107 protein-coding genes and 1 pseudogene (1 of these 108 running past the window's edge) are annotated in these 111,323 nt (G+C 68.0%); 73 read left to right on the top strand and 35 right to left on the bottom strand.

Annotated features, from left to right (window positions below):
* The first annotated feature begins 412 nt into the window (after positions 1-412).
* Positions 413-2,242 (top strand): tannase/feruloyl esterase family alpha/beta hydrolase, encoded by a 1,830-nt coding sequence (locus VAPA_RS31055; RefSeq protein ID WP_021004199.1) that lies wholly within the window; start codon positions 413-415, stop codon positions 2,240-2,242.
* Between the two features lie 62 nt (positions 2,243-2,304).
* On the opposite strand, the gene VAPA_RS31050 is transcribed toward VAPA_RS31055, so the two are convergent.
* Positions 2,305-3,840 carry a hypothetical protein gene (locus tag VAPA_RS31050; RefSeq protein ID WP_021004198.1) on the bottom strand — a complete coding sequence of 512 codons (1,536 nt, stop codon included), beginning with the start codon at positions 3,838-3,840 and terminating at the stop codon, positions 2,305-2,307.
* Positions 3,841-4,145: 305 nt separating this feature from the next.
* Between VAPA_RS31050 and VAPA_RS31045 the strand changes: the two genes are divergently transcribed.
* The 4 genes from VAPA_RS31045 to VAPA_RS31030 are packed head-to-tail and all read left to right on the top strand — an operon-like array spanning position 4,146 to position 7,581.
* Entirely contained in the window at positions 4,146-5,177 is a 1,032-nt protein-coding gene (locus tag VAPA_RS31045; protein WP_021004197.1) for an ABC transporter substrate-binding protein, read from the top strand.
* Positions 5,177-5,986: an ABC transporter ATP-binding protein gene (locus tag VAPA_RS31040; protein WP_021004196.1), complete on the top strand. Its 810-nt coding sequence runs from the start codon at positions 5,177-5,179 to the stop codon at positions 5,984-5,986. Before VAPA_RS31045 ends, VAPA_RS31040 begins: the two co-directional genes overlap by 1 nt.
* Positions 5,987-6,001: 15 nt before the next feature.
* Positions 6,002-6,862, top strand: coding sequence for an ABC transporter permease (locus VAPA_RS31035; protein ID WP_230559057.1), 861 nt, complete (start codon positions 6,002-6,004; stop codon positions 6,860-6,862).
* Between the two features lie 35 nt (positions 6,863-6,897).
* Positions 6,898-7,581 carry a cysteine hydrolase family protein gene (locus VAPA_RS31030; protein WP_021004194.1) on the top strand — a complete coding sequence of 228 codons (684 nt, stop codon included), beginning with the start codon at positions 6,898-6,900 and terminating at the stop codon, positions 7,579-7,581.
* Between the two features lie 7 nt (positions 7,582-7,588).
* Here VAPA_RS31030 and VAPA_RS31025 read toward each other — a convergent pair whose 3' ends face one another.
* Genes VAPA_RS31025 through VAPA_RS31010 form a run of 4 tightly spaced genes read right to left on the bottom strand, consistent with a single transcriptional unit; the run spans position 7,589 to position 11,400 of the window.
* Positions 7,589-8,368: an SDR family oxidoreductase gene (locus tag VAPA_RS31025; RefSeq protein ID WP_021004193.1), complete on the bottom strand. Its 780-nt coding sequence runs from the start codon at positions 8,366-8,368 to the stop codon at positions 7,589-7,591.
* Between the two features lie 27 nt (positions 8,369-8,395).
* Positions 8,396-9,403, bottom strand: a complete 1,008-nt coding sequence (locus tag VAPA_RS31020) for a 2Fe-2S iron-sulfur cluster-binding protein (RefSeq protein ID WP_021004192.1) — start codon at positions 9,401-9,403, stop codon at positions 8,396-8,398.
* Positions 9,404-9,430: 27 nt separating this feature from the next.
* A complete protein-coding gene (locus VAPA_RS31015) occupies positions 9,431-9,910 on the bottom strand; it encodes a GlcG/HbpS family heme-binding protein (RefSeq protein ID WP_021004191.1) in 480 nt (159 codons plus the stop codon).
* A gap of 29 nt (positions 9,911-9,939) precedes the next feature.
* A complete protein-coding gene (locus VAPA_RS31010) occupies positions 9,940-11,400 on the bottom strand; it encodes an aldehyde dehydrogenase family protein (protein WP_021004190.1) in 1,461 nt (486 codons plus the stop codon).
* A 207-nt stretch (positions 11,401-11,607) separates the two neighbouring features.
* Here VAPA_RS31010 and VAPA_RS31005 point away from each other — a divergent pair, with 207 nt between their 5' ends.
* Genes VAPA_RS31005 through VAPA_RS30980 form a run of 6 tightly spaced genes read left to right on the top strand, consistent with a single transcriptional unit; the run spans position 11,608 to position 15,027 of the window.
* Positions 11,608-12,339, top strand: coding sequence for a TenA family transcriptional regulator (locus VAPA_RS31005; RefSeq protein WP_021004189.1), 732 nt, complete (start codon positions 11,608-11,610; stop codon positions 12,337-12,339).
* A gap of 34 nt (positions 12,340-12,373) precedes the next feature.
* Positions 12,374-12,679 (top strand): 2Fe-2S iron-sulfur cluster-binding protein, encoded by a 306-nt coding sequence (locus VAPA_RS31000; protein ID WP_021004188.1) that lies wholly within the window; start codon positions 12,374-12,376, stop codon positions 12,677-12,679.
* A 16-nt stretch (positions 12,680-12,695) separates the two neighbouring features.
* Positions 12,696-12,989: a hypothetical protein gene (locus tag VAPA_RS30995; protein WP_021004187.1), complete on the top strand. Its 294-nt coding sequence runs from the start codon at positions 12,696-12,698 to the stop codon at positions 12,987-12,989.
* 50 nt (positions 12,990-13,039) lie between these two features.
* Positions 13,040-13,339, top strand: a complete 300-nt coding sequence (locus VAPA_RS30990; protein WP_021004186.1) for a 2Fe-2S iron-sulfur cluster-binding protein — start codon at positions 13,040-13,042, stop codon at positions 13,337-13,339.
* On the top strand, positions 13,336-14,085 hold the full coding sequence (locus VAPA_RS30985) for a sulfite exporter TauE/SafE family protein (protein WP_021004185.1): 750 nt from the start codon (positions 13,336-13,338) through the stop codon (positions 14,083-14,085). The genes VAPA_RS30990 and VAPA_RS30985 overlap by 4 nt, the downstream gene beginning before the upstream one ends.
* Before the next feature lie 18 nt (positions 14,086-14,103).
* On the top strand, positions 14,104-15,027 hold the full coding sequence (locus VAPA_RS30980; protein ID WP_021004184.1) for an ornithine cyclodeaminase family protein: 924 nt from the start codon (positions 14,104-14,106) through the stop codon (positions 15,025-15,027).
* Between the two features lie 19 nt (positions 15,028-15,046).
* On the opposite strand, the gene VAPA_RS30975 is transcribed toward VAPA_RS30980, so the two are convergent.
* Positions 15,047-15,736, bottom strand: a complete 690-nt coding sequence (locus VAPA_RS30975) for a GntR family transcriptional regulator (RefSeq protein WP_021004183.1) — start codon at positions 15,734-15,736, stop codon at positions 15,047-15,049.
* Positions 15,737-16,018: 282 nt separating this feature from the next.
* On the opposite strand from VAPA_RS30975, the gene VAPA_RS30970 reads away from it, so the two are divergent.
* The 4 genes from VAPA_RS30970 (at position 16,019) to VAPA_RS30955 (ending at position 19,380) form a co-directional block, all read left to right on the top strand.
* The gene (locus tag VAPA_RS30970) at positions 16,019-16,693 is read left to right on the top strand and encodes a response regulator (protein WP_021004182.1); all 675 of its coding nucleotides are present in this window, start codon (positions 16,019-16,021) and stop codon (positions 16,691-16,693) included.
* Entirely contained in the window at positions 16,680-18,071 is a 1,392-nt protein-coding gene (locus VAPA_RS30965) for a sensor histidine kinase (RefSeq protein ID WP_021004181.1), read from the top strand. Before VAPA_RS30970 ends, VAPA_RS30965 begins: the two co-directional genes overlap by 14 nt.
* Before the next feature lie 171 nt (positions 18,072-18,242).
* Positions 18,243-18,938, top strand: a complete 696-nt coding sequence (locus VAPA_RS30960; RefSeq protein ID WP_021004180.1) for a TerC family protein — start codon at positions 18,243-18,245, stop codon at positions 18,936-18,938.
* 10 nt (positions 18,939-18,948) lie between these two features.
* The gene (locus VAPA_RS30955; protein WP_021004179.1) at positions 18,949-19,380 is read left to right on the top strand and encodes a universal stress protein; all 432 of its coding nucleotides are present in this window, start codon (positions 18,949-18,951) and stop codon (positions 19,378-19,380) included.
* 66 nt (positions 19,381-19,446) lie between these two features.
* Here the strand turns inward: VAPA_RS30955 and VAPA_RS30950 are convergent, their stop codons facing one another.
* Positions 19,447-19,896, bottom strand: coding sequence for a low affinity iron permease family protein (locus VAPA_RS30950; RefSeq protein ID WP_021004178.1), 450 nt, complete (start codon positions 19,894-19,896; stop codon positions 19,447-19,449).
* 178 nt (positions 19,897-20,074) lie between these two features.
* Between VAPA_RS30950 and VAPA_RS30945 the strand changes: the two genes are divergently transcribed.
* Positions 20,075-20,350, top strand: a complete 276-nt coding sequence (locus VAPA_RS30945; RefSeq protein WP_021004177.1) for an RNA polymerase sigma factor — start codon at positions 20,075-20,077, stop codon at positions 20,348-20,350.
* 43 nt (positions 20,351-20,393) lie between these two features.
* Here the strand turns inward: VAPA_RS30945 and VAPA_RS30940 are convergent, their stop codons facing one another.
* Complete coding sequence (locus tag VAPA_RS30940) at positions 20,394-20,744, bottom strand: hypothetical protein (protein WP_021004176.1); 351 nt, start codon at positions 20,742-20,744, stop codon at positions 20,394-20,396.
* A gap of 157 nt (positions 20,745-20,901) precedes the next feature.
* Between VAPA_RS30940 and VAPA_RS30935 the strand changes: the two genes are divergently transcribed.
* On the top strand, positions 20,902-21,276 hold the full coding sequence (locus VAPA_RS30935) for a YbaN family protein (protein WP_021004175.1): 375 nt from the start codon (positions 20,902-20,904) through the stop codon (positions 21,274-21,276).
* A gap of 3 nt (positions 21,277-21,279) precedes the next feature.
* Here the strand turns inward: VAPA_RS30935 and VAPA_RS30930 are convergent, their stop codons facing one another.
* The 5 genes from VAPA_RS30930 to VAPA_RS30910 form a co-directional block, all read right to left on the bottom strand.
* Positions 21,280-22,302: a tyrosine-type recombinase/integrase gene (locus VAPA_RS30930; RefSeq protein WP_021004174.1), complete on the bottom strand. Its 1,023-nt coding sequence runs from the start codon at positions 22,300-22,302 to the stop codon at positions 21,280-21,282.
* Positions 22,303-22,382: 80 nt separating this feature from the next.
* Positions 22,383-25,517, bottom strand: coding sequence for an efflux RND transporter permease subunit (locus tag VAPA_RS30925; RefSeq protein ID WP_021004173.1), 3,135 nt, complete (start codon positions 25,515-25,517; stop codon positions 22,383-22,385).
* On the bottom strand, positions 25,514-27,037 hold the full coding sequence (locus VAPA_RS30920; protein ID WP_021004172.1) for an efflux RND transporter periplasmic adaptor subunit: 1,524 nt from the start codon (positions 27,035-27,037) through the stop codon (positions 25,514-25,516). Before VAPA_RS30920 ends, VAPA_RS30925 begins: the two co-directional genes overlap by 4 nt.
* The gene (locus VAPA_RS30915) at positions 27,034-28,266 is read right to left on the bottom strand and encodes a TolC family protein (RefSeq protein WP_021004171.1); all 1,233 of its coding nucleotides are present in this window, start codon (positions 28,264-28,266) and stop codon (positions 27,034-27,036) included. Before VAPA_RS30915 ends, VAPA_RS30920 begins: the two co-directional genes overlap by 4 nt.
* 76 nt (positions 28,267-28,342) lie before the next feature.
* On the bottom strand, positions 28,343-28,702 hold the full coding sequence (locus VAPA_RS30910) for a hypothetical protein (protein ID WP_230559056.1): 360 nt from the start codon (positions 28,700-28,702) through the stop codon (positions 28,343-28,345).
* Between the two features lie 294 nt (positions 28,703-28,996).
* Here VAPA_RS30910 and VAPA_RS30905 point away from each other — a divergent pair, with 294 nt between their 5' ends.
* From VAPA_RS30905 to VAPA_RS30865, 9 genes are all read left to right on the top strand, one after another.
* Positions 28,997-30,103: a PQQ-dependent sugar dehydrogenase gene (locus VAPA_RS30905; protein WP_041946699.1), complete on the top strand. Its 1,107-nt coding sequence runs from the start codon at positions 28,997-28,999 to the stop codon at positions 30,101-30,103.
* 159 nt (positions 30,104-30,262) lie between these two features.
* Entirely contained in the window at positions 30,263-30,550 is a 288-nt protein-coding gene (locus VAPA_RS30900; RefSeq protein ID WP_021004168.1) for a BufA1 family periplasmic bufferin-type metallophore, read from the top strand.
* A 22-nt stretch (positions 30,551-30,572) separates the two neighbouring features.
* Positions 30,573-31,415: an MNIO family bufferin maturase gene (bufB, locus tag VAPA_RS30895; RefSeq protein ID WP_021004167.1), complete on the top strand. Its 843-nt coding sequence runs from the start codon at positions 30,573-30,575 to the stop codon at positions 31,413-31,415.
* Entirely contained in the window at positions 31,412-32,200 is a 789-nt protein-coding gene (locus VAPA_RS30890) for an HvfC/BufC N-terminal domain-containing protein (RefSeq protein WP_021004166.1), read from the top strand. Before bufB ends, VAPA_RS30890 begins: the two co-directional genes overlap by 4 nt.
* Positions 32,197-32,682, top strand: coding sequence for a DoxX family protein (locus VAPA_RS30885; RefSeq protein ID WP_021004165.1), 486 nt, complete (start codon positions 32,197-32,199; stop codon positions 32,680-32,682). The genes VAPA_RS30890 and VAPA_RS30885 overlap by 4 nt, the downstream gene beginning before the upstream one ends.
* A 71-nt stretch (positions 32,683-32,753) precedes the next feature.
* A complete protein-coding gene (locus tag VAPA_RS30880; RefSeq protein ID WP_021004164.1) occupies positions 32,754-33,560 on the top strand; it encodes a helix-turn-helix transcriptional regulator in 807 nt (268 codons plus the stop codon).
* Positions 33,561-33,647: 87 nt separating this feature from the next.
* Complete coding sequence (locus VAPA_RS30875) at positions 33,648-34,673, top strand: aromatic ring-hydroxylating dioxygenase subunit alpha (RefSeq protein WP_021004163.1); 1,026 nt, start codon at positions 33,648-33,650, stop codon at positions 34,671-34,673.
* A 23-nt stretch (positions 34,674-34,696) separates the two neighbouring features.
* Entirely contained in the window at positions 34,697-35,701 is a 1,005-nt protein-coding gene (locus VAPA_RS30870; RefSeq protein ID WP_230559055.1) for a Bug family tripartite tricarboxylate transporter substrate binding protein, read from the top strand.
* Positions 35,702-35,826: 125 nt separating this feature from the next.
* The gene (locus VAPA_RS30865; RefSeq protein WP_021004161.1) at positions 35,827-37,071 is read left to right on the top strand and encodes an MFS transporter; all 1,245 of its coding nucleotides are present in this window, start codon (positions 35,827-35,829) and stop codon (positions 37,069-37,071) included.
* Here the strand turns inward: VAPA_RS30865 and VAPA_RS30860 are convergent.
* The 4 genes from VAPA_RS30860 to VAPA_RS30845 form a co-directional block, all read right to left on the bottom strand.
* Positions 37,013-37,660: a hypothetical protein gene (locus VAPA_RS30860; RefSeq protein ID WP_021004160.1), complete on the bottom strand. Its 648-nt coding sequence runs from the start codon at positions 37,658-37,660 to the stop codon at positions 37,013-37,015. The genes VAPA_RS30865 and VAPA_RS30860 overlap by 59 nt on opposite strands.
* Positions 37,661-37,691: 31 nt before the next feature.
* The gene (locus VAPA_RS30855) at positions 37,692-38,489 is read right to left on the bottom strand and encodes a DUF899 domain-containing protein (RefSeq protein ID WP_021004159.1); all 798 of its coding nucleotides are present in this window, start codon (positions 38,487-38,489) and stop codon (positions 37,692-37,694) included.
* Between the two features lie 152 nt (positions 38,490-38,641).
* Complete coding sequence (locus tag VAPA_RS30850; protein WP_021004158.1) at positions 38,642-39,325, bottom strand: Vgb family protein; 684 nt, start codon at positions 39,323-39,325, stop codon at positions 38,642-38,644.
* 50 nt (positions 39,326-39,375) lie between these two features.
* Positions 39,376-40,596 (bottom strand): hypothetical protein, encoded by a 1,221-nt coding sequence (locus VAPA_RS30845; RefSeq protein ID WP_021004157.1) that lies wholly within the window; start codon positions 40,594-40,596, stop codon positions 39,376-39,378.
* Positions 40,597-40,681: 85 nt separating this feature from the next.
* Between VAPA_RS30845 and VAPA_RS33690 the strand changes: the two are divergent.
* A pseudogene (locus tag VAPA_RS33690) lies at positions 40,682-40,813 on the top strand (transposase); the annotation flags it as partial.
* 80 nt (positions 40,814-40,893) lie between these two features.
* Here VAPA_RS33690 and VAPA_RS30835 read toward each other — a convergent pair.
* Together VAPA_RS30835 and VAPA_RS30830 are read right to left on the bottom strand one after the other, a co-directional pair.
* Positions 40,894-42,552 (bottom strand): ShlB/FhaC/HecB family hemolysin secretion/activation protein, encoded by a 1,659-nt coding sequence (locus VAPA_RS30835; RefSeq protein WP_021004155.1) that lies wholly within the window; start codon positions 42,550-42,552, stop codon positions 40,894-40,896.
* Entirely contained in the window at positions 42,525-48,320 is a 5,796-nt protein-coding gene (locus tag VAPA_RS30830) for a YDG domain-containing protein (RefSeq protein ID WP_021004154.1), read from the bottom strand. Before VAPA_RS30830 ends, VAPA_RS30835 begins: the two co-directional genes overlap by 28 nt.
* A 116-nt stretch (positions 48,321-48,436) precedes the next feature.
* Here VAPA_RS30830 and VAPA_RS30825 point away from each other — a divergent pair, with 116 nt between their 5' ends.
* The 6 genes from VAPA_RS30825 (at position 48,437) to VAPA_RS30800 (ending at position 55,150) form a co-directional block, all read left to right on the top strand.
* Positions 48,437-49,045: a response regulator gene (locus VAPA_RS30825; protein ID WP_021004153.1), complete on the top strand. Its 609-nt coding sequence runs from the start codon at positions 48,437-48,439 to the stop codon at positions 49,043-49,045.
* Between the two features lie 84 nt (positions 49,046-49,129).
* Positions 49,130-50,893, top strand: a complete 1,764-nt coding sequence (locus VAPA_RS30820) for an ATP-binding response regulator (RefSeq protein WP_021004152.1) — start codon at positions 49,130-49,132, stop codon at positions 50,891-50,893.
* Positions 50,894-51,107: 214 nt separating this feature from the next.
* Positions 51,108-51,581, top strand: a complete 474-nt coding sequence (locus tag VAPA_RS30815; protein ID WP_021004151.1) for a (2Fe-2S)-binding protein — start codon at positions 51,108-51,110, stop codon at positions 51,579-51,581.
* 13 nt (positions 51,582-51,594) lie between these two features.
* Entirely contained in the window at positions 51,595-53,850 is a 2,256-nt protein-coding gene (locus tag VAPA_RS30810) for a xanthine dehydrogenase family protein molybdopterin-binding subunit (protein WP_021004150.1), read from the top strand.
* Between the two features lie 11 nt (positions 53,851-53,861).
* The gene (locus VAPA_RS30805; RefSeq protein ID WP_021004149.1) at positions 53,862-54,206 is read left to right on the top strand and encodes a c-type cytochrome; all 345 of its coding nucleotides are present in this window, start codon (positions 53,862-53,864) and stop codon (positions 54,204-54,206) included.
* Positions 54,207-54,268: 62 nt separating this feature from the next.
* Positions 54,269-55,150 (top strand): LysR family transcriptional regulator, encoded by an 882-nt coding sequence (locus tag VAPA_RS30800; RefSeq protein ID WP_021004148.1) that lies wholly within the window; start codon positions 54,269-54,271, stop codon positions 55,148-55,150.
* 469 nt (positions 55,151-55,619) lie between these two features.
* On the opposite strand, the gene VAPA_RS30795 is transcribed toward VAPA_RS30800, so the two are convergent.
* From VAPA_RS30795 to norR, 3 genes are all read right to left on the bottom strand, one after another.
* A complete protein-coding gene (locus tag VAPA_RS30795) occupies positions 55,620-56,609 on the bottom strand; it encodes a tripartite tricarboxylate transporter substrate binding protein (protein ID WP_021004146.1) in 990 nt (329 codons plus the stop codon).
* A complete protein-coding gene (locus tag VAPA_RS30790; protein WP_080666906.1) occupies positions 56,606-57,478 on the bottom strand; it encodes an amidohydrolase family protein in 873 nt (290 codons plus the stop codon). The genes VAPA_RS30795 and VAPA_RS30790 overlap by 4 nt, the downstream gene beginning before the upstream one ends.
* Positions 57,479-57,588: 110 nt before the next feature.
* Positions 57,589-59,172, bottom strand: coding sequence for a nitric oxide reductase transcriptional regulator NorR (gene norR, locus VAPA_RS30785; protein WP_021004144.1), 1,584 nt, complete (start codon positions 59,170-59,172; stop codon positions 57,589-57,591).
* Positions 59,173-59,311: 139 nt separating this feature from the next.
* Between norR and hmpA the strand changes: the two genes are divergently transcribed.
* The 5 genes from hmpA to VAPA_RS30760 all read left to right on the top strand — a co-directional run bounded on the left by hmpA (position 59,312) and on the right by VAPA_RS30760 (position 62,487).
* A complete protein-coding gene (gene hmpA, locus VAPA_RS30780; RefSeq protein ID WP_021004143.1) occupies positions 59,312-60,496 on the top strand; it encodes an NO-inducible flavohemoprotein in 1,185 nt (394 codons plus the stop codon).
* A 70-nt stretch (positions 60,497-60,566) separates the two neighbouring features.
* Positions 60,567-60,845, top strand: coding sequence for a hypothetical protein (locus VAPA_RS30775; protein ID WP_021004142.1), 279 nt, complete (start codon positions 60,567-60,569; stop codon positions 60,843-60,845).
* Positions 60,846-61,005: 160 nt separating this feature from the next.
* Positions 61,006-61,377 (top strand): response regulator, encoded by a 372-nt coding sequence (locus VAPA_RS30770; RefSeq protein WP_021004141.1) that lies wholly within the window; start codon positions 61,006-61,008, stop codon positions 61,375-61,377.
* 228 nt (positions 61,378-61,605) lie between these two features.
* On the top strand, positions 61,606-62,025 hold the full coding sequence (locus VAPA_RS30765; RefSeq protein WP_021004140.1) for a CBS domain-containing protein: 420 nt from the start codon (positions 61,606-61,608) through the stop codon (positions 62,023-62,025).
* 294 nt (positions 62,026-62,319) lie between these two features.
* Positions 62,320-62,487: a hypothetical protein gene (locus VAPA_RS30760; RefSeq protein WP_155248144.1), complete on the top strand. Its 168-nt coding sequence runs from the start codon at positions 62,320-62,322 to the stop codon at positions 62,485-62,487.
* Here VAPA_RS30760 and VAPA_RS30755 read toward each other — a convergent pair.
* Complete coding sequence (locus VAPA_RS30755) at positions 62,453-63,826, bottom strand: chloride channel protein (RefSeq protein ID WP_021004138.1); 1,374 nt, start codon at positions 63,824-63,826, stop codon at positions 62,453-62,455. The two genes, VAPA_RS30760 and VAPA_RS30755, sit on opposite strands and share 35 nt — an antisense overlap.
* A gap of 35 nt (positions 63,827-63,861) precedes the next feature.
* Positions 63,862-64,407 carry a peroxiredoxin-like family protein gene (locus tag VAPA_RS30750; protein ID WP_021004137.1) on the bottom strand — a complete coding sequence of 182 codons (546 nt, stop codon included), beginning with the start codon at positions 64,405-64,407 and terminating at the stop codon, positions 63,862-63,864.
* Between the two features lie 110 nt (positions 64,408-64,517).
* Here VAPA_RS30750 and VAPA_RS30745 point away from each other — a divergent pair, with 110 nt between their 5' ends.
* Positions 64,518-65,267: an AraC family transcriptional regulator gene (locus VAPA_RS30745; protein ID WP_230559054.1), complete on the top strand. Its 750-nt coding sequence runs from the start codon at positions 64,518-64,520 to the stop codon at positions 65,265-65,267.
* Positions 65,268-65,299: 32 nt separating this feature from the next.
* Here the strand turns inward: VAPA_RS30745 and VAPA_RS30740 are convergent, their stop codons facing one another.
* On the bottom strand, positions 65,300-66,319 hold the full coding sequence (locus VAPA_RS30740; protein ID WP_021004135.1) for an alpha/beta hydrolase: 1,020 nt from the start codon (positions 66,317-66,319) through the stop codon (positions 65,300-65,302).
* A gap of 9 nt (positions 66,320-66,328) precedes the next feature.
* Positions 66,329-66,598, bottom strand: coding sequence for a hypothetical protein (locus VAPA_RS30735; protein WP_021004134.1), 270 nt, complete (start codon positions 66,596-66,598; stop codon positions 66,329-66,331).
* 100 nt (positions 66,599-66,698) lie between these two features.
* Here VAPA_RS30735 and VAPA_RS30730 point away from each other — a divergent pair, with 100 nt between their 5' ends.
* The 4 genes from VAPA_RS30730 to VAPA_RS30720 all read left to right on the top strand — a co-directional run bounded on the left by VAPA_RS30730 (position 66,699) and on the right by VAPA_RS30720 (position 71,045).
* Positions 66,699-67,436, top strand: a complete 738-nt coding sequence (locus VAPA_RS30730) for a type IV toxin-antitoxin system AbiEi family antitoxin domain-containing protein (RefSeq protein ID WP_021004133.1) — start codon at positions 66,699-66,701, stop codon at positions 67,434-67,436.
* Positions 67,433-68,362 carry a nucleotidyl transferase AbiEii/AbiGii toxin family protein gene (locus VAPA_RS30725; protein ID WP_021004132.1) on the top strand — a complete coding sequence of 310 codons (930 nt, stop codon included), beginning with the start codon at positions 67,433-67,435 and terminating at the stop codon, positions 68,360-68,362. The genes VAPA_RS30730 and VAPA_RS30725 overlap by 4 nt, the downstream gene beginning before the upstream one ends.
* Positions 68,363-68,619: 257 nt before the next feature.
* Positions 68,620-69,144 carry an Imm6 family immunity protein gene (locus VAPA_RS34240; RefSeq protein WP_021004131.1) on the top strand — a complete coding sequence of 175 codons (525 nt, stop codon included), beginning with the start codon at positions 68,620-68,622 and terminating at the stop codon, positions 69,142-69,144.
* A 128-nt stretch (positions 69,145-69,272) separates the two neighbouring features.
* The gene (locus VAPA_RS30720) at positions 69,273-71,045 is read left to right on the top strand and encodes a ShlB/FhaC/HecB family hemolysin secretion/activation protein (RefSeq protein WP_021004130.1); all 1,773 of its coding nucleotides are present in this window, start codon (positions 69,273-69,275) and stop codon (positions 71,043-71,045) included.
* Here VAPA_RS30720 and VAPA_RS30715 read toward each other — a convergent pair.
* Positions 70,975-72,536, bottom strand: a protein-coding gene (locus VAPA_RS30715; protein ID WP_155248141.1) for an IS3 family transposase whose coding sequence is annotated in 2 segments (ribosomal slippage) — positions 70,975-72,107 and positions 72,107-72,536 — 1,563 coding nt in all. Because the reading frame shifts where the segments join, the coding sequence is not laid out codon by codon here. The genes VAPA_RS30720 and VAPA_RS30715 overlap by 71 nt on opposite strands.
* 186 nt (positions 72,537-72,722) lie before the next feature.
* Here VAPA_RS30715 and VAPA_RS34685 point away from each other — a divergent pair.
* The 4 genes from VAPA_RS34685 to VAPA_RS34680 all read left to right on the top strand — a co-directional run bounded on the left by VAPA_RS34685 (position 72,723) and on the right by VAPA_RS34680 (position 74,972).
* Positions 72,723-73,559, top strand: a complete 837-nt coding sequence (locus tag VAPA_RS34685) for a hypothetical protein (RefSeq protein ID WP_021004128.1) — start codon at positions 72,723-72,725, stop codon at positions 73,557-73,559.
* 119 nt (positions 73,560-73,678) lie between these two features.
* Entirely contained in the window at positions 73,679-74,239 is a 561-nt protein-coding gene (locus VAPA_RS30700; RefSeq protein ID WP_021004127.1) for a hypothetical protein, read from the top strand.
* 43 nt (positions 74,240-74,282) lie between these two features.
* Positions 74,283-74,753 carry a hypothetical protein gene (locus VAPA_RS30695; RefSeq protein WP_021004126.1) on the top strand — a complete coding sequence of 157 codons (471 nt, stop codon included), beginning with the start codon at positions 74,283-74,285 and terminating at the stop codon, positions 74,751-74,753.
* A gap of 51 nt (positions 74,754-74,804) precedes the next feature.
* On the top strand, positions 74,805-74,972 hold the full coding sequence (locus VAPA_RS34680) for a hypothetical protein (protein WP_021004125.1): 168 nt from the start codon (positions 74,805-74,807) through the stop codon (positions 74,970-74,972).
* A gap of 43 nt (positions 74,973-75,015) precedes the next feature.
* Here the strand turns inward: VAPA_RS34680 and VAPA_RS30690 are convergent, their stop codons facing one another.
* Both VAPA_RS30690 and VAPA_RS30685 read right to left on the bottom strand, forming a co-directional pair.
* Positions 75,016-75,687: an RraA family protein gene (locus VAPA_RS30690; RefSeq protein ID WP_021004124.1), complete on the bottom strand. Its 672-nt coding sequence runs from the start codon at positions 75,685-75,687 to the stop codon at positions 75,016-75,018.
* Between the two features lie 30 nt (positions 75,688-75,717).
* Positions 75,718-76,926 (bottom strand): aspartate transaminase, encoded by a 1,209-nt coding sequence (locus VAPA_RS30685; RefSeq protein ID WP_021004123.1) that lies wholly within the window; start codon positions 76,924-76,926, stop codon positions 75,718-75,720.
* A gap of 162 nt (positions 76,927-77,088) precedes the next feature.
* Here VAPA_RS30685 and nac point away from each other — a divergent pair, with 162 nt between their 5' ends.
* The 14 genes from nac (at position 77,089) to VAPA_RS30615 (ending at position 87,981) form a co-directional block, all read left to right on the top strand.
* The gene (gene nac, locus VAPA_RS30680) at positions 77,089-78,027 is read left to right on the top strand and encodes a nitrogen assimilation transcriptional regulator NAC (protein ID WP_021004122.1); all 939 of its coding nucleotides are present in this window, start codon (positions 77,089-77,091) and stop codon (positions 78,025-78,027) included.
* 147 nt (positions 78,028-78,174) lie between these two features.
* Complete coding sequence (locus tag VAPA_RS30675) at positions 78,175-78,609, top strand: acetyl-CoA carboxylase biotin carboxyl carrier protein (protein ID WP_021004121.1); 435 nt, start codon at positions 78,175-78,177, stop codon at positions 78,607-78,609.
* A gap of 13 nt (positions 78,610-78,622) precedes the next feature.
* Entirely contained in the window at positions 78,623-79,975 is a 1,353-nt protein-coding gene (gene accC, locus VAPA_RS30670) for an acetyl-CoA carboxylase biotin carboxylase subunit (RefSeq protein WP_021004120.1), read from the top strand.
* Positions 79,972-80,640, top strand: coding sequence for a 5-oxoprolinase subunit PxpB (gene pxpB / locus VAPA_RS30665; protein ID WP_021004119.1), 669 nt, complete (start codon positions 79,972-79,974; stop codon positions 80,638-80,640). The genes accC and pxpB overlap by 4 nt, the downstream gene beginning before the upstream one ends.
* Positions 80,637-81,632, top strand: coding sequence for a 5-oxoprolinase subunit C family protein (locus VAPA_RS30660; RefSeq protein ID WP_021004118.1), 996 nt, complete (start codon positions 80,637-80,639; stop codon positions 81,630-81,632). Before pxpB ends, VAPA_RS30660 begins: the two co-directional genes overlap by 4 nt.
* Positions 81,633-81,967: 335 nt before the next feature.
* Entirely contained in the window at positions 81,968-82,363 is a 396-nt protein-coding gene (locus VAPA_RS30655; RefSeq protein ID WP_021004117.1) for an acetyl-CoA carboxylase biotin carboxyl carrier protein, read from the top strand.
* Between the two features lie 20 nt (positions 82,364-82,383).
* Positions 82,384-83,148, top strand: a complete 765-nt coding sequence (locus VAPA_RS30650) for a LamB/YcsF family protein (RefSeq protein WP_021004116.1) — start codon at positions 82,384-82,386, stop codon at positions 83,146-83,148.
* A 166-nt stretch (positions 83,149-83,314) separates the two neighbouring features.
* The gene (locus VAPA_RS30645) at positions 83,315-84,067 is read left to right on the top strand and encodes an SDR family oxidoreductase (protein WP_021004115.1); all 753 of its coding nucleotides are present in this window, start codon (positions 83,315-83,317) and stop codon (positions 84,065-84,067) included.
* A 39-nt stretch (positions 84,068-84,106) separates the two neighbouring features.
* Complete coding sequence (locus VAPA_RS30640) at positions 84,107-84,808, top strand: amino acid ABC transporter permease (protein WP_021004114.1); 702 nt, start codon at positions 84,107-84,109, stop codon at positions 84,806-84,808.
* Positions 84,809-84,817: 9 nt separating this feature from the next.
* The gene (locus VAPA_RS30635) at positions 84,818-85,576 is read left to right on the top strand and encodes an amino acid ABC transporter permease (RefSeq protein WP_021004113.1); all 759 of its coding nucleotides are present in this window, start codon (positions 84,818-84,820) and stop codon (positions 85,574-85,576) included.
* An 81-nt stretch (positions 85,577-85,657) separates the two neighbouring features.
* Positions 85,658-86,392: an amino acid ABC transporter ATP-binding protein gene (locus VAPA_RS30630; protein ID WP_021004112.1), complete on the top strand. Its 735-nt coding sequence runs from the start codon at positions 85,658-85,660 to the stop codon at positions 86,390-86,392.
* Positions 86,393-86,436: 44 nt separating this feature from the next.
* Positions 86,437-87,279 carry an ABC transporter substrate-binding protein gene (locus VAPA_RS30625; RefSeq protein ID WP_021004111.1) on the top strand — a complete coding sequence of 281 codons (843 nt, stop codon included), beginning with the start codon at positions 86,437-86,439 and terminating at the stop codon, positions 87,277-87,279.
* A gap of 102 nt (positions 87,280-87,381) precedes the next feature.
* Positions 87,382-87,588: a hypothetical protein gene (locus tag VAPA_RS30620; RefSeq protein WP_021004110.1), complete on the top strand. Its 207-nt coding sequence runs from the start codon at positions 87,382-87,384 to the stop codon at positions 87,586-87,588.
* A 117-nt stretch (positions 87,589-87,705) separates the two neighbouring features.
* Positions 87,706-87,981 (top strand): hypothetical protein, encoded by a 276-nt coding sequence (locus VAPA_RS30615; RefSeq protein WP_021004109.1) that lies wholly within the window; start codon positions 87,706-87,708, stop codon positions 87,979-87,981.
* Positions 87,982-88,030: 49 nt separating this feature from the next.
* Here the strand turns inward: VAPA_RS30615 and VAPA_RS30610 are convergent, their stop codons facing one another.
* Genes VAPA_RS30610 through VAPA_RS30600 form a run of 3 tightly spaced genes read right to left on the bottom strand, consistent with a single transcriptional unit; the run spans position 88,031 to position 93,860 of the window.
* The gene (locus VAPA_RS30610) at positions 88,031-89,494 is read right to left on the bottom strand and encodes an efflux transporter outer membrane subunit (RefSeq protein ID WP_021004108.1); all 1,464 of its coding nucleotides are present in this window, start codon (positions 89,492-89,494) and stop codon (positions 88,031-88,033) included.
* The gene (locus tag VAPA_RS30605; RefSeq protein ID WP_021004107.1) at positions 89,491-92,640 is read right to left on the bottom strand and encodes an efflux RND transporter permease subunit; all 3,150 of its coding nucleotides are present in this window, start codon (positions 92,638-92,640) and stop codon (positions 89,491-89,493) included. Before VAPA_RS30605 ends, VAPA_RS30610 begins: the two co-directional genes overlap by 4 nt.
* An 11-nt stretch (positions 92,641-92,651) precedes the next feature.
* A complete protein-coding gene (locus VAPA_RS30600) occupies positions 92,652-93,860 on the bottom strand; it encodes an efflux RND transporter periplasmic adaptor subunit (protein WP_041946869.1) in 1,209 nt (402 codons plus the stop codon).
* Between the two features lie 169 nt (positions 93,861-94,029).
* On the opposite strand from VAPA_RS30600, the gene baeS reads away from it, so the two are divergent.
* Both baeS and VAPA_RS30590 read left to right on the top strand, forming a co-directional pair.
* Positions 94,030-95,409, top strand: coding sequence for a sensor histidine kinase efflux regulator BaeS (gene baeS, locus VAPA_RS30595; RefSeq protein ID WP_021004105.1), 1,380 nt, complete (start codon positions 94,030-94,032; stop codon positions 95,407-95,409).
* Positions 95,406-96,089, top strand: coding sequence for a response regulator (locus VAPA_RS30590; RefSeq protein WP_021004104.1), 684 nt, complete (start codon positions 95,406-95,408; stop codon positions 96,087-96,089). Before baeS ends, VAPA_RS30590 begins: the two co-directional genes overlap by 4 nt.
* Here the strand turns inward: VAPA_RS30590 and VAPA_RS30585 are convergent.
* Positions 96,071-97,033 carry a DMT family transporter gene (locus VAPA_RS30585; protein ID WP_041946868.1) on the bottom strand — a complete coding sequence of 321 codons (963 nt, stop codon included), beginning with the start codon at positions 97,031-97,033 and terminating at the stop codon, positions 96,071-96,073. The two genes, VAPA_RS30590 and VAPA_RS30585, sit on opposite strands and share 19 nt — an antisense overlap.
* An 83-nt stretch (positions 97,034-97,116) precedes the next feature.
* Here VAPA_RS30585 and VAPA_RS30580 point away from each other — a divergent pair, with 83 nt between their 5' ends.
* Positions 97,117-97,986 carry a LysR family transcriptional regulator gene (locus VAPA_RS30580; RefSeq protein ID WP_021004102.1) on the top strand — a complete coding sequence of 290 codons (870 nt, stop codon included), beginning with the start codon at positions 97,117-97,119 and terminating at the stop codon, positions 97,984-97,986.
* Between the two features lie 30 nt (positions 97,987-98,016).
* On the opposite strand, the gene VAPA_RS30575 is transcribed toward VAPA_RS30580, so the two are convergent.
* Positions 98,017-98,292 (bottom strand): hypothetical protein, encoded by a 276-nt coding sequence (locus tag VAPA_RS30575; RefSeq protein WP_021004101.1) that lies wholly within the window; start codon positions 98,290-98,292, stop codon positions 98,017-98,019.
* A 157-nt stretch (positions 98,293-98,449) separates the two neighbouring features.
* Between VAPA_RS30575 and VAPA_RS30570 the strand changes: the two genes are divergently transcribed.
* From VAPA_RS30570 to VAPA_RS30535, 8 genes are all read left to right on the top strand, one after another.
* Positions 98,450-99,367, top strand: coding sequence for a LysR family transcriptional regulator (locus VAPA_RS30570; protein ID WP_021004100.1), 918 nt, complete (start codon positions 98,450-98,452; stop codon positions 99,365-99,367).
* 127 nt (positions 99,368-99,494) lie between these two features.
* Positions 99,495-99,887: a cupin gene (locus VAPA_RS34980; RefSeq protein ID WP_155419690.1), complete on the top strand. Its 393-nt coding sequence runs from the start codon at positions 99,495-99,497 to the stop codon at positions 99,885-99,887.
* Between the two features lie 46 nt (positions 99,888-99,933).
* The gene (locus VAPA_RS30560) at positions 99,934-101,007 is read left to right on the top strand and encodes a TRAP transporter substrate-binding protein (protein WP_021004098.1); all 1,074 of its coding nucleotides are present in this window, start codon (positions 99,934-99,936) and stop codon (positions 101,005-101,007) included.
* Positions 101,007-101,627 (top strand): TRAP transporter small permease subunit, encoded by a 621-nt coding sequence (locus VAPA_RS30555; protein ID WP_021004097.1) that lies wholly within the window; start codon positions 101,007-101,009, stop codon positions 101,625-101,627. The genes VAPA_RS30560 and VAPA_RS30555 overlap by 1 nt, the downstream gene beginning before the upstream one ends.
* Positions 101,624-103,024: a TRAP transporter large permease gene (locus VAPA_RS30550; RefSeq protein WP_021004096.1), complete on the top strand. Its 1,401-nt coding sequence runs from the start codon at positions 101,624-101,626 to the stop codon at positions 103,022-103,024. Before VAPA_RS30555 ends, VAPA_RS30550 begins: the two co-directional genes overlap by 4 nt.
* A gap of 22 nt (positions 103,025-103,046) precedes the next feature.
* Positions 103,047-103,766: a DUF2848 domain-containing protein gene (locus tag VAPA_RS30545; RefSeq protein ID WP_021004095.1), complete on the top strand. Its 720-nt coding sequence runs from the start codon at positions 103,047-103,049 to the stop codon at positions 103,764-103,766.
* A gap of 14 nt (positions 103,767-103,780) precedes the next feature.
* Positions 103,781-105,112, top strand: coding sequence for an amidase (locus tag VAPA_RS30540; protein WP_041946862.1), 1,332 nt, complete (start codon positions 103,781-103,783; stop codon positions 105,110-105,112).
* Positions 105,113-105,399: 287 nt separating this feature from the next.
* The gene (locus VAPA_RS30535; protein WP_041946697.1) at positions 105,400-108,687 is read left to right on the top strand and encodes a hypothetical protein; all 3,288 of its coding nucleotides are present in this window, start codon (positions 105,400-105,402) and stop codon (positions 108,685-108,687) included.
* A gap of 170 nt (positions 108,688-108,857) precedes the next feature.
* Here VAPA_RS30535 and VAPA_RS30530 read toward each other — a convergent pair whose 3' ends face one another.
* The gene (locus tag VAPA_RS30530; protein ID WP_041946696.1) at positions 108,858-109,673 is read right to left on the bottom strand and encodes an IclR family transcriptional regulator; all 816 of its coding nucleotides are present in this window, start codon (positions 109,671-109,673) and stop codon (positions 108,858-108,860) included.
* A gap of 111 nt (positions 109,674-109,784) precedes the next feature.
* On the opposite strand from VAPA_RS30530, the gene VAPA_RS30525 reads away from it, so the two are divergent.
* On the top strand, positions 109,785-111,323 hold the 5' portion of the coding sequence (locus tag VAPA_RS30525) for an FAD-dependent oxidoreductase (protein WP_080666903.1). 273 nt of this gene lie beyond the right edge of the window; the window shows 1,539 of its 1,812 coding nt (coding positions 1-1,539); its start codon is at positions 109,785-109,787; its stop codon lies off the right edge, out of view.

Genomic DNA, 111,323 nt, shown 5'->3' with positions numbered 1-111,323 from the left:
AACCCTTGGAAGTTCGTCCAGCTTCTGGGGGCCAGTTCAAATCCCGCGATTCAGCATGGCTGGAGCAGGTCGCAGCGCCTTTGGCGGGTCAAACTCCAATGGCTCGATCGTGATCATCTCCGGTGTCGCCCATGCGCGGCGACATCCAAGGCCTGGCCGATCAACTGCTCGAAGGCTCCCGACCGCCCTGATCCTTGCCCGGCAGGGCCGCCATCGGCAGCCACATGCACTGAAGTGCGCTCAATTCTCGATGTTCAGCGGCTCGGGCAAGGCCGAAATCCCCGCTTTTCACTTCGTGTGGTTTCCCCCAGCGTGGAAAACGCTTTGAAGATGCAACATCGTGCAGCCCTGGCGTGCCGGGGCTGGATAGATGAACCTTCATCTGCAGTCTATTTCCTGTTTGGAGACCACGATGGCCGTCAAGAGATCAGGCGCTTCAAGAGCCGCCACCTGCTGTTGCATTGCAGCATTCCTCACTGCCTGCGGAGGCAGCGGCGGCACCCGCGGCTTTCCGATCGTGGGCATTCCTCCGGTCACGGGCGCACCGCCGGTGCAGAAGCTGGCATGCGACGACAGCATGAAGTCCCGCTTCGCGCCGGATGCCGCGACCGCGGTCCTGATGGTCAGGGCCTTCAAGAAGGGGGACGCGCTGCTGCTGACAGGCACCGCATCGCCGAGTACGCCGGTGGCGCAGAACGACCTGTGCTTCGTCAAGCTCAACGTCGGCCCCGGCAACCCGGGCGTTGCCGATGCGCCATCCACGTCTGCGGGGATCGGCATCGAGATCTGGCTGCCCACGGCAGCCAACTGGAACAAGCGCATCCATGTGAAGGGCGGCGGCGGCTGGGCGGGCGGCACCCAGGGAACCCTCACCGGCATCACGCCGAACTCCGGCAGCGCCGGTTCGGCCAGCGAGACCGCCGGCGTGGAGGGCGCCGTTTCCGCCACCACCGACACTGGCCACGCCGTCAGCAACGGGTCCTTCGCGATGAACCCGGACGGCACCGTCAACACGGTCCTGTGGAAGGACTTCTCGGAGCGCGGCATCCATGAGATGGCCGTCAAGACCAAGGCGCTGGCCAAGGCGTACTACGGTGAAGACGCGAAGTACGCCTACTGGAACGGATTCTCGACGGGAGGGCGGCAAGGGCTGAAGGAGGCCCAGGCCAATCCCGCCGACTTCGACGGCATCCTTGCCGGCGCGCCCGCCAACAACTGGACCAAGTTCATCACCACCGAGCTCTATCCGCAGATCGTCGTCCAGCGCGACCTTGCAGGCGTGTCGATCACGGCGGCCCAGCACACGAGCGTCTCGAACGCCGCGATCAACGCCTGCGACGTGGTCGGCGGCGTTCACCTCGGCTACGTTCCGGATCCTGCCGCCTGCCGCTACGACCCCACGACCGACGCGGCCGTGATCTGCAGCGCCGATGGCGGCACCAACGCCACCGCGGGCTGCGTGACGCCCGCCCAGGCACTTGCGTTCAACAAGTTCTGGTACGGCCAGACGGCCGACGGCGCCGTGCCGAACCCTGCGGCCGACAACGGGTTCGCGGCCGCCACCGCAGCTTCGCAGAAGTGGTACGGATTGGCGCGCGGCTCCAGTCTCATGGGCCTGGCCGGTGCCACGCCGTTCCCCATCTCCAGCGACATGGTGGCGCTCGAACTGCAGGACCCGACGATCGCGACGCCCAGCTTCCTCAACGCAACGGGCAACGGGGCCGACGGCTGGAAATCGCTCACCTACCCGCAGCTCGCCAACGCGTGGGACCGCGGCGTGGCACTGCAAACCGCCTTCGCCAACATCAACACCGACAGCGCAGACCTGAGCGCCTTTCGCGACCGCAAGGGCAAGCTGATCTCCTACCACGGGCTCGCCGACACATTGATCCCGCCGCAAGGCACGATCAACTACTACAGCCGTGTCGCCACGCAGATGGGAGGCGTCGCGGCCACGCAGGGCTTCTATCGGCTCTATCTCGTTCCCGGCATGGGCCACGGCTTCAGCAATGGCACGTCCAACGCGAGCGCGAATCCTCCGCTGCCGACCAACGCGCAGCTCTACGAGCTGCTGACCGCCTGGGTGGAAAAAGGCATCGAACCGCCGGTGCGCGTGGAAGCGACGACGCTCGCCAGTGCCAGCTTTCCGGTCGTGAAGTCACGGCCGCTGTGCCTCTATCCGCTCAAGGCGAACTACACTTCGGGCGACCCCAACCTGGCCGCGAGCTATACCTGCTCCTGAAGGGGCGCCGGTCGGGCGGAGTCCGTCTTGCAGGCGCGGCCAAACGTCGGGTTCGGGGCCGCTCAACCCCACAGCAGCACCGCGCTCACGGTGGCGACGGCCAGCCCGGTGAGCACCGGCAGGGCCAGCGCCCGCACGGCGTCCAGCACCGGGACGCGGGCGAAGCCGGCGACGGCGATCAGCGAGGACCACGCGATCAGCGTGCCGCCGCCGGTCCAGACCGCGCCCATCTGGCCGATTGCCGCCAGCGTGGCGGGCTCCAGGCCCACGGTGGGTGCCAGCGCACCCGACAGCGCGCCGGTCAGCGGCAGGCCCGAGAAGCCCGAGCCGTCGATGCCGGTGATCATGCCGACGACCAGCACGCCGAAGGCGACGAAGAACTGGCTCTTGGGAATCCAGTGCTCCGCACCTTGCACCAGTTGGAACAGCAGGCTGGGACTGTGGTCCGGCGGCAGCGAGAGGATGGCCGAGAAGGTCTCGCTCGCGCCCATGAAGAAGAAGCCGGCGATCGGCAGCACCGAGCCCATGGCCTTGAAGGCGAAGACGAAGCCGTCGGTGATGTGATCGGCACTCACGTCGAGCATCTTGCGCGGGCCGTTGGCCGCCAGCGAGGCGAGGATCATCAGCAGCCCGGCGACGCCGCCCACCAGGGCCGCGGCATCGCCGCCCTTGAGCTCGGGCAGGCCGCTTGCGAGCTTGGGCAGGACCATCACCGCGATCACGGCAAGAAATGCGAGCGGCGTCAGCACCGCGAACAACTTGGACCACTTGACGCGCCTCGCCTCGACCAGGGCGAATTCGCGCTGGATGTCCGAGTCGCTGAACGAGGCCTTGTCGTGGCGCGTGCCGCGCGCGATCTCGGCCTTGTCGAAGCTGTGGCCTTCCTCGATCGCGGCGGCCTCGGTCGTGTCGACCGACTGTGCCTGCCACTGCACCAGCAGGTCGTTGCCGGCCGGCCGGATGCTGCTGCGCAAGCGCAGGTAGGCGAGCACCAGCGCGATGCCCCCGACGATCAGCGAGAGCACCAGCGCATGGTGGCCGACCAGCGCGGCGCTGGTTCCGGCGGCCTTGGCGCTGATACCCGGCGCCACGCCGATCACGTAGTCCGACGACAACGCCATGCCCTGGCCGGCGATCGCGATGGCCACCGCGCCCGCCAGCGGCGGCAGTCCGGCCGCGATGGCCGCCGGCAGAAGCACGGCCGACACCAGCGGCACGGCCGGCGTCGGCCAGAAGAACATCGAGATGCCGTAGGTGACGGCGGCCAGCACCAGGTAGGCGACGTGGCCGTTCTTGACCACCGCGCGGAACGGCTCGACCATGCGGATGTCGGAGCGCAGCGTCTTGAGCGAGTTGAGCAGGGCGGTCATCAGCGCGATGACCAGAAAGATGTTGAACAGCTCCTTCGCCGCGACGAAGCTCGCATTGAAAATGCTGCCCAGTGCGGCGATGGGACTGTGCGTCCACGCCAGGGCCACACAGAAGGTGGCGATGATCGACGGCACGACGACGTTGGCGCGGAAGATCATCGTCAGCACGATGGCACCGACGCCCAGCAGGTAGACCCAGTGGGCGGCGGTGATGGTGATGGAATCCATCTTGGGGGACCTCGTGGAGTTATAGGGTTGTTCTGGAGAGAAGGAACTGGCTCAAACGGTATACAGTATTCCAACACCGCAAAAAGTGGGCCATGGGGTAAACACCGGGAGCTCAGCCCGGCATGCGTCGGCTTGGTGCGAGTGCGCTCGAAAAGTGCGCGATTTCGAGGAAAGAAGGGGCAGAAGAGGCGCTTTTTCAGTGCGCACCACAGCAGGGTGCCACGCCCGCATGTTGCGGTGCAGGATTGCTTTCTGGCCCATGTTTTGCATACTGTATTGACTATTTCACTCACGGAGCCCATCCCATGTCCCTGTTCCCGCGCCGTTCCTCGGGCCTCGCCCGCCTCGCGCCCGCCCTTGCCCTTGCCGCCGGCCTGCTCGGCCTCGCCGGTGGCGCCGCAGCCCAGCCGGCCAAGCCGCTCGTCAAGGTGCGCTACGAGGAGGTGATCCGTTCCGTGCTCTACGTGCCGATGTACGTCGCCCTGAACCAGGGCTACTTCAAGGACGCCGGGCTGGACGTGGGCATGAAGACCTCGCAGGGCACCGACAAGGGCATGGCCGCGCTCCTGTCCGGCAGCGCCGACATCGTGCTGATCGGGCCTGAGGCCTCCATCTACGTCGCCAACAGCGAATCTCCCACCAAACCGAAGATCTTCGCCGGCCTGACCGCCACCGACGGCTTCCTGCTGATGTCGCGCAAGCCGGTCACCGGCAAGTTCGACTGGAACCAGCTCCGGGGCAAGTCGGTCATGGCCTTCCGTCCGGGCTCCAACCCGGATGTCTTCCTCGAAGCCGCTCTGCGCAAGCACGGTCTGGACCCGAAGAAGGACCTGAAGCTGGTCAACAACATCGGCCCGGCCGCGCGCACGGGCGCCTGGCTGGCCGGCCAGAACGACTACGCCATCTTCCTGGAGCCCGAGGCGGGCACCCTGGAAAAGGACGGCAACGGCCATGTGCTGGCGTCGATCGGCAGCGAGGTCGGCCCGGTCGACTACACGGTGTTCACCACCACCGACGCCTTCATGCAGAAGAACCCTGACGTGCTGCAGGCCTGGACGAACGCGGTGGCGCGGGCGCAGAAGTACGTGCAGTCCGCGCCGGCCGCCGACCTGGCCAAGCAGATCGCCGAGTACTTCCCGGGCATGTCGCAGCCCGAACTGGCGAAGGCGATCGAGCGCTACCGCGGCTACAAGCTGTGGAAGACCTCGCCGCTGGTGGAGAAGGCCGCCGTCGAGCAGCTGCAGGACATGCTCGCGGCCAGTGGCGTGCTCGAAAGCGCCAAGCGCGTGAAGTACGAGCAGGTCGTCGTGACCGACTTCGCCGCGAAGGCCAAGTGATGGCGGCGGCGAACCTTCGCGCGGCGGGTGGCCTGCCGCGCATCGACGTGCGCAACGTGTCGCTGCGCTATTTCACGCTGCAGGGCGAGACGCAGGCGCTCGACGACATCTCGCTGGCCGTGGCGCCGGGCGAGTTCGTCAGCATCATCGGCCAGTCGGGCTGCGGCAAGAGCACGCTGCTGTCGATCATCGCCGGCATCCTGGAGCCTTCGGGCGGCAGCGTCACGGTCGACGGCCGGCCCGTCACCGGGCCTTCGCCCAGCATCGGCTACATGCTGCAGCAGGACTATCTCTACGAGTGGCGCAGCATCCTGGACAACGCGCTGCTCGGCGCGCAGATCCAGAAGCGCGACATGCGCGAGGCGCGCGAGCGCGCCATCCACCTGCTGCACAAGTGCGGCATGGGCGACTTCCTGCACCACTACCCGCGCCAGCTGTCCGGCGGCATGCGCCAGCGCGTGGCCCTGGCGCGCACGCTCGTGACCAACCCCGACGTGGTGCTGCTCGACGAACCCTTCTCCGCGCTCGACTCGCAGACACGCCTGGCGATTGCCGACGAGGTGGTCGAGGTGCTGCGCAGCGAAGGCAAGTCGGTGGTGCTCGTGACGCACGACATCGGCGAGGCGATCGCCATGACCGACCGGGTCGTGGTGCTTTCGCGCCGCCCCGGCCGCATCAAGTCGGAGCACCTGATGCGGTTCCCGAGCCACGGCAAGCGGCCCACGCCCTTCGAAGCACGGGCCCTGCCCGAATTCAACACCTACTTCAGCACGCTCTGGGACGAGCTCGACGTGCATGTCGAGGGATAAACCATGAGCGCTGAAATGAATGCAGTCCCCCCGATGACGATGCCCGCGTCCGCCGCCGCGCTCCCCGCGGCCACACCCGCCAAGGTTCCGAGCGCGGCCTACGCGAAATGGCTGGCGCGCCAGCGCCGCGAGAAGACGCTGGTGCTCGCGAGCCGGCTGCTGCTGCTGGCCGCCTTCTTCAGCCTGTGGGAAATCCTCGCGAAGACCAAGGTCGTCAATCCGATGCTCACCAGCTATCCGAGCGCGCTGTGGCCGACCTTCGTCGACCTGCTGCACAACGGCAACCTGCTGACGCACACCTGGGCGACCTTCAAGGCGACCGTGGTGGGCTTCGTCCTCAGCATGGTGTTCGGCATCGCCATCGCCGCGGGGCTGTGGTGGTCGCGCTTCGCGAACAAGGTGCTCGATCCGTTCCTGGTGGTCGCCAACGCGATGCCGAAGATCGCCTTCGTGCCGATCTTCTACATCTGGCTCGGTTCCGAGTACTCGGTGTACGGCATGGCCGTGGCCATCGCGATCTTCGTGACCATCATGGTGGCCTACGAAGGCTTCCAGTCCACCGACCCGAACAAGATCAAGCTCGCGACCACGCTCGGCGCGAGCCGAGCGCAGGTGCTGCGCATGGTGGTGCTGCCCGGCAGCGTGCCGACGCTGATCGCCGCGCTCAAGATGAACATCGGCCTGTCGCTGGTCGGCGTGATCGTGGGCGAGTTCCAGTCGGCCAGCGAAGGCCTGGGCTTTCTCATCGTCAACGGCAGCCAGGTGTTCAAGCTGAACATCGTGATGACGGCGATCGTGGTGCTGGCGCTGATGTCGGCGCTGATGTACCTCGTCATCGCCCGCGTCGAGCACCATCTGGCCCGCCGCTACGGCTGACCTTGCTCTCTCTCTCATCGAACGGAAAGAACACGATGGAATTTCCCGCATGGATCGTCGAGCGCGTGATGGCGCGGCAGGGCAGCCTGCACCCGTATCCGCGCTTCGACGCCGGCTGCACCGCCTTCGTGGTGGTGGACCTGCAGAACTACTACACGCAGCCGGGCTTCATGGGCGAGTGCGCGCCGGCGCGCGCCACCTTCGGCAAGGTCAACCAGCTGGCAGCCGCGCTGCGCGAGGCGGGCGGCACCGTCATCTGGGTGCAGACCTGCTCGGACGGCGCCGACAGCTTCTGGTCGCACCACCATGCCCACATGCTCACGCCCGAGCGCAGCGCGCGCCGGCTGCGCGAGCTCGGCCGCGCGCATGCCGGCTTCGAGATCGCGCCCGGGCTCGACGTGCAGCCGGAGGACCCGCGCGTGATCAAGCGCTGCTACAGCGCCCTGGTGCCGGGCTCATCCACGCTGAATGAAGTGCTGAAGGCGCGCGGCATCGAGACGGTGCTGATCGGCGGCACCGTGACCAACGTGTGCTGCGAATCGACCGCGCGCGACGCCATGATGATGAACTACGCCACCGTGATGGTCGAGGACGCGCTGTCGGCCGTCACGCCCGAGGAGCACGTGCATTCGCTGCACAACTGGATGCTGTTCTTCGGTGACGTGCTCGGCGTGGAGGAGGTTGCCAGCCGGCTGGCGAAGGCGCCGGCGCTGGCCTGAAGCGGCCCTAGAAGGTCCCCGGGTAGGCCCCGCCGTCGATCAGCAGGCTCTGCCCCGTGATGTAGCCGGCATGCGCCGAGCACACGTAGGCGCACAGCGCGCCGACCTCCTCGGCGCGGCCGAAGCGGCCCGCCGGGTTGTTGCGGCCGCGCTCGTCCCACAGCTGCTCGAACGACTTGCCCTCGGTCTTCATCAGGCCTTCGATGTGATGGCGCTGCGCATCGGTCGCGAACACGCCCGGAAGGATGTTGTTGATCGTCACGCCGTGCCGCACCGTCTGGCGCGCCAGCCCGGCCACGAAGCCGACCAGCCCGGAGCGTGCCCCGTTCGACAGGCCCAGTTCGGCCTGCGGCGTCTTCACGCTGCGCGAGACGATGTTCACGATGCGGCCGAAGCCGCGCTCGATCATCGGGTCGACGGTGCGGCGGATCATCTCGATCGGGCCGAGCATCATGGCGTCGAGCGCCTCGTGCCAGTCGGCGCTGCTCCAGTCGCGGAAGTCGCCGGGCGGCCGGCCGTCGGCGTTGTTGACCAGGATGTCGGGCGAAGGGCAGGCGGCGAGCGCGGCATCGCGCCCGGCCGCGGTCGTGATGTCGGCCACCACCCAGGCCACCGGCACGCGGGTCTCGGCCAGGAGCTCGGCGGCGGTCTGCTGCAGCGTGGCTCGGGTGCGCGCGGCGATGGTCACCTGCACGCCCTCCATCGCGAGCTGCCGCGCGCAGGCGCGCCCCATGCCGCGGCTGCCGCCGAAAACCAGCGCCTTGCGTTGTGCGATGCCGAGGTCCATGGATCGTGTCCTTGTGCGTGCGTACCGTCAGGCCGCGATGGCCGACTGGAAGGTGAAGCTGTCGCTGTACAGATGGTCGATGCTCGCGCCGCGTGCGAGAAAGGCGCGCTTCGCGTCGCCGATCATCGCAGGCGAGCCGCAGAGGTAGATGGCGTGTTCCGAGAGGTCGTCGACGTCCGCCAGCACCGCATCCTGCACGTGGCCGCGCCGTCCGTTCCAGCCGGCCCCGGCGCGCGAGAGCACCGGCACGTAGCGGAAGTCGCACAGGCGCCCGGCCCAGGCCTGGATTTCGTCGTGCAGGTACAGGTCGGCCTCGGTGCGCATGCCCCAGTAGAGGCTCACCGGCGGGCAGTCCTCGTCGTCCATCAGCGACTCGAGGATGCTCTTGATGGGCGCCAGGCCGGTGCCGGTGGCCACCATGATCAGCGGACGGTAGTCCTCCGCGTGGTAGCAGAAGGTGCCGTGCGGCAGCTCGACCGGCAGCCGGTCGCCGGGCTGCAGCCGGGCCGCGTCGCCGCTGGTGAAGCGGCCCTCGGGGATGCGGCGGATGTGGAAGTCGAGCACCTGCGGGTGCGGCCGCGAGGCCATCGAGAAGCTGCGGTGGCTGCCGTCGGGCAGCAGGATGTTGATGTACTGGCCGGCGCGGTAGAGCAGCTCGGCCTCGCACGGCACCTCGAGCGCGAGGTGCAGCACGTCCTCGGCCAGCGGCCGCACGGCCTTCACCGTGGCGACGTGGCGCGCCGGTTCGGAGCACGGCGGCAGGCGCCGCGCGGCGCTGATCACCAGGTCGCTCTCGGGCTGCGCCTGGCAGGCGAGCGCATAGCCTTCGGCGGCCTCTTCGGGCGTGAGTCCGGGCGGAAACTCGTCGTAGCGCACCGCGCCTTCGACGAGCCTGATGCGGCAGGTGCCGCAGCCGCCGAAGCGGCATTCGTGCGGCAGGCGCTGGTCCTGGCGCAGCGCGGCTTCGAGCACCGATTCGCCCGCTTGCGCAATGAAGGTCTGCGCTGTCTCGAGCAGCTGGATGCGGTAGGCCATGGCGATCCCGTCGTCGAAGGTGCCGCGCTACTTCTTGATGTCGGCCTCGACCGTCACGGTGTGGCCCTTGGCCTCGAGCAGCTCGTGCAGCGCCTGCAGCGCGGCCAGGCCGCACTTCGTGTCCTGCTCGCCGTTGCCGCCCGACAGGCCCACGCCGCCCACGACGTTGCCGTCCACCACGATCGGAAAGCCGCCGACGAAGGCCGCAAAGCGCCCCTCGAAGCTCAGCTGGATGCCGAAGGCCTCGTTGCCCGGCAGCGCCGGCCCGTTCGGCGGCGTGGTGAACAGGTGCGTCGAGCGCTTGTGGCCGGCCGCGGTGAAGGCCTTGTTCCACGCGATCTGCGGCCCGGTGATGCGCGCGCCGTTCATGCGGTCCATGGCAATCGGGAAGCCGCCGTCGTCGGCGATGCAGATGGTTTCCAGCACGCCGATCTCGTTCGCCTTGCGGATGGCGGCGTCGATCATCAGGCGGGCTTCTTCGAGTTCGAGCTTGAGTGTGGTTTTCATGGGGGCTTTGCAGGATGAGGGTGGAGGGATCAGCAGCCGCGGTAGACGGTCTTGATCTGCGTGTAGAACTCCAGGCCGGTGCGGCCCGACTCGCGGAAGGTCGAGGTGCTGGAGCGCTTGAGGCCGCCGAAGGGCGCGTTGACGAGGTTGCCGGTGGTGGTGCGGTTGATCTTCACCGTGCCCGACTGGATGTCGTGCGCGAAGCGGTGCGCATGCACCGGGCTGCTCGTCGCGATGGCGGCGGACAGGCCGTATTCGGTGTCGTTGGCCTTGGCGATCGCGTCTTCGTAGCTGTCGACCTCGATGAGCGCGATCACCGGGCCGAAGATCTCCTCGCGCGCGATGCGCATCTGCTGCGTCACGTCGGTGAAGATGGCCGGGCTCACATAGAAGCCGTGGGCAAGGTCGCCCTCGGTGAGCGGCTCGCCGCCGCACAGCAGCGTGGCTTCGGACTTGCCGATGGCGATGTAGGCCAGCACCGTCTCCAGCTGCTTCCTCGTCGCGAGCGGGCCCATGTCCATGCCCGGCGCCATGCCGCTGCCGATCCTGAGCGCGCGCACCTTGGCCACCAGCTTGTCGGTGAAGGCGGCCTTCGCGCCCTTCATCACCAGCACGCGGCTGGTGCCGGTGCAGGCCTGGCCGCTGAGCGAGAGGCCGCCCTTGACGGCGAGGTCGACCGCCTTGTCGAGGTCGGCGTCGTCCATCACGATCAGCGGGTTCTTGCCGCCGAGCTCCATCTGCGTGCGCGTGGTCATGGCGGCGGCGCGGTGGATCTGCTCGCCGGCCGCGGTCGAGCCGGTGAAGGAGATGGCGCGCACGGCCGGAGATTCGGTGATCGCGGGGCCGACTTCCGACGCGCGCCCGGTGATGAAGTTCAGCACCCCCTTGGGCAGGCCGGCCTGCACGAAGGCCTCGGCCAGGCGCAGGCCCGACAGCGGCGCGTCGGACGAAGGCTTGAAGACCACCGTGTTGCCCGTGATCAGCGCCGGCGCGATCTTGCGCGCGGGGATCGACACCGGGAAGTTCCAGGGGCTGATGACCGTGACCACGCCCAGCGGCTCGCGCTGGCTGTAGACCACCATGTCCGGATCGTCCTGCGGGAAGGTCTCGCCGGAGAAGGACTGGCCCTCCACCGCATAGAAGCGCAGCGTCTGGGCCGACCGCAGGAACTCGTCCTTGGCCTGCGCGAGGGGCTTGCCCTCTTCGCGCGTCAGTTCCTCCGCGAATGTCGCCGCGTGCATCTCCAGGTACAGCGCCGCGGCGTTGAGCATCGCGGCCCGCCTGGAGATGGGTGTCTTCTTCCAGCCGTCGAACGCGGCTGCCGCGGCGGCGACGGCCGCCCGGGCGTCCTCGGCGGACGAGGCCTGGAAGCGGCCGACCACCTCGCGGGCATCGGCCGGGTTCGTGCTCTCGAAGGTGCGGCCGGTCACGCTGGACACCCAGGCGCCATCGACGTGGTTCTGGAAAAGGGGAGCGGGTGCGAGGGTCATGGGGGTCGTCGGCTTGAGATGATTCAGATTGAAGGATACTGTATACCAACAAGACTTTCAAGCTGGACGCAAACGAGACCTCGTCTGAGGCAAACCAAAATGTCAGTCGCTTGCGTCGACCTGAATGTTGGTATACAGTATACTGAAGAGCCGCAAGCTCTTGCCGCATTTCGTCAGCCACCTCCAGCCACTCCAGGAGCCTCCGCCATGTCCGCACTCATGAACCGCGATGAATTCCGCACTGCCCTTGAAGACGCCATCAAGGGCAAGAGCGCCAACAAGTCCCCCTTCAGCCTGGCCTGGGCCGGCGGCACCCTGAGCCGCGCCCACCTGGCCCGCTGGGCCGAGAACCACTATCACTATGTCGGCCCCTTCGCCGACTACCTCGGCTACCTGTACGCCCGCATGCCCGACCGCTACACCGAGGCCAAGGACTTCCTGCTGGCCAACATGTACGAGGAAGAAATCGGCGGCGATCGCCACACCGACCTGCTGATCCGCTTCGCCGAGGCCTGCGGCACCACGCGCGAGCGCGTGATCGACCCCGACAACATGTCGCCCACGACGCGCGGCCTGCAAAGCTGGTGCTACGCGGTGGCCATGCGCGAAGACCCGATCGTGGCCGTCGCCGGCCTGGTGGTCGGCCTGGAATCGCAGGTGCCCTCGATCTACCGCAAGCAGACGCCCACGCTGCGCGAGAAGTACGGCTTCAGCGACGAGGAGGTCGAGTTCTTCGACCTGCACATCGTCTCGGACGAGATCCATGGCGAACGCGGCTACCAGATCGTGCTGGAGCACGCCAACACGGTCGAGCTGCAGCAGCGCTGCCTGAAGATCTGCGAGATCGGCGCCCAGATGCGCCTGCTCTACACCACCGCGCTGTACCACGACTACGTGGCAACCGAAGAAGCCGCGCAGCCGGTGCTCGAGGCCGCCTGAGCCTCCCGGTCCCGTCGTACCCCGCTGAGCGCGCATGCCGATCATCACCTTCCACAAAGGCGGCCAGGTCTACCGCGACGAGGTCAAGGACAACACGAACCTCGTCGTGCGCGCCGGCATCAAGCAGTTTCCGTATCCGCACCTGCGCTACGAGTGCGGCATGGGCAAGTGCTCCAAGTGCGCCTGCCGCGTGCTGGCCGGCGCGCAGCACCTGCCGCCGCCCAACTGGAAGGAAAAGAAGCAACTGGGCGAGCGGCTCGATGCCGGCTACCGGCTGGCCTGCCAGCTCTGGGTGCAGCACGACATCGAACTGGCGCAGGACGAGACTGCCGCCGCCTGAATCCGAACGCTTTCCCATGTACGTGATATTGACCAGCAAGCCCGGCCAGTTCCGCACTGAACCCGTCGAGGGCCTGCGCCCGCTCGAGTCCTTCGACTATCTCTTCTTCGGCCGCTGCAAGGCGCGCTTCGTGATCGCCGAGCTCGAGGCCGAGTGCAAGGTGCCGGTGATCGACGAGACGCCGCCCGAGGTCGTCAACCACGTGCCGACCAAGTTCCTCGAGAAGTTCGAGACCGTGGCGCTCGCACGCGAGGCGCTGCGCCAGCTCGTGCGCGAGGGCGACGCCGACGTGGCGCTGGTGCGCACATGAACACCGCTGCGCAGCCCGCGGCCTTCGCCTCCATCGTCTCCACCGCCTCCATGATCCAGATCACCTTTCTCAGCAACAACGCCAAGGTCGTGTCCGCGGCCGAAGGCGGCAACCTGCTGCGCATTTCGCTGCGCGAGCAGGGCGGCATTCCCTTCAAGTGCGGTGGCGGCCTGTGCGGCACCTGCAAGTGCCTGATCGAAACCGGCCTCGAGCACACCGACGCGGTCAAGCCCAAGGAAAGAAAGCACCTCTCCGAAGAAGAGATGAAGCAGGGCTACCGCATGGCGTGCCAGACCTTCGTGAACGGCGACATCGCCGTCTCGTGGCAGCCGCGCACGGCGGCGCGATGATCGCGTCGCTGCTGCCCGAGGGCATGAGCCTGGGCCACTACGCCGGCATGGCCGCCATGGTGCTGGTGGGCGCGTGCCTGCAGGGCATCGGCGGGGTCGGCTTTGCGATGTTCTCGGCGCCCATCGCCGCGCTGTTCTATCCGGAGCTCGCGCCGGGGCCACTGCTGGCGCTCGGCGGACCGCTCGCGCTCATGTCCGCGCTGCGCGAGTTCGAGCAGATCGACTGGGGCGCCGCGGGTACGGCGCTCGTCGGCCGCGTGGTCGGCACGCTCGGCGCGGCGGTGTGCCTGATGCTGCTGCCGCCCGCACTGCTGAGCGTGATGTTCGCGCTCTTCATCCTCGCGGGCGTGGCGCTGAGCCTGAGCGGGCGCCGCATCGAGGCGTCGCGCGGCAACATGGTCGGCGCGGGCGTCGCGTCGGGCCTGATGGGCACCATCACCTCGGCCGGTGCGCCGCCCTTTGCCCTCGTCATGCAGCACCTGCCGCCGCCGCGGCTGCGTGCCACGCTCGGCTGCGTGTTCTTCGTCGGCGCGAGCTTCTCGCTCGCGATGCTGGCCAGCGTCGGGCGCTTCGGCCGGCACGAGCTGTGGCTGAGCGCCTGGCTGCTGCCGCTGATGGTGGCCGGCTTCGCGCTGTCGGGCCCGCTCAACCGCCGCGTCTCGCGCCGCGCGGTGCGCGGCATGCTGCTGGGCCTGTCGGCCTTCGGCGCCATCGCGCTGCTGCTGCGCGAAGCCTTCGGCGCCTGATCTTCCGGAGAGCTCCTCGTGCAACACATTTCCGATTCGATGGTCGACGCGCTCGTCACGCCGGCCGATGCGCAGCAGGTGCTGCGCGACGCCTTCCTTCGCTTCGGCGAGGGCGCCGCGGCGATGCAGGAACGCATCCGCACCGAAGCCGGCGGCGTCAAGCTGTCCACGCTCGGCGCGGTCATTCCGGGGCAGGGCGTGGCGGGCGCCAAGGTCTACACCACGATCAAGGGGCAGTTCTCCTTCGTCATCCTGCTGTTCTCCACCGAGGACGGCCGCCCGCTGGCCTCCTTCGATGCCGGCGCCATCACGCGGCTGCGCACGGCCGCATGCTCGGTGATCGCGGCGCGCCACCTCGCGCGGGCCGATGCGCGGCACCTGGCGCTGTTCGGCGCCGGCACGCAGGGGCAGGCCCATGCCATCCAGCTGGCCGCGGCCTTTGCGCTGGAGAGCATCCGCATCTGCACGCCGGAGCCTTCGCCCGCGCTGGCGCAGCGCCTGTCCGCGCAGTGCGGCGTGCCGGTGCGGCTGTGCGGCGCCGCCGCCGAAGCGCTGGACGGCGCCGACATCGTCGTCACCGCATCGCGCGCCACCACGCCGCTCTTCCCCGGCGAGCTGCTGCCGGCAGGCTGCTTCGTCGCCGCGATCGGCTCCAGCCTGCCGCACGCGCGCGAACTGGACGACGCGGCGCTGTCGCGCGCGTCGGTGGTGGCGGTCGAGTGGCGTGCGCAATCGCTGCGCGAAGCGGGCGAGCTGGTGCAGGCCGGCGCGGGCGTGCTGCCCGATGCAAGGATCGTCGAACTGGCGCAGCTCGTGGCCGGTCGCGTGCCGGGTCGGCGCGACCGGGGCGAGATCACGGTCTACAAGTCGGTCGGGGTCGGCCTGGAAGACGTGGCACTGGCCGGGCTGGCCTGGCGCCGGCTCGGCGAACGCGGCGGCTGAATCGCGGCCGCGGGCCCGCTCAGGCGGGCGTGGGCTGCTGCTGTTGTGGCTGCTGCATCGACTGCGGCAGCTCGGCCGCGCTGTAGACGTGGCGCGCGGCCAGCAGGGCAGCGAGTTCGGCGTCGCCCGCCACCACCGCGCGCAGGATTGCGGCATGCTCTTCCCAGTTCTGCCGCATGCGCTCGCGGTTGTTTACCGTGAAGAAGAGGGCCGTGCGCTCGCGCAGCGAACGCATGATGTCCTGCAGCACCGAATTGGCGGCCACGTTGCCCAGCGCCTCGTGGAAGTCCAGGTTGAGCGCCGAGATGCGGGTCAGGTCGTCGTCGCTGGTGAGCTGCGAGCCTTCGGCCAGGATGCGCTCGAGCTTGGCGATCTGCGCCGGATCGTGGCGCCGCGCGGCCAGCTTGGCGTTCAGTGCCTCGAGCGTGGCGCGCACTTCGACCATTTCGTGGATCTGCTCGCGGGTGAAGGTGGTGACGGTTGCGCCGCGCCGCGGCTCGATGGCCACGATGCCTTCGGCGGCCAGGGCGCGCAGTGCTTCGCGCACGGGCATGCGCGAGACGCCCAGTTCCTCGGAAAGACGCCCTTCGACCAGCCGCTCCCCGGGCGCCAGCGCGCCGCTCATGATGCGCTCGCGCAGGGCGGTCAGGACAAGCGTGGTGAGCGGCGTGTGGCGCTTTCCAAGTTTGTTGTCAGTCGTCGAATCCATAGCCATCGTGCGTCGCCGGGACCCGGGTGGGGCCGGCTGGTGAAAGTCCGTTGCGCGGCGCCGGGCCGCTGCGTGTGGCCTGTGTTCGCCGCGTGGGGAATAGGCGTCCATTGTGCCCGCACTCGCCCCCGCACGACGCGCTGCGGCGCGATTCGATCCTCGTCCGTCGGCCAGCCCATGCAGCTCTTGCCGGCGTCTGCAGCTCGACAGTACCGAATCGCTATCCACCCCGCCAGGACATTGCGGTTAGCATATTCGGCTGCACACCGGTAGGGCCAATCAATGCGGATATTGCTTGTAGAGGACGACAAGGTGCTGGCGGACGCGCTCTCGCGCGCGCTGGTGCAGTCCGCCCACGCCGTGGACATCGTCTCTACCGGCGAAGAGGCCGACCATGCGCTCGCGCTCGGCATCTACGACCTGGCGATCCTGGACATCGGCCTGCCCAAGCTGAGCGGGCTGGACGTGCTGCGGCGGCTGCGCGCGCGCAAGTCCACGATGCCGGTGCTGATGCTGACGGCCTTCGACACCCTGCAGGACCGCGTTCGCGGGCTCGATCTGGGCGCCGACGACTACCTGGCCAAGCCCTTCGACCTGCCGGAGCTGGAAGCGCGCGTTCGGGCGCTGCTGCGCCGCAGTACCAACTCCACGCCCTACCTCGAGCATGGCCTGCTGCGCTTCGACACCGTGGGCCGCCGCGTGTTCTACGAAAAGAAACCGCTCGACCTGTCGCCGCGCGAGCTCGCCGTGCTGGAGCTGCTGATGATGCGCGAAGGGCGCGTCGTGGGCAAGGAGCAGATGGTCAACCATCTCTACGGGTGGGGCGACGAGGTCGGCGAGAACGCGATCGAGGTCAACGTCTACCGGCTGCGCAAGAAGCTCGAACCGCTCGGATGCGAGATCCGCACCGTGCGCGGCATGGGCTATCTGATGGACCGCAGCGATGCGGAAACCTGAGCCCAGGCTGCAGCGCAAGCTGCTGGCCTGGCTGCTCGGTCCGCTCGCCGTGCTGCTGGTGCTGGACACCGGTGCCGCCTACTGGAACTCGCTGCGTTTCTCCAACCTCGCCTACGACCGCGCGCTGTACGAGATCGGGCGCGAGATCGTGCTGCACGTGAAGCTCGATGGCATGCAGCCGCGGCTCGACCTGTCCGAGGCCGCGGGCAACATCCTGCTGCTCGATCAGGAAGACCTGCTCTTCTACCGCGTCGCCAGCGAAGACGGCAAGGCGTTGGGAGGCGATGCGGAAATGCCGCCGCCGCGCGGGGGCGACCCTGCCAAGCCGCGCTTCTACCGCGACGCCATGCGCGGCGAGCCGGTGCGGATGCTGGTGGCCTGGATGCCCATCGGCGGCAACCCGGAGGCCCCGATGGTGCTGGTGCAGGTCGCCGAAACCCTGCACAAGCGCACGCGCCTGGCGTGGGAAATGGTGGCCAACGTGGTGGTGCCGCAGCTGCTGCTGATCGTGATGGCCACGGCGGTGGTCTGGTTCGGCATCTCGCGCGGGCTCGAGCCGCTGCAGCGGCTGCGGCGCGCGGTGTCGGACCGCTCGCACCTGGACCTGAGCCCGATCGACACCCACGACGTGCCGGGAGAGGTGCGGCCTCTGGTGGACGAAGTCAACGAGCTGATGGCGCGGCTCGGGCGCACCTTCGATTTCCAGAACCGCTTCGTGGCCGACGCCGCGCACCAGCTGAAGACGCCCGTGAGCGGCCTGAAGGCGCAGATCGAACTGGCGCTGCGGGAGAACGACGCGGAGCGGGTGCGCCATTCGCTCGCGCAGCTCTACATCAGCGCCGACCGGCTCTCGAGGCTGGTGCGCCAGCTGCTTTCGCTCGCCCGCAACGAGCCCGGCGCGCTCGACGCCATGCAGCTGCAGCCGCTCGACCTGAATGCCTACGCGCTGGAGGTCAGCATGGACTGGGTGCCGCAGGCGATCAAGCGCGACATCGACCTGGGCTTCGAAGGCGCCGAGCATCCGCTGGTGATCAACGCCGACCGCGACCGGCTGCGCGAGCTGATCAACAACCTGATCGACAACGCCGTGCGCTACAGCCAGCCAGGCGGCCGTGTGACCGTGCAGGTGGGCCGCAGCGACCACGACCAGTGCCGCCTGGCCATCAGCGACGACGGCCCCAGCGTCCCGGTGGAGGAGCGCGCGCGCATCTTCGAACGCTTCCATCGCCTTCTCGGCACGCAGGAAGATGGCAGCGGCCTGGGCCTGGCCATCGTCAGCGAGATCGCCACGCTGCACGGCGCGCGCATCACGCTGGAGGAAGACATCGATGGGGTGGGCAACACCTTCAGCGTCTTCTTCCCGCTGCGGGCGGCCTGAGCCGGCCGGCCGGCCGGCTTGCAAGTCAGCGCCGCATCAGCCGGCTGTAAGCTGGCTGACAGCTGGCAGACAAGCGGCTGACAGCCTACCGGCAGAAAGGTGACAGCGCAGCCCCGTAGCCTCGAACACGTCGGAACCGCAGTGGTTCCGCGTCCACTTCGAGGAGACACCATGTCGTTTTTGACCAGTCCGGATTTCTGGATTGCCCTGTCGCAGATCATCCTGATCAACATCGTCCTGAGCGGCGACAACGCCGTCGTCATCGCGATGGCCTCTCGCTCGCTGCCGCCCGCGCAGCAGAAAAAGGCGATCCTGTTCGGCAGCATGGGCGCCATCGTGCTGCGCGTGGTGCTGACCTTCTTTGCCGTCTATCTGCTGACGCTGCCGTACCTCAAGCTGGTGGGCGCCGCGCTGCTGTTCTGGATCGGCATCGGCCTGCTCAAGGGCGACGACGGCGAGGAGGACATGGAAGGTCATTCGAGCCTGGCCGCGGCCATCAAGACCATCGTGGTCGCCGACCTGGTCATGAGCCTGGACAACGTCGTCGGGGTCGCAGCCGCAGCCAAGGGCAACGTTCCGCTGCTGGTGTTCGGCCTCGTGATCAGCATTCCGCTGATCATCTTCGGCAGCACCCTGATCCTGAAGCTGATGGACCGCTTCCCGATCATCATCACGCTCGGGGCCGCTCTGCTCGGCTGGGTGGCCGGCGAAATGGCAATGTCGGACCCGTCCATCGCCGGCTGGGCTGCCAGCCAGCATGCGCTGCACACCGTGGTTCCCGCGCTCGGCGCCGTGTCCGTGGTCGTGATCGGCAAGTGGCTGACCAGCCGCCAGCAACCGGAACCCGCCAACCAGCCCGCCGCCTGAGGGGGCCCGCATGAGACGCATCCTGGTACCCATCGACCCCACCGAGCCGGCCCGCACGCGTTCGGCCGTCGATCAGGTCGTGCACATCTGCAGCCAGGAGCCGGCGGCGGTTCGGCTGCTGCGGGTGCAGCCCGCGGTCTCCGGCCACGTCGCGATGTTCTTCGATGCGCACGAGCTGCGCGAGCTGCAGCAGAGTGCCGGTGCCGAGGACCTGGAGCCCGCGCGGAACCTGCTCGCCATGGCTGGCGTGTCCTGTACCAGCACCGTGGTGATCGGGCGCAGTGCCGAGAGCATCGTCTCGGCAGCCCGCGACTTCGGCTGCGACCGCATCGTCTTCGGCCGGGACGAGCCCAGCCTGGCGGGACGGATATTCGGTTCGCTGGCGCAGCAGGTGCGCCAGCTGCTGGGCGCGAGCGGCGACCTGCAGGTCATCGGCTCCTGACGCGGGTCCGGTTCCGGCGGGCCTCGGCGTCCGCCGGAACTCGACACCTGATTGCATGGCCCGACTTCAAGTCTTGCCTTCCATTTCCATTTGGGCAGCTTCCCGGGTTCTGTTCTTGTGGCCGCGCCGCGCGCGCTCGTTGCGTGTTCTGTCGAGCGCCTCATGGCTCTTCCTGGCTGCCGCCTCGCACTTCTCGTGCAGCTCGGCCAGCTCCTTGTCCGTGAGCTTCTCGATGCCCATGAACTCGTCGCCGGCGTTCGATGAGCGGATCAGTTCATCGAGCTTGGTCTGAAGCGCCGCGCCATCGCGGTTTTGCGTGTTCTGGATCAGGAACACCATCAGGAAGGTGACGATGGTGGTGCCGGTGTTGACGGTCAGTTGCCAGTTTTCCGAAAAATGGAAGAAGGGGCCCGACACCGCCCAGGCGATGACCAGCGCGACGCACAGCAGGAAGGTGAGCGGACTGCCGGCAGCGCGCGCCGTGGCATTGGCGAAGGATGCGAAGAACTTGTCCATGCTGCGCAGCGTGCTGCGTCGGCAACTGCAGAGCGTCATCCATCTTCGATAGAAGGGGTTTGAATTTTTCCCTAGAGCATGTGAGAGACGATCCATCTGTTCGCCGGACGCCCATCCGTGAGCACTGCTTTTTCTGTGCAGGTCGTTCTGCATGCAGGGCAATGCCTGCAGCTAGGATATGCAGCGCACCACAACGGACCTGCGCCTCGACCTCGCGAAGGCCATTGCCGCATTGCCGGAGGCCTGTCGCGTCGCGCTGATCCTGCGCGATGTCGAGGAACTGACCACCCCCGAGGTTGCGGCAAGCCTTGGAGTGAGCGTGGAAGCCGTGAAGAGCCGACTGCATCGCGCCCGCGCCATGGTGCGCACGAGCCTGATGAGCGGCGGCTACTGGGATCGGGATGGCGAAAAATCCGATTCACGTCCGCCCGCGTCGAGGAACACGGTGCGCTGAGGCCGGCGATGCGGCGCAAAGAGCTTCTTCGGCACGGGCTTCTTCAGTCGTCCGGGGCCGCGTCCTTGCGCGTGCGCGCCAGCAGGCTCCGCACCGAGGACTCGAGTTCGCGCAACTGGGACGCAATGTCGTGCAACTGCTCGGCGACGGTGACGAATCCGGTGTGATCCGACATTTTCGAGGCGGCCTGGCGCGCCAGGCTGTGCGAGGCGTCCGGATTCACCACGTGCATCAATGCGGCGACGCTGGCCGCGGTGGCGGCGGCTGTGCGGCGAAGCGTGGTGACGGCTTCGTCGACCTGCACATCCCGCCTTGCCATGGCATCCGCCACGGTGCTGGGCCAGTTTCCCGTGGCACCCGGCTCTTTTCCGAACAGGTTGTCGATCTCCTTCATGCCCCCGATTTTGTCGGAGAACCGTGGCCGCATGGCGAATGCATGCGGCGCGGATGCAAGCCGGGGCCGCCGATCTCTCCCACCCAAGGTTGGCTTACGATGCACCGATGCCTGCTTCGCAAATCCCGGCAGATCGCCCCGAAGGGCTCCATTCTTCATGAGGCCCGCTGGCCCCGTCGCGAGATTGCTCTGGCGTGCGCTGGCTCTGGTGTTCGTCGCCCTCGGCCTGCTCGGCGCCTTTCTTCCTGTGCTGCCGACGGTGCCGTTCCTGCTCGCGGCCGCCTGGGCCGCCGGACGCGGCTGGCCGGCGCTCGAGCGTCGGCTTCTCGAACACCCCCGCTATGGCGCGTACGTTCGCCAGTGGCGCCGAAGCGGAGCGGTGCCCCGCCGCGCGAAGTGGGCCGCAACGGGGATGATGGCGTTGAGTTCGGCCGTGTTGCTGGCCACCGCCGCACCGGCTGCCGTGAAGATCGGCGCGCCGCTCCTCATGGCGGCCGTCGCGATCTGGCTGTGGCGGCGGCCCGAAAACTGATCTTCAGATGACCTCGGCCGGAGCGGCAAGCACGCGCTGGTACTTGCCCATCGCCTCGGGCTCCACGCCGAGCCAGCGCGCCACCTGATCGATCTTGGCGCCCCTGCGCAGCTGGCGCAGCGCGAACGTGTGGCGCAGCAGGAAGGAGCCGCCGCCGGCGGCCTCGATGCCTGCATCTTCCAGCACCTGCTTGGCGGCAACGTACTGCGCCTCCTTGCTCCAGGGCTTGCCCGTGCGCGTGGCCGGAAACAGGAACTCGCCCGCGATCAGCGCCTCGGCGCGTATGTTCAGCCAGTGCTGCAGCAGCTCGCCGGCCCAGGGGGCGACCGGCGCCTCGCGCGCCGGCGAGTTGCCGTTGCCCGGCACCGCGACTTTCCAGGGCCGTTCGCGCCGGCCGGCCATTTGCGATGTCGGCGCATCGAGCCGCAGCACGCGCACGTCGCCCGGGGTGAGTCCCGCGCCCAGCTGCAGGGCGACGGCCGTGCGGTTGCGCAGCGCCTGCCAACTGAGCGCTGCCTGGGCATGCCGATCACCCGCCGCGCCGGGCCGTGGCCGGGCGCTCGAGAGAAAGGCAATGAGGTGCCTGGCCTCGGAGACCGAGAGGAATTCCGGCAGCGGATCGGCCCGCGCCGAATCCGCGTACCGAACGTCCGGCTGGGTCGCGATCCATTCCGACGCGGCGATGTTGACGGGGGTGTCGTGCGTCTGCGCATGGTGGCGCAGCACCCGGTCGATCAGCCGGAGCAGGCGCAGCGCATAACGCGGCGACAGCGACAGGTCGTCGCTTTTCATGCCGAAGCGCGCCTGCTGAAACGCCGACAGGTCGCCCTTGTTCAGCGACGCCAGCGTCACCGCGGGCGACTGGCCAAGACACCAGGCCGTGAAACTGCCCCACATGTCCCGATAGACCGCGATGGAAGAGGGCTGCCGCAAGGCCCCGTTTTCCTGCTGCGCAGCCAACCAGCTGGCAAAGGCCGCCTGATGCGATTCGCCGGAGGGTTCGGGGAAGAGGGGGAGGGACGACATTGAAAATACGCTAACGGCGAGCAGTTACCTTGGAAAGCAAGAAAGACGTGTCACGAGGGTATTCGATGCTTCGTTGGCCGTTAGTGTATTTGTTTGTTGATGCTCCGCCGGCGCAGCAGATACCAGGCAGCAGGGACCACCAGCATGCTCAAGAGCGGCGCGGTGACCATGCCGCCCACCATGGGCGCCGCGATGCGCGTCATCACCTCCGAGCCCGTGCCGCTGCCAAGGAGGATGGGCAGCAGGCCGGCCATCACGACGGCCACCGTCATGGCCTTGGGCCGCACGCGCAGCACGGCGCCCTCGCGGATCGCGGCGCGCAGGGTCTGGTCGTTCATCGGCTCTCCGGCTTCGAGGTGCCGCGCCAGCGCGTTCTTCAGGTAAACCAGCATCACCACGCCGAACTCGGCCGCCACGCCGGCCAGCGCAATGAAGCCCACCGCCGTGGCGACGGAGATCGAGTGGCCCATGGCCCAGACGAGCCAGAAGCCGCCGACAAGAGAGAACGGCACGGCCGCCATCACCAGCGCCGCATCGCCGAACGACCTGAACAGCAGGTAGAGCAGCACGAAGATGACCGCCAGCGTCGCCGGGACGACCAGCTTCAGCCGCTCGGTCGCACGCGCCAGGTATTCGAACTGGCCGGACCACGACACCGCGTAGCCCGCGGGCATCTTGACGGCGCGGCCGACGGCCGCCTGCATGTCGGTGACGGCCGAGCGCAGGTCGCGGCCGCGAACGTCCACGTACACCCAGCCCGACAGCCGCGCGTTCTCGCTGCGCAGCATCGGCGGACCGTCTTCGATGCGGATTCTTGCGACATCGCCCAGCAGCAGTTGCGCCCCCTTGGCCGTGACGAAAGGCAACTGCCGAAGGCGCTCGAGCGAGTCGCGGACTTCGCGCGGATAGCGCACGTTGATCGGATAGCGCTCGCGCCCCTGAACGACTTCGCCCACGTTGTCGCCGCCGATGGCCGTGGACACCACGGCCTGCACGTCCGCCACCGAGAGCCCATGGCGTGCCGACGCGAGCCGGTCGACGTCGACATCGATGTAGCGCCCGCCGGTGAGCCGCTCGGCCAGCGCCGACGACACCCCGGGAACACCTTTGACCGCCGCCTCGATCTGCGAGGCCAGCGCGTCGATGGTGGCCAGGTCCGCACCCGCCACCTTGATGCCGACGGGACTCTTGATGCCCGTGGCCAGCATGTCGATGCGGTTGCGGATCGGCGGCACCCAGACGTTGGTGAGGCCCGGCACCTTGACGGCGCGGTCCAGTTCCTCGACGAGCCTGTCGGCCGTCATGCCCGCGCGCCATTGCGCCCTGGGCTTGAACTGGATGGTGGTCTCGAACATCTCGAGCGGCGCCGGATCGGTGGCCGTGTCCGCACGGCCCGCCTTGCCGAACACGCGCTCGACTTCGGGCACGGTCTTGATCAGCCGGTCGGTCTGCTGCAGCAGCTGGGACGCCTTCGACACCGAAAGCCCGGGCAGCGCGGACGGCATGTAGAGCAGGTCGCCTTCGTCCAGCGGCGGCATGAACTCGCCGCCAAGCCGCATCATCGGCACCGCGGTGAGGGCCAGCAGCACGGCGGCCATGGCCAGCGTTCCCTTGGGGAAGCGCAGCACCAGCTCCAGCGCGGGCCGGTACGCCGCCATGAGCAAGCGGTTCACCGGGTTGGAAGCTTCATGCGGAATGCGCCCGCGGATCAGGTAGCCCATGAGCACCGGGATCAGCGTCACCGACAGGCCCGCCGCGGCCGCCATGGCGTAGGTCTTGGTGAAGGCCAGCGGCGAGAACAGCCGCCCCTCCTGCGCCTCGAGCGAGAACACCGGCACGAAGGACAGCGTGATCACCAGCAGCGAGAAGAACAGCGCCGGCCCCACCTCCACGGATGCATCGGCCACCAGCTGCCACCGCTCGGGCATCGAGGGCTGCCGTCCCTGCGCGGCCTCGAAGGCCTCGATGTGCTTGTGCACGTTCTCCACCATGACGATCGCCCCGTCCACCATCGCGCCGATGGCAATCGCGATGCCGCCCAGCGACATGATGTTGGCGTTGACCCCCTGCCAGTGCATGACCACGAACGCCGCCAGCACGCCGATGGGCAGCGCCACCACCGCAACCAGCGCCGAGCGCAGGTGGAACAGGAACACCGCACAGACCAGTGCCACGACGACGAACTCCTCGATGAGCTTGGAGCGAAGGTTCTCCACCGCGCGGTCGATCAGCAGCGACCGGTCGTAGGTAGGCACGATCTCCACGCCCGGCGGCAGGCCCGGCTTGAGCGCTTCGAGCTTGGCCTTGACGGCCTCGATGGTCGAGCGGGCGTTCTTGCCCGAGCGCATGACGACCACGCCGCCGGCCACTTCGCCTTCGCCATCCAGCTCCGCGATGCCGCGGCGCATCTCGGGGCCGATCTGCACGGTGGCCACGTCGCGCAGCAGCACCGGCGTTGCGCCCGTCACCGACAGCGGGATGGTCCGGAAATCGTCCAGCGAGCGCAGGAAGCCGCGCGAGCGCACCATGTACTCCGCCTCGGCAAATTCCACCACCGAGCCGCCGGAGGCCTGGTTGGCCTTCTGCAGGGCCTCCACCACCGCCGCCTGCGTGATGCCCAGCGCGCGCATGCGGTCGGGGTCGAGCACCACCTGGTACTGCCGCACCATGCCGCCGATGCTGGCCACCTCGGCCACGTCGGGCACGGTCTTCAGCTCGAACTTGAGGAACCAGTCGTTGAGCGCGCGCAGCTGCCCGATGTCGCGCGTGCCCGTGCGGTCGACCAGCGCGTACTCGTAGATCCAGCCCACGCCCGTCGCGTCGGGGCCGAGCGAGGCACTCGCGCCCGCGGGAAGCCTGGCCTGCACCTGGTTGAGGTACTCCACCACGCGCGAGCGCGCCCAATACGGATCGGTCTTGTCGTCGAACAGCACATAGACGAACGAGTCGCCGAAGAAGGAGTACCCGCGCACGGTCTTGGCGCCGGGCACGCTGAGCATGGTGGTGGTCAGCGGGTAGGTGACCAGGTCCTCGACCACCTGGGGCGCCTTTCCGGGGTAGGGCGTGCGGATGATTACCTGCGTGTCCGAGAGATCGGGCAAGGCATCGAGCGGCGTGCGCACCACCGACCACCATCCCGCGGCCACCAGGAACAGGGTCGCGATCAGCACCAGGAAGCGGTTGCCGACCGACCAGCGGATCAGGGCGGCGATCATGGCTTGGCGCCCGATGGCAGCCGTTGGATGGAGACCAGCTCGTAGCCCATCGGGCCGCCTTCCCTGAACTCGAAGCGAACCTGGTCACCCGGCTTGATTTCGGGGAACGCGCTGGGCGCGGCCTTGGCAAAGCCCATCGTCATGGCGGGCCACTGGAGCGTCGCAACCGGCCCGTGCGAAATGGTGATGCCGTCGGGCGCCACGCTCTCGACCTGGCCTTCGGCCTGGTGCGGCACCGGGGCCGGTGTGGGTGACGCTGCCGGCGCCGAAGCGCCCGCGCCCGGTGCGGCCGCGGGTGCCGCCATGTTGCCGAGCACGGAGCGCAGCCGGGCTTCCGAGTCGATCAGGAACTGGCCGCTGGCCACCACTTGCTCGCCCTCGGCCAGGCCCGAGACGATCTCGGTGTCGTCGCCCACCTCCGCGCCCGGCGATACGTCGCGCGGCTCGAAGGCGCCGTCGGCCTTGCGCACGATGACGACGGCGCGACGGCCGGTGCGGATCACGGCCTCCGATGGCACGACCAGCCGGCTGCTGGCAGGCCCTGCCACCTGCAGCCGCAGCAGCATGCCGGGCGTGAGTTTTCCGCTTCTGTTGTCGACCTCGAAGCGGGCTTTCAAGGTGCGGGTGGCGGCGTTGATCTCGGGCAGGATCTCGTCGAGCGCACCGTCGAACGACTGCGATGCATCGGCCTGGAGAACGGCCTTGGCCTTCTGCCCGCGCACGAGGCGAACCGCCTGTGCCTCCGGAACCTCGGCCACCGCCCAGACCTTCTGCAGGCCCGCGATGCGGAACAGCGTCATGCCGGGCGTGACCGCGACGCCTTCGCGCACGCCCAGCTCGGCCACCACGCCATCGACCGGCGCCGTGAGCACGTAGCGCGCCTGCGCCGTGCCGCTTTCCTCGCTGCGCCGGATGAGTTCGGCGGGAATCGACAGGGCCCGCATGCGGTCGCGGGCCGCCGCAACGAGATCGGACGAAACACCCGCGCGCCTGAGCGCGAGCCACTCGTTCTGCGGCCCGAGCCAGTCGGGCGCGAAGACGGTGGCCAGGGCCTGGCCCTTGCGCACGCGCTCCATCGGTGCGCGAACCGACAGGCGCTCGACGTAGCCGGCCACGCGGGTCTGCACCGCGGCATTGAGCCGTTCATCGAACTGCACGGACCCGATGGCTTCGAACGAGGAAGATGTTTCGGTGCGCCGCACGCTCGCATACCGGATGCCGAGGTTCTGCTGCGCGGCGGGGCTGATCTTCACGCCCGCATCGCTGGCGGTGCCGGCGGCGCTGTCGGCGTACACGGGCACCAGCTGCATGTCCATGAACGGCGACTTGCCGGGCTTGTCGAAGCGCGGGCCGGGCACCATGGGGTCATGCCAGTAGAGAACCTTGCGGCCATCGGGCGTGGCGGCCACGGCCATCGATGCATCCGCGGCCTGGCCCGTCTTGCGCCCCAGGTAGAAGGCGCTGGCGGCCAGCAGCAGGGCGGCCAGCAGCGACACGCCCACGGTGAGTTTTCGGTTCATTGCGCCACCTCGGCAGTGAGCGGCCGCAAGGCCAGTTGGATTCGGGTCCGTGCAAGATCGCGCTGCAGCGCCAGCAGCTTGCGCTGCAGCACGACCTCGGCGTGCCGTGCCTCGAACAGGGCGGAGAGGCTCGCCTGGTTGGAGCGGTAGGCCGCCGTCGTCGCGGCCGTCCTCTGGCCGGCCGGAACGACGACACCGGCGCGATAGCGCTCGATGCGCTGTTGCAGGCGCTCGGCATCGCTGGCGAGCGCACGGTATTCGGCGCCGGCGGCGCGGGTGGCCTCGGCCAGATCGGCTTCGGCCTTTTCGACCAGTGCCAGCCTGGCGGCAGTGTCGCGGTCCTGCCGTTCGCCAGGCGCCACGGGCAGCGGAATGCTCACGCCCATCGACACCATGTCGGAATAGCCGGTGCGCTGGCCATAGGCAAGCTCCCAGGTCCAGTTGGGCTTGCGGTTGGAGGCGGCGACCGCCGCCGCCTGCCTGGCCACGTCCACGTCGCGCTGCAGCGCGGCCACGGTGGCGTGCCCGGCCACATAGGCTTCTTCAGCGGGCACGGGAAGTTCGCCGACGGGCATCAGCTCGTCGGCTTGCACACCCACCCAGCGTTCGAGCGCCACGCGCGCGGCGTTCTGCTGCTGCCGGATGTCCGCCGCGTCGTCCTGCGCGACGCCTCTTGCACCCGCCATCGCCAGCACCTCCTGGCTGCTGCCGGCGGCCGACGACAGGCGCGCGCGCGAGGCCTCCAGTTCCTCATGGGCGTGGTGTTCCGCGAGCGCGGCGAGCTTCAAGGTTTCGCCGGCATAGAAGGCGTCCAGGTACGCGAGCGCGGTCTGCAGGCGGGTCTCGGCCGCGGCGACCTGCGCCTGCACCCTTTCGCGTCCGACCGATGCATCGGCGGCGGCCTGGCGTGCCGCGCGCTTGTCGGCGGACAGCCATTCCTGGCTGATGCCGATGCGCTTCATCGTCATCGATTCGCGCGCGGTGTGGAAGCGGTCCGGCCCCGTCGCGGGCAGGTTGTCGATGCCGACGCGCAGCACGGGATCGGGAAGCTGGGCCGCAGCCTGCGCCGCTTCCGTGGCGCTCAGCAGGCCTGCGCGGGCGGCGCGCGCGGTTTCGGAGCGCCGGGCGGCCAGCTGGAACGCGGCTTCGAGGGACAGGGGAGCGGCCGTCGCAAGACACGGCAGCAGCACAACAGCCAAGGCGGTTGCGCGGGAAAAAGAAATGAGCATGGCAACTCCGCGGAGGAACGAGGCAATCGCTGGCAAGCGGACGCGCCGCACCAGCACCGGTCAGTCGACGGAGATGTCAGACGCGAAGTCTGAGGGTCTCGAGAAAAACGGGATCGGGCGGCGGATGCTGCCGCTCGGGCCTGGCCTGCTGCGGAAGCGCGTGGCCTTGCGCAACCATCACCAGCGGCACGCGCAGCACCTGCACGATGGCAGGCAGTGACGGCGTCGCGAGCTTGACGGGTTCGAACGACAGCGACATGTCGGCGGCATGCTGGTGGCACAGCACCGGCTGGGCGGTATCCATGCCTTCGCAGGGCTCACCCGGCGCCATCGCCATTTCGGCCGTCGATACCGCATCCACCGCCCCGGGGCAGACGTAGCTTGCCAGCGCGAGCTGCGAGAACAGCAGCGACAGGACCACGAGGAACGCGGTCATGCAACGTCGGGGGAGGCGATAGCCGCTCATAGGCCATCAGTGTATCGCCAGCAACAGAATGTTCCGAGGCCGTCGATAGCGGGGGTAATAGAAAGGATGGACTGTCGGGGCTGCCCGCTCGCCGATAAGATTTTCGAACGGCAATGTCGCCGCGGCCCCACGGCATCAACCGACATGAACACAGCGCCAACTGCCATTCGTCGTTCAAGGCCTGCTGCGCTGTTCTGGCGACGACATGGCCCTGGCGCCGCGCTTCTCGCGACGATCTGGCTCTGGCATCTCGGTGCTTCGGCCATGCCCGCGAACTCCGCGCCGGATGCGCCGCAGGCGAGCACCTTCGCCGACGGGCTGGAGTCGCCCTGGGGCATGGAATTCATGCCCGATGGCAGCCTGCTGGTGACCGAGCGCCGGGGGAGGCTGCGCATGATCAGCGCCGATGGGCGCGACATCTCGTCCATCCAGGGAATTCCGCGCGTGGACCACCGCGATCACGGGGGGCTGCTGGACGTCACCATCGATCCGGCGTTCGCCTCGAACCGCCTCGTGTATCTCAGCTACACGAAAGCCGGCCGCGGACTGCACATCGACCGCAACAGCCTGACGGTGGCACGCGCTCGCCTGAGCGACGACAGATCGCGCATCGATGAATTCAAGGTGCTGTTTCGCCAGACACCGGGCGCGGTGAACGGGCAGAACCTCGGCGGGCGACTCGCTGTCTCCGCCGACGGCTACCTCTTCATCACGATCGGCGACCGCCATGCGCCGCAGGACCGGATGCGCGCCCAGGCGCTCGCCTATTACCAGGGCAAGACCGTGCGCATACGCACCGACGGCACCGTGCCTGACGACAACCCCTTCGCCGCGCGCCATGGTGCGCGTCCCGAGATCTGGAGTCTCGGGCATCGCAATCCCCAGGGTGCATTCGTTCATCCCCGGACGGGGCAGCTCTGGATTGCCGAGCACGGGCCCCAAGGCGGCGACGAGATCAACGTTGTGCGCAAGGGCCTGAACCATGGCTGGCCGATGGTGACCTTCGGCTGCGAGTACGACACCTGCGCCAAGATTGGCGAGGGAACATCGAGGCGAGGAATGGAAGCGCCGCTGGCCTTCTGGAAGACGCCGCAGATCGCGCCGAGCAATCTCATCCTCTACACCGGCGATCAATTTCCCGCGTGGAAGGGCAACGTCTTCGTTGGAACATTGGCCGGCAGGGCCGTATGGCGCTTCGAGCTGGCGGGCGAAGACAACGCACCGCGCGTGGTTCGGCGCGAAGCCCTGTTCGCCGAACTGGGAGAGCGCATCCGCGACCTGAGGCAAGGACCCGACGGCAGTCTTTATCTGCTCACGGACGGCGCCAAGGCGCGCATCGTGCGCGTGGCGCGAGCGGATTCGATGCTGTAGTTGCAGTTGATGGTGTTCTCCATCCTCGTGCGGCTCGGCAAAGAATTTCGCCGATCGTGCAGGGCCCTGTAACCCCGGTCGCGCGAACCGCGAACTAGCAAGTGACTGCGCATTGGGGCGCGGTTGCAACCCTCAATCAAATTTTTTTGGAGTTCATCCATGATCAACCGTTCTTTCGCGATCACCGCTCTTGCACTGGGTGCCCTTGCCGCCGGCTCCGCCATGGCGCAAGACAAACCGATGGCCGACAAGATGGCCGGTATGGAAAAGTGCTACGGCGTTTCGATGGCCGGCAAGAACGACTGTGCCGCCGGCCCCGGCACCACCTGCGCAGGCACCTCCAAGGTCGACTACCAGGGCAACGCCTGGAAGAACGTTCCGGCCGGCACCTGTGCAACCATCAAGACGCCCAAGGGCATGGGCTCGCTGGCGCCGATCAAGTCCTGATCGCGGCACTGCGCACGCTGCCATGTCCGACACCCTCGCGGCCGGCCTCGGCCTCAAGCCGGAGCACTACGAGGCCGCGTTCGGCGCGCGTGCCGAGGGCCTGTGGTTCGAGGTGCATCCCGAGAACTACATGGTGGCGGGCGGGCCGCGCATCGGATGGCTGGAAGCGATCCGTGCGCACCATCCGGTGTCGCTGCATGGCGTCTCGCTCTCGCTCGCCGGCGAGGCGGAACCCGATGCGGCGCATCTTCAGCGGCTGGCGGCGCTTGCCCGGCGCATCCAGCCCGCGCTGATCTCCGAGCACCTGGCGTGGTCCGCATGGAACGGCCAGTACTTTCCGGACCTCCTGCCTTTCCCGCGCAGCACCGCTGCGCTGCACCGCATTGCCGACAACGTTGCGCGCACGCAGGACGCGCTGGGCACGGCGATTGCCATCGAGAACCCGTCCCACTACCTGCACATCGACGGACACGAATGGGACGAGATCGATTTTCTTGCCGAGCTGTCGCGGCGCACCGGCTGCAGGCTGCTGCTCGACATCAACAACGTGTATGTGTCTGCCCGCAACCTGGGTTTTTCGGCCACGGAATGGATCGACCGGTTTCCGCAGGCGCTGGTCGGCGAGATCCATCTCGCGGGTCACAGCGCCGACCCCACGCTCGGCGATGCCCTGCTGATCGATTCGCACGACGCGCCCATCGCACCGGAGGTCTGGCAGCTGTATCGGCGTTTCGTCGATCGCGCCGGCGCGCGGCCCACGCTGATCGAGCGCGACGGCAACGTACCGGCCTTCGAGGAGCTCATGGCCGAGCAGGAACGGGCCGCGGCCGAACTGCAGCGCGCGGCGCAGGAGGCCACGGCATGAAGACGCCGCTCGATCAGTTCCGGCAAGCCTTTGCGCACGCCTTGTTCGCTCCGCCGCAAGCCGTGCACCCCGCGGTGCGGGCGCTCGCCATGCAGCCCGCTTTCGCGGTGTACCGCAACACCGTGATGAAGGCCTGCATCGATGCGCTGCAGGCCAACTTCCCGACCGTTGCGCAGCTGGTGGGCGAGGAGTGGTTTCGCGCCGCCGCCGCACTCTACGTGGCGGCCGATCCGCCGAGCGACGGGCGCCTGCTGCACTACGGCGGCGGCTTCCCCGGTTTCCTGCGCGGCTTCGAGCCGGCCGCGGAGCTCGTCTACCTGCCCGGCGTGGCGCGGCTCGACACGCTCTGGCGCGAAGCCCATGCCGCACAGGACGCACCGGCCGCCGACGCCGCATGGATCGCCCGCCGCACGCCGCAACAGATGGCGGCCCTGGCTCTCGCACCGCATCCGGCGGCCCGCTGGGCCTGGTTCGACGAGCAACCGGTCTACACCATCTGGGAGCGCAATCGCCGGCAGAGCGCCGTTGGCGACGAACTGGCCTGGCGAGGCGAGGGCGCATTGCTGACGCGGCCCGGCGACACGGTGAACTGGCACGAGATCACCCAAGCCGGCTGCGCTTTTCTCGACGCCTGCGCCAACGGAGCAAGCCTTGCCGAGGCGGCGGAGCGCGCGCTGGCTGCCGACCCGGGGGCAGACATTTCGGCCATGTTCGCGGCCCTGCTGCGCGCCGGCGCATTCGCCGGCACGTCTGCATCGCCTGCATCCAACGAAAGAGCACCATGAGCACCCACCTTCAGGCTCCCGCATCGATCGAAAGCAGCAACCATCGCGGTCTTCGCGCACAGTGGAACGCAGTGGCCGAGCGGCTCGCGCGCCTCGTGGCCCACGACGCGCTGGCACTGGCCATGCGCGTGGCCGTGGCGGCCATCTTCTTCTATTCGGGCCGCACCAAGGTCGAGGGCTTTCTCACCCTGACCGACAGCGCGTACGAGCTGTTCCGCACCGAATACAAATTGCCGTTCGTGCCGCCCGAGATCGCCGCGCACCTGGCGGCCTACTCGGAGCATCTGTTCCCGTTGCTGCTGGTGCTGGGCCTCTTCACGCGCCTGTCGGCGCTGGCCTTGCTGGGCATGACGCTGGTGATCCAGGTCTTCGTCTACCCCGACGCATGGCCGACGCACCTCTCATGGGCCGCGCTGCTGCTGTACCTGGCGGGCCGCGGCGCCGGCCGCCTGTCGCTCGACCACGCACTGGGCATTCGCTGACCGGCCGGGCTCGCGGCCCCGCGGGCTTCCACCCTGTTGAATCGGGCGCGGCTTGCCTATATTGGGCCGCAATGCCTTCCACCTGGTTTCTCGACACGCCACCTGCAGGCCAGCTGCTGGACGCCGGTGCCGTCGCGCACCTGCTCGACGCGGGCAGCGAACAGGCGCCCGCGCTCCACATGCTCGACTTCATCAACCATGTGGTGCCGGTCGAATACATCTCGCTCGTGGAGTACATCGACGGTGTTCCGTCGCAGGTGGAAGGGCATTCGGCCGGCCGGCGCGACAACATCACGGCGGAGTGCTTCTCCCTCTACAAGAAGCGGTTCCGGCAGGCGGACGACATGACCCGCCTGGCCGCGCGCATGGGCGGGGAGGCGCCGGGCCACGCACCCGTCACCGCCTTGCTGTACGACGCGGCGGACATCCCCGACCCCGCATGGCGGGAGCAGATCTTCGTCGGCCGGCAGCTGACGGGGCGGCTGAGCTTTCTCTACTCGCCCGTGCCGCGGACAATCTTTGCAATCAACCTGTACCGCAACCGGCAGAACGGCAAGTTCGCGCCAGCGGATGTGGAGCAACTGCTCGGACTGGCGCCCCTGCTGAAGCGCGCGCATCGCAATGCGCTCTTCGCGCAGCTCGCATCGCCCGATACGGCGTTGCGCGTGGCGGGCATCGAACGCACGCTGCAGCGCACGGCGCCGCAGCTCTCTCTGCGCGAGCGCGAGGTCTGTGCGCGCATCGCCTGCGGGGTCGGCGCCGACGGCATCGCCGCGGACCTGGGCATTGCCACGTCGAGCGTGGCCACGCTGCGCAAGCGCGCCTACCTGAAGCTCGCGATCCACGGGCGGCAACAGCTCCTGCGCTTCATCCACTAGGGTTGGCCCGGAGCTTTTTGTACCCTTCTGCGGGGACAGACGAAGGCCGCGCGAATTTCTACATTGCCTGGACTTTTGGAGACAGGCATGTGGGTTCGAAACTGCTGGTACGTCATTGCGTGGGATCACGAGATCTCCGACAACGCGCTGTTCACGCGCACGGTGCTCGACGAGCCGATCCTGGTCTATCGAACCGAAGGCGGCGAGCTGGTTGCGATGCAGGACCGCTGCTGCCACCGGCATGCGCCGCTGTCCCGCGGGCGCAGGGAAGGCGACTGCGTGCGCTGCGGCTACCACGGCCTCAAGTTCGCGGCCGATGGCGTCTGCGTGGAAGCGCCCGGGGTGGCCACCATTCCCGTGAAGGCGCGTGTGCGGACCTATCCGGTGGTCGCGCACAACAAGTGGATCTTCGTCTGGATGGGGGATCCGTCGCGCGCGGACCGGGCCCTGCTGCCGGACAACTTCTCGTGCGACCACCCCGACTGGCGCTACAAGCCGGGCTACGTTCACTACGACACGCCCTACCTGCTGGTCTGCGACAACCTGCTGGACTTCTCGCACCTGAGCTATGTGCACGAGGGCACGCTGGGCGGATCGACAGCCATCGCCCAGGCCGTGCCCAGGATCGAGAAGGTGCCACGCGGCATCCGCGTGACGCGGCACGTGCCCGACGTGCCTCCTTCTGCGTTCTGGAAGTCGTTCCAGAGTTTCGACCGCAACGTCGACCGCTACTTCATCTACGACTTCCTCCTGCCCGGCACCTTGCTGATGAAGTCGGGCGGCGCACCGGTGGGGCAGGCCGAAGGCGAGCTGCGCGGCGGCGTGCAGCTGCACAGCTGCCAGACGCTCACGCCCGAGACGGCAACGACCACGCACTACTTCTTCCAGCAATCGCATCGAAGCCGCATTGCCGACCCCGCGGTCACCGAAACCATCTACCGGGGCCTGGTCACCGCATTCGAGGAAGACCGCGAAATGATCACCGCGCAGTACCTGAACATCGATCCCGAAGCGCGGATGCTGCCGCTCGCGATGGACGCCGCACTGGTCCAGTACCGGCGGCTGCTGCAGGAAGAGGTCGAGCGCGAACAGCGCGCGCCGCTCAGCGCCTGACGCGCCGCGACAAGCAGTCCCACATGCAGAACAACACCAAGGAGACCCCGATGCGCCGCCACTTTTTCAGCTTCGGCTTCGCCATGCTCGCCGCACTGCCGCTCGCAGGGCTCGCGCAAGGGAGCTTCCCGGGCAAGCCGATCCGCATCGTCGTGACGGCCCAGGCCGGCGGCGCCAACGACTTCGTCGCGCGCCTGATCGGCGAGCATGCCGCGAAGGCGCTGGGCCAGCCCTTCATCGTCGACAACCGTGCCGGCGCAAACGGCGCGGTGGGCCTGGGCGAGGTGGCGCGGGCCGCGCCCGACGGCTACACGATCGCGGTCACGCTCGGCGATTCGCTCATCAACAACGTCGCGCTCTACAAGACGCTGCCCTACGACCCGCAGCGCGACTTCGTCTTCCTGACGCAGGTCGTGCGCAGCCCGGCCATCCTGTCGGCCAACCTCGAGCTCGGCGTGAAGGACATGGAGGGCTTCCGCAAGCTGGCGGCCCGGCCGGACCAGAAGCTCAGCTATGGCACCTGGGGACCGGGCGGGCTCGGCCATCTGGCGGGCGAGGCGCTCAACCGCAAGCTCGACGCGCACATGGTGCACGTGCCGCAGCGCGGGGAAGCGCCCGTGATGGCCGACCTGCTGAGCAACACGGTGAGCGTCGGCCTCACGTCGGCCGGCCTGGCGCGCCAGCACGTGCAGGCGGGCAAGATCGTTCCGCTCGCGATCATGGGGCGCGAGCGCTCGGCGGTGCTGCCGCAGGTGCCCACGATGCGCGAACTGGGCTTCGACGATCCGCTGTTCGAGGCGGCGGTGTGGATCGCGTTCGTCGCGCCCGCCAGGACGCCTCCCGCTGTCGTCGAGCGGCTGACGGTGGCGCTGCGCGCCGCCGCCGCCATGCCCGAGGTCCAGGCGCGGATGGCGGAGCGCGGGCTCGAGATGCTGAACACCACGCCCGAGCAGTTCAGCGCGAACTACCGGCGCGACTTCGACGTGATCACCCGGCGCATGCGGGAGTTCGGCATCGAGGCGCAGTAGCCGCCGCAGTGCCGCCGCGCCCGCCCGCGCGGCCCCGGAGCATGGCTGGCCTCTATGCAAAAAGAGAAATGTCGTTATAGTCAACCAATTGGTTCACTATTTCAACCTTCTCCGGGAACAAGACGATGAACATCCCTGCCTCCGCGCGTCCCGCCGACGCGCTCGACTCCAACTGGTCCATCGTGGCCGCCGGCGCGCTGATGACCTGCGTGGCCATCGGCGTGCTGTTCTCGCTGGCCGTTTTCCTGGAACCCATGAGCGCGGCCACCGGCTGGTCGCGTGCAGGCATTTCCAGCGCCATGACGCTGGCCTTCCTGAGCATGGGCGTGGCCGGGTTCGGCTGGGGCGCCTTGAGCGACCGCTACGGCCCGCGCGTGGTGGTGCTGGCGGGCACGGTGCTGCTGGGGCTCTCGACGGTGCTGGCCAGCCGCGCGTCGACCTTGCTCGAGTTCCAGCTCTTCTACGGCGTGATGATGGGCGTTGCCGCCGGCAGCTTCTTCGCGCCGGTGATCGCGACCACCGCGTCCTGGTTCGACAGGCACCGCAGCCTGGCCGTGTCGCTGGTGTCGGCGGGCATGGGCGTGGCGCCCATGACCATCTCTCCACTGGCCGCGTGGCTGGTGACGCACCACGACTGGCGCACGGCCCAGCTGATCATCGGCATCGGCGCGTGGATCGCGCTGCTGCCCGCGGTCTGGTTCATTCGCGCGGCCCCCGGCGCCGCCCATGCGGCCGCTGCGGGAGGCGCAGCCCCGGCGCCGGAGATGAAGGTCGGACAGGCGCTGCGCTCGCGTGCCTTCCTCGTGCTCGGGGCCACGTTCTTCGCCTGCTGCGCCGCGCACTCCGGGCCGATCTTCCACACGGTCAGCTATGCCATCGGCTGCGGCCTGCCGACCTTCGCGGCCGTCACCATCTACAGCATGGAGGGGGCGGCGGGCCTCGGCGGGCGCCTGCTCTTCGGCGTGCTGGCGGACCGGCTTGGGGCCAAGCGGGTGCTCGTGGCCGGCCTGCTGATCCAGGCCTTTGCCGCCGCGAGCTACCTGCTGGTGAACAGGCTCGGCGGCTTCTACGCCGTCGCCATCGTCTTCGGCCTCGCCTATGGCGGCGTGATGCCGCTCTATGCGGTGCTGGCGCGGGACTATTTCGGCGCCCGCATCCTGGGCACGGTGCTGGGCGCGGCGTCGATGCTGTCCAGCCTGGGCATGGCGCTCGGTCCGGTGCTCGGCGGCTGGCTGTTCGACCGCTACGGCAGCTATGCCTGGATGTACATCGGCTCGATGGCCGTGGGGCTCGGCGCCGTGGCCATCGCGCTCACGTTCCCGCGGACCGACGCCGCCGGCAAGCAGCCTCGGCTGCAGCCGGCGGGCTGACTCCTCTTGCTGCAGCTGATGGCTTGCGCCTGGGGCTCCGAAGCCAGCGGCCGCCGACGTCGAAACCGCAGCAGGCGCCGACCGCGATCGCGCCCGTGACGGCAAGCATGGCCGCGGTGTGAACGCCGACGGCTGCAAGCGCCAGCAGCAGTGAGCCCGAGGCGCCGATCTCCCGCGCCGATCCATCGCCCATGCACAGCGGGATCAGCGCCGGCACCAGCATCAGGCCGGCGCCGTGCGCGGTGGACACCATGAAGGACCAGAGCGCCATCCCCGCATGTCCCGCCGGCGCGCGCGCCGCCCTGGGCGTGCGGCCCGACAGATGAAGCCCCGCGAAGACGACCACCAGCACGCCCGCCAGCACCTGCAACGCCACGCGGTCCAGCGAGAGGCCGAAGGCCACCGCGCCGGCCACCAGCGCCATCGAGGCGGCGTGCCCGAGCGCGATCGGCACCAGCGCCCGCAAGGCCTGCCTCCGGTCGCGCGAACGCACGCCCCAGGCGGCCGCCCACATCCAGCCGCTGGCGGGGTTCAGCCCGTGCAGGGCGCCGACCCCCGCGACCGCGAGCCACGGCCAAAGGCTTGCCATGACGTTTCTGCCGCTTCAGCGCGCTCGCCGCTCAGGCGGACGCATGGCAGCACGAACCCGCCGCGCCCGCCGGCTTCGCGGCCGGTGCCGGTTCGTAGCGGTCGTGGTGGCGCACCCAGTCCATCGCATGGACGGGGTTGGGCTCGTCGCGGCCCTTGGGCGTGAGATCGAGCAGGCTGTAGGTGCCCATCATCGCTTCGACGCCGCGCTCGTAGGTCGAATAGGTGTGGAAGACCTCGCCCGCATCGTCCCTGTAGAACACGCTGATGCCGGGGGCCTCCTGCGCCGGGAAGGGCCGCACGCTGTAGTTGTAGCAGACCTCGCCCTGGCCCTCGGCCCACTGCTGCGGCGTGAAGCTCACGTTGAAGTCGTAGTTGAAGTCGCTGCCGTGCGCGGAGACCCACCTGAACTGCCAGCCCATGCGTCGGCGGAAGCGCTCGATCTGGTCCAGCGGCGCGCGCGAGACGACCAGCAGCGTGACGTCGCGGTTCTCGAGGTGCACCTTCATCCCGCCGAGGTGGTCGGACATGTACGAGCAGCTCGGGCAGCCCTGCTCCCAGTCGGGGCCGAGCATGAAGTGCTGCACCAGCAGCTGGCGGCGGCCCTCGAACAAGTCGGCCAGCGCGCGCGGGCCCTCGGACGTGTCGAAGACGTAGCTCTTATCGACGCGGGTCCACGGCAGCGCGCGGCGCTCGCGGGCGATCTGGTCGCGCAGGTGGGTCAGTTCCTTTTCGCGCGCCAGCAGCGCCTTGCGCTGGGCCAGCCACCGGTCCTTCGACACGACGGGGTGGTTCGTCACGGTGCTCGATTCGGCAATGGCGGTGTTCATGCGTTTCTCCTTGGGCTCGGTGAGCCGATGTGGGGTTCGTCCATGCGCGGCTCCACCCGCCTGGTGGCCGGCGCGCTCGTCTTCGGCAGACAAGCCGAAAGGGGGTTGCCGGCGCGCCGGTGCCGCCACCGTGCGCGCCGGAGTGGGGCCGCTCAGGCCCTGGCGGCTCTCGGGCGCCGCACGGCGCGGACCTTGCCGCTGCCGCCGCCACCGCAATAGAAGAGCTCGGCTCCGTCGGACTCGAGCCCGCTCACGTTGGCGCCGCGCGGCATCTCCAGCCGCTCGAGCACGGCGCCGCTGTCGGGATCGACGCGGCGCAGCTCGCTCTCGTCGCCTTCCCAGGTGGCGTGCCACAGCTCGCCATCGACCCAGGTCACGCCCGTGACGAAGCGGTTGGACTCGATGGTGCGCAGCACCGCGCCGCTCACCGGATCGATCTGGAGGATCTTGCGATCGCGGTACTGCCCGATCCAGAGGCTGCCCTCGGCCCAGGTCAGGCCTGAGTCGCTGCCGTGGCCGGGCGTGGGAATCGACGCCAGCACCTTGCCGCTGGCCGGATCGATCTTGTCGATGCGCGCCTCGGCAATTTGATAGAAGTAGGTGCCGTCATAAGCGGTGCCGGCATCGCAGGTGCAGTCGAGGGTGCGCGTGGTCTCGCCGCTGGCCGGATCGAAGGCGACCAGCTGCGCCCCGGTGGCCGCCCAGACGCGCTGGCCGTCGTGGGTCACGCCGGCCACGCTGGTCGCGCCGGCGAAGGGGCCGTACTCGCGCACGATCTCGGCCGTGCGCGACACGGGCTCAGGCTTGTCTTTCTTGCTCGCTGTGGTGCTGTTCATCGCTGGCTCCTGGTGTGGCGGGCCCCGGGATCGGCGCCTTGGAGACAACTTTATTCAATCGGCAGCGCAGCGGGGAGTAACAAGATCGTCGTGAATCCCGCCAGCGGCGGCGCCAGCCAGCGCTGCGCCCGCGCCCGGCCGATGGCGCGCACCCGCCCCTCGGCCTCGAGTTCGGCCAGCGCGCGCTGCACCGTGCGCTGGCTCGCGTCCAGCGCCAGTGCCAGCGCCGAGGTCGACCAGGCCGCCCCGTCGGACAGCAGCGCCACCAGCGAGGCCTGCTCGCCGTCGATGGGCGGCGCGAGCACGACCACCTCGCGCGCATCGCGCGGCCTGAGCGCAAAGCCGCGTGCCGTGGCCTCGATGCCGGCCTGCGCCGCGACCAGCGCGCGCAGGCGGCCGATCTCGACCCGCAGGCGCGCGCGCAGCGTCTCGTCGGGATGGCGGGTGTTGAACGCGCAGGCGATCAGGGCTTCGCGGTCGACGTCGCCGGGCCACGCCTCGGCGAGCGCGCGCGCCAGGGCGAACAGCACCGGCCGGCGCGCCAGCGGCCGCCATGCGTCGCCGGCGCCCACGCCGCGGCGGCAGGCGTCGACCACCAGCGCGTCCGAGGCCCGCAGCGCCGCGACCTCGTCGAGCCGCAGCGCCTCTTCGCCGCCGGGGAAGAGACGCCGTGCCGCGGGACGATCGAGCGCAGCCCGCGCGTCAGCCACCTCGGCCGAGAGCGCCGGCACACGCGCACGTTCGGCCGCCTCTTGCGCGCGGGCCAGCGCCGCGCGCGCCGGGCCGATGCGCAGCGAGCGCAGCGCCAGCTCCATGGCGGTCAGCTCGGCCACCGCCGCGAGCGCGGGCGGCAGGTCGCGCACATCCAGCGGCGCCAGCGCAGCCCGGGCCGCCTCCAGCCGGCCGAGCAGCAGGAGCTGGCGCGCCGCGATGAGCCGCGCCTGCAGCGCATTGGCACGGTCGGCGTGCGCATCGAGCGTGGCCGCGGCCGCCGCCAGCGCGCGCGGCGAGCCGCCGAGGTCGCGCATGGCCATGGCCACCTCGGCCTCGGCCACGACACAGCGCGCGCGCGCCAGCTCCTCATGGGCCCCGAAGCCGCGCGCGGCACGCCGCAGCAGTTCGCGGGCGCGCGGATGCTCGCCGAGCTGGGCCATCGCGATGCCGCGCAGGGCCAGCGCCGGCGGGTCGTCGCGCAGCGCGACCCGCTTGAGCGCGCCGAGCGCGTCGCCGGCGGCCAAGGCGCGGGCGGAGGCGGCAATCAGGGAATCCATGGCGCGAGGCTACACCGGTGACCTGCCCCTCCCAGCCGTACCGGCGCAATGGCAGTGAAGCCCGTCAACTTGGAGGATGACGGAAATGAGAAAGAGCAGATACACCGAGAAGCAGATCATCGGTTTCAGCGATGCGAACTTCTGCAAGTGGCGCGCCAAGTACGGCGAGATGGATGTGCCCGACGCCCGGCGGCTGCGTGAGCTCGAGGCGGAGAACACACCGAGAACGTGGTCGAGCGTCTCGGCCACGTCTTCGCGATGCGTTTGAGCGCACAGCCGCAAGTGCGGGTGGTCGATTCAGAACGCCACGGTCGCCTGCGCCCACAGCCGCGCGCCGCGGCGGCCATCGCCGGCCCGGCCCTCGGTGGCCCAGGCCGAGGTGAGCGAGAACGCCAATTTGTCCGTTGCCCAGCCCACGCCCAGACCGGCGCCAGCCAGATGCACGCGGTTGCCCGTGCTGCCGGTTCGGTCCCACGCGCGGTGGTTGAGCTGCACGCCCCCCGCGTCGTAGAAAGCTTGCAGTTGCCAGCCCGGCGCGGGCTGCCAGCGCAGCGCTGCACTGGCCAGCCAGCCCGCGTCGCCCAGGGCCTCGCCCTGCGGATAGGCCCGCACCCCGTTGTTGCCGCCCAAGCTGAACTTCTCCGCCGAAGCCAGGTTCCTGTCGGCCAGCTGGCCGCTGAGGTTGAGTGCCAGCGACCAGTTGGGGCGCAAGGCCTGCACGCGTTGCAGCTGGTAGTTCAGCTTGTTGAAGTGCCCGGCGCTCCGGATGCTGGCCGCGTCTTGCGCCAGACTGTCGTTGTCCAGCCGCAGCTGGCCGGTGGTCAGGTTCAGGGCCAGGCTGTTGCCGGCACCGCCACCCAGCGCATCCTGCCAGTCGCCGTTCAGCCCCAGCACGACATTGCGCAGCTGGTGCACCGACGTGGTGGCGGTGCTGCCCACGGTGTCGCGCAGATTCTTGGCGTCCATCTGGAGCTGGGCATACCAGTTGCTCTCCAGGCTGCGCAGCAAGGGATGGCGCACATACAGGCTGACGGTATCGGCCTTGCCGTCGGCATCCAGTGCCGCAAAGTCCTTGCCCAGGCGGTAGTCGAGGTGCGACACGGCCACGCCCACGCGCGTGCCATCGCGGCCCAGCGGCAGCTGGTAGCCCAGGCGCGCGTAGTGCATGCGGGTGTTGCTGGCCTGCAGCCGCAGGCTCATCTGATCGCCCCGGTCCAGCGGATTGTTCCAGTACAGGCTGGTGCCGACGCGGTACTGCCCGGTGTAGGTGCTGCCGAAGTTGTCGATATCGGCAATGCCCTGGAAGTCGCGGGTCCTGTTCACCTCCACCAGCAGGTCCGATGCTCCCACGGTCGTGCCCGGGCGCAGGGTGGACTGCACGCGGGTGCCTGGCAGATCCGACAGCGTGAGCAGGGTGCGGTCCAGGCTCTGGGCTTGCACCGGGGCGTTCAATGGCAGGGCCTGCAAAGGCGCCAGAGCGGAGTCCTTGAGTCCAGCGGTATTGGTGACCGTGACCTGGCCCAGATTGCCCTCCAGCACCGCGATGTCGAGCACGCCGTCCTTGACCGCCTGGGCCGGCAGGTAGGCGCGCGCGACCAGGTAGCCGGTTTCACGGTAGTGCCGCGTCACGCGATCGGTCAATCGGGTCAGCTCGGCAAAGGTCAGCTCCTTGCCGACCGCGTCGGTCAGCAGGCTTTGCAGCGCGGCATTGCTGAAAGCGGTGTTGCCGCTGAAACGGATGGCCGAGAGCCGGACCCGCGCGCCGCCCTCGAGCACAGTGCCGGCGCCGGGTTTGTCGATGGTCAGCGCCGGCGTGCTGCCGCTCGGTACTGCCAAGGGTGCGCGGGGCTCCTGCAGGATCTGCCCGGCGTCCGGCGTGGCGGCAGAAACCGTCGCGGCGCTCAGCGCCAGGGACGCGCCCAGCAGGCTCAGCGGGATTCGAGGCGTGACATGCATGAAAGCTTGTTCTCGTTAAGGGTGAAGAAGTCGGTCGCGGGTTCGTCCAGGCGCAGCCCGCACTGTTCGATGCGCAGCCGCTCGGGCGGGTTGGCCGGCGGCTTCGGCAAGTCGGCCTGGCTGGCCAGTGCGCGCTGCTGCGCATCGCCAAGCGACGGGTTCGCGCTCGACGGCACGGGGCTAGACGGTACGGGGCGCGACGGTACGGGGCCGGCCACCGCCGCGCTGATCACCAGCGCGCCGTCGACATAGCTCAGCGCGTAGTTGTCCGAGCTCAGCCCGCCGGCCGCGATGCTGTAGCTGCCGGCCGCGGTGGCGCCCTGAGCGCTGCCGCCATAGACCAGGCTGCCACCGAGCACGCTGCCGGTCTCGCCATTGACCAAGCCGCTGTAGCTGACGCCGTTGCCGCCGCTGTAGGCACTGCCGTCGGCGACGCGGCTGTCGTTGTTGGCGGTGACCGTCAACGCGGCGACGATGATGCTGGCCGTGGTGGTGGCGCTGCTGTTGGCCAGCACGTAGTTGCCGGCATCGCTGCCGCTGATGGCGAAGGTCTCGGTGACGGTCTTGCCGGTGCCGGCGTTCTTGTCGCTGAAGCTGCCGCTCTGGTTGAGAGTCACCGTGTCGCCGCCGACCAGACCGCTCAGACTACCGCCGCTCACGGTGGCGACGGTCGTGCCGTCGTAGGTCTTGTTCGCGGCGGTGGTGCCGCTGACGGTCAGCGTGGCGGCCGTGATGTCGGCGGTCGTGGTGCCGCTGCTGGAAGCCAGCACGTAGTTGCCTGCGTCGGTACCGCTCAGGCTGCTGGTGTAGCTCACCGTCTTGCCCGTGGCCGCGTTCTTGTCACTGAAGGTTCCGCTCTGGCCGAGCGCGACGGTGTCGCCGCCGATGAGGCCGCTCAGGCTGCCGCCGCTCAGGGAGGCGGCCGTGGTGCCGTCGTAGGTCTTGCTGGCGGCGCTGGTGCCGCCGACGGTCAGCGTCGCGGCCGTGATGTCGGCCGTGGTGCTGCCGCTGCTGGACGCCAGCACGTAGTTGCCCGCGTCGGTGCCGCTCAGGCTGCTGGTGTAGCTGACGGTCTTGCCGGTCGCGGCGTTCTTGTCGCTGAAGCTGCCGCTCTGGCTGAGTGTCACCGTGTCGCCGCCGACCAGGCCACTCAAGCCACCGCTGACCGTGGCGGCGGTCGTGCCGTCGTAGGTCTTGTTCTCGGCGGTGGTGCCGCTGACGGTCAACGTGGCGGCGGTGATGTTTGCCGTGGTGGTGCCACTGCTGCTGGCCAATACGTAGTTGCCGGCATCGCTGCCGCTGATGGCGAAGGTCTCGGTGACGGTCTTGCCGGTGCCGGCGTTCTTGTCGCTGAAGCTGCCGCTCTGGCTGAGAGTCACCGTGTCGCCGCCGACCAGCCCGCTCAAACTACCGCCGCTCACGGTGGCGCTGGTCGTGCCGTCATAGGTCTTGTCGGCCGCAGTCGCACCGCTGACGATCAGCGTGGCGGCGGTGATGCTGGCGGTACCCGCTGAAATCAGGTCGTAGCCCTGCTGGCTCGAATACAGGCCGCCGACGGTGATGGCGTAACTGCCCACATTCTTGCTGCTGGTGTCGTAGCTCGCGGTCCCCATGATGGGGCTGGTGTCGGCACCTGGATCGCTGAGGGTGTAGCTGTCGCTGAAGCTGGTCGTGCCGTCGTAGGTCTTGCTGACGTTGCCGGCCGTGACGGTCAGCGCGGTCAGGAAGCTGCGCAGCAAGGGCATGGTGTTGCCCTCGTAGATGCGCCACACCGCGCTGCTGCCACCGGTGGTGGCGATGTCCCAGCCGGCGGCACTGTAGGTGCTGGCGCTGGTGGCTTCGCTGATGCTCAGGCCCCGCGTCAGCGCATCGACCGACCCCGCATTGATGCCCACGCCAGTGTTGCCCGCACCGAGCCAGAACGATGCCGCGATGTAGCCGGCGTTGTGGGCCACCAGGCTGCCCACGACGCCGGCGCCGCTGACGACGCCGGTGGCGTAGGTGTTGAGGATGCTCCCGGCATTCCAGCCCATCAGGCCGCCCGCATACTCATTGTCCGCGCTGACGGCCCCGGTGGCGTAGGCATTGGCGACGCCGCCGGCGCCGTTTCGGCCCACCAGACCGCCGGCATAGTCATTGGATGCGCTGACGGCGCCCGTGGCGTAGGCATTGCCGATGAAGCTGGAGACGCCGAAGTTGAAACCCACCAGGCCGCCTACGTCGTTCGTACCCGTGGCAGTGCCGATGGCGTAGGCCCTCGTGACGAGGCCACTGTTGCGGCCCACCAGGCCGCCGACGGCGGTGCCCCCCCAAACGTCCCCCATGGCGTGGGCATCGCGGATGACGCCATCGTTGAGGCCCACGAGGCCACCGACATTGTCCCCGGAGCCAGTGACGTTCCCCATGGCGTAGGCATCGCTGATGCTGCCACTGTAGTTGTAGCCCACCAGGCCGCCCACGACGCCAGCCGCATTGGAACTGCTGACAGCGCCCGTGGCGTACGAATTGCTGATGCTGCCAAGGTCGAGAAGACCCGTCAGTCCACCGACATGGTTGCCCGCGCTGATGACGGTACCGGTGGCGTAGGCATTGCTGATGCTGCCGCGGTTATAGCCCACCAGGCCGCCAACATCGTTGCCGGTGCCATTGACGGTGCCGGTGGCGTAGGCATTGCTGATGCTGCCGTTGAGGCCGGCGCTATGGCCCACCAGACCGCCAACATCGTTCCCGGCGCCATTGACGGCACCCGTGGCGTAGGCATCACTGATGCTGCTGGCGTAGCCGAATCCCAGCAGGCCACCAACGCTGTTGCCGGCGCCATTGACGGCGCCCGTGGCAAAGGCATTGCTGATGCTGCCGCCGAAGTTGAAGCCCACCAGGCCGCCCACACTGTTGGCCCCGCTGACGGTCCCCGTGGCGTAGGCATTGCTGATGCCGCCTTCATTGTGGCCCACCAGACTGCCCACCTCGTCGCTGCCGGTGACGCTGCCGCCCAGCAAGCCGACGCCTTGGATCACGCTGCCGCTGCCGGTCTGGCCGAACAGCCCGACCTTCGACGTCGTGCCGCGGTTGATCACCAGGTCGGTGATGGTGTGGCTTTGGCCGTCCAGGCTGCCGCTGAACGCCACCGTGCCATTGCCCACCGGCGAGAAGCCGGCCGTGGTCCACATGCCGCTGGGGTTGGCGCCGGCGGTTTCGCTGGCGTCGACATCGGCGGCCAGGCTGTAGCTGGCGGAGAGGTTGTAGGCCATCAGCTGCAGCTGATGGGCGTTGCGGATGCTGGTGGAGTACTCGCTGTACAGGAAGGGGCGGGTCGCGCCTTCGACCATCACCCACTGCGGGTTGCCGCTGCCGTCCTTGGCCACCCAGACGCCGGAGCCCGAAACCGTTTCGGTCCAGGTGCCCAGGTTGGCGTAGCTGGTGTGGCTGTAGGCGGTGCCGCTGGTGACGGCGTTGACGTTGGTGACCGTGCCGCTGTTCGAGCCCACCGCGACGCCTTGGCCCGTGGTGCTGCTGTCCCAGTAGGCGTTGCTGATGCTGCCGTCGTTCAAGCCCACCAGCCCGCCGACGTTGGCTCCCCCCGAGACGCTGCCGGTGGCATAGGCGTTGTTGATGCTGCCGCTGTTGTAGCCGACCAGCCCGCCGACGAATCCGCCGGTTGCCAGGACGTTGCCGGTGGCATAGGCGCCGCTGATCGTGCCGCCGTCGTTCAAGCCCACCAGCCCGCCGACGTAGCCACCGGCAGCCGCCGAAACACTGCCGGTGGCATAGGCGTTGCTGATGCTGCCGCTGCCCGCGTTCACGCCCACCAGCCCGCCGACCCAGCTGCTGGTTCCCGCAACGCTGCCGGTGGCATGGGCGTCGCTGATCGTGCCGTAATTCACGCTCACCAGCCCGCCGACGAAGTCGCCAGTCCCCGAAACGCTGCCGGCGGCATAGGCGTTGCTGATGCTGCCGCCGATGCCGTTGTAGCCTGCCAGGCCACCGACGTAGTCGTCTCCTGAAACGCTGCCGGTGGCATAGGCGTTGCTGATGCTGCCGCTGCTGCCGTTGAAGCCCACCAGTGAACCGACGCGGTCGCCGCCCGACACACTGCCGCCGACCAGACCCAGATCACGGAGGGTGCCGAAGTTTTGCGCGATCAGGCCCACATTGTTGGCGCTGCCGGCGTTGATGGTCAGGTTCGAGATCGTGTGGCCCAGGCCGGCAAAGCGGCCGCCGAAGACGAAGCTGGTCGAGCTCACCAGCGCGCTGGTGTAGGTGGTGCCGCCGGCATCCAGGTCCTGCGCCAGCGCGTAGTTGCCGCTCAGGCCGGTGCTGTCGATGGCGTCGATCTCAGCCATGCTGTGCAGCAGCGTGTAGGCCGTGCCGTTGATGCTGAGCGTGGCGTTCGCACCGCTCAGGGTGATGGGCGCCTTGACGTTGTAGTCGGTACCGCTGGTGACCGTTCCTGTGCTGGCATAGTTGCCGTGGTTGAGCACCAGCCCGGCGCTGGTGCCCGTGGCGGTGATCGCCGCATTGATGTTGATGTCGTTGTACGCATTCAGCGTCAGCGTGGTGTTGCCCCCCCAGCTCACCGCGGCGTTGACGTTGATGTCGCCGCTGTCGGTGCCCGTGCTGTTGTCGGTGGCCAGCGTGACGTTGGTCGTTGCCAGGTTGGCCGACAGCGTGTCGGCGCCGATGCCGCTCGTGGTGCCGGCCGCGCTGCCGGCGCTGACGGTGAAGTCGGTCGGGTCGACCAGCCAGGTGCCGGTCTTGCCTGTCTCCGACAGCGTGCTGACCTTCGCCCCACCGGCCACCTGCACATGCGCGCCGCTGGTTTCGATGAAGCCGCCGTCGTGGGCGCCGCTGGCCGAGGCGTCCAGCGTGCCCGCCACCTTGACGGTGCCGCCGTTGAGGCCGCCCAGCAGCAGGATGGTGCCACCCGCAGCGTCGATGCCCTTGGCTTCGATCACGCCCTCGTTGTTGACCACCGTGTTCAGCAGCGCATCCTTGGCGCTGGCCGTGAGGATCACCGTGCCGTTGTCGGCGCGGATCAGTCCCTTGTTCTCGGCCAGGGCGTTCAGGGTGCCTTCGTCCACTTGCACCGACAGCAGCCGGTTGCCGCTGAAGTCCAGCGTGATCTTGTCGCCCGCGGCCAGTGCCGCCGTGCCGTTGGCGGTGGTGATGGTGCCGCTGTTGCTGGCCTGCTTGCCCAACAGGGCCACGTAGCCGCCGGTCAGGCTGCCCTGGTTGACCACCGTGCCCTGGCTTCCATTCGCGCTGAAGCTGCGCTTGCCGGCCAGGAAGTCGGCATCGCTCAGGCTCAGCGTGGAGGCCACCAGGCCGCCGACGTTGACGCTGGCCGTGTTGCCGAACAGCACGCCGTTGGGGTTGAGGATCCACACCTGGCCGTTGGCGCTCAGGCTACCGTTGATCACCGAGCTCTCCGGGCCGATGACGCGGTTCAGCGCAATGGCACTGGCGCCGGGCTGCACGAAGTTGACGCGCTCGCCGGCGGCAATGCCGAAGCTGGCCCAGTTGATGGCCAGGTTCTGGCTGCCCTGCGTGATGGTGGTGGTGCTGCCGCTCTGGCTGATGCTGCCGCTGCCCGCGCTCACGCTGCCGCCGCTGGGGCCAGCCCACGCGCCGCTGGCCAGCAGCGCCGCGCAGAGCGCCACGACGGCAGCGCCGCGGCCAGACGACTTGCCGCGCCCCTTGGCGGTCTCGGGGGCAGGCACGAAGCGTGCGGCAGCGTCGCTCCAGACGAGGCGGTAGGCGTGGTTCATGGAGAAAAAGCCCCTGTTTTGCGCATAAAAAATTGCATGGTGCCCAGGGCGTACCGGCCCGCATATAGTCAATATTGACTGTGGAAACTTTTTGCAACTGATGTTTTAATTTGCGCATGGCACTGTTGCATTTGCTGCTCATAGACGACCACGCGCTTTTCCGCTCGGGTCTGCGCCTGGTCTTGCTGCAGGGCATGGCCGACATCGAGGTATTGGAGGCAGCGTCCCTGGAACAAGCCGTGCGCACGACGGACGAGCCCCCCGCGCTGGTGCTGCTCGACATCCAGCTGCAGGGTGTCAACGGACTGGAGGGGCTGGGGCTGCTTCGGCAGCGCTGGCCACAGGTGCCGGTGGTGATGCTGTCCTCCATCGCAACGCCCGACACCATCGCCCAGGCTCTGGCACGCGGCGCGGCGGCTTTCGTTTCCAAGGGCGATACCCCGGACAAGATCATCTCGGTGATTCGCCACACCCTGGCGCATCTGCAGCAGACGCCCCTCGCCAGCAGCGCCCCGACAAAGCCCAGCGTGCCCCGGCTGACCCCCCGCCAATGCGAGGTGCTGGACCTGCTGTGCGAGGGCCTGCCCAACAAGCTCATTGCCCGGCGCCTGCAGGTGTCGGAGTTCACCGTGCGCGGGCATGTGCAAGCGGTGCTGGGCCTGCTGGGAGTCAACAGCCGCTCGCAGGCCACGTTTGCGGCACGCCAGAACGGGCTGATCGGTTAACAGGACTTGCGCAGCGGGGCGCTGCGCAGGCAAATCCTCAACGTGAAACAACTCAGGCTCCGGCAGTTTCCGAAGACTGCCTCAATGAATCCGCCTCCCGCTCCTGCGCCCCTGTCTTCCAAGGCCGAATCCCAGATCCAGTTGCACCAGTTCATCACGTTGCAGAGCAACGTGCCCTTCATCGTCCTTGGCAGCCTGTTGGTGGCCACTGCACTGCTGTGGGTGATGCACGAGGTTCTTCCTTTGGCCGTGCTGCTGGTGTGGAGCGGGTTGCTGGCTGGGCACGCGTTGGTGCGCCTGGCATGCTGGTGGTGGCTGCGGCACCAGACCGTTACAGAGGCGGAGGTGAGCCGCCGGATTCATCTGCACACGGTCCTGTCGCTCGCCTCGGGCTTGCTGTGGGGTGGTGGTGCCCTGTGCTTGCTCCAGTACGGCGAAGTCGAGCATCGCTTGCTGGTCACCCTCATGCTGGCCGGCATGGTTTCGAGTTCCCTGATCTCGCAGACGATCCATCTGCCGACCTTCCATGGCTTTTTCCTGCCCTGCGCGGTGAGTGCCGTCGCGGGCAACCTGATGCTTGGCACTCGCCTGTACCAGGCCGTCGGCCTGACGATTTTTGCCTATTCGCTGCTGGCGGCGCGCTTTGCCCGGACGCTCAACGGCAAGCTGACCGAATCGTTGCGGGCCCGCTTCCAGATTGCCGATTTGGCCGAACGCCTGCATGTCCAGAAAGAAGCGGCCGAACAGGCCAACCTGGCCAAGTCGCGTTTCCTGGCCGCCGCCAGCCACGACTTGCGCCAGCCCATCCACGCCCAAGGCCTGTTTCTGGACGTGCTGTCGCGCACCCCGCTGTCGACGTATCAAAGCGAGGTGCTGGTCAGCACCCGGTCGGCCTGGCGCGCCTCCAGCGACATGCTCAACACCCTGCTGGACTTTTCGCGCATCGAAGCCGGGGTAGTGCATCCCCAGATACAACCCTTTCTCCTGCAAGAGCTGCTGTACCAGATCGAGAACGACTTCGCCCCGCTGGCCGATGCCAAAGGGCTGGTCTACCGCTCGCGGGAAACCCGGCTTGCCGTGAAATCCGACGCCATCCTGGTCGGCATGGTGGTGCGCAACCTGGTCTCCAACGCCATCCGCTATACCCAGCACGGCGGCCTGCTGGTTGCCTGCCGAAAACGTCGGCACACCGTGAGCATCGAGGTGTGGGACACCGGCATGGGCATCGCGCCAGCCGACCAGCAAGCCATCTTTCGGGAGTTTCACCAACTGGGCAACCCTGAACGCGACCGGCACAAGGGCCTGGGGCTCGGCCTGGCCATTGCCGACGGACTGGCGAAGTCGATGGGCCATGGGCTGACGCTGTCATCCAAGCCTGAGCGGGGCAGCGTGTTCCGCCTGGAGCTACCCCTGTCGGTAGCACCGGTGCCATCCCCACGGCAAAAGGGGCCGCAGTTGCAACCCATGCGGGTACTGGTGATCGACGACGATGCCACTGTGCGCAGCGCCATGGTGCACCTGCTGCAAAGTTGGGGCTGCCCCTGTGACAACGCCGAATCCCTGGAGGAAGCCCTGCCGCTGGTGCTGCAAAATCCCCCTGCGTGCATCATCAGCGACTATCGACTGCGCGGGCCGCGCACCGGGGCTCACGCCATTGCTGAATTGCGTCAGCAATTACATCGGCAGGGGCGCCGTCATACACCCGCCCTCATCATCACCGGAGACACTGCCCCGGAGCGTCTGCGCGAAGCCCTGGCCAGCGGTATTCCACTGCTGCACAAGCCGATCTCACCCGAGCAACTGTACCGGGCGCTGGTGGAGTTGCAGACCGATCAACAATCACGTTGAACCGGGCCGTCAATCCGAATCCCGCTGTACCTTGCATGGCGCCCGGGCGGCGGGAGGCACCATCGCCTTGCAGCATCCGTCCGGTTGGCCCGGCTTTGTGAAGCCTGACTTCACAAGGCATGCGGTATTCGCCACTGTTTCTTTCTGATGCTTGTTCCTAAAGTCGCCGCCAGCGCCTTCAGGCGCCATCCACCCACGAAGAACGGACCCCACCATGAGCGCGCTCAACGTCAACGGCCGCGACCACACGGTCGACGCCGATCCCGGCACCCCCATCCTCTGGGCCCTGCGCGACACGCTGGGCATGACCGGCACCAAGTTCGGCTGCGGCGCCGCGCTGTGCGGCGCCTGCACCGTGCACCTGGACGGCCAGGCCATCCGCTCGTGCATCACGCCCATCTCCGCCGCCGAGGGCAAGAAGATCGTCACCATCGAAAGCGCGACCGACGGCAGCGACCCCGTGGGTGCCGCCGTGCACGCGGCCTGGGTCAGGCACGACGTGGCGCAGTGCGGCTACTGCCAGAGCGGCCAGATCATGAGCGCCACGGCGTTCCTCAAGTCGCAGCCCCAGGGCAAGCAGCCCACGGCGGCCGAGATCGACGCCGCCATGGCCGGCAACATCTGCCGCTGCGGCACCTACGCCCGCATCCGCGCCGCGGTGGCCGATGCCGCCAAGACCCTGGCCTGAAGGAGCGTCCGCCATGCTGCCCACCCACATCGATCCCACCGAACTGCCGCGCACCCTGCAGCGCCTGATGGCCGCAGGCCAGCAGCAACCCGAAGACACCGCCGCACTGCCGCGCCGCAGCTTCCTGAAGCTGGCCGGCGTCGGCGGCCTCGCGCTCGGCGCGTTTCCCCACCTGGCCGTGGCGCAGGCCACTGGCAAGGGGCCGGCGGCCAGTGCCCTCAAGCCGGCGCAGCAGCCCTCGGCCTTCGTGCAGATTGCCCCCAACGGCGAGGTCACCGTGACCCACAACCGGCTGGAATTCGGCCAGGGGGTGCAAACCGGCCTGCCGATGATCCTGGCCGAGGAGCTCGACGCCGACTGGAGCCTGGTGCGCAGCAAGAGCGGCACCAACGACGCCGCCTATCACGACCCGGTCTTCGGCATGCACATCACCGGCGGCTCCAACTCGATCAAGAACAGCTTCACGCAGTACCGCGAGCTCGGCGCACGCGCACGGGCCATGCTGCTGTCGGCGGCCGCGGCGCGCTGGAACGTCGACGTGGCCACGCTGCGCACGCAGGCCGGCACCGTGCTGGGCCCGAACGGCCGCAAGCTGGGCTACGGCGAACTGGCCGAAGCCGCCATGGCCCTGCCGGTGCCCGAGAAAGTCACGCTGAAGGACCCCAAGGACTTCCGTCTCATCGGCCGCCCGACCACGCGCCTGGACGCGCGCGCCAAGTGCAGCGGACGCCAGGACTTCGGCATCGACGTCAAGCACGCCGGCCAGCTCACGGCCGTGGTGGCGCATCCGCCGGTGTTCGGCGCGCGCCTCGCTTCGGTGGACGACAGCGCCGCGCGCGCCGTCAAGGGCGTGAAGGCCGTGCTGCGCGTGCCGCTGGACCGCGGCGCCGAGGGCGTGGCCGTGGTGGCCGACGGCTACTGGCCGGCCAAGCTGGGCCGCGACGCGCTGAAGCTGCAGTGGGACACGGCCGCCGCCGAGAAGGTCGACAGCGACAAGCAACTGGCCCAGTACCGCGAACTGGCCAGGCAGCCCGGTGCGCGCAAGTTCGACGCCGACATGGCGCCGCTGGCCAAGGCGCCGCGGCAGCTGGAAGCCGAGTTCGTTTTCCCCTACCTCGCCCATGCGCCGATGGAGCCGCTGAACTGCACCGTCAAGCTGTCCGGCGATCGCGCCGAACTGTGGGTCGGCACCCAGTGCGCGGGGCTCGACGGCGTCGCGGCGGCACGCACGCTCGGCCTCAAGCCCGAGCAGGTGCGCGTGAACGTGCAGATGGCGGGCGGCGGCTTCGGCCGGCGCTTCGTGAGCACCAGCGACGTGATCGTGGAGGCCTGCGAAATCGCCAAGGCCGCGCGCGCCGCCGGGCTCAACGCGCCGGTGCGCCTGCTGTGGAGCCGCGAGGACGACGTCAAGGGCGGCTACTACCGCCCCATGCACCTGCACCACGCGCGCATCGGCTTCGACGAGCGCGGCAAGGTGCTGGCCTGGGACCACGTCATCGTGGGCCAGTCCATCACCACGGGCACGGTGTTCGGCGAGTTCCAGGTGAAGAACGGCATCGACGCCACGGCCACCGAGGGCATGCGCGATCCGTACCCGCTGCCGATGCGCCTGACCGTGCACCACCCCAAGGTCAACGTGCCGGTGCTGTGGTGGCGCAGCGTGGGTTCCACCCACACCGCCTTCGTGATGGAGACCCTGCTCGACGAGATCGCGCGCAGCACCAGGCAGGACCCGGTGGCCTACCGCATGCAGCTCTTCGGCGACAAGCACCCGCGCCACCGCGCCGCGCTGCAGCTCGCCGTGGACCAGAGCGGCTATGGCAAGAAGCAGCTGCCCGCCGGCCGTGCCTGGGGCGTGGCCGTGCACGAGTCCTTCGAGTCCGTGGTGGCCTACGTGGTGGAAGCTTCGGTGAAGGACGGACAGCCGGTGCTGCACCGGGCCACCGCCGGCGTGCACTGCAACCTGGCCGTCAACCCGCGCAGCGTGGAAGCCCAGGTGCAGGGCGCCGCAGTCATGGGCCTGTCGATGTGCCTGCCGGGCGCGGCCATCACGCTGAAGGACGGCGAAGTGCAGCAGAGCAACTTCGGCGACTTCACCGTGGCGCGCATCACCGACATGCCCGAGTTCGCCGTGCACATCGTGCCGAGCGCGGAGCCGCCGAAGGGCATCGGCGAGCCGGGCCTGCCGCCGCTGGCGCCGGCCTTCGCGAACGCCATCGCGCAGCTGACCGGCAAGCCGCTGCGCCAGCTGCCCTTCAACCTGGCGTAGGCGAAACCTGCATGCCCCACAACCGACATAAGCAGCGCCTCGCCGCCTCGCTCGCCTTGGCCTTGGGACTCTGCGCGGGCGCGGCCTGGCCGGATCGCGCGGCGGCCAGCCCGGCACTGGCGCAGAAGTACGCCTGCGTCGCGTGCCACCAGCCCGCGGCCAAGGTGGTGGGCCCGTCGTGGAAGGACATCGGCGCACGGTATGGCGACGAAAAGGCAAGCGCGGCGCAGCTGGCCGCGAGCATCAAGGCCGGCAGTTCGGGAAAGTGGGGCGCCATGCCCATGCCGCCGCAAGGCCGGGTCCCCGATGCCGACCTGCAGTCGCTCGCGCAATGGCTGCTCGACGGCGCTCCGTGATCGGCATCCGGTGAGCCGCCGCCGCCCGCAAAGCGGCGCAAGACCGGTCCCTAGAATGCCGCATGGAAACCCGGCAGATGCGTTGTATCGTGGCCATCGCCGAGGCGGGCAGCCTCACGCGTGCGGCCGAGAACCTCGGGCTGGCGCAGCCCGCGCTGACGCAGATGCTGAACCGGCTGGAAAGCGAGCTCGGCACCCGGCTCTTCACACGCACGCGCCGCGGGGCCACGCTCACCGAGGCCGGCCTCGCCGTCGTCGACGACCTGCGGGCCAGCCTCGCCTACGGCGACACGGCCACCGAGCGCATCCGCGCCATGGGCGCCGGACGCGCGGGCCGGCTCACCATCGGCTTTGTCACGCACGCCGTCTACCAGGTGCTGCCGCGTGCGCTGCAACGCCTGCGCGCGGCCTATCCGCAGCTCGATATTTCCTTGCGCGAGATGAGCAATGCCGAGCAGGTCGAGGCGCTCGAAGGCGGCCGCATCGACATCGCGCTGCTGCATCCCCCCGTGGCCGTCAACGCGCGTGTGCACGAGAGGCGGCTCGGCGAGGAACGGCTGCTGGCGGCCGTGCCTGCCGCCCATGAGCCAGGGGCCGACGGCTGCGTGTCGCTGGCGGAGATCGCCGCGCACGGGCTGGTGTGGTTTCCCAGCCTGCAGATGTCGGCGCTGCGCACCCAGATGCTGGCGGCGTTTCGCGCCGCCGGACACGAGCTGCGGATCGTGCAGGATGCCAACCGCACGCTCACGGTCCTGTCGTGCGTGGCGGCGGGCCTGGGGTGGTCGCTGCTGCCGAGCTCGGTACGCGCGCTGCGCCACGAGGGCGTGCGCTATGCCGAGGTGCGCGACGGCGCGGGGCTGCCGCCTTTCGAGCTCTCCGCGATGTGGCTCGCAAAATCGCGCCCGGCGTTCGCGGACGCCTTCGCGGCCATGCTCGATGCGTAGCCGGTGCCGGTCAGGTGAGCGCCACTTCAGCGAGCCTTCAACTTCCTCGATGCGCACGCCCATAGGCGGCGGCATTCAGGCTCGACTCCAAAGGCCGCCGATGCGTCGCTTCCTGGGCCAGGCGCGTGGCGATGGCTTGTTCAACGGCCTTCCGGGAAGCGAGCTGCAAGCGGCCGCATTGGGCGCAGCGGTACAGCCGCCGCGATGGGAACAAACGCATCCACAGACGCCGCTGGAGGCGTTTCAGGTGGCCGAAGCCGCACGGGCAACTTGAAAACAGGTTTTCCAAGACAAGCTCCAAATGGGTTCGCAGTACCGAGCTTGTCTCTCGCTAGAACTTCTCGGCTTCTGGCAGCTTCGTTGCGTCAAGTAATTATTTGTCGAAATTTCGTCTGATTGTGTGGAGATTGGTAACGGTTAGCACTCCCACAAAATGGGGAGCGGGGTCCTGCCGAGGGCTGCCTGAAGCTCAGTCCAGCTCGATCTTGTTGGTCTTCGCGACCTGGGTCCACTTGGCGATCTCTGCGCGGCGGAAGGCGTCCAGTTCGGCCGGGGTGGAGCCGATGACTTCGGCGCCCATGCCCTCGAGGCGCGCGCGAATCTCGGGCTCGCGCAGCACCGCTGCCAGTTCCCTGGAGAGCCGGTCGACCACGGGCGCAGGCGTTCCGGCCGGAACGAACACGCCGTTCCATTCGTAGACCTCGTAGCCGGCCAGCCCCGCTTCGGCCACCGTCGGCACCTGCGGCAGGACCGGCGAGCGCGCCTTGCCGGTCACCGCCAGCGCGCGCAGCTTGCCGCCCTGGATGTACGGCAGGCTGGAAGCCAGGCTTGCGAAGAACACCGGCACCTGGCCCGCCATCACGTCGGTGAGCGCGGGGCCGCCGCCCTTGTAGGCCACGTGGGTCATGCGCACACCGGCCATCGCGCCGAAGAGTTCCGCGGCCAGGTGCTGGGCCGAGCCGTTGCCGGACGAGGCGTAGTTGATCTGCTCGGGCTTGGCCTTCGCCTGCGCAATGAGGTCTTTCACGCCCGCGATGGGCGCGGCAGGATTTGCCACCAGCACATTGGGCACCCGCACCAGCAGCGAGACCGGCGCGAGGTCGCGCAGCGTGTCGAACGGCATCTTGCTGCGCAGCGCCGGGTTCTGCGAATGGTTGGAGGCGTCGAGCATGACCGTGTAGCCGTCGGCCGCGCTCTTGGCGACCAGGTCGCCGCCGATCGCACCGCCCGCACCGGCGCGGTTGTCGATCACCACCGGCTGCCCGAGCCGGGCCGAGAGCTTCGGCGCGATCACCCGTGCCACCGCGTCGACCGTGCCGCCCGGCGGATAGGTCACGACCATCTTCACGGGCTTGGCGGGCCACGCCTGCGCGGCGGCGCCCACGGCCGCGAGGCACAGCGCGGCGCCGATGCAGGCGGCGGGGATCCGTGCGCGCAGCCGCTTGGTTGTTGCATTCATGGTGTTGTCTCCTTGGAAAAACCGAAAAGCGCGGCCGGCGTGTCGACCAGGATGCAGCGCCGCGCGTCGGCGTCGGGAATCCAGTCGTTCAGCGCGGCCCGCGTGTGTGCGTAGCCCGTGTGTTCACGGTGTTGGGTGTGGGGCCAGTCGCTGCCCCACAGCAGGCGCTGCGGTCCGCAGGTATCGAGCAGCGATCCCGCGGCCCGGCACGCCTTGGGGCCGAGCGGATCGCGCCAGTTGCGGTAAGCGGCCGACAGCTTGACCCAGGTGCGGCCATGAGCGGCGGCGCGCACGAGCCAGCCGAAGCCGCTGTCGGCCGCGGTGTTCTCGCCCGGGCGTCCGAAGTGGTCGACGACCAGCTTGCAGCCGGCATCGAGCACGGGCTGGCCCACCGCGGGCAGATCCTGCGACGGCCGGTGCAGCTCGACGTGCCAATCCAGGGCGCGCACATGCTGCAGCAGGGTTTGCCACACGGGCCGGGAAAGATCCGGCATCGGCAGCCCCACGAGATTGAGCCGCAGGCCGCGGATGCCGGCATCGGCGAGCGCCTGCAGTTGATCGAACGGCGTTCCGGGGTCGACCACCGCGACGCCGCGCAAGCGCCCCGGGTGGGCGCGCAAGACGCCGAGCATGTAGCCGTTGTCCGTTCCCAGGAAGCTGGGCTGCACCAGCACGCCGTGCGATACATCGTGCGCGTCGAGGAGGCCGAGGTACTCGCCGGGCGTCGCGTCGTAATCGGGTGCGTGCCGCGCGCGCGGCGTGAAGGGCAGGCTGCCGAGGAAGACATGCGCATGGCTGTCGACTGCGCGTACGTCTCGCGAACCGCCGCGGGACGCCGATGGCTCCGGCGGATGATGGGAAGGAAACAGATCGCGCCTCCTGGATGAAGTGAGGCGGAAGTATCGGCAAGGAGGCGCAGCGTTGGAACCGGCCTGCCTGTTCGTTATTCATAAGTGCCGCTTATGCAGCGGCCGGCCGTTCAGGGCGCGCCGTCCGGGCGCGGCACGCCGAGCTTGCGCAGCGTCCGATGGAAGTTGCTGCGGTCGATGCCGGCCTCGCGCGCGGCATTGGCCACATGCCCGCGATGCCGCGCCAAGGCCTCGGCGAGCCAGGCCCGCTGGAACGCCTCGGTAGCTTCGCGCAACGTGCCGCCGCCGGCGCCAGCAAGGCTCGCCTGGCTGCCCGCTGGCGCCGGCGCAGGTGGCATCGATGGCAGCGTCGCGGAGCTGCCCGCAGCCGCCGCGTCCAGCGCCAGGTGATGCGGCTCGATCGCCGTCCAGCGCGCGCCGCGGCGCTGCTCCCTGAAGGCCCTGAGCGATGCGCGGCTGATCACGTGCTCGAGCTCGCGCACGTTGCCCGGCCAGCCGTGCGCGAGGAGGGCGGCCTTGGAGGCCGGCGAAAGCCGCAGGTTGCGCGCGCCCAGGCGATGCTGGTTCTCTTCGAGAAAGCCGCCCGCAAGCGCCACCACGTCGCGGCCGCGTTCGCGCAGCGGCGGCACGACCAGCGGATAGACCGAGAGCCGGTGGTAGAGGTCGGCCCGGAAGCGGCCCTGCGCAATTGCGGCGGGCAGGTCGCGGTTGGTGGCCGCGATCACGCGCACGTCGACCTTCAGCATGCGGTCGCTGCCGGGCCGCTGCACTTCGCCGCTCTGCAGCACGCGCAGCAGCTTGGCCTGCACCGTCAGCGGCAGCTCCCCGACCTCGTCGAGAAAGAGCGTGCCCCCGTCGGCAATCTCGAACTTGCCGCTGCGGTCCTGCACCGCGCCGGTGAACGCGCCGCGCTTGTGGCCGAAGAGTTCGCTGTCGGCCAGCGCCTCGGGCAGCGCCGCGCAATTCACCTGCACCAGCGGCTCGTCGCTGCGGCGCGAGCGCGCATGCAGGCGCTGCGCCACCAGGTCCTTGCCCACGCCCGTCTCGCCGAGCACCAGCACCGTGAGGTCGGACACCGCGACCGTGTCGATCTCGCTGCACAGCTGCTTCATCGCCGGGCTGCTTCCGAGCAGCTCGCGCGCGGCGCCGCCGCCCGACCGCAGGGCCTGCGCGACGGCCTGCTCGCGCATCGCGCGCGCTTCCATTTCCTGGATCGTGTGGGCGGCCTCGATGCCGGTTTCGACCAGCGCCACCAGCGCGTCGAGCTGCGCCGGACCCACGGCCTCGAAGGTGCCGGCCTCGAGCGCGTCCAGCGTCAGCAGGCCCCAGACGGCGCCGCGCAGCCGCAGTGGCGCGCCCATGCAGTCGTGCACGGGCAGGATGCCCGGCTGGCCCGCGACGAGGCCGTCGTACGGGTCGGGCAGGCCGCAGTCCTGCGCGAAGCGCAGGCCCCGCTCGCTCTCGAGCAGGCGCGCAAAGCGCGGATGCGAGGCCACGGGGAACAGCCGCCCCATGGTTTCATCGCTCAGGCCGTCCACGGCCAGCGGCCGCAGGACGTCGCCGTCCAGCCGCAGCAGCGCGGCGGCATCGCATCGCACAAGGCCGCGCGCCGCGGCAAGGAGCGACCGGTAGCGCGGGCCCTCGGTGGCTGCACTCGCCCCGCCGGGGGTCAAATTGACACTTGATGTGGTCATGAATACAACGTGGATCTTGTTGCGAATTTGACCACGTACCGAAAATCCCCAGTGCTGGCGGGCACTTGCGCCGGGCCGAGGGCTGGCACGGATCGTGAGAGGAGAAGGGCATCTCAACTGCCGATCCCGAAAGCCACAGATGACCCCGCAAACCATCGCCATCGTCAAAGCCACCGTTCCCGCGCTCCAGGCGCACGGGGAGGCCATCACCAGCCACTTCTACCGGATCATGTTCGAGACCCATCCGGAGGTGAAGGCGTTCTTCAACGAGGCGCACCAGGCCGCGGGCAGCCAGGCGCGCGCCCTTGCGGGCGCGGTGCTGGCCTATGCCACGCACATCGACCGCCTGGACGAGATCGCCGGGGCACTGCCGCGCATCATCCAGAAGCATGCCGCGCTGGGCGTGCTGCCCGAGCATTACCCGGTGGTCGGCGGCTGCCTGCTGCAGGCCATCAAGGACGTGCTCGGCGACGCCGCGACCGACGAGATCATCGCGGCCTGGGGCGAAGCCTACCAATCGCTGGCGGCGCTCCTGATCGCCGCCGAGGAAGAGGTCTACCGTGCCAACGCCGCGCAGACCGGCGGCTGGCGCGGCGAGCGCGAGTTCCGCGTGGCCCGCCGCGAGGAAGAGAGCGAGATCATCACCTCCTTCTACCTGGAGCCTACCGACGGCGGCCCGCTGCTCGCGTTCTCGCCGGGCCAGTACCTCACGCTGGTGCTGAACATCGACGGCGAGCCGCTGCGGCGCAACTACTCGCTGTCCGACGCGCCGGGCAAGCCCTTCTACCGCATCAGCGTCAAGCAGGAAGAGGGCGGCCGGGCCTCGAACTGGCTGCACGAGACGGCCAAGGCCGGCACCCTGCTGCGGGTGCAGGCGCCCTGCGGCGACTTCGTGCTGCAGCCCGCGGGCGAGCGTGTGCGCCCGCTGGTGCTGGTGACGGGCGGCGTGGGCATCACGCCGGCCATGAGCATGCTCGAGTCGGTGGCGCACACCGGCCGCCCGGTGCACTTCATCCATGCCGCGCGGCATGGCGGCGCCCATGCGTTCCGCTCGCGCGTCGATGCATTGGCGGCGCAACATGCCAACGTGAAGCCGCTCTATGTCTACGACGCGCCGCGCGAATCCGACCAGCCGCATGCGACCGGCTTCATCACGCGCGAACTGCTCGAGCAACAGCTGCCGGCCGACCGCGACGTCGATCTCTACTTCCTCGGCCCGAAGCCTTTCATGAAGGCGGTGTATGCGAGCGGCCTTGCGCTGGGCGTGCCGAAGCAGCAGCTGCGCTATGAGTTCTTCGGTCCGCTGGAGGCGCTGGAGGCATAAGGCGGGCTACCCATCCATCGACGCTTCGCCGGCACCGGTATACGATGAAAGTATTCTGAAGGAGATCGGAATGCCCAACCCGAAAGCGCCTGGGAGCAGCCGCCATGCCGTCGAGCGCGCGCTGGACGAAAGCAAGCAGGTGAAGAAAGCGGTGGAGGAGGCCGCGGACGAGCTCGCTCTCGTTCACGTGGTGTTGGACAAGGGCGTCGCCAGGGATGGGCGCAGCGACGACCTCGACCGTGCGATCGAGCAGACCGATCAGATCGAAAAAAAGCTGTCGAAGTCCGTCGATCTGCTGGAGAAGGTCGCCGAAGCCCTGGAATCCGAAAGCAACAAGAAGGCACCGTGAGGACGTCAGTCTCTGCGCGCTCATTGGCGGCGCGCTTCCTGAGCACCGCCCCCAAGTCGAGCAGCCTGCCTACAGGGACGAGGAAACCCAAGCCGTAAAAAGAACCGATTGGTGGTTGCGTTCCGTTGTCCAAGGGCCTCCAGACGCCGAAAGCGTATGCATGCCGCTCACTACGATCCTTGTCGAGGACAGCCGGACAATCCGGGACAATCTGATTCCTGCGCTGGAAGAACTGGCTGGCGTTCACGTCGTGGCGAGCGCCGAGACGGCTGAAGGGGCCCTCGATGCCCTCGCGCTGCATGGCTCCTGGCAACTGGCCATCGTCGACCTCTTCCTGAAAGAAGGCTCGGGCCTGACGGTCATCCGCGCCTGCCAGGGCCGCTCCAGAAACCAGCACCTGATCGTTCTGACGAACTACCCGAGCGCCGAAATGCGCCGCCGGTGCCTGGCGCTCGGCGCCGATGCGGTCTTCGACAAGTCCACGGAGCTCGATGCGTTTTTCGAGCGGTGCCTGGGTTATCAAACCAGGTGAGCTTCCGGGCTCGACCAGGTACGAACTCCTTGATGCCGCGGCCCGACATCGGACTCGCGCCTGCCTTCCCGGTCGGTGGAGCCGGGCGATGCAGGCGATCACGCGCGTGGAGGGCCGAGTCCTACAGCTGGGAGGCGGCAATTGTTCGCAAAGTGCGCATGAGGCCTGGGCGCCGGTCGCATCGGCTGGATTTGCCGCGTGGCCTTGCAACCGAAGAGGAGATTTCTCATGCACACGATCAAGGATGTGATGAGCCGGGACGTGCAGGTCATCAGTCCCGATGCAACGATTGCCGAGGCCGCGCGGCACATGCGCGACGGCGACTTCGGCATGATGCCGGTCGGCGAGAACGACCGGATGATCGGCTCCATTTCGGACCGCGACATTGCCGTGCGCGCGGTGGCCGAAGGCCGCGGCGGCGACACCAAGGTGCGCGACGTGATGTCGGACGGCGTGCGGTGGGCGTACGAAGACGAACCGATCGAACGCGTTGCCGCGATCATGGGCGAGTACCAGATCCGGCGGCTGCCGATCGTCAGCCGCGACAAGCGGCTGGTGGGCATCGTGGCGCTGGGCGACATTGCGACCAGGGAATCCGAGCCGGCTCCCGCGGCCGAAGCGCTGTGCGAGATTTCGGAGCCCGCCTGAGCATCGCCCGTTTTTGGCGCAATTCCTACAGCGCTTCCGCATCCCGCTGACAGAAGGCGGCGATGCGGCGGCGCAGGCTGGTATCGGATGTGGTGCGCTCCTCCGGACCCCGACGGTGCTCTTGCGGAATCGAGCGAGCACGACATGCATGGGATCGGACAGGCCGGCACACAGGCCAATGAGCGAAGCTCGTGGGCAAGGCGCATGGCATGAAAAGCGCACCACATCCCCCATCATTGAAGAGCAACGACCGGTCAGGCTGTTCGCGGCACCGAGATGCAGGATGGCGCGGTCATGCGCACGAGGATCGTTCAGTTCCTGGCGGTGCTCGGTCTGCTCTGGGTCGCGGCACTCGCGGCGAACCTCGTTCTCGCAGTCGTTGTCCGCTCGCAATCCGGACCGATCGTGTGGGTCGCGCTCTGCCTGGTCACCGCGTCGGCGTTGTCCTGGCGGCGGGCGTGATCGCCTCGGCAGCCTCCCCGGGCTGCATCGAACCGACGGCACGCCGCACCATGTGTTCGGCCAGCGTGTCGTACAGCGGCCGGCTGATCATGCGCGAGACCAGGCTGGCCAGCATGGCGGCCGCCATCAGGCTCAGCACCATCGAATGGCCGTCGACCATTTCCATCACGATGATGAAAGCGGTGAGCGGCGCTTGCGTTACCGCGGCCAGGAAGCCGGCCATGCCCATCGCGATCAGCGCGGGGCCGAGGTCGCTGCTGGCCAGCGAGGCCACCGCGTCGCCGATGCCCGCACCGATGGACAGCGAAGGCGCGAAGATGCCGCCCGGCACGCCGCACCAGGCCGTGAGCCAGGTGGCGACGAACTTGAGCACGGTGTTGAGCGGGGTGAGCTCGTCGTGGCCCTGCAGCATCTGCTTCACCGCCTCCGAGCCGGCGCCGAAGGTGACGCCGCCCGTCACCAGCCCGATGACCGCCACGGCCAGGCCGCAGGCGGCCGCGAAGCGCACCGGAAAGCGGGCCCGCCAGCGGTTGAAACGCCCCGACGTGCCTGTGAGCGAGGCGATGAGCAGCCGCGCAAACAGGCCGCCCGCAGCGCCGCTGAGCAACGTGACCAGGAGGCCCGGCCCGAGCGCGTCCCACCCCAGCCGCGGGACGCGGATCACGCCGAAATAGCTGCTGTTGCCGAACACCGAAACGGCCACCAGGCCTGCCAGCACGATGGCGGTGATGATCAGGCCGCTGGAACGCGCCTCGAGCCGGCCCGAGAGTTCCTCGATGGCGAACACCACGCCCGCGAGCGGCGCATTGAAGGCGGCCGCAATGCCCGCCGCGCCGCCGGCCACCAGCAGCGCGCGCCCGTCGATGGCGGTGTGGGGCGACAGCCAGCGCCGCGCATGCTGCATCACCCCGGCCGCGACCTGCACCGAGGGGCCTTCGCGCCCGATCGAGAGGCCCGCCGCGAAGCCCGCCGCGCCGAGCCCGATCTTGGCGACCGTGAGCCGCAGCGACGCGAACCTGAAGCGCCCTTCCTCCGGCAGGGTGGCATGCAGCGCCGCCTTGATCTGCGGAATGCCCGAACCGCCCGCACCCGGAAAGAAGCGCAGCGTGAACCACACGATGCCGGCGGTGAGCAGCGGCGTGGTCAGCAGCACGGCCCAGGGCCACGCGCGGTAGTAGCGCTGGAACTCGCCGAACACCCAGTCGCTCGCGAGCGTGAATCCCACCACGAAGAGCCCGGCCGCGATGGCATAGCCCAGCACGATGGCACGGTCGAGCCAGATGCGGCCGCTCGAGAGTTCGGCGCGCAGGTGCTCGAGGAAGTCTGGCTCGCGGTTCATGGGTGTGAGCCAGTTTACGCAACGTTCGTGCCGCCTCAGCCCTGCGGCTGCTCCGGTACCTGCTCGCCGCGCGCCGGGTAGTCGTTCTTGATGACGAAGTCCATCGCCTGCAGCATCTCGGCAAAATTGGGGCGCACGAACGGCATGGATTGCACCGACAGGTAATAGACGGTGTTGTCGGGCTTGACCAGGAACAGGCCCGGCTCGGAGAACAGCGCCGGCTCATCGATGCCGATGGAGGTCTTGCCCCGGCTCGCCGAGATGTACAGCCCCCACTTCCTGGCGTCCGCCAGCGACAGCCCATGGCCGATGCGCAGCTTCGCCGCACCGATCTTGTCGGCCATCGCACGGGCGCGCGCCTCGTCGTCGGAGCTGATGGCGATGGTGCCCACGCCGCGCTCGGCAAAGGCCGGCGTCAGCCGCTCCAGTTCCTTCAGGTAGTTCGCGCAGATCGGGCAATGCAGCCCGCGGTAGAAGCACACCAGCGTCATGCGCTCGGGCTTCTCTTCGATCAGCCGGAACCGGCCCGCGGCGAGGGTGTCGACGGTCAGGTCCGGGGCTTGTTGGCGTGGAATCAGCATGGGGTGCTCCTTTTGGAAATTGGCGAGGGTTGCAAACAGGCCCCCAAGATCGCATGCTTGGCGCCATGAAACGTCCGACTTTCATGATCCAAAGTCCGAATCCACCCAAGATGGATCGGCTCGCCGCCTTCGTCGAAGTGTTCAAGCTCCGCGTGGCGGTGCTTTCTCCGGGCGACGCGGGCGTGCCGGCCCTGCTGCTGGCGGGCGCGGAAGACGGCACCGAGGGGCGGGTGATCTTCCGGCCCGGCGGCTTTTCCGAGCTGCCGCCCGATGCGCGCGTCGCGGCCAGCGTCGACTTCGACAACGATGCCAATCCCCTGATCAGCGCGATGCCCGAAGAGGTCTCGGTGCCCCTGGACGGCTCGCCGGCGCTGCAGGCCACGGCCGCGGCATTCATGGCGGAAGCGGAGGGGAGCCGCTGCGGCCGCAGTGCGGCGTTGAACCGGCTCGCCGAGGTGCTGGTGCTGATGGCGCTCAGAAGCGCGATCGATGCAGGCACGCAGAAGCCGGGCTTGTTCGCCGCGCTTGCACACCCTTCGCTGCACCGGGCCGTGGTGTCGATCCACGACATGCCGTCCCGGCAGTGGACCGTCGATGACCTGGCGAGCCGATCGGCCATGTCCAGGAGCACCTTCATGTCGACGTTCCGCACGATCGTGGGAACGACGCCCATGGCGTATCTCGGCGCGTGGCGCCTGACGCTGGCGCGCCGCTACCTGATGGCCGGCGACCCAGTCAAGCTCGCGGCCCGCCGCACCGGGTTCGGCAGCGCCGAGGCATTCTCCAGGGCCTTTTCAAGAGCGTACGGCCATGCACCCGCGGCCCTGAAGCCGGCGCGGGCCAGCCCATCGAAGGTGTGACGCGAAGGCGTTGCCTCGCCGTCGCCCGGACGTCAGCGCCGGTCCTTGCGAACCGCTTCGACGACGGACAGCACCGCATCGACCACCACCTGCGGCTGGTCGAGCTGGATGTCGTGCCCGGCATCGGCCACGAGCAGGTGCCTGCCGCGCGAGGACCAGGCCGCCATCTCCTCGTGCATGTGCTTCCAGATCGCCTGGACCTGCCGGCCCTGCTCGGGCGTGATCTTCATTCCGCGCAGTTCCGCGGCGGTGAACGGCGCCATCGCGGTCAGTACCACCAGCGGGCGATCGCCCAGGTCGCGGAAGGCCTTGGCCTCTGCGAGCGAGGCGTTGGTCGCATCGCTTTCCGCGAGCTGCGTGCGCAGTGACTTCGACGCGTAGGCCCGGATCGCCTGCATCTCGTGCGCGGTCCGATGCGGGGCCTGCTGCAGCAGCGCCGGGGCGGCCGCGCGCAGCACGCCGAACGGCGCCAGCGCCACGCCGATGCGAGACCGCATCGAGCGCGTTTCGGTCATGAAGCTTGCGACGAGCTCGACCTGCTCCGGGTGAGACGGATCGACCAGCACCAGCCCCGCCACCTCGGCGCCGAAGTCGCGCGTGAAGCCCACGCTGTAGAGCCCGCCCAGCGATTGCCCGACCAGCACGAAGGGGCCGCGCTCGCCCGCGTTGGCCAACGCGGTGCGCAAGTCGCGCACCGCCTGTGCTGCGCCGGGAGGAGCGTTCGAAAGATCGCTCCACATCAGCCCCGCGCGGCTGTAGGCGCATGCGCGCGTGTGCGCGGCGACCTTCGGCTGCACGGCCGACCAGCTCAACGATCCGTCGACGCTCAGGCCCGCTTCGAACACGACGGTGGGGGAGCCGGCGCCTCGGCAATCCAGCTGGATCCTTCGCCCGCCGCCGACGTCGACCATCTTCCCGGGTGGCGGGAAGTCCCGCGCCGCGCGGTACCGGCCGATCTGCTCGTAGGCAACGCCGCCCAGAACAGCCACGGCGGCAAGCCCCGCGCCTGCGGCGAGGCCGGCACGCAGGGTTCGGTGTCTTGGAGTTTTCACTGTCCGGCTTTATGGCACGAAGATGCTCGCGCGCAAACTGCCTTCTGCCTTCCAGATGGCGCACGGCGGCCGCGCCATGCGCTTGCTCAGGCGCTCGGCGTCACGCGCGCCAGCTGGCGGATGTGGTCGAAAATCGAGGCTCTCCAGCGCCTGCGCGGTGGGCGGCGACGGGCTGGTGATGAGCGAGTCGCCGGTCTTGTCATAGCGCAGGCCGAGGCCCAGCCTCCAGTCGGGCGACAGTTGCAGGCCGTACTGCGCACCGAGCACGCTGTGCGGCATGCTTTAGGATTTGGAAAAGCATTATCAATCGTAGTTTCACTACGATTAGAGGACTTATTTCAAGTTTGCCAGCACTTGAAAAAAGTGCTTGAATCGCAGCATGACTACGATTGGAAAGAGCAAACTAAATGCGCTCTATACCCGTCTGGCCCCTGGAACTCCACTGACCTCGGAAGACCTGGCAGGCCTGGGCATCTCCGCGGACCTGGCCGTGCACTATGTACGCGCCGGATGGCTCACGCGCCTGACACGCGGCGTGTTCTGCCGTCCCAACGACACCCTGGCCCTGCATCCGAGCCTCGTTCTGCTGCAGCATCGGCTGGAGGGCTTGCACGTGGGCGGCAAGTCAGCGCTGGACTGGTACGGCGTGCGCCAGTATGTGGCACAACAGCCAGTACTTCAGCTTTATGGTTGGGCGGCGGGGCACCTGCCGGAGTGGTTCACTGAGCGCTTTCCGGCCGAGTACCACCGCAAGCGGCTGTTCGATGAGCAGCCGGGTGCCTTGCTGCACGCCGGCCCTTTTGAGAAGCGCGACGGGGCGGCGCAGGTGGCTGCACCGGAGCGCGCCTTGTTGGAATTGCTGAGCGAGGTAGGCGTACGTCAGCCGCTGCAGGAAGCCCGCGAACTTGTGGAGAGCGCCTACAGCCTGCGCGCCAGTGTGCTGGAGGAGCTCCTGCGGCGGTGCACGAGCGTCAAGACCGTGCGGTTGTGCCTGCAGCTCGGCCGCGAGGCCTCCCTGCCCTGGGCAGCCAAGCTCGATCCGGCCACGCTGCCAACGGGCAGCGACCGGCCCTGGGTGTCCCGTTCGGCCGACGGCCTGTTGGTGCTCAAGCCATGAACCCCGCCTATCTGGAGACCGCACGCCTGTTGACACAGGTGGCGCCGCTCGTCTTCGCGGACGACACCTTCGCACTGAAGGGCGGCACCGCGATCAATCTGTTCGTGCGCGACATGCCGCGCCTGTCGGTGGACCTGGACCTGGTGTTCCCCGATCACACGCTGCCCCGCGACGCGGCGCTGGCGCGCATCAACGAAGCTGTCCGCCAAGCGTCTGAGCGCCTGAAGAAGCGAGGCTTCCAGACGCACGCCCCGGCAGCGCTGGCAGGCGAGACCAAGCTGCTGGTGCGCCGCGGCTCGGTTCAGGTGAAGATCGAAGTCAACTTCGTGATGCGGGGCACCGTGCAACCGGTGCGCCGAGCCGCGCTCACGCCGACCGCGCGTGACATGTTGATGGCTGACCTGGAGATTCCGGTGGTGTCGCTGGAGGACGTGTACGGCGGCAAGCTGGTGGCGGCGCTGGACCGCCAGCATCCGCGTGACCTGTTCGACGTGATGCAGCTCTTTGCGCATGAAGGCATCACACCCGGCATCCGCCGCGCCTTCGTGGTCTACCTGGCCAGCAGCAACCGGCCGGTGCACGAAGTGCTATTTCCGCCGCTGCGCGACATCCGGCACGACTTCGAGCACAACTTCCAGGGCATGACGGCCGAGCCGGTGCCGCTCGACGCACTGCTCGCGGCCCGGGAGCGCCTGGCGCGCGAGATCCAGCAGGGGCTGGACGACGACGAGCGGCGCTTCCTGCTATCGCTGGTCGCCGGCACACCCGAATGCGCGCTGCCAGGCATCGGGCATCTGGAACATCTCCCGAGCGTGCGATGGAAGCTCCACAACCTGGCGCAGCTGCAAAAGACAAACCCGAAGAAGTTTGCCGAACAGGCCGAGATGCTGACCGCTCGGCTGGCCGCTGCGGCTTCAGTTTGTTAGTTTTGTTGAAAATGCTGGACTCACTGCCAGTGACTTAAACGGAAAGACTTTAAGTATCGCGATTTCAAATCCCAATGGGGTTTGTACTGCTTGCGTGCAGGGTTTAAGTAATCCAAATGTTCTGCCGGGCGTTTTGAAGCAATTGAGTGATTTGTACCCTGGACTGACGATCAAGGTGAATGTTCTAACTGTACCTGGGGTAAAGCCGCCAACAGGATCTTATATTGAAATTCTCGGAGGCCGTCGGGTGAATTAATATGAAAGTCGATATTAATAAATTTTCAGAAATTTCGATCCAAGCGAAAATTGCCTTTATGGAGTGGCTCGGTCGAAAAGCAATTTTACACCTCAAAGGTGCGAGCCGTGAGGCCGCATTAGCGGGGCTAGGCTTGATCGAAAAGTGGAGACGTGATCAAGTAGTCAGCGGCGAGGAACTCAGTTTGGCGCTTATGAATGAAAAAGATGAGGGCATATATGCATATGCCGATTCTCAAAATATCGTCGAAAATGATGCCGTCGAAGTTGTCGGGGGAGTGGTTTCATATGTTGCATGGCGGGTCTATAAATATACGAACAAACCGATGCCGCAAGAGTATGAGCAAGCTGGTGATGATTTCTTGCAGTGGGTATTGGATCAATTTGAAAAATTAAACTCTTTAGATCAAATTCGAATTTCCAATGTGCTGAATTACTTATACGATCACTACAAATCTCCTGCAGATACGCTGGGGGAGGTTGTTGAGATTTCAGAGATGGATAGAGTGGCAAATTCGCAAAATTAATCAATGGAAGAGCAGTTTTTAGATCCGTATTGATCTTGATTTGATTTGATTCGATCGGTCGCAGGCACGACCAGAAAACTATTTAGGGAGAGACCTTGAAAACAAGCTCACGTGCCGCACTGGCCGGCATGGTGTTGGGTGGCCCCTTGTTTGCATTCGCTCAGCAGACGCCAACCGCCCCACTGTCGTTCGTCGAACTGCAACGCCAACAGGAACGAGAAACCGCCTTGCGCGAACAGCAGCGCCAGTTGGAGCGCGAACGCGCGTTGCGCCAGCAGAACGAGCGCACGGTCGACCAGCGGCCACAAGCGGCCCCGCCACCACTGCCACAGCGCATCCCCGAATCCGAAGCACCATGTTTTCGCATCGACCGCGTGCTGCTTGTCGGCGAACAGTCCGATGCCTTCCAGTGGGCGGTGGCCGATCTGTCGGGCCCCGAGGGCAACGATTCGCCTATTGGCCGCTGCCTCGGCACCGCGGGTGTTAATGTGGTGCTCGCGCGCGCCCAGCAGGCGGCGATTGCGCGCGGGTTCGTCACCACGCGGGTGCTGGCCGCCCCGCAGGATCTCTCCACCGGCACCTTGACCCTGTCGCTGGTGCCCGGGCGCATCGCGGCCATCCGCCTGACGCCGGACTCTTCCTCGACGCTGCTGGGCAGCGGCGCCTTGCTGGGCTCCGCCATTCCCGCCCGCCCAGGCGATTTGCTGAACCTGCGCGACATCGAGCAGGGCCTGGAGAATCTCAAGCGCGCCCCCACGGCCGAGGCCGACATCCAGATCGAACCCTCCACCGCACCCGATGCCAAGCCGGGCGACAGCGACCTGGTGGTCAAGTACGTGCAGGCCAGGAAGTGGCGCGTCACCCTGAGCCTGGACGACAGCGGCACCGAGGCCACCGGCCGCTACCAGGCCGGCGCCACGCTGTCGCTGGACAACCCCTTCGGCCTGAACGACCTGTTCTACCTGAGCGCCAACCACAGTATCAACAACCATTTCCTCTCGGAGCCGAGCTACGGCACCGAAGGCCAGACGGTGCACTACTCGCTGCCGTACGGCTACTGGATGCTGGGCTTGACCGCCTCGAACAGTCAGTACCACCAAAGCGTGGCGGGTTTCAACGGCCCCATCAGCTACGCCGGCAAGTCCAACAACGCCGAGGTCAAGCTATCGCGCCTGGTCTACCGCGACCAGAGCCGCAAGACCACAGTCGCCCTCAAGGGTTTCCGGCGCGAATCGCGCAACGTCATCGAGGACACGGAACTGCCGGATCAGCATCGCGTGGTCGGTGGCTGGGAATTCGGCCTGAATCATCGGGAGTTCATCGGCGATGCAACGCTCGACGGCACGCTGGCCTACAAGCGCGGCACCGGTGGCTTTGGCGCCAGGCCCGCAGCAGAAGAGATTGCGTTCGGCAATGGCGCCAGCCCGTTCCTGGAAGGCACTTCACGCCTGAAGCTCTACACGGCCGAGGTGAGCCTGAACGCGCCGTTCAAGCTGGGCGAGCAGAAGCCGCGCTACTCGGGCCTGGTGCGCGCGCAGTGGAACCGCACGCCGCTGCTGCCGCAGGACCGCTTCGCCATCGGCGGTCGCTACACGGTGCGCGGCTTCGATGGCGAGACCAGCCTGATGGGCGAGCGCGGCTGGCTGATCCGCAACGACATCGGCTGGGCCATGGGGCAGAGCGGGGCGGAGCTGTATGTCGGTGCCGACTACGGGCATGTCGGCGGGCGCTCCACCGCGGACCTGCTGGGCCGCAGCTTGGCGGGCGCGGTCATCGGGGTGCGGGGGCAGTGGAGCAAGCCGGCGCGCGTCAAGGTAGTTGTCGCCTCTTTCATGCAGCCAGCGGCTGTATGTTGGGGTTCCTCGCATGTGCCTGAACGATGCAGTCACGTTCGGGGTTGAGAGTCACTGCGCCGATGGGCGACCAGTTGCGTGTAGGCCCTGACCATCGTGCTGGGTTGAGCGCGCGTGCACGGGTGTACAGCGCGTGGCGAGCAGCGAGGATGGCTTGATCGTCGCCGTTGTGGCGTTGCGCAGGGCTGACGTAGCGAATGCCGCTGTGTCGATGGTCATGGTTGTACCAACGCACGAAGCCGGCCGCCCAGGAGCGCGCGTGGTCCAGGTCGGCGAAGCCCCTGGCGGGGAACTCCGGGCGGTACTTGGCCGTTCTGAACAATGCTTCCGCATAGGCGTTGTCGTCGCTCACGCGAGGCCTGGAGTACGACGGCTTCACGCCCAGCCAGTTGAGCATCGCCAGCACTGTCGTGGCCTTCAATGTGGAGCCGTTGTCGCCATGCAGCACCGGCTTGGTGTCCAGGGTGGCGATGCCCTCGGCCAGCGCCGTGCGGCGCACCAGGTGCACGGCATGGTCGGAGTCGTCCGTGTCGTGAACCTCCCAGCCCACGATCTTGCGGCTGTACAGGTCCAGGATCAGGTAGAGATGGAACCAGCGCCCGAGCACCTGCGCGGGCAGGTACGTCATGTCCCAGCACCAGACTTGTCGCGGTGTCTCGGCGATGTGCGTCGTGGGAGGGCGCACGACCCTGGGCGCCTTGGCACGACCGCGATGGGCGCTCTGCCCGTGCGCGCGCAGGACGCGACTGAAGCTGGACTCGCTGGCCAAGTACACACCCTCATCGGCCAGCATGGGCACGATGCGCGCCGGCGGCACGGCAGCGAACCGCGGCTCATTGGCCACCGCCAGCAGCTGTGCGCGCTCTTCCTGGCTCAGGGCATGGCCGGGTATGGGGCGCACGGCCTGCGGCCTGCCATCGCCCGCGGTGAGGCCTTCATGAGCCTGCCAACGCTGCAGGGTGCGCACGTCGATGCCGGCGCTCTCGCAGGCCAGGCGCAGCCGCGCGCCGGCGGTGTGAGCCTTGGAGATGTTCTGGGCCACGATCCGGCGATCTTCGAGGCCGATCATTCGTCCCCTCCCTTGTGGAAGATCGCCTCGAGATTTTTTGAGAGTACCAACAGGGCTGCGGTCTCGGCCAGCGCCCGGTCCTTGCGCAGCAGGTCGCGCTCGAGCTCCTTGATGCGTTTGCGGTCGGCCCGCGTGGCCTGCGGGCTGGCACGGGCCTCTTCAGGCTGTGCCAGCGCGGCAGTGGCGCTCGATCGCCACTTGTCCAGATCGGCTGGGTATACCCCGTGCTCGCGGCACCAGGCGCTCTTGGCCGCCTCGGGCATCGCCGCCGTCGTGATCACCGCCTCAAGCCGCGCGCGCGCAGTCCATGCCCGCCCTCGGGCGGGCATGGACTGCGCATCCTCGCGCCAACGCTCCAGTGTCTCCACTCCAATGCCAACCTCGCGCGCCACTACCTCCAGCGCCGAACTCTCCGGCGGCAGCAACCTTGCTACCGCCCGGTCCTTGAATGCTTGTCCGTATCGAGCCACTCTCATCCTTCATCGCCGCCCCCGGGTTCTTGGGTCTAAGGAGGCGACAACTATTGTGACGCGGGGGGAAGCTCAGCTACGACTTCTTCATGGGGGCACCGATCCGCAAGCCGGAGGGCTATCGGACGGCCAAGACCACCTTCGGCTTCAATCTCAACGCGAGTTTCTGATCAAGGGATGATTCCAATGAAAACAACAAAAGAAAAATTCTCCGCGAATGCGGCTGCCTTGCGATGTGGCGCACTCGGCATCTCGCTTCTCCTATCGGCATGCGTCACCCATCCACCGTTGGCCGCGACGCAGTCGGAGGAAGCAGCAGTCTCGGCGCCTCCGCTGAGCAGCTACGCCGCGGCCGATGGTCTCGTACCCGTGGGCACGACGAAGATGCGCCTGCTGGGCAACTCGTATCCGGGCGGCTTCGAGCAGTTGCGCGTCGTGCGCCGTGATCACACAGGACGGGCTGTGGCGTCACAGGTGGCGCTCAACGTGGGTCTGGCAGTGGCAACAGGCGGAAGGGGAGGGTTAGTGCAGAGCTTCTCCAAGGACGAACTGATCGGCGACGCCGTCCCTGAACTGGCGGGGCAGCCATGGGCCAGCAATCCCGGTCTGAAGGAGTTGCCGCAGGCGCTCGGCGAGATCGCCACCCGTGTCTATGCGGCCCGGGCGTGGAAGGAACTGGAGCGGGGCCGCAGCGAAAGCGGATGGACGCGCGAAGACATGCTTGCTGCCGCACAGTTGCCCGCCGAGGCCGACGCGCCGGTTAATCCTGGCGTGTGGCGACTGGTCTACGAAAACCTGTCGGGGCAGGACGAACTGTACCGCCTGCAGTTCAGTGCCGGCCTGGGCCTGGCAAGCCTGCGTTTTGGCCTTCCACCCATGCCTGCCAACTGCTTCTACCAGTCCGAGCCGGTGGCCTGGACTGCCTGGCAAGCGGATGCCTGGCAGCGCGTACGCGAGGAGCGCGCCAAGGCCTTGGCTCAGTGCATCGAGACGCTTGGGCAGACCAAAGCGCGTCTGTGGTGACGGCGCCGGAAGGAATGTCAGCCGACGAGCGTGCAGCATCAGCGTCGTTGAAATAGGGCGGGGTGTTCCAGTCGTCCTCCCGCGCAAGACCAAGGTCCAACCATCACCAGGGAAAATTCGTGACTACCAGCAAACACATCTTCACCATCGCCGCTCTGACCACAGTGATGCTCACCGCCTGCGGTTCTCGCGGCTCCACAGTCGCTGAGGCCGAGCCACCGGAACCCACGGCCACTGCCCGCAATGCGGTGGTCCTGCCCGCCATCAGCTACGGCAAGACCACCAAGGGCGTGCAACTGGCCAAGGCCGACGATGCATGCGATGTTCCCGCATCGCTGAACCAGGCCATTCAGGATCAATTGCTGGCGCCCTACGAGTTCGCGGTGCCGTCGCCGTCGGCCAACGTGGCCGGCGCACCAACGCTGCGCATCGAGATCACGGACATCCTGGCCAATGCCGGCGGGCTCTATGGCGGCCCGAAGATCGTGCAACTGCACGGCGTGCTGGACCGCCCCGGCGCGGCGCCAGTCCAGTTCACGGCGCAGCGTCAGATGTTCATGTACTTCGGCCTGCCGCGCAGCACCTGCAGCATGGTGGGCGTGGTGACCTATGCGCTGGGCGGAGACATCGCCAAGTGGCTGCAAAACCCCTTGGACGCGGCGAAGCTCGGAGAACTGTGATTCGCCACCCGGCGGAGGGGGCTGGAAAACCGGCATCGTCTATTTGGCCGTTCTCGTCCTATCGCTCGTCTTCAGCACAATAGTGAGCGGGGCGCAAACCGTTCCATTCGTCATCGGTGTGTTGGAGGTTCTGGTCGTCGCTTCGCTGGTCTGGGGCGTCCGACGCTGGAGCTTGCTCGCCGCATCGCTTCTTGTCGCACATCCGATTTTGAGCACGCTTGTCGTGGCTGCAACGGCTCCGCATGTGCAGTCTGCAGGGATGCAGCCGGGTGGTCTCAGGATCGTCTTTCTGGTTGTCTTTCTCTATGCCTTTGGCAAAGGTGCTATTGCCATTCGCAAATTTGGCATCGCGGATCATGGGATTTCTTCCAACGCGAACGCCGGCGCCAGTGCCGACAAGTCGATGCATTCAGCAATGGCGGCAACAACGGAATGCACTGTCCGGATGGCTGCCGCAGCGGGGATCAAACTGGACTACTCCCATGTGCTTTTACTTCGGAGCGTACATCGCTGAATGGGTCGGCGATCAGCAACAGTGCATTGAACATCATGGCGATCTCTGCCCATGCGATCACACGCAGGCAGCGGACAGCCCACGGCCATTGCCGACTCGGCTCTCAGCGTTTCGGACAACAGCCAGCGCGGCACTGCTGTCGCCAATACTGCGGTCAACAGCCTGAGCGTGGCGGGCACCAACCTGTCGGCCACTCCGGCTCCGTCACTTCAGAAGTGACAGTAGCTTGCCCCGCATCGAATGCCGACGCGGCACGCAGGATTCAGTTGGCGCAGCGCGCCTCGAGCACATCGATGAAGGCGCGGTCCCAGCGGCCTTCCTTCATGGCCCGGATGGTCTCCGCTTCCGTCGCCAGGTGCGCGCGCGCCTTCTCGATCAGCAGCTCGGCCTCCTCTGGCGCGAAGGCCATCAGCCCGTCCTGGTCGCCGACCACGATGTCGCCGGGATTGACGACCATCCCGCCGACGGAAACCGGCACGTTGATCTCGCCAGGGCCGTCCTTGTAGGGGCCGCGGTGGGTGACGCCTCGCGCGTAGACCGGGAACTCGCGTGCCCGGATCTCGGCCACGTCGCGGATCGCGCCGTCGATCACCACGCCCACGGTGCCGATGTGCGCGGCGTAGAACGAGAGGATGCCGCCGACCACCGCGTTGTTGAGGTCACCGCCGGCATCGATCACCAGCACGTCGCCGGGCCGGCAGAACTCCAGGGCGCGCAGATACGTGAGGTTGTCGCCTCCGCGCGAGCGTGCCGTGACGGCCGTGCCCGCCATGGTCCGGGCGGCTGGACGGTGGTAGGGGTGCAGGCCGGCGCTGCCGATGTTGCGGTGCATGTTGTCGCTCAGCGCCGCAACAGGAATCTCCCGCAGTGCGGTGAGGATCTTGGGGGGGACCGGTGCGGCCGATGGATTCTTGCGGATGGCTTTGTAGGGCATGGGTGTTGTCCTCGGTAATTCAGGGGCGCGTCAGCGCAGGGCGGCCACGGCCCGCGCGATGCGCGCACAGCCTTCTTCCAGCGTCTCGATGGCGGTGGCGATGGAGAGACGAAAGTAGGGCGACAGCCCGTAGGCGGTGCCCGCGACCACCGCCACGCCTTCGCTCTCGAGCAGGTACATCACCACGTCGCCGTCTTCCTTCAGACGCTTGCCCTCGGGCGTGGTCTTGCCGATCAGGCCGCCGCAGTGGATGTAGAGGTAGAAGGCGCCGGGCGGCGGGGTGCAGCGCAGGCCGGGGATGCCGTTGATGAGCGCCAGGGTGCGGTCGCGGCGCTGCTTGTAGACGGCCACGCTCTCGGCCACGAAGCCCTGGTCGCCATTCATGGCGGCCGCAGCGGCCGCCTGGCTCACCGAACAGCAGTTGCCGGTAGACTGCGACAGCAGCGTGTCCATCGCCCGGACCAGATCCACCGGACCGGCCGCATAGCCGATGCGCCAGCCCGTCATCGCATAGGTCTTGGAGACGCCGTTGACCACCAGCGTGCGCTCGCGCAGCGCGGGCGCCACCGCGAGCAGGTGCGGCGTTGCCTGGCCGTCGAAGCGGATGTGCTCGTAGATGTCGTCGGTCATCACCATCACCTGCGGATGGCGCTGCAGCACCTCGGCCAGTGCGCGGTATTCGTCGGCCGTGTAGCTGGCGCCGGTCGGGTTGCTGGGCGAGTTGATCAGCAGCCAGCGCGTGCGCGGCGTGATCGCGGCCTCCAGCTGGGCGGGCGTCAGCTTGAAGCCGTCGGCTTCGGGGCAGGCCACGGTGACCGGCGTGCCTTCGCAGGCCAGCACCATGTCGGGGTACGACACCCAGTACGGCGCGGGAATGATGACTTCGTCGCCCGGCTCCAGCGTGACGGCGAAGGCGTTGTAGATCGCGCTCTTGGCGCCGCTGGTGGCGATGATCTCGTTCATCGCGTAGTGCAGGCCGTTCTCGCGTTCGAGCTTGGCGGCGATGGCCTGGCGCAGCTCCACCGTGCCGGCCATCAGGGTGTAGCGCGTCGCGCCTTTCTCGATGGCGGCGGCGGCGGCCTGCCGGATGTGGGGCGGCGTGTCGAAGTCGGGCTCGCCCACCACGAGGTTCACGATCGACTTGCCCTGGCGGCGCAGCTCGTTGGCGCGGTCGGCGGCGGAGGTGCTGGGCGAGGGCTTGATGCGCCGCACGCGGGCGGCAATGCGGGAGGGCGTCACTTGTCTTCCTGGGTTGGGGATTGCACGGATCGAACGGTACGCACATCGCGCCAGCGAGGCCAAGACAAGATCGCTCTGGCCGGATAGGCGCAGCTTATGGTGGCTCCCGATGGCCGCTGCGCGGGGGCGGTGCTAGGCTCGGCTTTTGCTTGGGGACATGGCGTGAACTTGCGACGCCTCAAATATTTCGTGAAGATCGTGGACATCGGCAGCCTGACGCAGGCGGCCGAGGTCCTTTTCATCGCCCAGCCGGCGCTGAGCCAGCAACTGGCCACGCTCGAGGGCGAGGTGCGCCAGCAGCTGCTCGTGCGCACCAAGCGCGGCGTCACGCCCACCGAGGCCGGCAAGGTGCTGTACCGGCATGCGCAGATCATCCTGCGCCAGTGCGAGCAGGCCCGCGTGGACATGGAAGCGGCCGGCGAAGGGCTGTCGGGCCAGGTGTCGGTGGGGCTAGCGCCCGGCACGGCGGCTTCCGCGCTCTCGCTGCCGCTCTTGCGCACCGTGCGTGCGCGCCACCCCGGCATCCTGCTCTACCTGAACGAGAACTACGGCACCACGCTGAGCGAGCTCATCATGAACGGCCGCATGGACCTGGCCGTGCTTTACGGCGACAAGGCGATCCACGGCCTGAGCTTCCTGCCGCTGCTCAAGGAGCCGCTGTTCCTGGTCGGGCCGCGTGCCATGCCGGCGCCCGCGCAGCCGGTGAAGCTGGCCGACCTGCGCGACATCGAGCTCTTCCTGCCGCGCCCCTACAACGTGGTGCGCAAGCTGGTCGACGCGGCCTTCGTGCGCGCGGGCATGGTGCCGCGCGTGGTGGCCGAGATCGAATCGGCCTTCACGCTGACCGCAGCCATCGCCGACGGGCTGGGCGCCACCATCCTGCCGGCATCGATGGCGCGCGAAGTGGTGGCGTCCTGCGGGGCCTGGCAGTTCCAGATCGTCGATCCGGTCATCGAGGCCCCGCTGGCGCTGTGCCAGTCCGACCACCTGCCGCTCTCGGAGCCGGCGCAGGCGGTGAAGAGCATCCTGCTCGAACTCGTGGTCGACCTCGCCGGCACCTTCGCGGCCACGCCCGAACCCGAACTGGCCGCGCTGTCGTAGCGCACCGTCATAAGCCGGCCTTATCCCGGCACAGCCATTCCGTCTTGGGCTTTGTGCCCGCGGGCCGTTACCTTTCATGCCTGCCGTCACGCGTTCGCGGAATGCGTCGGCCACCAAGGATGTTCTGTCGCCACAGGCAGGCCCGGCATGAAGCAGGAACAGATCAAGACGCTCATCGACGCACTCGCGGCCTCGGACCTCGCGGAGCTGGAGTACAGCGAAGACGGCAGCACGCTGCGGCTGGTGAAGCAATCGGCGCTGGCGGCCGTGCCCGCCGCGCGGCGCCCGGCGGCTGCGCGGAAGGCGAGCGCCGCAGTGCCCACGGGACCGGCGCCGCCGCCGGCCGCCGCGGCCGAATGCCTCGCACCGCTCTACGGCGTGGTGCACCTGCAGTCCGCGCCGGGCGAACCGCCCTTCGTGCAGCCGGGGCAGGCCGTCGAGGCCGGCCAGATGCTCTGCGTGATCGAGGCCATGAAGATGTTCAACGAAGTCCGCGCCGACGCTGCCGCCACCGTGCAGGCCGTGCTGGTGCGTTCGGGCCAGGAAGTGGAAGCAGGCGAGCCCCTGTTCCGCTTCGGTTGAGGAAATCCGGGCCATGTTCGATACCGTCCTCATTGCCAACCGCGGCGAGATCGCCCTGCGCATCCTGCGCGCCTGCCGCGGCCTGGGCCTCAGGACCGTGGTCGCGCATTCCGAGGCCGACGGCGAAGCCAGCTATGTCGCACAGGCCGACCAGGCGCTGTGCATCGGGCCGTCGGCGCCGGGGCAGAGCTACCTGAACCCCTCCGCCCTCCTGTTTGCCGCCGAAGTCAGCGGCGCGCAGGCCATCCACCCGGGCTACGGCTTCCTGTCGGAGAACGCGGGCTTTGCCGCGCGCGTGGAGCAGGCCGGCCTGGTCTTCATCGGTCCCAGTGCGGCCTGCATCCGCACCATGGGGGACAAGGTCTCGGCCAAGCGCGCGATGCGCAGGGCCGGCGTGCCCTGCGTGCCGGGGCCCGACGAAGGCCTGCCGCAAGACCCGGCCGCCGTGCAGGCCATCGCGCGCGAGATCGGCTACCCGGTGATCGTCAAGGCCGCGGGCGGTGGCGGCGGGCGCGGCATGCGCGTGGTGCAGGACGAAGCGGCGCTGCTCGATGCGATGGCGCTCACGCGCGAGGAAGCCCGCCAGGCCTTCGGCAACTCCGAGGTCTACATCGAGAAGTTCCTGCTGCATCCGCGCCACGTCGAGATCCAGGTGCTGGCCGACAGCCACGGCAACGCCGTCTGGCTGGGCAGCCGCGACTGCTCGCTGCAGCGCCGCCACCAGAAGGTGATCGAGGAAGCGCCCGCGCCCGGCATCGACGACGCGCTGATGGCCGAGGTGGGCGAGCGCTGCGCGGCCGCCTGCCGGCAGATCGGCTACTGCGGCGTCGGCACCTTCGAGTTCCTCTACGAGAAGGGGGCCTTCTATTTCATCGAGATGAACACCCGCCTGCAGGTCGAGCACCCGGTGACCGAGATGACCACCGGCATCGACATCGTGCAGCAGCAGCTGCGCATGGCACGCGGCGAACGCCTGTCGCTGGCGCAGCGCGAGGTGCGATGCCAGGGCCATGCGATCGAGTGCCGCATCAACGCCGAGAACCCCGACACCTTCGCGCCTTCGCCGGGGCGCATCACCGGCTGGCAGGTGCCGGGCGGCTTCGGCGTGCGCGTCGATTCGCACGCCAACGCCGGCTACCGCGTGCCGCCTTACTACGACTCGATGATCGCCAAGCTGATCGTGCACGGCAGCACGCGCACCGATGCACTCGAGCGCATGCGCCTCGCGCTCGCAGAGATGCGCATCGACGGCATCGCGACCAACGTGCCCCTGCACCGCGACCTGCTGCGCGACGAAGGCTTTGCCGCCGGCGGCGTGGACATCCACCACCTCGAGCGCTGGCTGCAGCAAAGGAGCGCGGCATGATCGCGCAGCGTCCATCGATCAGCCTGCTGGGCACGACCGCGCTGCTCTTCGAGGCGCCCGGCGAGATGAACCTCAACTCGCAGCAGCGCATCTGGGCGCTGGCGCACGAGACCCAGGCCTGGCCGGAGATCCGCGAAGCCGTGCCGGGCATGAACAACCTGATGCTGACCTTCCTGCGCCCGCCGCGCGGCCTCGGTGCGCTCGAAGCCCTGGAGGCGCGCCTGCGCGATGCGTGGGACGCGGCCGTCGCGCTGCCGCGGGAAGGCCGGGTGGTCGAGCTGCCCGTGGTCTACGGCGGTGCGGGCGGCCCGCACATGGCCGACGTGGTAGCACACACCGGCCTGAGCGTCGAGCGGATCGTCGAGCTGCACAGCGCGCCGCTCTACCCGGTGTATGCGCTCGGCAGCCATCCGGGCTACTGCTACCTGGGCGGCATGGACGCGCGCATCGCCACGCCGCGCCGCAGGGTGCCGGTGCTGAGCATTCCGGGCGGCGCGGTGTCGATCGGCGGCGCGCAGACCGGCGTGTCGGCCTCGGCCGGGCCCAGCGGCTGGAACACCATCGGCAGCACCTCGATGTCCTTCTTCGATCCCGCGCAGGACCCGCCCGCGGCGCTGCAGCCGGGCGACATGATCCGTTTCCGCGTGGAGGGCATCGTCCAATGATCGAAGTACTTTCCTCGGCCGCGCTCGCCACCGTGCAGGACCTGGGGCGCACCGGCAGCCTGCGCTGGGGCGTCGGCACTTCGGGCGCCATGGACAACCTGGCGCTCGCGGCCGGCAACCTGCTGCTGGGCAATGCGCTCGACGCGGCCGCCGTCGAAGTGCCGGTGTTTCCCTTCAAGGTGCGCTTCGGCGAGGACTGCGCCTTCGCGCTGACCGGCGCCGATTGCGCGGCCCGGCTGGACGACCAGCCGCTGCTGCCCTGGTGGGTTCACCAGGCGCGGGCCGGGCAGGTGCTGACGCTGGGCCTGCCGCAGGGCGGCGCGCAGCGCGGCAGCCGCGCCATGCTGTGCCTGGCCGGCGGGGTCGACGTGCCCGAGGTGCTGGGCTCGCGCAGCACGCAGCTGCGCGGTGCTTTCGGCGGCCATGAAGGGCGTGCGCTGCGCCGGGGCGACGTGCTGCGTGCCGCCGGTGCGCGCACTGCGTGCAAGACCGGTTTCGGCCTCGTGCCGCCCGCGCTCGCATTGCCGCTGCAGCAGGGCGGCGTGGCGGCCGTGCGCGTCCTGCCCGCGGCCGAGTACATGGCGTTCGAGGCGGCGTCGCGTGACGCCTTCTGGGCCGGCGAATGGAAGATCACCTCGCAGAGCGACCGCTACGGCTACCGCCTCGAAGGCGAGGCGCTGCGCCCCATCGCGCCGATGGAGCTGCGCTCGCACGGCATCGTGCCCGGCGTGATCCAGGTGCCGCACAGCGGGCAGCCGATCATCCAGATGCGCGATGCCCAGCCCTCGGGCGGCTACCCCAAGCTCGGCACGGTGATCGAGGCCGACATGTGGCGCCTCGGCCAGGCGCCGATCGGCAGCCGCGTGCGTTTCATCGAAACCACCTGGGACGAAGCGCTGGCCGCGTTCGACGAAGTGCGCGCATGGCTCGACAAGGTGGCGCGCATGGTGGAACTGCACCGCGGTGCGCCTGTGGCCACAGGAAGGCATTGAGATGAAACCTCTCCTTCCGATTCTTCTTGTTGTCCGTGAGGTGGTTTGTTCGGGGCGCGCTCCCGCCGACGGGGTCCCTTGCTCCGCGAATGTCCCCCGCCCTTCGGGCTCCTCCTTGATTTCGCTGCGCAAGGCACCCCATCGACGTGATCGTCATGCGCAGCGGTCGTTGATCGGCCAGCACCGCAGCCGCGCCCACCGTGCACAGGGCATCGGGTGCTCCCCGCAGCGAAATCAAGGAGGAGGGGGCGCAGCCCCCGGGGGACATTCGCGGAGGGGAGTACCCGGTGGCCTGTGCACGCGCCCCGAACAAAAGCGCCCCGAGAAAAACTGACATGCAGGACATCGCACTGCGTACCCCGCAGCTGGCCGCCTGGCTGGCCGGCACCGACATCGGCCTGCTCGAACTGCGCACGCCGGAAGGCACCCTGCGCCTCGGCCGGCAGGGTGACGAAATCATCGAACTGCCGGATGAAGAAGCCGAGCCCGAACTCCTGGTAATCCACGCCCCCTCGGTCGGCGTGTTCCTGCACAGCCATCCGCTGGCCGCCGCGCCGCTGGTGCGCATCGGCGAGCACGTGGAGGCCGGCCAGACCGTCGGCCTGCTGAAGATCGGCCCACTGCTGCTGCCCGTGACCGCGCCGCAGGCCGGCATCGTCGACGGCGTCCACGCGGCCGACGGCCTCGCGGTCGGCTTCGGCACGCCGCTGGTCGGCGTGCATCCCCTCTGACGAACGAGCGAAGGACTCCCATGGACATCGACCTGAACGCAGACCTCGGCGAAGGCTTCGGCCCCTGGCGCATGGGCGAGGACGAGGCGCTGCTCGACATCGTTTCTTCCGCCAACGTGGCCTGCGGCTTCCATGCGGGCGATCCGGTCATCATGGACCGCACCGTGCGCATGGCGCGCGCGCGAGGCGTCGATGTGGGGGCGCACGTGGGCTTTCCCGACCTGCTCGGGTTCGGCCGCCGGCCGATGCAGATCGAGCCGAAGGAACTCGTCGCCTACGTCCTCTACCAGCTGAGCGCGCTGGACGGCATGGCGCGCACGGCCGGCCACCGCATGACGCACATGAGCTTTCACGGCGCGCTCGGCAACATGGCCGCGGCCGACGCCGCGCTCGCCGAGCCGCTGGTCCGCGCGGTGGCGGATTTCGATCCGATGCTCATCGTCAGCTCTTCCGCCAGCCGCGCCATCGAGGACGCGGCCGCGCGCTGCGGCCTGCGCGTGCGCACCACCTTCCTGGCCGACCGCGCCTGCGACGACGACGGCCTGCTGGTGCCGCGCAAGCTGCCCGGTTCGGTGATCCACGACCAGGGCGCGGTGCTGGCGCGCGTGCGCCAGCTGCTGGAGGAGGGCACGGTCACCAGCTACAGCGGCAGGAAGATCCCGATGCGCGCACATTCGATCCTGCTGCACGGCGACACGCCCGGTGCGGTGGAGCTGGCCCGCGCCGTGCGCGGCGTGGTCGAGCAGGCGGGGCGCGTGGTGCCCATTTCGAAGCAGTCGGCCTAGCAGGCCCGGAGCCCGGACATGGTGCTTACCCTAGGTCGCATGCACGAACACAGGGCAACATAAGGCCGGCTTATCGCTCCACAGCCAATCCGTCTTGGCGCCGCGAAGAAGCGCTCGATACAGTGAATTCGAAGCAGTGATCTCCAGTTCCACGAAAGAAACAAAGATGCCCTTCTCTGACTACAAGACCGCGCTGGTGACGGGAGCCTCCTCGGGCATCGGCGCTGCCGTCGTCGAGCGCCTCTGCAAGGAAGGCCTGAAGGTCCATGCGCTGGCACGCAGCGCCGACAAGCTGGCCGAGCTGGCCGCGCGCACCGGCTGCATCCCGCACGCCATCGACGTGAGCGACCTCGCCGGCATCACCCGCCTCACGCAGGAGGTGGCGTTCGACGTGCTGGTCAACAACGCCGGCGTGGACCGCCCCGGCTCCATCCTCAAGGCCGACGCCGAGGGCATCGACCTGCTGGTCGACGTGAACCTGCGCGCCGTGCTGCACCTGTGCCGGCTCGTGGTGCCCGGCATGGCCGCGCGCGACCGGGGCCACGTGGTCAACATCAGCTCCATTGCCGCGGCCTACAACTTCGGCGGCAACAGCACCTACCACGCAACCAAGGCGGCGGTGAGCATGCTGTCGCGCCAGCTGCGCATCGACGTCTTCGGCAAGCGCGTGCGCGTGACCGAGATCTGCCCGGGGCGGGTGGCCACCGACATCTTCGCGCACGTGCACGGCGACTCCGAAGAGACCCACAAGCGCTTCGTCGAAGGCTACGAGCTGCCACAGGCCGAGGACATCGCCAACGCCATCGCCTTCGCGATTGCGGCGCCCATTGCGGTCAACGTGGGCCACATGGAAATCACGCCCACGCTGCAGGTGCCCGGCGGGCTCTCGACCGCGCGGCCGGAAGCGCCGCAGGCCTGAGCGGCGCCACCCTCGGAAGCCGAAGCAAAGGAACACCGCATGAAGGACTTCGACCTGCTGGCGATCCTGCTGAAGCCGGAGTTCGGTGCGATGCTCTGGCACGGCCTGCAGGAGACGCTGAAGATCGCGGCCGGTTCCTGGCTGCTCGCGATGGCCATGGCGGTCGTGCTGCTGGTCGTGCGCCTCACCCCGAGCCGACTGGCCGAACGCGTGGTGGCCGGCTATGTCTCCTACCACCGCAACGTGCCGACGCTGGTGCAGCTCATGCTCTGGTACTTCGGCATCTTCAGCCTGCTGCCCGATGCACTGCAGGGCTGGCTGTCGGCGCACAACGCCGAGACGATTCTCTCGATCGTCGCGCTCGGGCTCTGCCAGGCCGCCTACTTCAGCGAGGACATGCGCTCGGGCCTTCGCTCCATCCCGGCCGGCCAGGCCGAGGCCGCGCGCGCGCTCGGCCATGGCTACATCGGCTCGATGCGCCACGTCATGCTGCCGCAGGCCATCCGCAACGCGGTGCCGGCACTGGTGAACCACAGCGTGTCGCTGTTCAAGAACAGCAGCCTGGCCATGGCCATCGGCGTGGCCGAGCTGACCCATGCGGTGAAGGAGATCGAGAGCCGGAGCTTTCGCACCTTCGAGGCCTACAGCATGGCGACGGTGCTGTATCTCGTGTGCTCGCTGCTCATCATGGCCGTGGGCGGCTGGCTGTCGCGGCGCTACCGCATCGTCGGAGCGAGGTAAGAAGAAGCCATGTTCAGCGTCTACGAAATCCTTCGCGACAACTGGCTGCTGCTGCTCGTCGGCCAGTACCCCAGCGGGCCGCTCGGCGGCATCGTCGCCACGCTGATCCTGTCGGTGCTGGGCATCGTGCTGGCGTTTCCGCTGTCGGTGCTGCTGGCGCTGGCGCGGCTGTCGCCCTGGCGGCTGCTGCGCTGGCCCGCCACGGTGCTGGTCTACGTGGTGCGCGGCGTGCCGCTGCTGATGGTGATCCTGTGGGTCTACTTCCTGGTGCCGATCCTGATCGGGCGGGACGTGTCGGGCTTCACCACCATGCTGTGCACGCTGGTGATCTACGAAGGCGCCTACCTGTCGGAGGTGGTGCGCGCCGGCATCCAGGCCCTGCCCAAAGGCCAGACCGAGGCGGCGCGCGCGCTCGGCCACAGCCACCTCGGCACGATGTGGTTCGTGATCCTGCCGCAGGCGCTCTTCAACATGCTGCCGAGCATGCTGAGCCAATTCATCTCCACCATCAAGGAGACCACGCTGGGCTACGTGATCAACGTGCAGGAGCTGACCTTCGCGGCCAGCCAGATCAACAACCAGCTGCTGACCAAGCCGTTCCAGGTGTTCTTCATCCTGGCCATGACGTACTACGCCGTCTGCTTCAGCCTGACGCAGCTGGCGCAGTGGCTGGAGCGGCGCGTGGCCCACAAGCGGCTCGGCTCCGCCTCTGTGAAGACATCCGAAGACGGTGTTTCGCTGCCCCCGCCGGTGGTGGTGAATCCGTGAGGCCGCGCAAGACGGCCACCCGCAGGAAAACAAGGAGACAGACCCATGAACCCCGTTTTGCACCCCGCAGGGGATGACACCATGATCCTGTTCTCCAACATCAACAAGTGGTATGGCGACTACCAGGCGCTCGCCGACGTCAACGCCGAGGTGAAGAAGGGCGAAGTGGTGGTGGTCTGCGGGCCTTCGGGCTCCGGCAAGTCCACGCTGATCCGCACCGTCAACCGGCTGGAGGAAGTGAAGTCGGGGCAGCTGCTGTTCGACGGCCACGACATTCACGCGCCCATGAGCAGCGCGGCACTCAACAAGCTGCGCAGCCGCATCGGTTTCGTGTTCCAGAGCTTCAACCTGTTTCCGCATCTCTCGGTGCTGGAGAACATCATGCTGTCGCCCGTGCGGGTGCTGGGCGTGAAGCGGACCGACGCGAAGGCGAGGGCGGCGCAGCTGCTCGAGCGCGTGGGCCTGTCGAACAAGGCCGGCGCCTACCCGGCCCAGCTCTCGGGCGGGCAGCAGCAGCGCGTGGCCATTGCCCGCGCGCTCGCCATGGAGCCGCCCGCAATGCTGTTCGACGAGCCCACCAGCGCGCTCGACCCCGAGATGGTGGGCGAGGTGCTGTCGGTGATGCGCAGCCTCGCCAGCGACGGCATGACCATGATGTGCGTCACGCACGAGATGAACTTCGCCCGCGAGGTGGCCGACCGCGTCTGGTTCATGGACGCCGGCCGCATTCTCGAGAAGGCCGACCCCGAGACCTTTTTCAGCAGTCCGCAGCATCCGCGCGCGCAGCGCTTCCTGTCGGATTTGCGCGCGCACTGAGCTTCGTTTTCTTCATTTCCTTCGAATTTCTTCAGGAGTCCAGCATGTCGAACAGAACCACTTTCCGTCTTGCCGCCATCGGCGCCTGCCTCTGCGCCGCGCCTTTCCTGGCGCAAGCCGACCAATGGAGCGACATCAGCCAGCGCAAGGAACTGCGCTGCGGCACCTTCGCCGACGTGCCGCCGTTCGCCGCCCCCGATCCGAAGACGCGCGAGATGGTGGGCCACGATGTCGACCTGTGCCATGCGCTGGCCAAGGAACTCGGCCTCGCGGCCAAGGTCACGCCGCTGTCGGTGGAGGCGCGCGTGCCCGAGGTCAAGCTCGGGCGCGTCGACGTGACCGTCGCCAACCTCGCGTACACCAAGAGCCGCGGCGAGCAGATCCAGTTCAGCGACCCGTACTACGTGGCCAAGGAAATGCTGGCGGTGAAAGCCTCCGACCCCGGGACCGCCAAGGCCGACTTCAAGGGCAAGCGCCTGAGCTCGACCAAAGGCTCGACCTCGGAGCTGTCGATCAAGATGAACGGCTCGGAGCCGGTGACCTTCCAGGACACGGGATCGGCCTTCATGGCGGTGCAGCAGAACAAGTCGGTCGGCATGGTGGCGAACACGATGACCATCACCAAGCTGGTCAACCAATCGAAGACCGAGGGCGTGGCGCTCAAAATGATCAAGGAGCCCATGGTGCTGCAGCCCATCGGCGTCGGCATGAAGAAGGACGAGCCGGCACTGCTGGCCAAGGTGAACGGCGCGCTCTACGCGCTGGAGAAGTCGGGCGAACTCGACAGGATCTGGGCAAAGTGGCTCGGCCCGAACACCGAATACAAGATGGTGCGCGAAGAAAAGGTCATGCCGCTGGCCGATCTCAAGTTCGAACTCCTGCCCTGAACGTTCGCTTCGTCGCCCCGCGGATGCAACTGGTTATAAGAAATAATCATTAAAATGAAACCCTGTATTGTTCTTGCCGGGTTTCATGGGCATCATCCCACCATGGAGAAGACAAAGGCGCTGGTGACCGTGATCGAAATGGCGCGCACCGGCCTCGGCTTTACGCCCGCCGATGCCCTCGACCACATCGCCACACTCATCGCCCAGGAGGATGCGGAAAGCGCGTTCTACGACCGCAGGGTCGAGGAGCTGCTTCGCCTTGGGGCCTGCATCTGGAGCTTGAGGCGCGACATCGTGATGCCCAGGTAGGCTCGCGCGAGCTATGCCGAGTGGCCAGGTGCAACAAGAAGTACATACGGCTACATTCCTCAGACCAAAAAAGCCGGCATTTTTGGATTGAACAAGCGCCGGCAATCGGAGGATTGAATGCCGCTCTTGTTCCTGCTGAGGCTGCAGCACATCCCGCTGCCTGTCCGAGTCGCCCTTGCGGAGGAAGTCCGTCTCGTCTCGGTGCTCGTGGCCACGGGTTTGATCGAGGCCGATTTCGCACCCGTGAGGCCGACCGGCCCGGATGCTGCGTCGCGCATAGCGACGGTGAAGCGCATCACCGAGGAGGGTCTCGCCGAAATCGCAAAGATGAGCGATGCGCCCAAGTTCGTGAAGACCTCGATGCGGTTCGCGCGGGGACTGCGATTGATGTGAGCTTCGGGCCGCCCCCCGAAGACCCGCGATTCCTGATCGCCTCGATCATTCAGCTTCTCCCGTCTGCAAGGCCTCCAAGGACCTTGTAGAGCGTGACACGATTGCTGCTCTCCGTGAGCCGAAGCGAGATCAGGTTCTGCTGCGCCGTATAGAGGCTTCGCTGCGAATCCAGCGCGTCGAGGTAGCTGTCGACGCCACTGCGATAGCGCGCCGTGGACAGCCTGTAGCTGCGCGCCGTCGCCTCCACCAGTGCCTGCTGCGCATCCAGGCGTTCCTGCAGCGTGGCGCGAACGGCCAGGGCATCGGCTGTCTCCTTGAATGCCGTCTGGATGGTCTTCTCGTAGGTGGCCACCGCGACGTCGCGTTCGACCTCCGACACCTTGAGCGAAGCGCGCAGGCTGCCGGCATTGAAGATCGGCACACTGATGCTGGGCGCGAACGACCAGCTGCGGTTGCCGCTGCCGAACAGGCCCGCGAGCTGGCTGCTGCTGAAGCCGGTCGATGCCGTCAGCGAGATGGTCGGAAAGAACGCCGCGCGGGCCGCACCGATGTCCGCGTTGGCGGCCTTCAGCGAGCGCTCCGCGGACAGCACGTCGGGGCGCTGCAGCAGCACCGAGGAGGACATGTCGGCGGGGATCTGCGCCAGCAGCACGGATGCCTTCAGGGCTTCTTCCGGCGGCAGCATCTCTTCGGGTACCGCCGCGCCGACGATCAGCTCCAGGGCGTTGCGGTCCTGCTGCACCTGCGCGGCGTAGCTGGCGACATCGGCCCTGGCACTTTCCACACTGGACTGGATCTGCGCCAGGTCCAGGCCGGACGCCGTGCCCTGCGCGTGCAGGTGCTCGGTCAGCCGCAGCGATTCGCGCTGGCTCTCCAGGGTCTGGCGCGCCAGGGCGAGCCGCTGCCGGTCCGCCGCCAGCGTCAGCCAGTCGCCCGCCACTTCCGCCACCAGGCTCAGGCGCGTGCTCCGCTGGGTTTCCGCAGTGGCCAGGAAGGTCTGCAGGGCCTCGTCCGTCAGGCTGCGGATGCGCCCGAACAGGTCGAGCTCGTAGCTGCTGAACCCGACGTCGGCACTGTGCTGGCGGCTGACGACCGCGCTGGCCGAGCTGCTGCTGGAGCTCGTGCTTGTGCTCGAACTGACCGACGACGGCGTCCGGCTGGCGCTCTGGCTGCCACCGGCGGTGATCGCGGGAAACAGGTCCGCCCGCTGGATGCGGTACTGCGCGCGCGCCTTCTCGATGTGGAGCATGGCAATACGCAGGTCACGGTTGTTTTCCAGCGCCAATGCGATCACCCGGCGCAGGCGCTCGTCCTGGAAGAAGTCTTGCCAGGGAGTCTCGGCGACCGGCGTGTTCGCGGTGGCCGCGTCGGCGGTGGCCACTTGTGCGGCCGGTGCGTCGCGCCATTGCGTGGCCACGGGGGCCTCGGGCTGCCGGTAGTCGGGTGCCATGCTGATGCAACCACCGAGCAGCAGCGCGGTCGCCAGCAGGGAGGGCAGGGCGAGGTGCTTCATGCTTCCACCTCCTGGGCACGTGCCGCGGCATCGCGGCGCCCCGGGAAGAGCGAACGCACGGCCACGTAGAACAGCGGGACGAAGAAGATGCCGAAGGCGGTGGAAAACAGCGTGCCGCCGAGCACGCCGGTGCCCAGCGAATGGCGCCCGCCCGAGCCGGCGCCGCTGCCGATCACCATCGGCAGCACGCCGAGCATGAAGGCCAGCGAGGTCATCAGGATCGGGCGCAGCCGCAGGCGCGCCGCCTGCAGGGTGGCCTCCACCAGGGAGACGCCCTTGGCTTCCAGTTCCTTCGCGAACTCGACGATCAGGATGCCGTTCTTTGCAGCCAGCCCCATGGTGGCCAGCAGGCCGACCTGAAAGTAGATGTCGTTCGAGAGCCCGCGCAGCCAGGTCGCCAGCAATGCGCCGACGATGCCCACCGGCACCGCGAGCATCACCGAGATCGGGATGGACCAGCTTTCGTACAGCGCAGCCAGGCAGAGGAACACGAACACCAGCGACGCGGCATAGAGCAGCCAGGTCTGGGATCCGGCGGCCTGCTCCTGATAGGACATGTCCGACCACGAAGAGCCGAAGCCGCCCGGAAGCTGCTTGACCAGGCTGGCGATCTCCGCCATGGCTTCGCCGGAGCTCACGCCGCTTGCGGCGCTGCCGGTGATTTCCATCGACTCGGCGCCGTTGAAGCGCCGCAGCACCTGCGGCGCAACGCCCCACCGGCTGCTCGAGAAGCTCGAGAAGCTCGAGAACGACACCATGTCGCCGCTGGCGTTGCGCACGTGCCATCGCTCGATGTCCTGCGGCAGCATGCGTGCGGATGCCTCGCCCTGCACATAGACCTTCTTCACGCGGCCGCCATTGAGAAAATCGTTGACGTAGCTGCCGCCCATGATGGTCGACAGCGTGCTGTTGATGTCGGATGCGGAAAGGCCGAATGCACCGGCCTTCCGGTCGTCCATCGAGACCTGGAAGGTGGTCGCGTCTTCCAGGCTGTTGTAGCGCACGGCGCTGAGCTTCGGGTTGCTGGCGGCTCGCGCGAGGAGCTCGCGGCGGGACTCGGCCAGGGCCTCGTGGCCGCGGCCCGCCAGATCCTGCAACTGCAGCGTGAAGCCGGAACTCGTGCCCAGGCTGCTGATCGCCGGCGGTGTCATGGCAAAGACCTGCGCATCGCGCATGGACCCCATCATCGCCCCCGTGATCCGCATGGCAACCTGCTGCGCGGAGGCGCTGCGCTGGCTCCAGTCCTTGAGCTTGATGAAGCCCATGCCGGCGTTCTGGCTGCTGCCCGCGAAGCTGAAGCCGGCCACCGCGAAGATGCCCTCGACCTCCGGCTGCTGGAGCACGAACTCCGTCACCTTGTCCATCGACTGCAGCGTGCGCTGCTGCGTGGCACCGGGCGGTGCGCTGTACATCACCATCAGCATGCCCTGGTCTTCCTCCGGCAGGAAGGAAGTAGGCAAGAGCCAGAACAACAGTCCCATCACGGCGACCGCGACAAGGTAGGCGAGGCCGCCGAGCTTGCGGCGCCCCAGCACCTGCGACACGCCGTGCCGGTAGCGCTCGGCCCCGCGATCGAAGCGGTTGTTGAACCACGCGAAGAAGCGGCCCAGCGGCCCGCGATCGGACGCATGGCCGCCCTTCTCGACGGGCTTGAGCAGCGTGGCGCACAGTGCCGGGCTCAGGGTCAGCGCGACAATCACCGAAAGGATCATCGACGCCGCGATGGTGACCGAGAACTGGCGATAGATCTTCCCCGTTGCGCCGCCGAAGAAGGCCATCGGCACGAACACCGCGGTCAGCACCAGTGCAATGCCCACCAGCGCGCCGGTGATCTGCCCCATCGACTTGCGCGTGGCCTCCCGCGGCGACAGCCCTTCCTCGGACATCATCCGCTCGACGTTCTCCACCACGACGATGGCATCGTCCACCAGGAGGCCGATGGCCAGCACCATGCCGAACATGGTCAGCGTGTTGATCGAATATCCGAGCAGCGACAGCACGCCGAAGGTGCCCATCAGCACCACCGGCACGGCAATGACCGGCACCAGCGTCGCGCGCCAGTTCTGCAGGAACAGATACATGATCAGCACCACGAGCACGATGGCCTCGAGCAGGGTCTGGACGACTTCCTGGATCGAGATGCGCACGAAGGGCGTGGTGTCGTAGGCCACCTTGTAGCGCAGGCCGGCGGGGAAATACGGCTGAAGCTCGCCCAGCCTGGCTTCGACCGCCTTGGCCACGTTCAGCGCATTGGCGCCCGTGGCCAGCTGCAGGCCCATGCCTGCCGCCGGTTTGCCGTTGAACTTGGCGGCGGACGAATAGTTCTCCGAGCCGAGCTCCACGCGCGCCACGTCGCGCAGGTAGACGGTGGCGCCGCTCGTATCGGACTTGAGCACGATCGCTTCGAACTGGTCGACGCTCTTGAGCTTGCTGCGCGACGTGACCGTGGCATTGAGCTGCTGGCCGTCGACCGCCGGGAGGTCGCCGAGCGCCCCGGACGAGACGTCCGCGTTCTGCGCGGAGATGGCGCTCGTGATGTCCGAGGGCATCAGCGCGTAGGCGTGCAGCTTTTCCGGATCCAGCCAGATGCGCATCGAGTACTGGGAGCCGAAGACGTTGGCATTGCCGACGCCGTTGACGCGGCTGATGGGATCCTTCAGCGTGGACACCATGTAGTCGGCAATGTCGGTGGCGCTCATGCTGCCGTCTTCCGAGGTGAACGCCAGCACCATGAACATGCTGCCGCTGCCGGACTTCCTCACCGTCACGCCCTGGCTCTTCACCGCTTCTGGCAGCATGGACTCCGCCTGCGCGACCTTGTTCTGCACCTGGACCTGCGCCGTGTCCGCATCGGTTCCCGACTTGAAGGTCAGCGTCAGGGAGGCGGTGCCCGCCGAGCTGCTGCTCGAAGACATGTACAGCAGATTGTCCAGGCCGGTCATCTGCTGCTCGATGATCTGCGTGACCGAGTTCTGCACCGTTTCGGCCGAAGCGCCCGTGTAGGTCGCATTGACGGAGATCGTCGGCGGCGCGATGTCGGGGTACTGCTCCAGCGACAGATTGAAGATCGAGATGGCGCCGGCCAGGGTGATGACGATGGCGATCACCCACGCAAAGATGGGACGGTCGATGAAGAAGCGAGCCATGGTCGTTCTCCTCAGTTCGCCGGCGGCTTGCCGGAGGGCGCAGCCGCGTTGGGGGGGATCGCTGTCTGCTGCGCCGCGCGGCTGTCGGCCACCTTGACGCTGTCGCCGGCCTTCACCTTCTGGCCGCCCTCGACCACCACCTTTTCGCCGGCCTTCAGCCCGGAGCGAACCGACCACCGGTCGCCCACCGCCTGGCCGAGCTCCACCACGCGCTGCTGCACCTTCGCGTCCTCGCCGACCACCAGCGCGACGGCCTCACCCTTGGCATTGCGCGACACGCTCTGCTGCGGAATCAGCAGGGCCTGCTCGTTGGTCGCCATCGACAGGACGGCCTTCACGTACATGCCCGGCAGCAGGAGCTTCCCGGGGTTGGGAACGATCGCGCGCAGCTGCACGTTGCCCGTGGTCTTGTCGACCGAAGCGCCGACGAACTCCAGCGTGCCGGCATGCGCATAGGTGCTGCCGTCCTCCAGCACGATGCGCACCTGCGCCTTGCCGGCGACGGCTTTCAGCGCACCGGCGTCCAGCTGCCGGCGCAGCTGCAGCAGCTGCGCGCTGGACTGCGTCACGTCGACGAGGATCGGGTCGAGCTGGTTGATGGTTGCCAGCGCCGCGCTCTGGTCGGCGGTGACCAGCGCGCCCGGTGTGGACGTGGAGGTGCCGATGCGGCCCGAGATCGGCGCGGCGATCCGCGTGTAGTTCAGGTTGATCTTCGCGCTTTGCAGCGAGGCCTTCGCCGCGATCACGGAAGCCTGCGCCTCGCGCAGGGCCGCCAGGGCCTCGTCGCCGGACTGCTTGCTGACGGCATCCAGTGCCACCAGGCTGCGGTAGCGCTCGGCCTTGGGGCGCGCCGAGATGACCGATGCCTCGGCTTTCGCCAGGTCGCCGCTGGCCGTGTCGTAGGCAGCCTGGTAGGTTGCGGGATCGATCTCGTAGAGAACCTGGCCGGCTTTCACGTCCGCGCCTTCGCTGAACAGGCGCTTGCGCAGGATGCCACCCACTTGCGGGCGCACGTCGGAGCTCTGGTAGGCACTGGTGCGGCCCGGCAATTCGCTGTCGATCGCAAGGGATTCGGGCTTGACGGTGATGGCGGTGACTTCGGCCTGCGGCATCGCGAACGGTGGCTGTTGTCGCGAACAGGCGGTCAGCGCGAGCACGATGGCCAGCGCCGCCGCAGACACGGGAATCCGGAGCGAACAGGAGGAGTCGAAGCGAGTCATGGGCATGGAGAAGAAGAGGTCGGTGTGATCCGAAGGTCGCCATGCTCGGAAAGAAATGTGGAGCAACAATGGATGCCACAGCCGGGCCCCGGTCCATTCTTGATTTAGTCGGCCAGTGCGGCGCTAATACCCGGATGCATCATCTGTCCGCCATCGGCCGCCTCGTTCCATGAGAGTCGGCATCACAGCCAAGCTCTTTCTCGCCGTGCTGGTGGCCTGCGCCGCGGTGCTGGTCGTGCAGGGCGTCGCCATGCGCATCAGCTTCGAGCGTGGCTTCCTGGGCTACCTGAACGGGCAGGCCAACGAGCGCATGGAAGAGATCGTGCCGCGCCTCGCGGCGGGCTTCGGCAAGCACGGCAACTGGGACTTCCTGCGCACGGACTTCAGGGCATGGATGGACCTCGCGGTGTCGCGCACCGCAGACACGGCCGCGCCGCCCCGGCTGACCTCTTCCGACCAGACCGGCGTGATCCTGCGCATGGGCGTGCTGGACGCCGAGTTGCGGCACGTCGCCGGCAACCCCCAGGTGGCGGCCGATTCCATCCGCCTGCCCGTGGTGGTGGACGGCCGCACCGTGGGCTGGATCGCGACGGTGCCCTTCGAGAAGGTGCTCGCAAGCGGCGAGTCCCGCTTTCTCGAGCAGCAATTCGCAGCGCTTCGGATGATCGTCCTGGCCTCGCTCGCCGTGGCGGCCCTGCTGACCTTCGTGCTCGCGCGGGCGTTGCTGGGGCGCGTGCGCGGCATGGCCGGTGCCACCCACAGGCTCGCGGCCGGCGACTATGCCTCGCGCGTGGAGGTCGGCGCCAACGACGAATTGGGAACGCTCGCGCGGGACTTCAACCAGCTCGCGCAGACGCTGGAGCACACCGAGCGCGCGCGGCGCACCTTCATGGCGGACATCTCGCATGAATTGCGCACGCCGCTCGCGGTCCTGCGCGCGGAGCTGGAAGCCATCCAGGACGGCATCCGGCCACCGAGCGCCTCCACGCTGGAGGCCATGAACCAGGAGATCGGCCAGCTGGGCAAGCTGATCGACGACCTGCACGACCTGTCGTTGACGGACGTCGGCGCGATGGCCTACCGGCGCGCGCCGCTCGATCTCGTGACCGTGCTGCAGGCCGCACAGGGCGGCATGCAGCGGCGCTTCGAGGCGGCCGGCCTGCAGCTCGAGGTGTCGATCGCACCGCCGCCGCTGTCGATCAGCGGCGACGAGGCGCGCCTGCAGCAGCTGTTCGGAAACCTGCTGGAGAACTCGCTGCGCTACACGGACAAGGGCGGTATCGTGCGGCTGCGCTGCCATCGCCGTGACGCAGTGGCGAGCATTTCGATCGAAGACAGTGCCCCCGGGGTGCCCGAAGACAAGCTGGAAAAACTGTTCGAGCGCTTCTACCGCCTGGAGGCCTCGCGCAACCGCGCCAGCGGCGGCAGCGGCCTGGGCCTGGCGATCTGCCGCAACATCGTCGAGGCGCACGATGGCAAGATCGCCGCCGAGCCATCGCCCCTGGGCGGACTTCGCATCCACATCGAACTGCCGCTGGCCGCACCATGAACACTCCGCAAGCACACATCCTGATCGTCGAGGACGAGCCCCGGCTGGCCGCCGTGCTGGGCGACTATCTCGGCACCGCCGGCCATACGCACCATTGGGTGGCCGACGGCGCGCTGGCCATGCCCGCCTTCCACGAGCAGCGGCCCGACCTGGTCCTGCTGGACCTCATGCTGCCCGGCCGCGACGGCATGGACATCTGCCGCGAACTGCGCCGCCACAGCACGGTGCCGGTGATCATGATCACGGCGCGTGTCGAGGAGATCGATCGGCTGCTGGGCCTGGAGATCGGCGCCGACGACTACGTCTGCAAGCCTTTCAGCCCCCGCGAGGTGATCGCGCGCGTGGGTGCCGTGTTGCGCCGCTATCGCCAGGGGCCCGACGCCGCCCCGACGGGAACCGTGCTGACGCTCGATGCAGAAACATACCGCGCAAGCCTCAATGGCCGCTTGCTGGATCTCACGCCCGGGGAGTTTCGCCTGCTCGGCGTGTTGTATGGATCGCAGGGGCGGGTGTATTCGCGCGAGCAGCTTCTCAACCGCATCTACGACGACCAGCGTGCCGTCACCGACCGCGCCGTTGACAGCCACATCAAGAACCTACGCCGCAAGCTCGTCGAGGCCGGGGGAGAGGACGACTGGATCAAGTCGATCTATGGCGTGGGCTATCGGATGGAGCTTTGATGCGGCGCCGAACCAGCCGCATCGCGCTTCGGTTTCTTGATCGTCCACAGCGCAAGGGCCATCACGGCAACGCCCGCAACCTGGACGGCATCCAAGGTCCGGCCGTACACGCCCCAGTCCACCAGCACGGCGGTCAGCGGGTACACGAACTGCAGAACGGCGATTTTCCCAAGGGGAAGCCGGGCCATGCCCGCGAAAAGAATGGCGTAGGCCAGGCCGGTGTGCAGCACGCCCAGTCCTGCGAGCCACGCCCAGGCCGAGGCCGAATCCGGCCAGCCGAACACAAAAGGCACCCACGCCAGCACGACGACCCCGGTCACGCACTGCCACCAGGCCAGCGCGTAGGACGTGATGGTTTTTTCCGTATTGGCGAGGATGGTCACCGCGGCATAGCACAGCGAGCCGCCCAGGCACATGAGCAGGCCGAGCGCGTAGTCGCTGCCCCATGAGGCCACCGATGCCATGTCGCCGACCAGGCCGGTCGTCAGCGCCAGCCCGCACAGCGCGGCCAGGGTGGCAGCCCACTGGCGCGGCGACACGGCTTCGCGCAGGACCAGTGCGCCAAAGAGAATGATCCACACCGGCTGGATGTGGAAAACAATGGTGGCCACCGCAATCGAGATGCGCGGGATGGCCGCGAAGAACAGCGTCCAGTTCACGACCATCAGGCAGCCCGTCGCGCAAGCGATCCACCAGCTCTTGCCGCGCAGCCGCAGCTCGTTCATTCGCCCGGTGGCCAAGCCCCATGCGAGCAAGGCCAATGCACCGAAGGCGCAGCGAAAGAGGACGGTGACCAGCGGATGCTGGTGCGCTTCTTCCACGAAGACACCGATCGTGCCGAGCAGCATGCCGCCGGCAACCAGCAGCCATTGCCCCGTGCTTTCGCGGTTGGATGGCCGCGCCGCTGCGAACACGGGGTGCACCTGAACTGCCTTCTTTTGCATGAAGGCGATCGTGTGCCCATGCGGCAACGTCGTAAAGCGCATAGTTCGAACGCCTATCATTCGAATACCGAATGAGACCGACGATGAAATATCCCGATTTCCAGATCGACTGGCTGCGCGTCCTGGTGGCAGTGGTGGATGCCGGCTCGCTGTCGGCCGCGGCGCCCCTGGTCCACCGCTCCCAGTCCGCGGTGAGCATGCAGATCAAGAAGCTGGAGAACGCGCTCGGCCAGGCCGTGCTGCTGCGCGGCCCGCGGCACCTGGAAGTGACGCCGGCGGGCGCGCAACTGCTGGTCTATGCGCGCCGCATGCTCGAACTGCAGTCGGAAACGCAGAACGCGATGTTCGGACCGGAACTGGCCGGCCGCGTGCGGCTCGGCGTGCCGGACGACTATGCCTCCACCTACCTGACGCCGGTGCTGCGCAGCTTTGCCGGCCGCTACAAGGGCGTGGAGATCGAGCTGACCTGCGAGCAGTCGACCTCCCTCATCCCCAAGGTCACGCGGGGCGAGCTCGACCTGGCACTTGTGTCCCGCGACAAGCCGCAACGCGGACAGCTCCTGTTCCAGGAACCGCTGGTGTGGGTGGGCACGGCGCAGCATGAAGCCTGGCGCCGCAATCCATTGCCGATTGCGGTCTACGAAGCGGGCAGCATGGCCCGAACTGCCGCGCTCTCGAGCCTGGCTGCCAGGCGGCGCGCCTATCGCATCGTCTATCACAGCTCCAGCCTCGCCGGCCAGCTGGCGGCCGTGGAGAGCGGCCTGGCCGTGGCCGTGTTCACGCGCTGCAGCGTTCCGGCCCACCTGCAGATACTGCAGAACCTGCCCACCGGCTTCGATCTGCCCAAACTCAAGTCGATGGATGTGGCGGCGCTGCGCAGCAAGGTGTCGCTGCGCTCGCCTGCGGTGGATGCCATGTACGAGCAGATGGTGCGGACCTTGAGCCCGGCATAGCTTGGTCGCTTGCAGCCAAGCTGCTCGCATCTATCCGTGCGGATGGGCTTCCGCAAGCGGGCGCGTCAACGCCGCCGCCGTATCCAGCAGGACGACGGCGCGGTCCGGGTCGTGTCCCATATAGGGGCTGACCAGCAATTGGCCGATCAGCCGGTCGAAGCCGTGCCGCACCCTGGCCGGCTCGGGGTGCGCCGCGTACATGGCGCGCAGCATCGATACCACCGCACTGACCTGCGTTCCCAGGACCTCCATGGCGCCCAGGCGGCCGCTCGCCTCGAAGACGGCTTGTGGATCTGTGGTGGTCATGTGGCGCTCCCGTCTCGATGTTGAAGCGCCAGAACGTAAAAAGAGGCCTAATGGATTACATTTCAGCCTCAAATACCCAGAACTGGTGAGATTTCGACTCGGCAGCGTGAAATATGTCACGCACAGCGCGGCCTGCAACTCCTCATAGACTCGTCCGATGAACGTGCGTTTTCTCGAAGCCTTCGTCTGGGTCGCCAAGCTGGGCAGCTTCAAGGCGGCCGCCGAGAAGATGCACACCACGCAGGCCGGCATCTCCAGCCGCATCGCCACGCTGGAAGAGCAGTTCGGCGTGCGCCTGTTCGACCGCGAGCACCGCGGCGTGATGCTCACCTACCAGGGCACCGAGCTCCTGCCCCATGCCGAACGCATGATCGAGATGCAGGCGCGCATGGTTGCGGCCATGGGCCAGGCCGATGCCTTCTCGGGCATGCTGCGCATCGGCGTGATCGAGACGGTGGCCCACACCTGGCTGCCCGACCTGTTCTCGCGCTTTGCCGAGAAATACCCCAACGCCACGCTGGAGCTGATCTCCGACATCACGCCGAGGCTGCGCGACGACCTGCTGCGCGGCACGCTCGACTGCGCCATCCTGTCGGAAGAGATCACGCCGGGCTTCATCGACAACCGGCGCATTGCCAACCTCGCGATGCGCTGGGTCACGAGCCCGTCGCTCGCGCTCAAGTTCCCGTCGCGCAGGCTGCTGTCCTTTGCCGACATCGCCACGCAGCCCATCATCTCGTTCAACCGCGAATCGAGCGTCTACCGCAACATCGCCCAGAACGCGAGCGGCTGCACCAACCTGCGCGTGAGCTACTTCTCGTCGCTGGGGGCGATGATCGACCTGGCGCGCACGGGCTTCGGCACGGCGCTGCTGCCATTGGCCGTGATCCAGCAGGACCTGCTGCACGGCAAGCTGGTGGTGCTGGACGTCGACCCGGTGCCCATTGCGCTGCCGCTGGTCGCGAGCATGCGGCTGGAGCCGGCGTCGCCCTTGGCCGAGGCGCTGGTCGGCATGGCACAGACATCGTGCGATCAGTTCATCGCCACCTGCCAGGGCGACGTGCTCGCGCCCTGATCCGGCCCACGCCGCGCCCGGGGCTGGGGCGCTTCGATGCGCCAGGGCTGTGCATCACGAAATCCTATCGCCCGCCCAAAGAATTTCCCGTTTGACCCTGCAGGGGCGCGCGACAACACTGCGCGCCATGCACAAGCTCATGACCGGAAAAAGACATCGCGAGTTCTTCGCGATCCGCCCCGATGCGGATGACACCGAATGGTCGCCGGTGGCTTCCACCGCGGGACGCATCGAGGAACTGCTGCTGGCCGACAACCTCGACACCGCCGCATGCACCGGCTCGCGCACCCGCCTGGCCCGCTGGTCGGTGGGCGCGCTGATCGACCGGCCCGTGGTGCACGACTTCCATGAAGAGGTCTTCATCGTCGAAGGCGAACTGGTGGTCGGCTGCGACGCGGAAGGCGGGGGCGGCGAAGCCTTCGGCCCCTACACCTTTGCCTGCCGCCCGCCGGGCGCGGTGCACGGCCCCTTCGTTTCGCGCACCGGCTGCGTGCTGTTCGAGATCCAGTACTACGAATGAACACCCGTTCCCAATCCCGCCCTTTTTTTTGTTCCAGGAGTTCCCGATGAAGCGTCCGCTGTCTTCCCTCGCATCCGTCGCCGTGGCCGCCGCGCTGCTGGCCGGTGCCGCCGCCGCCCAGGTGCCGGCCGGCCCGAAGCTTGCCGTGCAGGCCATCACGCAGGTCGCACCCAACCTGCCGCAGTACACCAAGGTCGACCAGCCGCTGCTGCGCGACGGCATCGCCAAGGCGACCGGCGGCCGCGTGGAAGTCACGCTCTCGTCCTGGCCCGAGCGCAACGTGAACGGCCCCGAAGTCCTGCGCCTGGTGCGCTCGGGCCAGGTCGACATTGCCGCCGCGCCGCTGACCACCGTGTCGGGCGACGTGCCGATGCTCGACGGCGTCGACCTCGCGGGCATGAACGCCGACATCGCCCAGGCCCGCAAGGTGGCCGATGCGATGGTGCCGGTGGCCAACAAGGACCTGGAGCGCCTGGGCATCAAGCTGGTCGCGACCTATCCGTTCTCGGGCCAGATGCTGTTCTGCCGCAAACCCGTGGCAAGCCTGGCCGATCTCAAGGGCCTGAAGGTGCGCACCAACGGCCCGTCGGCCTCGGACCTGATCAAGTCGCTCGGCGGCCAGCCGGTGTCGCTGGCTTTCGGCGAGGTCTACACCGCGCTGGAACGCGGCACGGTCGACTGCGGCATCACCGGCGCCGGTTCGGGCAACGGCGTGAAGTGGCCCGAGGTCACGACGCACCTCTACACGCTGCCGCTGTCGTGGTCGACCTCCGGCTACTTCGTGAACCTGGCGTGGTGGAACAAGCTCGACCCGGCGATCCGCGCACAGTTCGAGAAGACGATGGGCGAGGTGCAGGAAGCGCAGTGGAAGCTGGGTGTGGAAGCCACCAACGACGGCATCGCCTGCAACGTCGGCCGCGCCGCCGACTGCAAGCTGCACACGCTGATGAAGAAGCCCATGGTCGAAGCCAAGCCCGAGGCCAGCGTCGGCGCGTCATTGCAGAAGCACCTGGCCGACGACGTGCTGCCCGGCTGGATCAAGCGCTGCGGCGAGCGCTGCGCAGCGGTCTACGCCGAGGTGATCGCCCCCATCACCGGCATCAAGTACGCGGCCAAGTGATGTTCCGCGCACTCGAGTGGGTGAGTGCCAAGGCGATGACCATCGCCGGCTGGTGCTACCTCGTTATCACCCTGCTTATCTGCTTCGACATCGCGGCCCGGCGCCTGCTGGGCTTCTCGACCGAGGCGACGACCGAAGTCACCGGCTACCTGATGGCCATCGGCATGAGCTGGGGCCTGGCGGGCACGCTGTTCGAGCGCGGCCATGTGCGCATCGACGTGCTGGTGCAGAAGATGCCACTGAAGCTGCGCGTGTGGCTGCACCTGGCGTCGCTCGTCGCGCTCATGGTCGCTTCGGGCTTCTTCGCCTGGGGCGCGTTCTCGCTGACCAGGGATTCGTGGGACTTCAGCGCCACCGACCTGTCGGCGCTGCACACGCCGCTGGCCCTGCCGCAGGGCCTGTGGGCCGCCGGCCTGGGCCTGCTGCTGCTGGCCGTGGTCGCGCTGGCCGCGCGCGCGGTGCGCCAGCTCGCCACCGGCGACGCCGACGGCATGGACCGCATGCTGATGTCGCGCACCTACGTCGACGAGGCCGCCGAGACGCTGGAGGCCGTGGCCGAAGCGCAGCAAGGCATGCAGCAACCCGTCATGCCCGCGGCGGCAGCAGGAGCCTCCCGATGATCGCCATCGTCTTCATCGTCGCCATCGGCATCCTGATTGCCGGCGCGTCGCTCTTCGGCGTGCAGGGCCACGCGGCCGCGGCAGCCTCGGCCAGCGTGCCCTGGTGGGCGCTGGCCGCGGTGCTGGTGGCCTTCGTCGGCTTCTTTGCCGGCGGCATCTACGTGGGTGCGGCGCTGGCCGTGCTCTCGCTTCTGGCGGGCTTCGGCCTGTCGGACCGGCCGTTCTGGAACTTCATCGGCGAGATGATCTGGAGCCCCTCGACCAACTTCGTGCTGGTGTCGGTGCCGCTCTTCCTGCTGATGGGCGAAGTGATGCTGCGCGCCGGCCTCTCGGAGCGGCTGTACCGCGCGCTCAACATCTGGATGGGCCGGCTGCCCGGCGGGCTGCTGCACACCAACATCATCTCGTGCGGCGTGTTCTCGGCCGTGGCCGGCTCCAGCGTGGCCACCGCCGCGACCATGGGCTCGGTGGCGCTGCCGTACTTCGAGAAGAGCCACTACCCGCCGAAGCTGGTGCTGGGCTCGCTTGCCGCCGGCGGCGCGCTGGGCAACCTGATTCCGCCGGGCATCACCTTCATCATCTACGGGCTGATCACCGAGACCTCGGTGGGCGCGCTGTACCTGGCGGCGGTGGGGCCGAGCATCCTGGTGGTGCTGCTGTTCACCGCGGTCATCCTGTACTACAGCTACCGGCTGAAGCTGCACGGCGACGAGGCCTCGAAGGCCATCGGCTGGAAGCACCGCATCGCGAGCCTGTCGGACCTGGTGCCCACGGCGCTGCTGATCACGCTGGTGCTGGGCACCATCTACGCCGGCTGGGCCACGCCCACCGAATCGGCCGCGCTGGGCGTGGCGGGCAGCCTGCTGCTGGCGCTGGTGGACCGCAAGCTCAAGTGGAAGATGCTGGCCGAGTCGATGCGCGCCACCGCGCGCACCACCTCGATGATTGCGCTGATCCTGTTCGGCGCGTACTTCCTGAACTACATCCTGTCGTCGCTGGGCATTCCGCAGATGCTCGCGAAGTTCCTGACGGGGCTGCCGTTCCCGGGCTGGGTGATCATGCTGGTGATCATCGGCTTCTACCTGGCGCTGGGCACCTTCATGGAAGGCATGTCGATGGTGATCACCACCATTCCGCTGCTGTTCCCGGTGGTCACGGCGCTCGGCTACGACCCGATCTGGTTCGGCGTGGTGATCACCATGCTGGTCGAGATCGCCATGATCAGCCCGCCCGACGGCACGGTGCTCTATGTGCTGCAGGGCATGCGGCGGCAGCCCGGGCCCATCACCGACGTCTTTGCGGGCGTGCTGCCCTTCATGTTCGTCTACATGCTCGCGATCATCGTGCTGATGGTGTTCCCCGCCATCGCGCTGTGGCTGCCGGCCTATCTCATGTGACCCCCCGTTCCCGGAGCCTTTCATGTCATTGACCCTTTCATTCGCCTGCGAAAGCGTGGCGGCCGACGGCACGCGCTCGGCACAACTGCTGTCGGTGCTTCCGCGCCAACTCGTGATTGCCGGCTGGACCGGCCGCGACGCCGCCGCCATTGCCCACCACATCGAAGAACTCGAAGCCATCGGCGTGCCGCGGCCGTCGAGCGTGCCGCTGTACTACCGCGTGAGCGCCGGGCTGCTCACGCAATCGGCCGCCATCGAGGCCCTGGGCGCGCAGAGCTCCGGCGAAGCCGAGCCGATGCTCTTCTGCGCCGCCGGCGAGTGGTGGCTCACCGTGGCCTCCGACCACACCGACCGCCGCGTCGAGACCTACTCGGTCGCGGTGTCCAAGCAGATGTGCGCCAAGCCGGTCGCAACCACCGCCTGGCGCTGGCGCGACGTGGCGCCCTACCAGGACGAGCTGCAGCTGCGCTCGCGCATCCTGGAGGAGGGCCGGTGGATCGACTACCAGCAGGGCACCTTCGCCTCGATCCGCCCGCTGGCTGCGCTGCGCGATGGCATCTACCAGGCCGAGGGCGGCGACGAAGGCCGCTTCATGACCTGCGGCACGCTCGGTGCCATCCCCAACGGCAAGGGCGAGGGCATCCGCCCGGCCACCGAGATGGAGCTCGAGATCCACGACCCGCGCCTGAAGCGCAGCATCGTGCACCGCTACGCCGTGCAGGCGCTCGAGGTGGTCGCGTGACGGCCGCCGCCGGCATGGACATCGCCACGCTGCGCGGGCGCATCGCGCGCGGCGAGGTGTCGCACGAAGCCGTCGTGGCGCGGGCGCTCGAAGACTCCGAAGCACCGGCCGCACTGCACGTGTTCACCAAGCGCTACGCGCAAGCGGCGCTGGCCGCCGCGCGCCATGCCGATGCGGCGCAGCGCGCCGGCGTCGTGCTGCCCGCGCTCGCCGGACTGCCCGTCACGGTGAAGGACCTCTACGACGTGGCCGGCGAAACCACCATGGCTGGCTCGGTCGTGTGCGAGGGCGAACCCGTGGCCGCCGCGGATGCCGTGGCCGTGGCTCGCCTGCGCAGCACCGGCGCGGCCATCATCGGCAAGACCAACATGACCGAGTTCGCCTTTTCCGGCGTCGGCATCAACCCGCACCACGGCACGCCGCGCAATCCCGCGGATGCCGCCGTGGCGCGCATCCCCGGTGGTTCGTCGTCGGGCGCTGCGGTATCGGTGGCGCTGGGCCTCGCCGTGGCAGGCCTGGGCTCCGACACCGGCGGCTCCATCCGCATTCCCGCAGCGCTGTGCGGCCTCGTCGGCTTCAAGAGCACCCAGGGCCGGGTGCCGCGCGCCGGCGCCTTCGAACTGGCGCGTTCGCTCGATACCGTCTGCGCCATGACGCGCAGCGTGGCCGATTGCCTTGTCGTCGATGCCGCCATTGCCGGCACGCCGCTCCCGGTGCGTCGGCGTCCGCTGCAGGGCCTGCGCCTGGCGGTGCCGCGCACGCTGATGTTCGACGGCATCGAACCGGCCGTGGCGCAGGCCTTCGACCGCGCGGTGAGTGCGCTGTCGGCGGCGGGCGCCATCGTGGCCGATGTCACGCTCAGTGAGCTGGCCGAGATCGCCGGGATCAATGCACCGGGCGGCTTCTCGCCCGTCGAGGCCTCGGCCGTGCATCGCGCGCGCATCGGTGCGCAGCGCGAGCGCTTCGACCCGCGGGTCGCGGCCCGCGTGGACCTTGGCATGTCGGTCGGCGCCGCCGACTACATCCTCATGCAGGACCACCGCCGCGAGTGGATCGGCCGCGTCGAAGCCGCACTCGAAGGCTTCGACGCCTTGCTCTGCCCCACCGTGCCGATCGTCGCGCCGGCCATCGACGCGCTCGCGGCCGACGCCGAATTCTTCAAGGCCAACGGCCTGCTGCTGCGCAACACCTTCGCCATCAACTTCCTCGATGGCTGCGCCTTCAGCCTGCCATGCCACCGCGCGGGCGAACTCCCGGTGGGGCTGATGCTCTCTTCGGTTTGTGGAGACGATGCGCGGCTCGCGGCTGTTGCGCTGGCGGTGGAGGAGACGTTGGGCGCCTGCTGATGTCCCGAGCTGACGTTCAGGGCCTGGATCTCGTCGCCCGCGCAGGCAAAGGCATGGACGGATTCCATGCCGTGTTACGTGGTACGCGACCCCCCACGTAACGTAGCAAGGGCCAAAAGCTTGGGTGCCTGTGACGAACGGCGGTAGTTCCTCTGCGCGCACGAACAGCCAAAAAGCCATTTGAATCAACGGCTTGCGATCAATCGCGAGAAGCTTCTCCGGAATGGAAGGGCAGTGGCATGCATGTTGCCACTTGTGACCATCCAACCAACGAGGAGGCCTCTCACATGACCGCGTCACAGACATCGATCCCATCCACTTCCGGAGCCGTCAACAGCGACGTCATGCCGGTGGTCATCGCTCAAGCGACGGTGACCCCCATCGCTCCGATGGGATCGGCAGCAGTGCCGCCGGTCGCCTCCTCCGGGCCGTCCAGCATCGGATCGCTTTCCAATGCCACTCCCGGCACCGCGCTGATTCGCGACGGCGTCCGGATTCCCGTGGACGGCAGCCACGCCCTTCTCACCGGCGACCGCGTACTGGTACCCGAAGGTGGCCAGGCCGAGGTGCTGTTTCCTGGCTCGCCCTCCAACAAGGCGCCATTGGCCGGCGTCTTTACCGGTGGCACCGACGCGACGCTCGGATCGACCAAGCTGCCGGGCGGCCTCGAGCAGGTGAACGTCGACGTTGCCTCGGGCGACCTCAAGATCACGCCGCCCGACAACGATGCCGATGCGGCAGCTGTTGCCGTCACGAAGGCGCACACCGGTGCAGCCGGCATCGGCCTGGGTGAGTTCGCCCTGGGCGCGCTCGGCGCAGTCGCGCTCGGCGCGGCATTGGGCGGTGGTGGCGGTGGCGACGGCGGAACGGTTCCGTTCTTCCTTGGCAGCGGCGGCGGCGGTACGGGGGGTGGTCTTGATGATGGCGACAGCGACAGCGACAGCGACAGTGATGCTGATGCTGATGCTGATGCTGATGCTGATGCTGATGCTGATGCTGATGCTGATGCTGATGCTGATGCTGATGCTGATGCTGATGCTGATGCTGATGCTGATGCCGATGCTGATGCTGATGCAGATGCCGATGCAGATGCGGATGCAGATGCGGACGCCGATGCCGATGCGGACGCCGATGCCGATGCCGATGCCGATGCAGATGCGGACGCCGACGCCGATGCCGATGCCGATGCCGATGCCGATGCCGATGCCGATGCAGATGCAGATGCGGACGCCGATGCCGATGCAGATGCAGATGCAGACGCTGATGCAGACGCCGATGCCGATGCCGATGCCGATGCCGATGCTGATGCAGACGCCGATGCCGATGCCGATGCCGATGCCGATGCCGATGCTGATGCTGACGCTGACGCCGATGCCGATGCCGATGCCGATGCCGATGCCGATGCCGATGCCGATGCCGACGCAGATGCAGATGCAGATGCAGATGCAGATGCAGATGCGGATGCGGATGCCGATGCAGACGGCGATCACCTGCTCGATCCAGGCGATGACCTCACCGGCGGCTTGATCGGCTCGACCGGCGACAACCTGGGCCTTGGTGGTTCACTCACGCCGGTATCGGGTGTGATCGACGGCACGACCGACCTGATCGATGACATCGTGTCTCCGATCCTGGGCGAAGAGTTCACGCGGGACGATCCGAACCAGTTCGATCCGGTGGACGACTTCACTGAAACAGTGGTCGACAGCGTGGACGGCGTGGCAGCTCCCATCGTCGACGCCCTGCTGGGCGAAGGCGCCACCGATGCGCTGGTCGGCCAGGTCGACCACGTCACCGATGCACTTCAGAATGGCCTGGACAACCTGGTGGGCGAGAACGGCATCCTGAGCGGGGCGACCACGGCGCTCGGCCTCGATGGCGTCATTGATGACCTCGTGGGCGACGGCGGCGTGGTCGGCGACCTCGTCGAAGGCGTGCTTGGCGAGGACAGCCTCCTCAGCGGCCTGATGGACGAAGGCGGACTGGTGGGTGGGCTCCTCGCCGAAGACGGCCTGGTCGGCAACCTCCTGGGTGAAGACAGCGCCGTCGGCGGGCTGCTCGGCAACGTGCTGAGCGACGAAGGCATCGTTGGCGGACTCCTGGGCGAAGACGGCGTCCTTGGCGGGCTGCTGGGCGGCCCGCTGGGCGAAGAGGGCCTGCTTGGCGGCCTGCTCGGCGGCGATGGCGCGCTCGGTGGTCTCCTTGGCGGCGACGGCTTGCTCGGCGGCCTGCTGGGCGGAGAGGGCACGCTGGCTGGTCTGCTGGGCAGCGAAGGCCTGACGGGCGGCCTGCTGGGCCAGGACGGCGTGGTGGACAACCTGCTCGGCACGAACGGCGTCGTGGGCGGCCTGATTGAAGGCAGCCCGCTCGGTGGCCTGCTGGGCGGCGAAGACGGCCTGCTCGGCGGTCTGACCGATGGCGTGCTGGGCGACGACGGCCTGCTTGGCGGTCTGTTGAGTGAGGACGGCCTCGTGGGCAACCTGCTCGGTGGCGACCTCCTGGGTGGCGACTTGCTCGGCGGTGACCTGCTGGGCGGCGTGCTGGGTGAAGACGGCATCGTCGGCGGCCTGCTCGGTGGCGACCTCCTGGGCGGCGACTTGCTCGGCGGTGACCTGCTGGGTGGCGTGCTGGGCGAAGACGGCCTCGTCGGCGGCCTGCTCGGTGGCGATCTCCTGGGTGGCGACTTGCTCGGCGGTGACCTGCTCGGCGGCGTGCTGGGTGAAGACGGCATCGTCGGCGGCCTGCTCGGTGGCGATCTCCTGGGTGGCGATCTGCTCGGCGGCGACTTGCTGGGTGGCGTGCTGGGCGAAGACGGCCTTGTCGGCAACCTGCTCGGTGGCGACCTCCTGGGCGGCGATTTGCTGGACGGTGTGCTGGGCGAAGACGGCCTTGTCGGCAACCTGCTCGGTGGCGACCTCTTGGGCGGTGACTTGCTCGGCGGTGATCTGCTGGACGGCGTGCTGGGCGAAGACGGCCTTGTCGGCAACCTGCTCGGTGGCGACCTCCTGGGTGGCGACTTGCTCGGCGGTGATCTGCTGGATGGCGTGCTGGGCGAGGACGGCCTTGTCGGCAACTTGCTTGGTGGTGACCTCCTGGGCGGCGATCTGCTTGGCGGCGTGCTGGGTGAAGACGGCCTCGTCGGCAATCTGCTCGGTGGCGACCTCCTGGGAGGCGATCTGCTCGGCGGTGATCTGCTGGATGGCGTGCTGGGCGAAGACGGCCTTGTCGGCAACCTGCTTGGTGGCGATCTTCTGGGTGGCGACTTGCTCGGCGGTGATCTGCTGGATGGCGTCCTCGGTGAGGATGGCCTCGTCGGCAACCTGCTCGGTGGTGACCTCTTGGGTGGCGATCTGCTCGGCGGCGGTCTGCTCGACGGCGTCCTGGGCGAAGACGGCCTGCTTGGCAGCCTGCTCAATACCGCCTCCCTCGGAGATGCTGCAACGGCATTGCAGCCAGTCGAGGAAGTGGCTCCACTCTCCGATCTGACAGGGATCGTCACTCCGATCACCAGCCAGGTCGAGCAGGGGCTTGGCGGAACGCCGGTTGCCAGCATCCTGGACGGTCTGCTGGGCTGATCCGGTCTACGTCGTCTTCCTCGCGAGGACGGTGGATACCGAAAGGGACAGGCCTTCGTGGCCTGTCCCGAACAAGCCGGTATGGATCTGACGCAGTGCAACTGCTGTCGTCGGATCGGCGACGCGCGTACAGCTGACCACGCGCCTTCGGGTCGACCCTTGACGTAACGTCAGGAGCCAGTTGCCGCAGCGGATTGCTTCGGAGAAGCAGTTTCGTCGCGGCCGATCCGCCGCGAGATTTCAAGGGCGCACTTGCGCAGCGGCGTGGCGATCGCTCCATCCCAGTGGCTGTCGAACTTGGCTGCCGGTCCCATCACCAGAATGCCGAGCACGATGTGCCCTTCCGAGTCGAACACCGGCGCGCACAACGCGTCGATTCCCGGGATCGGCTGGCCGAGCGATCGCGAGAGGCCGTGCTTGCGGGTCTCCGCCAGGGCGGTCTCGAGTGATTCGTGCGGGGGCACGGCCTCCGCGGCCGTCCCGTAGCTGAGGCGCGCGAGTTCGTCGGACAGCAGGCGTTCCACAGTCTTGGGCGGCATGTAGGCCGCGAACAATCGCCCGGTCGCGGTATTGGCTAGCGACATGACCGTGCCCGTGCGCAAGTTGACGTGCAGGGGTTCGATCGGCTCCTCGAGCCGCACGATCGTCGGGCCCAGGTTTCCCCAGACCGCAACCGCCACGCTCTGGCCGGTTTCGGCCGCGAGCGCCTCGATCAATTGCGATGCCTCCTTCACCGGATCCATGCGCCGCAGACGCGTGAGGCCGAGCTGAAGCGCGAGCGGCCCCAGCTCGTAGTGCCCGGCGTCCGTCTGGGTGACGAACCCCACCTTCAGGAAGCTGACCATGTACGGATGGGCCTTGCCCGCCGTCATGCCCGCGGCCTTGGCCAGATCCTTGAGCGCAAGAGGCCGCACGTGCCGCGCGAGCTGCACCAGCAACCCGCTGCCGAGCTCGATCGATTGGATGCCGCGCCGGCTTTTTTCCATAGGAGGTGCCGCAAAACGAGAAGGCTGGAGTGTATCCATAAGGGTTTTCCATGACCATTGCAGATTGCTTCGAGTTAATCATACTGCTTGATATTGTCGAATGCATTGACAATGATCAGACGCTACCTACAATCCGCTCCCAACCCGGCTTTGGAGACTTCGTTGATTCAGGAAAACATCACGGTTGACGTCCTCGTCGTGGGCACCGGCGCGTCCGGCATGGCGACGGCAATCACAGCGGCTTCGCAAGGGCTGAAGGTCCTGGTCGTGGAAAAGGAAGCCCGCTTCGGCGGCACCACCGCACGCTCGGGCGGTTGGCTCTGGATTCCCGGCACGCGCCTGGCGACCGAGCAGGGCATCATGGAGCCGCCGGGCGCGGCCAAGGCCTACCTCCGGCACGAGACGACGACCCACTTCGATGAAAAGCGCGTGGACGCCTTTCTCGAGAACGGGCCGAAGGCCATCGACTTCTTCACGAAGAACACCTGCGTGCAGTTCGACATGCCCGCGGTGTTTCCCGACTACCACGCCGAAGCGGCGGGTGGGCAGCCCGGCGGCCGTTCGATGGTGACCCGCCCGTTCGATGGCCGCGAGCTGGGCAAGCGCATCAAGCAACTCGCGCCGCCGCTGCCCGAGCTGACCGTGTTCGGAATGATGTTGGGCTCGGGGCCCGAGATCAAACACTTCATGCGGGCCTTCAAGTCGCCGGCGTCCTTTGCGTATGTCACCAGGCGGCTCGCCAGGCACTTCCTCGACGTCCTGGCCCACGGCCGCGGCATGACGCTGACCAACGGCAATGCGTTGGCCGGGCGGCTGGCGAAGGCGGCCATGGACCTGGACATCCCGGTGTGGCTTTCGTCGCCGGTCAGGAAGCTCGTGGTCGAGTACGACGGGGTGGCCGGCGCGCTGGTGCAGCACGAAGGCCAAACCGTTCGCGTCGATGCAACGCGCGGCGTCGTTCTCGCCTGCGGAGGCTTCCCTCATGACGTCGAACGCAGGAAGCAGCTGTTCCCGCATGCACCGACCGGCAAGGAACACTATTCCCCGTCGCCCGAGTCGAACACCGGTGATGGGCTGCGTCTTGCAGAAGCGGTCGGCGGGCGGGTCGATCCGACCATCCCGCATGCCGCGGCATGGGTGCCGGCATCGGTCACCATCCGGCCCGATGGATCCAAGGGCGTGATGCCCCATTTCATCGACCGTGCGAAGCCCGGCGTCATTGCCGTGACGCCCAAGGGAAAGCGCTTCACGAACGAGGGCAATTCGTACCATGACTTCGTCCAGGCCATGGTCAAGGCCTGCGAAGGGGAGCCGGAGGTGTTCGCCTGGCTCCTGTGCGACCACAAGGCGCTGCGCGACTACGGCCTGGGCTGCGTCGCGCCGGCGCCGCTTCCCATCGGGCGCCACCTTCGCAGCGGCTACCTGAAGCGCGGCGCTACCGTGGGCGAACTGGCGCAGCAGATCGGCATCTCGCCAGCCGTGCTCGAAGCCACCGTGGCGGAGTTCAACGAAGCCGCGCGCCATGGGCAGGATCCCGCCTTCGGCAAGGGCAGCAAGGCCTACAACCGCTACCAGGGCGACGCGCTCGTGACGCCCAATCCGTGCATCGCTCCCCTGCAGAGCGGCCCCTACTACGCGATCAAGCTGGTC

Origin of the sequence: Variovorax paradoxus B4, from assembly GCF_000463015.1 — a bacterium.
In the GTDB taxonomy this organism is placed as follows: Bacteria; Pseudomonadota; Gammaproteobacteria; order Burkholderiales; family Burkholderiaceae_C; genus Variovorax; species Variovorax paradoxus_E.
Note: the sequence above shows the minus strand (reverse complement) of the source record. Positions and strands in the feature narration are given on the sequence as shown.

Bases quoted from the DNA above. Each gene is read 5' to 3' on its own strand.
- VAPA_RS31055 (WP_021004199.1), top strand. From the start codon at position 413: ATGGCCGTCAAGAGATCAGGCGCTTCAAGAGCCGCCACCTGCTGTTGC.
- VAPA_RS31050 (WP_021004198.1), bottom strand. From the start codon at position 3,840: ATGGATTCCATCACCATCACCGCCGCCCACTGGGTCTACCTGCTGGGC.
- VAPA_RS31045 (WP_021004197.1), top strand. From the start codon at position 4,146: ATGTCCCTGTTCCCGCGCCGTTCCTCGGGCCTCGCCCGCCTCGCGCCC.
- VAPA_RS31040 (WP_021004196.1), top strand. From the start codon at position 5,177: ATGGCGGCGGCGAACCTTCGCGCGGCGGGTGGCCTGCCGCGCATCGAC.
- VAPA_RS31035 (WP_230559057.1), top strand. From the start codon at position 6,002: ATGAATGCAGTCCCCCCGATGACGATGCCCGCGTCCGCCGCCGCGCTC.
- VAPA_RS31030 (WP_021004194.1), top strand. From the start codon at position 6,898: ATGGAATTTCCCGCATGGATCGTCGAGCGCGTGATGGCGCGGCAGGGC.
- VAPA_RS31025 (WP_021004193.1), bottom strand. From the start codon at position 8,368: ATGGACCTCGGCATCGCACAACGCAAGGCGCTGGTTTTCGGCGGCAGC.
- VAPA_RS31020 (WP_021004192.1), bottom strand. From the start codon at position 9,403: ATGGCCTACCGCATCCAGCTGCTCGAGACAGCGCAGACCTTCATTGCG.
- VAPA_RS31015 (WP_021004191.1), bottom strand. From the start codon at position 9,910: ATGAAAACCACACTCAAGCTCGAACTCGAAGAAGCCCGCCTGATGATC.
- VAPA_RS31010 (WP_021004190.1), bottom strand. From the start codon at position 11,400: ATGACCCTCGCACCCGCTCCCCTTTTCCAGAACCACGTCGATGGCGCC.
- VAPA_RS31005 (WP_021004189.1), top strand. From the start codon at position 11,608: ATGTCCGCACTCATGAACCGCGATGAATTCCGCACTGCCCTTGAAGAC.
- VAPA_RS31000 (WP_021004188.1), top strand. From the start codon at position 12,374: ATGCCGATCATCACCTTCCACAAAGGCGGCCAGGTCTACCGCGACGAG.
- VAPA_RS30995 (WP_021004187.1), top strand. From the start codon at position 12,696: ATGTACGTGATATTGACCAGCAAGCCCGGCCAGTTCCGCACTGAACCC.
- VAPA_RS30990 (WP_021004186.1), top strand. From the start codon at position 13,040: ATGATCCAGATCACCTTTCTCAGCAACAACGCCAAGGTCGTGTCCGCG.
- VAPA_RS30985 (WP_021004185.1), top strand. From the start codon at position 13,336: ATGATCGCGTCGCTGCTGCCCGAGGGCATGAGCCTGGGCCACTACGCC.
- VAPA_RS30975 (WP_021004183.1), bottom strand. From the start codon at position 15,736: ATGGATTCGACGACTGACAACAAACTTGGAAAGCGCCACACGCCGCTC.
- VAPA_RS30970 (WP_021004182.1), top strand. From the start codon at position 16,019: ATGCGGATATTGCTTGTAGAGGACGACAAGGTGCTGGCGGACGCGCTC.
- VAPA_RS30965 (WP_021004181.1), top strand. From the start codon at position 16,680: ATGCGGAAACCTGAGCCCAGGCTGCAGCGCAAGCTGCTGGCCTGGCTG.
- VAPA_RS30960 (WP_021004180.1), top strand. From the start codon at position 18,243: ATGTCGTTTTTGACCAGTCCGGATTTCTGGATTGCCCTGTCGCAGATC.
- VAPA_RS30955 (WP_021004179.1), top strand. From the start codon at position 18,949: ATGAGACGCATCCTGGTACCCATCGACCCCACCGAGCCGGCCCGCACG.
- VAPA_RS30950 (WP_021004178.1), bottom strand. From the start codon at position 19,896: ATGGACAAGTTCTTCGCATCCTTCGCCAATGCCACGGCGCGCGCTGCC.
- VAPA_RS30945 (WP_021004177.1), top strand. From the start codon at position 20,075: ATGCAGCGCACCACAACGGACCTGCGCCTCGACCTCGCGAAGGCCATT.
- VAPA_RS30940 (WP_021004176.1), bottom strand. From the start codon at position 20,744: ATGAAGGAGATCGACAACCTGTTCGGAAAAGAGCCGGGTGCCACGGGA.
- VAPA_RS30935 (WP_021004175.1), top strand. From the start codon at position 20,902: ATGAGGCCCGCTGGCCCCGTCGCGAGATTGCTCTGGCGTGCGCTGGCT.
- VAPA_RS30930 (WP_021004174.1), bottom strand. From the start codon at position 22,302: ATGTCGTCCCTCCCCCTCTTCCCCGAACCCTCCGGCGAATCGCATCAG.
- VAPA_RS30925 (WP_021004173.1), bottom strand. From the start codon at position 25,517: ATGATCGCCGCCCTGATCCGCTGGTCGGTCGGCAACCGCTTCCTGGTG.
- VAPA_RS30920 (WP_021004172.1), bottom strand. From the start codon at position 27,037: ATGAACCGAAAACTCACCGTGGGCGTGTCGCTGCTGGCCGCCCTGCTG.
- VAPA_RS30915 (WP_021004171.1), bottom strand. From the start codon at position 28,266: ATGCTCATTTCTTTTTCCCGCGCAACCGCCTTGGCTGTTGTGCTGCTG.
- VAPA_RS30910 (WP_230559056.1), bottom strand. From the start codon at position 28,702: ATGACCGCGTTCCTCGTGGTCCTGTCGCTGCTGTTCTCGCAGCTCGCG.
- VAPA_RS30905 (WP_041946699.1), top strand. From the start codon at position 28,997: ATGCCCGCGAACTCCGCGCCGGATGCGCCGCAGGCGAGCACCTTCGCC.
- VAPA_RS30900 (WP_021004168.1), top strand. From the start codon at position 30,263: ATGATCAACCGTTCTTTCGCGATCACCGCTCTTGCACTGGGTGCCCTT.
- bufB (WP_021004167.1), top strand. From the start codon at position 30,573: ATGTCCGACACCCTCGCGGCCGGCCTCGGCCTCAAGCCGGAGCACTAC.
- VAPA_RS30890 (WP_021004166.1), top strand. From the start codon at position 31,412: ATGAAGACGCCGCTCGATCAGTTCCGGCAAGCCTTTGCGCACGCCTTG.
- VAPA_RS30885 (WP_021004165.1), top strand. From the start codon at position 32,197: ATGAGCACCCACCTTCAGGCTCCCGCATCGATCGAAAGCAGCAACCAT.
- VAPA_RS30880 (WP_021004164.1), top strand. From the start codon at position 32,754: ATGCCTTCCACCTGGTTTCTCGACACGCCACCTGCAGGCCAGCTGCTG.
- VAPA_RS30875 (WP_021004163.1), top strand. From the start codon at position 33,648: ATGTGGGTTCGAAACTGCTGGTACGTCATTGCGTGGGATCACGAGATC.
- VAPA_RS30870 (WP_230559055.1), top strand. From the start codon at position 34,697: ATGCAGAACAACACCAAGGAGACCCCGATGCGCCGCCACTTTTTCAGC.
- VAPA_RS30865 (WP_021004161.1), top strand. From the start codon at position 35,827: ATGAACATCCCTGCCTCCGCGCGTCCCGCCGACGCGCTCGACTCCAAC.
- VAPA_RS30860 (WP_021004160.1), bottom strand. From the start codon at position 37,660: ATGGCAAGCCTTTGGCCGTGGCTCGCGGTCGCGGGGGTCGGCGCCCTG.
- VAPA_RS30855 (WP_021004159.1), bottom strand. From the start codon at position 38,489: ATGAACACCGCCATTGCCGAATCGAGCACCGTGACGAACCACCCCGTC.
- VAPA_RS30850 (WP_021004158.1), bottom strand. From the start codon at position 39,325: ATGAACAGCACCACAGCGAGCAAGAAAGACAAGCCTGAGCCCGTGTCG.
- VAPA_RS30845 (WP_021004157.1), bottom strand. From the start codon at position 40,596: ATGGATTCCCTGATTGCCGCCTCCGCCCGCGCCTTGGCCGCCGGCGAC.
- VAPA_RS30835 (WP_021004155.1), bottom strand. From the start codon at position 42,552: ATGCATGTCACGCCTCGAATCCCGCTGAGCCTGCTGGGCGCGTCCCTG.
- VAPA_RS30830 (WP_021004154.1), bottom strand. From the start codon at position 48,320: ATGAACCACGCCTACCGCCTCGTCTGGAGCGACGCTGCCGCACGCTTC.
- VAPA_RS30825 (WP_021004153.1), top strand. From the start codon at position 48,437: ATGGCACTGTTGCATTTGCTGCTCATAGACGACCACGCGCTTTTCCGC.
- VAPA_RS30820 (WP_021004152.1), top strand. From the start codon at position 49,130: ATGAATCCGCCTCCCGCTCCTGCGCCCCTGTCTTCCAAGGCCGAATCC.
- VAPA_RS30815 (WP_021004151.1), top strand. From the start codon at position 51,108: ATGAGCGCGCTCAACGTCAACGGCCGCGACCACACGGTCGACGCCGAT.
- VAPA_RS30810 (WP_021004150.1), top strand. From the start codon at position 51,595: ATGCTGCCCACCCACATCGATCCCACCGAACTGCCGCGCACCCTGCAG.
- VAPA_RS30805 (WP_021004149.1), top strand. From the start codon at position 53,862: ATGCCCCACAACCGACATAAGCAGCGCCTCGCCGCCTCGCTCGCCTTG.
- VAPA_RS30800 (WP_021004148.1), top strand. From the start codon at position 54,269: ATGGAAACCCGGCAGATGCGTTGTATCGTGGCCATCGCCGAGGCGGGC.
- VAPA_RS30795 (WP_021004146.1), bottom strand. From the start codon at position 56,609: ATGAATGCAACAACCAAGCGGCTGCGCGCACGGATCCCCGCCGCCTGC.
- norR (WP_021004144.1), bottom strand. From the start codon at position 59,172: ATGACCACATCAAGTGTCAATTTGACCCCCGGCGGGGCGAGTGCAGCC.
- hmpA (WP_021004143.1), top strand. From the start codon at position 59,312: ATGACCCCGCAAACCATCGCCATCGTCAAAGCCACCGTTCCCGCGCTC.
- VAPA_RS30775 (WP_021004142.1), top strand. From the start codon at position 60,567: ATGCCCAACCCGAAAGCGCCTGGGAGCAGCCGCCATGCCGTCGAGCGC.
- VAPA_RS30770 (WP_021004141.1), top strand. From the start codon at position 61,006: ATGCCGCTCACTACGATCCTTGTCGAGGACAGCCGGACAATCCGGGAC.
- VAPA_RS30765 (WP_021004140.1), top strand. From the start codon at position 61,606: ATGCACACGATCAAGGATGTGATGAGCCGGGACGTGCAGGTCATCAGT.
- VAPA_RS30760 (WP_155248144.1), top strand. From the start codon at position 62,320: ATGCGCACGAGGATCGTTCAGTTCCTGGCGGTGCTCGGTCTGCTCTGG.
- VAPA_RS30755 (WP_021004138.1), bottom strand. From the start codon at position 63,826: ATGAACCGCGAGCCAGACTTCCTCGAGCACCTGCGCGCCGAACTCTCG.
- VAPA_RS30750 (WP_021004137.1), bottom strand. From the start codon at position 64,407: ATGCTGATTCCACGCCAACAAGCCCCGGACCTGACCGTCGACACCCTC.
- VAPA_RS30745 (WP_230559054.1), top strand. From the start codon at position 64,518: ATGGATCGGCTCGCCGCCTTCGTCGAAGTGTTCAAGCTCCGCGTGGCG.
- VAPA_RS30735 (WP_021004134.1), bottom strand. From the start codon at position 66,598: ATGCCGCACAGCGTGCTCGGTGCGCAGTACGGCCTGCAACTGTCGCCC.
- VAPA_RS30730 (WP_021004133.1), top strand. From the start codon at position 66,699: ATGACTACGATTGGAAAGAGCAAACTAAATGCGCTCTATACCCGTCTG.
- VAPA_RS30725 (WP_021004132.1), top strand. From the start codon at position 67,433: ATGAACCCCGCCTATCTGGAGACCGCACGCCTGTTGACACAGGTGGCG.
- VAPA_RS34240 (WP_021004131.1), top strand. From the start codon at position 68,620: ATGAAAGTCGATATTAATAAATTTTCAGAAATTTCGATCCAAGCGAAA.
- VAPA_RS30720 (WP_021004130.1), top strand. From the start codon at position 69,273: ATGGTGTTGGGTGGCCCCTTGTTTGCATTCGCTCAGCAGACGCCAACC.
- VAPA_RS34685 (WP_021004128.1), top strand. From the start codon at position 72,723: ATGAAAACAACAAAAGAAAAATTCTCCGCGAATGCGGCTGCCTTGCGA.
- VAPA_RS34680 (WP_021004125.1), top strand. From the start codon at position 74,805: ATGCGATCACACGCAGGCAGCGGACAGCCCACGGCCATTGCCGACTCG.
- VAPA_RS30690 (WP_021004124.1), bottom strand. From the start codon at position 75,687: ATGCCCTACAAAGCCATCCGCAAGAATCCATCGGCCGCACCGGTCCCC.
- VAPA_RS30675 (WP_021004121.1), top strand. From the start codon at position 78,175: ATGAAGCAGGAACAGATCAAGACGCTCATCGACGCACTCGCGGCCTCG.
- accC (WP_021004120.1), top strand. From the start codon at position 78,623: ATGTTCGATACCGTCCTCATTGCCAACCGCGGCGAGATCGCCCTGCGC.
- pxpB (WP_021004119.1), top strand. From the start codon at position 79,972: ATGATCGCGCAGCGTCCATCGATCAGCCTGCTGGGCACGACCGCGCTG.
- VAPA_RS30660 (WP_021004118.1), top strand. From the start codon at position 80,637: ATGATCGAAGTACTTTCCTCGGCCGCGCTCGCCACCGTGCAGGACCTG.
- VAPA_RS30655 (WP_021004117.1), top strand. From the start codon at position 81,968: ATGCAGGACATCGCACTGCGTACCCCGCAGCTGGCCGCCTGGCTGGCC.
- VAPA_RS30650 (WP_021004116.1), top strand. From the start codon at position 82,384: ATGGACATCGACCTGAACGCAGACCTCGGCGAAGGCTTCGGCCCCTGG.
- VAPA_RS30645 (WP_021004115.1), top strand. From the start codon at position 83,315: ATGCCCTTCTCTGACTACAAGACCGCGCTGGTGACGGGAGCCTCCTCG.
- VAPA_RS30640 (WP_021004114.1), top strand. From the start codon at position 84,107: ATGAAGGACTTCGACCTGCTGGCGATCCTGCTGAAGCCGGAGTTCGGT.
- VAPA_RS30635 (WP_021004113.1), top strand. From the start codon at position 84,818: ATGTTCAGCGTCTACGAAATCCTTCGCGACAACTGGCTGCTGCTGCTC.
- VAPA_RS30630 (WP_021004112.1), top strand. From the start codon at position 85,658: ATGATCCTGTTCTCCAACATCAACAAGTGGTATGGCGACTACCAGGCG.
- VAPA_RS30625 (WP_021004111.1), top strand. From the start codon at position 86,437: ATGTCGAACAGAACCACTTTCCGTCTTGCCGCCATCGGCGCCTGCCTC.
- VAPA_RS30620 (WP_021004110.1), top strand. From the start codon at position 87,382: ATGGAGAAGACAAAGGCGCTGGTGACCGTGATCGAAATGGCGCGCACC.
- VAPA_RS30615 (WP_021004109.1), top strand. From the start codon at position 87,706: ATGCCGCTCTTGTTCCTGCTGAGGCTGCAGCACATCCCGCTGCCTGTC.
- VAPA_RS30610 (WP_021004108.1), bottom strand. From the start codon at position 89,494: ATGAAGCACCTCGCCCTGCCCTCCCTGCTGGCGACCGCGCTGCTGCTC.
- VAPA_RS30605 (WP_021004107.1), bottom strand. From the start codon at position 92,640: ATGGCTCGCTTCTTCATCGACCGTCCCATCTTTGCGTGGGTGATCGCC.
- VAPA_RS30600 (WP_041946869.1), bottom strand. From the start codon at position 93,860: ATGACTCGCTTCGACTCCTCCTGTTCGCTCCGGATTCCCGTGTCTGCG.
- baeS (WP_021004105.1), top strand. From the start codon at position 94,030: ATGAGAGTCGGCATCACAGCCAAGCTCTTTCTCGCCGTGCTGGTGGCC.
- VAPA_RS30590 (WP_021004104.1), top strand. From the start codon at position 95,406: ATGAACACTCCGCAAGCACACATCCTGATCGTCGAGGACGAGCCCCGG.
- VAPA_RS30585 (WP_041946868.1), bottom strand. From the start codon at position 97,033: ATGCAAAAGAAGGCAGTTCAGGTGCACCCCGTGTTCGCAGCGGCGCGG.
- VAPA_RS30580 (WP_021004102.1), top strand. From the start codon at position 97,117: ATGAAATATCCCGATTTCCAGATCGACTGGCTGCGCGTCCTGGTGGCA.
- VAPA_RS30575 (WP_021004101.1), bottom strand. From the start codon at position 98,292: ATGACCACCACAGATCCACAAGCCGTCTTCGAGGCGAGCGGCCGCCTG.
- VAPA_RS30570 (WP_021004100.1), top strand. From the start codon at position 98,450: ATGAACGTGCGTTTTCTCGAAGCCTTCGTCTGGGTCGCCAAGCTGGGC.
- VAPA_RS34980 (WP_155419690.1), top strand. From the start codon at position 99,495: ATGCACAAGCTCATGACCGGAAAAAGACATCGCGAGTTCTTCGCGATC.
- VAPA_RS30560 (WP_021004098.1), top strand. From the start codon at position 99,934: ATGAAGCGTCCGCTGTCTTCCCTCGCATCCGTCGCCGTGGCCGCCGCG.
- VAPA_RS30555 (WP_021004097.1), top strand. From the start codon at position 101,007: ATGTTCCGCGCACTCGAGTGGGTGAGTGCCAAGGCGATGACCATCGCC.
- VAPA_RS30550 (WP_021004096.1), top strand. From the start codon at position 101,624: ATGATCGCCATCGTCTTCATCGTCGCCATCGGCATCCTGATTGCCGGC.
- VAPA_RS30545 (WP_021004095.1), top strand. From the start codon at position 103,047: ATGTCATTGACCCTTTCATTCGCCTGCGAAAGCGTGGCGGCCGACGGC.
- VAPA_RS30540 (WP_041946862.1), top strand. From the start codon at position 103,781: ATGGACATCGCCACGCTGCGCGGGCGCATCGCGCGCGGCGAGGTGTCG.
- VAPA_RS30535 (WP_041946697.1), top strand. From the start codon at position 105,400: ATGACCGCGTCACAGACATCGATCCCATCCACTTCCGGAGCCGTCAAC.
- VAPA_RS30530 (WP_041946696.1), bottom strand. From the start codon at position 109,673: ATGGAAAAAAGCCGGCGCGGCATCCAATCGATCGAGCTCGGCAGCGGG.